The 115,343-nt window shown below is 69.6% G+C and carries 100 protein-coding genes and 1 pseudogene (2 of these 101 cut by a window edge); 57 read left to right on the plus strand and 44 right to left on the minus strand.

Features of this window, described 5'->3' with window-relative positions; translation table 11 throughout:
• From JOD64_RS23310 to JOD64_RS23335, 6 genes are all read left to right on the plus strand, one after another.
• Positions 1 to 1,085 carry the 3' portion of a sugar ABC transporter ATP-binding protein gene (locus tag JOD64_RS23310; protein WP_204944151.1) on the plus strand. The gene continues 427 nt to the left of window position 1, outside the view, so 1,085 of the gene's 1,512 nt are visible here — the last part of the coding sequence; its start codon lies beyond the left edge, outside the window; the stop codon is at positions 1,083 to 1,085.
• A gap of 55 nt (positions 1,086 to 1,140) precedes the next feature.
• On the plus strand, positions 1,141 to 2,115 hold the full coding sequence (locus JOD64_RS23315) for an ABC transporter permease (protein ID WP_204944152.1): 975 nt from the start codon (positions 1,141 to 1,143) through the stop codon (positions 2,113 to 2,115).
• 2 nt (positions 2,116 to 2,117) lie between these two features.
• On the plus strand, positions 2,118 to 3,101 hold the full coding sequence (locus JOD64_RS23320; RefSeq protein ID WP_204944153.1) for an ABC transporter permease: 984 nt from the start codon (positions 2,118 to 2,120) through the stop codon (positions 3,099 to 3,101).
• A gap of 12 nt (positions 3,102 to 3,113) precedes the next feature.
• The gene (locus JOD64_RS23325) at positions 3,114 to 4,292 is read left to right on the plus strand and encodes a substrate-binding domain-containing protein (protein ID WP_307813581.1); all 1,179 of its coding nucleotides are present in this window, start codon (positions 3,114 to 3,116) and stop codon (positions 4,290 to 4,292) included.
• Between the two features lie 6 nt (positions 4,293 to 4,298).
• Complete coding sequence (locus JOD64_RS23330) at positions 4,299 to 5,150, plus strand: sugar phosphate isomerase/epimerase family protein (RefSeq protein WP_204944154.1); 852 nt, start codon at positions 4,299 to 4,301, stop codon at positions 5,148 to 5,150.
• Positions 5,151 to 5,225: 75 nt separating this feature from the next.
• Positions 5,226 to 7,622 (plus strand): RICIN domain-containing protein, encoded by a 2,397-nt coding sequence (locus tag JOD64_RS23335; protein WP_204944155.1) that lies wholly within the window; start codon positions 5,226 to 5,228, stop codon positions 7,620 to 7,622.
• Between the two features lie 63 nt (positions 7,623 to 7,685).
• On the opposite strand, the gene JOD64_RS23340 is transcribed toward JOD64_RS23335, so the two are convergent.
• Together JOD64_RS23340 and JOD64_RS23345 are read right to left on the minus strand one after the other, a co-directional pair.
• A complete protein-coding gene (locus tag JOD64_RS23340; RefSeq protein WP_204944156.1) occupies positions 7,686 to 8,639 on the minus strand; it encodes a family 43 glycosylhydrolase in 954 nt (317 codons plus the stop codon).
• A 72-nt stretch (positions 8,640 to 8,711) separates the two neighbouring features.
• Entirely contained in the window at positions 8,712 to 9,737 is a 1,026-nt protein-coding gene (locus JOD64_RS23345; RefSeq protein ID WP_204944157.1) for a LacI family DNA-binding transcriptional regulator, read from the minus strand.
• A gap of 372 nt (positions 9,738 to 10,109) precedes the next feature.
• On the opposite strand from JOD64_RS23345, the gene JOD64_RS23350 reads away from it, so the two are divergent.
• The 8 genes from JOD64_RS23350 (at position 10,110) to JOD64_RS23385 (ending at position 21,598) form a co-directional block, all read left to right on the plus strand.
• The gene (locus JOD64_RS23350; protein ID WP_204944158.1) at positions 10,110 to 11,465 is read left to right on the plus strand and encodes an ABC transporter substrate-binding protein; all 1,356 of its coding nucleotides are present in this window, start codon (positions 10,110 to 10,112) and stop codon (positions 11,463 to 11,465) included.
• Positions 11,462 to 12,415, plus strand: coding sequence for a carbohydrate ABC transporter permease (locus JOD64_RS23355; protein WP_204944159.1), 954 nt, complete (start codon positions 11,462 to 11,464; stop codon positions 12,413 to 12,415). The genes JOD64_RS23350 and JOD64_RS23355 overlap by 4 nt, the downstream gene beginning before the upstream one ends.
• Entirely contained in the window at positions 12,412 to 13,236 is an 825-nt protein-coding gene (locus JOD64_RS23360) for a carbohydrate ABC transporter permease (RefSeq protein WP_204944160.1), read from the plus strand. The genes JOD64_RS23355 and JOD64_RS23360 overlap by 4 nt, the downstream gene beginning before the upstream one ends.
• Positions 13,237 to 13,239: 3 nt before the next feature.
• Entirely contained in the window at positions 13,240 to 14,394 is a 1,155-nt protein-coding gene (locus JOD64_RS23365) for a serine hydrolase domain-containing protein (RefSeq protein WP_204944161.1), read from the plus strand.
• 444 nt (positions 14,395 to 14,838) lie between these two features.
• Positions 14,839 to 17,172 carry a glycoside hydrolase family 43 protein gene (locus JOD64_RS23370; RefSeq protein ID WP_307813582.1) on the plus strand — a complete coding sequence of 778 codons (2,334 nt, stop codon included), beginning with the start codon at positions 14,839 to 14,841 and terminating at the stop codon, positions 17,170 to 17,172.
• A gap of 202 nt (positions 17,173 to 17,374) precedes the next feature.
• The gene (locus JOD64_RS23375; protein ID WP_204944163.1) at positions 17,375 to 19,801 is read left to right on the plus strand and encodes a family 43 glycosylhydrolase; all 2,427 of its coding nucleotides are present in this window, start codon (positions 17,375 to 17,377) and stop codon (positions 19,799 to 19,801) included.
• A 27-nt stretch (positions 19,802 to 19,828) separates the two neighbouring features.
• Positions 19,829 to 20,461: a hypothetical protein gene (locus JOD64_RS23380; protein WP_110565133.1), complete on the plus strand. Its 633-nt coding sequence runs from the start codon at positions 19,829 to 19,831 to the stop codon at positions 20,459 to 20,461.
• A gap of 57 nt (positions 20,462 to 20,518) precedes the next feature.
• Complete coding sequence (locus JOD64_RS23385) at positions 20,519 to 21,598, plus strand: hypothetical protein (protein WP_204944164.1); 1,080 nt, start codon at positions 20,519 to 20,521, stop codon at positions 21,596 to 21,598.
• 61 nt (positions 21,599 to 21,659) lie between these two features.
• On the opposite strand, the gene JOD64_RS23390 is transcribed toward JOD64_RS23385, so the two are convergent.
• Positions 21,660 to 22,988: a hypothetical protein gene (locus JOD64_RS23390; protein WP_204944165.1), complete on the minus strand. Its 1,329-nt coding sequence runs from the start codon at positions 22,986 to 22,988 to the stop codon at positions 21,660 to 21,662.
• 472 nt (positions 22,989 to 23,460) lie between these two features.
• On the opposite strand from JOD64_RS23390, the gene JOD64_RS23395 reads away from it, so the two are divergent.
• Positions 23,461 to 25,029, plus strand: coding sequence for a pectate lyase family protein (locus tag JOD64_RS23395; protein WP_204944166.1), 1,569 nt, complete (start codon positions 23,461 to 23,463; stop codon positions 25,027 to 25,029).
• A 204-nt stretch (positions 25,030 to 25,233) separates the two neighbouring features.
• Here the strand turns inward: JOD64_RS23395 and sodN are convergent, their stop codons facing one another.
• From sodN to JOD64_RS23430, 7 genes are all read right to left on the minus strand, one after another.
• Positions 25,234 to 25,638, minus strand: coding sequence for a superoxide dismutase, Ni (sodN, locus tag JOD64_RS23400; protein ID WP_204944167.1), 405 nt, complete (start codon positions 25,636 to 25,638; stop codon positions 25,234 to 25,236).
• An 88-nt stretch (positions 25,639 to 25,726) separates the two neighbouring features.
• Positions 25,727 to 26,482 carry an HAD family hydrolase gene (locus JOD64_RS23405; protein WP_204944168.1) on the minus strand — a complete coding sequence of 252 codons (756 nt, stop codon included), beginning with the start codon at positions 26,480 to 26,482 and terminating at the stop codon, positions 25,727 to 25,729.
• A 59-nt stretch (positions 26,483 to 26,541) separates the two neighbouring features.
• The gene (locus JOD64_RS23410) at positions 26,542 to 27,348 is read right to left on the minus strand and encodes an inositol monophosphatase family protein (protein WP_204944169.1); all 807 of its coding nucleotides are present in this window, start codon (positions 27,346 to 27,348) and stop codon (positions 26,542 to 26,544) included.
• Between the two features lie 56 nt (positions 27,349 to 27,404).
• Complete coding sequence (locus JOD64_RS23415; protein WP_204944170.1) at positions 27,405 to 27,854, minus strand: iron chaperone; 450 nt, start codon at positions 27,852 to 27,854, stop codon at positions 27,405 to 27,407.
• Between the two features lie 128 nt (positions 27,855 to 27,982).
• Positions 27,983 to 28,699 carry an NADPH-dependent F420 reductase gene (locus JOD64_RS23420; RefSeq protein WP_204944171.1) on the minus strand — a complete coding sequence of 239 codons (717 nt, stop codon included), beginning with the start codon at positions 28,697 to 28,699 and terminating at the stop codon, positions 27,983 to 27,985.
• Between the two features lie 55 nt (positions 28,700 to 28,754).
• Positions 28,755 to 29,786, minus strand: a complete 1,032-nt coding sequence (locus tag JOD64_RS23425) for an LLM class flavin-dependent oxidoreductase (RefSeq protein WP_204944172.1) — start codon at positions 29,784 to 29,786, stop codon at positions 28,755 to 28,757.
• On the minus strand, positions 29,779 to 30,828 hold the full coding sequence (locus JOD64_RS23430; RefSeq protein ID WP_204944173.1) for an LLM class flavin-dependent oxidoreductase: 1,050 nt from the start codon (positions 30,826 to 30,828) through the stop codon (positions 29,779 to 29,781). Before JOD64_RS23430 ends, JOD64_RS23425 begins: the two co-directional genes overlap by 8 nt.
• Positions 30,829 to 30,936: 108 nt before the next feature.
• Here JOD64_RS23430 and JOD64_RS23435 point away from each other — a divergent pair, with 108 nt between their 5' ends.
• On the plus strand, positions 30,937 to 31,428 hold the full coding sequence (locus JOD64_RS23435; protein ID WP_204944174.1) for a MarR family winged helix-turn-helix transcriptional regulator: 492 nt from the start codon (positions 30,937 to 30,939) through the stop codon (positions 31,426 to 31,428).
• An 18-nt stretch (positions 31,429 to 31,446) separates the two neighbouring features.
• Here the strand turns inward: JOD64_RS23435 and JOD64_RS23440 are convergent, their stop codons facing one another.
• Positions 31,447 to 33,879, minus strand: a complete 2,433-nt coding sequence (locus JOD64_RS23440) for a DUF4132 domain-containing protein (protein WP_204944175.1) — start codon at positions 33,877 to 33,879, stop codon at positions 31,447 to 31,449.
• 1 nt (position 33,880) lies between these two features.
• On the minus strand, positions 33,881 to 34,273 hold the full coding sequence (locus JOD64_RS23445; RefSeq protein ID WP_204944176.1) for a hypothetical protein: 393 nt from the start codon (positions 34,271 to 34,273) through the stop codon (positions 33,881 to 33,883).
• A gap of 216 nt (positions 34,274 to 34,489) precedes the next feature.
• Here JOD64_RS23445 and JOD64_RS23450 point away from each other — a divergent pair, with 216 nt between their 5' ends.
• Positions 34,490 to 34,873 carry a hypothetical protein gene (locus JOD64_RS23450; RefSeq protein WP_204944177.1) on the plus strand — a complete coding sequence of 128 codons (384 nt, stop codon included), beginning with the start codon at positions 34,490 to 34,492 and terminating at the stop codon, positions 34,871 to 34,873.
• 1 nt (position 34,874) lies between these two features.
• On the opposite strand, the gene JOD64_RS23455 is transcribed toward JOD64_RS23450, so the two are convergent.
• The 6 genes from JOD64_RS23455 to JOD64_RS23480 all read right to left on the minus strand — a co-directional run bounded on the left by JOD64_RS23455 (position 34,875) and on the right by JOD64_RS23480 (position 40,122).
• Positions 34,875 to 35,540, minus strand: a complete 666-nt coding sequence (locus JOD64_RS23455) for a class I SAM-dependent methyltransferase (RefSeq protein WP_307813584.1) — start codon at positions 35,538 to 35,540, stop codon at positions 34,875 to 34,877.
• Between the two features lie 8 nt (positions 35,541 to 35,548).
• Positions 35,549 to 36,037, minus strand: a complete 489-nt coding sequence (locus JOD64_RS23460; protein WP_204944179.1) for a nitroreductase/quinone reductase family protein — start codon at positions 36,035 to 36,037, stop codon at positions 35,549 to 35,551.
• Positions 36,038 to 36,156: 119 nt separating this feature from the next.
• Positions 36,157 to 36,921 carry a hypothetical protein gene (locus JOD64_RS23465; protein WP_204944180.1) on the minus strand — a complete coding sequence of 255 codons (765 nt, stop codon included), beginning with the start codon at positions 36,919 to 36,921 and terminating at the stop codon, positions 36,157 to 36,159.
• Positions 36,922 to 37,102: 181 nt separating this feature from the next.
• On the minus strand, positions 37,103 to 37,444 hold the full coding sequence (locus JOD64_RS23470) for an ArsR/SmtB family transcription factor (protein WP_204946206.1): 342 nt from the start codon (positions 37,442 to 37,444) through the stop codon (positions 37,103 to 37,105).
• 225 nt (positions 37,445 to 37,669) lie between these two features.
• The gene (locus JOD64_RS23475; protein WP_204944181.1) at positions 37,670 to 38,863 is read right to left on the minus strand and encodes an endo-1,4-beta-xylanase; all 1,194 of its coding nucleotides are present in this window, start codon (positions 38,861 to 38,863) and stop codon (positions 37,670 to 37,672) included.
• 428 nt (positions 38,864 to 39,291) lie between these two features.
• Entirely contained in the window at positions 39,292 to 40,122 is an 831-nt protein-coding gene (locus tag JOD64_RS23480) for a PIG-L family deacetylase (protein WP_204944182.1), read from the minus strand.
• Between the two features lie 230 nt (positions 40,123 to 40,352).
• Between JOD64_RS23480 and JOD64_RS23485 the strand changes: the two genes are divergently transcribed.
• On the plus strand, positions 40,353 to 41,228 hold the full coding sequence (locus JOD64_RS23485; RefSeq protein WP_307813586.1) for an alpha/beta fold hydrolase: 876 nt from the start codon (positions 40,353 to 40,355) through the stop codon (positions 41,226 to 41,228).
• A gap of 9 nt (positions 41,229 to 41,237) precedes the next feature.
• On the opposite strand, the gene prfH is transcribed toward JOD64_RS23485, so the two are convergent.
• From prfH to JOD64_RS23500, 3 genes are read right to left on the minus strand one after another with little or no spacing between them, the layout of a single operon-like run.
• Entirely contained in the window at positions 41,238 to 41,873 is a 636-nt protein-coding gene (gene prfH / locus JOD64_RS23490; protein ID WP_204944184.1) for a peptide chain release factor H, read from the minus strand.
• Positions 41,870 to 43,057, minus strand: coding sequence for an RNA ligase RtcB family protein (locus tag JOD64_RS23495; RefSeq protein ID WP_204944185.1), 1,188 nt, complete (start codon positions 43,055 to 43,057; stop codon positions 41,870 to 41,872). The genes prfH and JOD64_RS23495 overlap by 4 nt, the downstream gene beginning before the upstream one ends.
• Before the next feature lie 6 nt (positions 43,058 to 43,063).
• A complete protein-coding gene (locus JOD64_RS23500; protein ID WP_204944186.1) occupies positions 43,064 to 43,213 on the minus strand; it encodes a hypothetical protein in 150 nt (49 codons plus the stop codon).
• A 115-nt stretch (positions 43,214 to 43,328) separates the two neighbouring features.
• Between JOD64_RS23500 and JOD64_RS23505 the strand changes: the two genes are divergently transcribed.
• Positions 43,329 to 43,532, plus strand: coding sequence for a hypothetical protein (locus JOD64_RS23505; RefSeq protein WP_204944187.1), 204 nt, complete (start codon positions 43,329 to 43,331; stop codon positions 43,530 to 43,532).
• A gap of 224 nt (positions 43,533 to 43,756) precedes the next feature.
• Here the strand turns inward: JOD64_RS23505 and JOD64_RS33825 are convergent, their stop codons facing one another.
• Positions 43,757 to 43,864, minus strand: coding sequence for an LPXTG cell wall anchor domain-containing protein (locus JOD64_RS33825; protein WP_307814013.1), 108 nt, complete (start codon positions 43,862 to 43,864; stop codon positions 43,757 to 43,759).
• 35 nt (positions 43,865 to 43,899) lie between these two features.
• On the opposite strand from JOD64_RS33825, the gene JOD64_RS33830 reads away from it, so the two are divergent.
• Entirely contained in the window at positions 43,900 to 44,295 is a 396-nt protein-coding gene (locus JOD64_RS33830; RefSeq protein WP_307814015.1) for a hypothetical protein, read from the plus strand.
• Positions 44,296 to 44,350: 55 nt separating this feature from the next.
• Here the strand turns inward: JOD64_RS33830 and JOD64_RS33835 are convergent.
• Positions 44,351 to 44,935, minus strand: a pseudogene (locus JOD64_RS33835) (ice-binding family protein); the annotation flags it as partial.
• A 348-nt stretch (positions 44,936 to 45,283) separates the two neighbouring features.
• The gene (locus JOD64_RS23515; protein WP_307813588.1) at positions 45,284 to 45,937 is read right to left on the minus strand and encodes a class I SAM-dependent methyltransferase; all 654 of its coding nucleotides are present in this window, start codon (positions 45,935 to 45,937) and stop codon (positions 45,284 to 45,286) included.
• A 128-nt stretch (positions 45,938 to 46,065) separates the two neighbouring features.
• Between JOD64_RS23515 and JOD64_RS23520 the strand changes: the two genes are divergently transcribed.
• Positions 46,066 to 46,821, plus strand: coding sequence for an SDR family oxidoreductase (locus JOD64_RS23520; protein WP_204944189.1), 756 nt, complete (start codon positions 46,066 to 46,068; stop codon positions 46,819 to 46,821).
• Between the two features lie 9 nt (positions 46,822 to 46,830).
• On the opposite strand, the gene JOD64_RS23525 is transcribed toward JOD64_RS23520, so the two are convergent.
• Positions 46,831 to 49,065 (minus strand): hypothetical protein, encoded by a 2,235-nt coding sequence (locus JOD64_RS23525; RefSeq protein ID WP_204944190.1) that lies wholly within the window; start codon positions 49,063 to 49,065, stop codon positions 46,831 to 46,833.
• A gap of 309 nt (positions 49,066 to 49,374) precedes the next feature.
• On the opposite strand from JOD64_RS23525, the gene JOD64_RS23530 reads away from it, so the two are divergent.
• The 18 genes from JOD64_RS23530 to mmsB (JOD64_RS23615) all read left to right on the plus strand — a co-directional run bounded on the left by JOD64_RS23530 (position 49,375) and on the right by mmsB (JOD64_RS23615) (position 74,518).
• On the plus strand, positions 49,375 to 50,550 hold the full coding sequence (locus tag JOD64_RS23530; RefSeq protein ID WP_204944191.1) for an FUSC family protein: 1,176 nt from the start codon (positions 49,375 to 49,377) through the stop codon (positions 50,548 to 50,550).
• Positions 50,551 to 50,614: 64 nt separating this feature from the next.
• Complete coding sequence (locus JOD64_RS23535; RefSeq protein WP_204944192.1) at positions 50,615 to 51,145, plus strand: hypothetical protein; 531 nt, start codon at positions 50,615 to 50,617, stop codon at positions 51,143 to 51,145.
• Between the two features lie 74 nt (positions 51,146 to 51,219).
• On the plus strand, positions 51,220 to 52,065 hold the full coding sequence (locus tag JOD64_RS23540; protein WP_204944193.1) for a DUF4097 family beta strand repeat-containing protein: 846 nt from the start codon (positions 51,220 to 51,222) through the stop codon (positions 52,063 to 52,065).
• Positions 52,066 to 52,098: 33 nt separating this feature from the next.
• Positions 52,099 to 53,076: an ATP-binding cassette domain-containing protein gene (locus tag JOD64_RS23545; protein WP_204944194.1), complete on the plus strand. Its 978-nt coding sequence runs from the start codon at positions 52,099 to 52,101 to the stop codon at positions 53,074 to 53,076.
• A complete protein-coding gene (locus tag JOD64_RS23550; protein ID WP_204944195.1) occupies positions 53,073 to 53,861 on the plus strand; it encodes an ABC transporter permease in 789 nt (262 codons plus the stop codon). The genes JOD64_RS23545 and JOD64_RS23550 overlap by 4 nt, the downstream gene beginning before the upstream one ends.
• A 1,367-nt stretch (positions 53,862 to 55,228) precedes the next feature.
• Positions 55,229 to 56,911 carry a ribulokinase gene (araB, locus tag JOD64_RS23555; RefSeq protein ID WP_204944196.1) on the plus strand — a complete coding sequence of 561 codons (1,683 nt, stop codon included), beginning with the start codon at positions 55,229 to 55,231 and terminating at the stop codon, positions 56,909 to 56,911.
• Positions 56,908 to 57,600, plus strand: a complete 693-nt coding sequence (locus JOD64_RS23560) for an L-ribulose-5-phosphate 4-epimerase (protein WP_204944197.1) — start codon at positions 56,908 to 56,910, stop codon at positions 57,598 to 57,600. Before araB ends, JOD64_RS23560 begins: the two co-directional genes overlap by 4 nt.
• 129 nt (positions 57,601 to 57,729) lie before the next feature.
• On the plus strand, positions 57,730 to 58,734 hold the full coding sequence (locus tag JOD64_RS23565; RefSeq protein WP_239559624.1) for an ABC transporter substrate-binding protein: 1,005 nt from the start codon (positions 57,730 to 57,732) through the stop codon (positions 58,732 to 58,734).
• A 189-nt stretch (positions 58,735 to 58,923) separates the two neighbouring features.
• Positions 58,924 to 60,465 (plus strand): sugar ABC transporter ATP-binding protein, encoded by a 1,542-nt coding sequence (locus JOD64_RS23570; RefSeq protein WP_204944198.1) that lies wholly within the window; start codon positions 58,924 to 58,926, stop codon positions 60,463 to 60,465.
• Positions 60,462 to 61,532, plus strand: coding sequence for an ABC transporter permease (locus tag JOD64_RS23575; RefSeq protein ID WP_204944199.1), 1,071 nt, complete (start codon positions 60,462 to 60,464; stop codon positions 61,530 to 61,532). The genes JOD64_RS23570 and JOD64_RS23575 overlap by 4 nt, the downstream gene beginning before the upstream one ends.
• On the plus strand, positions 61,529 to 62,518 hold the full coding sequence (gene yjfF / locus JOD64_RS23580; protein ID WP_204944200.1) for a galactofuranose ABC transporter, permease protein YjfF: 990 nt from the start codon (positions 61,529 to 61,531) through the stop codon (positions 62,516 to 62,518). The genes JOD64_RS23575 and yjfF overlap by 4 nt, the downstream gene beginning before the upstream one ends.
• 26 nt (positions 62,519 to 62,544) lie before the next feature.
• A complete protein-coding gene (gene araA, locus JOD64_RS23585) occupies positions 62,545 to 64,047 on the plus strand; it encodes an L-arabinose isomerase (protein WP_204944201.1) in 1,503 nt (500 codons plus the stop codon).
• A 340-nt stretch (positions 64,048 to 64,387) separates the two neighbouring features.
• Positions 64,388 to 66,505, plus strand: coding sequence for a family 43 glycosylhydrolase (locus JOD64_RS23590; RefSeq protein WP_204944202.1), 2,118 nt, complete (start codon positions 64,388 to 64,390; stop codon positions 66,503 to 66,505).
• A gap of 537 nt (positions 66,506 to 67,042) precedes the next feature.
• Positions 67,043 to 68,029 carry a LacI family DNA-binding transcriptional regulator gene (locus tag JOD64_RS23595; RefSeq protein ID WP_204944203.1) on the plus strand — a complete coding sequence of 329 codons (987 nt, stop codon included), beginning with the start codon at positions 67,043 to 67,045 and terminating at the stop codon, positions 68,027 to 68,029.
• Between the two features lie 346 nt (positions 68,030 to 68,375).
• Positions 68,376 to 70,031, plus strand: a complete 1,656-nt coding sequence (locus JOD64_RS23600; RefSeq protein ID WP_204944204.1) for a ricin-type beta-trefoil lectin domain protein — start codon at positions 68,376 to 68,378, stop codon at positions 70,029 to 70,031.
• A gap of 478 nt (positions 70,032 to 70,509) precedes the next feature.
• Entirely contained in the window at positions 70,510 to 71,652 is a 1,143-nt protein-coding gene (gene chvE, locus JOD64_RS23605; RefSeq protein ID WP_307813590.1) for a multiple monosaccharide ABC transporter substrate-binding protein, read from the plus strand.
• Positions 71,653 to 71,732: 80 nt separating this feature from the next.
• A complete protein-coding gene (mmsA, locus tag JOD64_RS23610; RefSeq protein WP_204944205.1) occupies positions 71,733 to 73,271 on the plus strand; it encodes a multiple monosaccharide ABC transporter ATP-binding protein in 1,539 nt (512 codons plus the stop codon).
• Positions 73,268 to 74,518, plus strand: a complete 1,251-nt coding sequence (mmsB, locus tag JOD64_RS23615) for a multiple monosaccharide ABC transporter permease (RefSeq protein ID WP_204944206.1) — start codon at positions 73,268 to 73,270, stop codon at positions 74,516 to 74,518. The genes mmsA (JOD64_RS23610) and mmsB (JOD64_RS23615) overlap by 4 nt, the downstream gene beginning before the upstream one ends.
• A 407-nt stretch (positions 74,519 to 74,925) precedes the next feature.
• Here the strand turns inward: mmsB (JOD64_RS23615) and JOD64_RS33150 are convergent, their stop codons facing one another.
• The 7 genes from JOD64_RS33150 to JOD64_RS23650 form a co-directional block, all read right to left on the minus strand.
• Complete coding sequence (locus JOD64_RS33150; protein WP_239559625.1) at positions 74,926 to 75,063, minus strand: hypothetical protein; 138 nt, start codon at positions 75,061 to 75,063, stop codon at positions 74,926 to 74,928.
• A gap of 246 nt (positions 75,064 to 75,309) precedes the next feature.
• Positions 75,310 to 76,209 (minus strand): ABC transporter ATP-binding protein, encoded by a 900-nt coding sequence (locus JOD64_RS23625; protein WP_204944207.1) that lies wholly within the window; start codon positions 76,207 to 76,209, stop codon positions 75,310 to 75,312.
• Positions 76,206 to 79,247, minus strand: a complete 3,042-nt coding sequence (locus JOD64_RS23630; protein WP_204944208.1) for an FtsX-like permease family protein — start codon at positions 79,245 to 79,247, stop codon at positions 76,206 to 76,208. The genes JOD64_RS23625 and JOD64_RS23630 overlap by 4 nt, the downstream gene beginning before the upstream one ends.
• Positions 79,248 to 79,326: 79 nt before the next feature.
• The gene (locus tag JOD64_RS23635; RefSeq protein ID WP_204944209.1) at positions 79,327 to 79,974 is read right to left on the minus strand and encodes an ABC transporter ATP-binding protein; all 648 of its coding nucleotides are present in this window, start codon (positions 79,972 to 79,974) and stop codon (positions 79,327 to 79,329) included.
• Positions 79,975 to 80,113: 139 nt separating this feature from the next.
• Positions 80,114 to 80,680, minus strand: coding sequence for a TetR/AcrR family transcriptional regulator (locus tag JOD64_RS23640; protein ID WP_204944210.1), 567 nt, complete (start codon positions 80,678 to 80,680; stop codon positions 80,114 to 80,116).
• Between the two features lie 52 nt (positions 80,681 to 80,732).
• Positions 80,733 to 81,398 carry a hypothetical protein gene (locus JOD64_RS23645; protein WP_204944211.1) on the minus strand — a complete coding sequence of 222 codons (666 nt, stop codon included), beginning with the start codon at positions 81,396 to 81,398 and terminating at the stop codon, positions 80,733 to 80,735.
• 30 nt (positions 81,399 to 81,428) lie between these two features.
• On the minus strand, positions 81,429 to 83,831 hold the full coding sequence (locus tag JOD64_RS23650) for a PEP/pyruvate-binding domain-containing protein (RefSeq protein WP_204944212.1): 2,403 nt from the start codon (positions 83,829 to 83,831) through the stop codon (positions 81,429 to 81,431).
• 121 nt (positions 83,832 to 83,952) lie between these two features.
• On the opposite strand from JOD64_RS23650, the gene JOD64_RS23655 reads away from it, so the two are divergent.
• Positions 83,953 to 84,612, plus strand: coding sequence for a M23 family metallopeptidase (locus JOD64_RS23655; protein WP_204946210.1), 660 nt, complete (start codon positions 83,953 to 83,955; stop codon positions 84,610 to 84,612).
• 72 nt (positions 84,613 to 84,684) lie between these two features.
• Positions 84,685 to 84,915: a DUF2188 domain-containing protein gene (locus JOD64_RS23660; protein ID WP_204944213.1), complete on the plus strand. Its 231-nt coding sequence runs from the start codon at positions 84,685 to 84,687 to the stop codon at positions 84,913 to 84,915.
• Positions 84,916 to 85,178: 263 nt separating this feature from the next.
• On the opposite strand, the gene JOD64_RS23665 is transcribed toward JOD64_RS23660, so the two are convergent.
• Both JOD64_RS23665 and JOD64_RS23670 read right to left on the minus strand, forming a co-directional pair.
• On the minus strand, positions 85,179 to 86,201 hold the full coding sequence (locus JOD64_RS23665) for a DUF4331 family protein (protein ID WP_204944214.1): 1,023 nt from the start codon (positions 86,199 to 86,201) through the stop codon (positions 85,179 to 85,181).
• Positions 86,202 to 86,362: 161 nt separating this feature from the next.
• Entirely contained in the window at positions 86,363 to 87,622 is a 1,260-nt protein-coding gene (locus JOD64_RS23670; RefSeq protein ID WP_307813592.1) for a family 16 glycosylhydrolase, read from the minus strand.
• A gap of 409 nt (positions 87,623 to 88,031) precedes the next feature.
• Here JOD64_RS23670 and JOD64_RS23675 point away from each other — a divergent pair, with 409 nt between their 5' ends.
• Positions 88,032 to 88,430 (plus strand): hypothetical protein, encoded by a 399-nt coding sequence (locus tag JOD64_RS23675; RefSeq protein ID WP_204944215.1) that lies wholly within the window; start codon positions 88,032 to 88,034, stop codon positions 88,428 to 88,430.
• Here the strand turns inward: JOD64_RS23675 and JOD64_RS23680 are convergent.
• Positions 88,427 to 89,257 carry an alpha/beta fold hydrolase gene (locus JOD64_RS23680; RefSeq protein ID WP_204944216.1) on the minus strand — a complete coding sequence of 277 codons (831 nt, stop codon included), beginning with the start codon at positions 89,255 to 89,257 and terminating at the stop codon, positions 88,427 to 88,429. The genes JOD64_RS23675 and JOD64_RS23680 overlap by 4 nt on opposite strands.
• On the minus strand, positions 89,254 to 89,838 hold the full coding sequence (locus JOD64_RS23685) for a TetR/AcrR family transcriptional regulator (RefSeq protein WP_204944217.1): 585 nt from the start codon (positions 89,836 to 89,838) through the stop codon (positions 89,254 to 89,256). The genes JOD64_RS23680 and JOD64_RS23685 overlap by 4 nt, the downstream gene beginning before the upstream one ends.
• Before the next feature lie 132 nt (positions 89,839 to 89,970).
• On the opposite strand from JOD64_RS23685, the gene JOD64_RS23690 reads away from it, so the two are divergent.
• The 6 genes from JOD64_RS23690 (at position 89,971) to JOD64_RS23715 (ending at position 98,308) form a co-directional block, all read left to right on the plus strand.
• Positions 89,971 to 91,149 (plus strand): glutathione-independent formaldehyde dehydrogenase, encoded by a 1,179-nt coding sequence (locus tag JOD64_RS23690; RefSeq protein WP_204944218.1) that lies wholly within the window; start codon positions 89,971 to 89,973, stop codon positions 91,147 to 91,149.
• A 542-nt stretch (positions 91,150 to 91,691) separates the two neighbouring features.
• A complete protein-coding gene (mmsA, locus tag JOD64_RS23695) occupies positions 91,692 to 93,239 on the plus strand; it encodes a multiple monosaccharide ABC transporter ATP-binding protein (RefSeq protein WP_204944219.1) in 1,548 nt (515 codons plus the stop codon).
• Positions 93,236 to 94,543: a multiple monosaccharide ABC transporter permease gene (gene mmsB / locus JOD64_RS23700; RefSeq protein WP_204944220.1), complete on the plus strand. Its 1,308-nt coding sequence runs from the start codon at positions 93,236 to 93,238 to the stop codon at positions 94,541 to 94,543. The genes mmsA (JOD64_RS23695) and mmsB (JOD64_RS23700) overlap by 4 nt, the downstream gene beginning before the upstream one ends.
• Before the next feature lie 53 nt (positions 94,544 to 94,596).
• Positions 94,597 to 95,700, plus strand: coding sequence for a substrate-binding domain-containing protein (locus JOD64_RS23705; RefSeq protein ID WP_204944221.1), 1,104 nt, complete (start codon positions 94,597 to 94,599; stop codon positions 95,698 to 95,700).
• A gap of 106 nt (positions 95,701 to 95,806) precedes the next feature.
• The gene (locus JOD64_RS23710; protein ID WP_307813594.1) at positions 95,807 to 97,069 is read left to right on the plus strand and encodes an ROK family transcriptional regulator; all 1,263 of its coding nucleotides are present in this window, start codon (positions 95,807 to 95,809) and stop codon (positions 97,067 to 97,069) included.
• A 150-nt stretch (positions 97,070 to 97,219) separates the two neighbouring features.
• On the plus strand, positions 97,220 to 98,308 hold the full coding sequence (locus JOD64_RS23715; RefSeq protein ID WP_204944222.1) for a DNA glycosylase AlkZ-like family protein: 1,089 nt from the start codon (positions 97,220 to 97,222) through the stop codon (positions 98,306 to 98,308).
• A 48-nt stretch (positions 98,309 to 98,356) separates the two neighbouring features.
• On the opposite strand, the gene JOD64_RS23720 is transcribed toward JOD64_RS23715, so the two are convergent.
• From JOD64_RS23720 to JOD64_RS23730, 3 genes are all read right to left on the minus strand, one after another.
• Complete coding sequence (locus JOD64_RS23720) at positions 98,357 to 99,346, minus strand: ABC transporter permease (RefSeq protein ID WP_204944223.1); 990 nt, start codon at positions 99,344 to 99,346, stop codon at positions 98,357 to 98,359.
• The gene (locus JOD64_RS23725; RefSeq protein ID WP_204944224.1) at positions 99,343 to 100,233 is read right to left on the minus strand and encodes an ABC transporter ATP-binding protein; all 891 of its coding nucleotides are present in this window, start codon (positions 100,231 to 100,233) and stop codon (positions 99,343 to 99,345) included. The genes JOD64_RS23720 and JOD64_RS23725 overlap by 4 nt, the downstream gene beginning before the upstream one ends.
• 71 nt (positions 100,234 to 100,304) lie before the next feature.
• Positions 100,305 to 100,712: a GntR family transcriptional regulator gene (locus JOD64_RS23730; protein WP_204944225.1), complete on the minus strand. Its 408-nt coding sequence runs from the start codon at positions 100,710 to 100,712 to the stop codon at positions 100,305 to 100,307.
• A 203-nt stretch (positions 100,713 to 100,915) separates the two neighbouring features.
• Here JOD64_RS23730 and JOD64_RS23735 point away from each other — a divergent pair, with 203 nt between their 5' ends.
• Positions 100,916 to 102,184 (plus strand): Nramp family divalent metal transporter, encoded by a 1,269-nt coding sequence (locus JOD64_RS23735; RefSeq protein ID WP_204944226.1) that lies wholly within the window; start codon positions 100,916 to 100,918, stop codon positions 102,182 to 102,184.
• Positions 102,185 to 102,485: 301 nt separating this feature from the next.
• On the opposite strand, the gene JOD64_RS23740 is transcribed toward JOD64_RS23735, so the two are convergent.
• Entirely contained in the window at positions 102,486 to 102,758 is a 273-nt protein-coding gene (locus tag JOD64_RS23740) for an Rv3202a family protein (protein ID WP_204944227.1), read from the minus strand.
• Between the two features lie 355 nt (positions 102,759 to 103,113).
• Here JOD64_RS23740 and JOD64_RS23745 point away from each other — a divergent pair, with 355 nt between their 5' ends.
• Positions 103,114 to 104,223, plus strand: a complete 1,110-nt coding sequence (locus JOD64_RS23745) for a ricin-type beta-trefoil lectin domain protein (RefSeq protein ID WP_204944228.1) — start codon at positions 103,114 to 103,116, stop codon at positions 104,221 to 104,223.
• 83 nt (positions 104,224 to 104,306) lie between these two features.
• On the opposite strand, the gene JOD64_RS23750 is transcribed toward JOD64_RS23745, so the two are convergent.
• On the minus strand, positions 104,307 to 105,263 hold the full coding sequence (locus tag JOD64_RS23750) for a hypothetical protein (protein WP_204944229.1): 957 nt from the start codon (positions 105,261 to 105,263) through the stop codon (positions 104,307 to 104,309).
• Positions 105,264 to 105,415: 152 nt separating this feature from the next.
• Here JOD64_RS23750 and JOD64_RS23755 point away from each other — a divergent pair, with 152 nt between their 5' ends.
• The 4 genes from JOD64_RS23755 to JOD64_RS23770 are packed head-to-tail and all read left to right on the plus strand — an operon-like array spanning position 105,416 to position 109,390.
• The gene (locus tag JOD64_RS23755; protein ID WP_239559627.1) at positions 105,416 to 106,528 is read left to right on the plus strand and encodes an SMP-30/gluconolactonase/LRE family protein; all 1,113 of its coding nucleotides are present in this window, start codon (positions 105,416 to 105,418) and stop codon (positions 106,526 to 106,528) included.
• A gap of 31 nt (positions 106,529 to 106,559) precedes the next feature.
• Complete coding sequence (locus JOD64_RS23760; protein WP_204944230.1) at positions 106,560 to 107,609, plus strand: nitronate monooxygenase; 1,050 nt, start codon at positions 106,560 to 106,562, stop codon at positions 107,607 to 107,609.
• A 43-nt stretch (positions 107,610 to 107,652) separates the two neighbouring features.
• Positions 107,653 to 108,741: a cellulose binding domain-containing protein gene (locus JOD64_RS23765; RefSeq protein ID WP_204944231.1), complete on the plus strand. Its 1,089-nt coding sequence runs from the start codon at positions 107,653 to 107,655 to the stop codon at positions 108,739 to 108,741.
• Positions 108,742 to 108,754: 13 nt separating this feature from the next.
• Positions 108,755 to 109,390: a CG0192-related protein gene (locus JOD64_RS23770; protein WP_204944232.1), complete on the plus strand. Its 636-nt coding sequence runs from the start codon at positions 108,755 to 108,757 to the stop codon at positions 109,388 to 109,390.
• 53 nt (positions 109,391 to 109,443) lie between these two features.
• Here the strand turns inward: JOD64_RS23770 and JOD64_RS23775 are convergent, their stop codons facing one another.
• Positions 109,444 to 111,480, minus strand: a complete 2,037-nt coding sequence (locus JOD64_RS23775) for a glycosyl hydrolase family 28-related protein (protein ID WP_204944233.1) — start codon at positions 111,478 to 111,480, stop codon at positions 109,444 to 109,446.
• Positions 111,481 to 111,700: 220 nt separating this feature from the next.
• Between JOD64_RS23775 and JOD64_RS23780 the strand changes: the two genes are divergently transcribed.
• The 3 genes from JOD64_RS23780 to JOD64_RS23790 all read left to right on the plus strand — a co-directional run bounded on the left by JOD64_RS23780 (position 111,701) and on the right by JOD64_RS23790 (position 113,864).
• A complete protein-coding gene (locus tag JOD64_RS23780) occupies positions 111,701 to 112,798 on the plus strand; it encodes a PIN domain-containing protein (protein WP_204944234.1) in 1,098 nt (365 codons plus the stop codon).
• Positions 112,799 to 113,182: 384 nt separating this feature from the next.
• Entirely contained in the window at positions 113,183 to 113,404 is a 222-nt protein-coding gene (locus JOD64_RS23785; protein WP_030335934.1) for a hypothetical protein, read from the plus strand.
• Between the two features lie 301 nt (positions 113,405 to 113,705).
• Positions 113,706 to 113,864: a hypothetical protein gene (locus JOD64_RS23790; RefSeq protein WP_204944235.1), complete on the plus strand. Its 159-nt coding sequence runs from the start codon at positions 113,706 to 113,708 to the stop codon at positions 113,862 to 113,864.
• 111 nt (positions 113,865 to 113,975) lie between these two features.
• On the opposite strand, the gene JOD64_RS23795 is transcribed toward JOD64_RS23790, so the two are convergent.
• The gene (locus tag JOD64_RS23795) at positions 113,976 to 115,037 is read right to left on the minus strand and encodes a Gfo/Idh/MocA family oxidoreductase (RefSeq protein ID WP_204944236.1); all 1,062 of its coding nucleotides are present in this window, start codon (positions 115,035 to 115,037) and stop codon (positions 113,976 to 113,978) included.
• An 86-nt stretch (positions 115,038 to 115,123) separates the two neighbouring features.
• Positions 115,124 to 115,343: the 3' portion of a response regulator transcription factor gene (locus tag JOD64_RS23800; protein ID WP_204944237.1), read on the minus strand. It continues 446 nt past the right edge of the window; the window shows 220 of its 666 coding nt (coding positions 447–666); the start codon falls outside the window, past its right edge — the gene reads right to left on this strand; its stop codon occupies positions 115,124 to 115,126.

Below are 115,343 nucleotides of genomic sequence, written 5' to 3' on the forward strand. Positions count from 1 at the left end.
GGGTGGGGCAGCTCGGTGTCGCACAGCAGCAGGTCGTCGAGATCGCCAAGGCTCTCGCCCTGGACGCGCGGCTGCTCATCATGGACGAGCCGACCGCCGCGCTGGCCGACCACGAGGTCGAGCTGCTCTACGGGTTGGTGCGCCGACTCCAGGCGCGGGGCATCGGTCTGCTGTACGTCTCGCACCGGCTCACGGAGGTCTTCGACCTGTCGAGCCGGATCACGGTCCTCAAGGACGGCCGTCGGGTCACCACCGTCGACACCGCGGACACCACCGGCGACGAGCTGGTGCGGCACATGGTCGGCCGCGCGCTGTCCAGCTACTACCCGGACCGGGCCCGCCCCGACGACCTCGGCCCGGTGCGGCTCACCGTCAGCGATGCGGGTAACCGGAAGCTGCGTGGCGTGGGCCTCCAGTTGCGCGCCGGCGAGGTCCTCGGCGTCGGCGGCCTCCAGGGCTCCGGGCGTTCGGCGCTGGCCCGCGCGCTCTTCGGGGTGTCGCCGTTCACCACCGGCGACGTCACGCTCGACGGCCGGCCGATCCGCCTGCGCTCACCCCGCACCGCGATGCGCGCCGGCATCGCCTACGTCACGGAGGACCGCAAGGGTGAGGGCATCGTCGGTCGGCAGTCGGTCCTCGACAACGCGCTGCTCGCCAGCCGGGCCGTCTTCGCGGCGCGATCCGGCCGCGCTGCCCGCACCGCCCGGGTACGCGAGGTGCTCGCCGCCGTGGAGGTTCGCGCCGCAGGGGACGACCAGGAGATCCGCTTTCTGTCCGGCGGCAACCAGCAGAAGGTCGTACTGGCCCGCTGGCTCGCGCTCAACCCGCGGATCCTGCTCTTCGACGAGCCGACCCGAGGCATCGACGTGGGTGCGAAGTCAGCCATCCACGACCTCGTCCGCCGCCTCGCCAGTGACGGCGCGGCCGTGCTGATGATCTCGTCTGATCTGCCGGAGCTGTTGGGGATGAGCGACCGGATCGTCGTGATGCGCGACGGCCGCATCGCGGGTGAACTGCCCGCCGGCGCGACCGAGGAGGACGTCGTCGCCCTGGCGGTCGGGACCGTGCGAGAGGTTGCCCAGTGAGCGCGAGGAGTGAGCCGGTTTTGCGAGCCCCGCAGTCGCGAACGGAGGTTGCCCAGTGAGCGCGCTGTCGTTGCTGCCGGCCCGCCGACCCGTGCCGGGTGTGTTCGTGGCCCTGACCCTCACTCTGGCGATCGGCTGGCTGGTTGTCCTGATGGACGGCGGTCAGCTCTTCAACCAGTCCACGACGGTGAGTCTCCTGCACGTCGCGGCAGGCCTCGGGCTCGTCGCTGTCGGCCAGACCCTGGTCATCCTGGGCGGCTCGCTCGACCTCTCCGTGGCGTACGTGATCAGCCTCAGCACTCTGGTCGCGGCCGAGACGATGAACGGCAGCGACGGCGCTCTGCTGCCGGCGATCGGCCTGGCGCTCGTCGTCAGCGCCGGCGTCGGGCTGCTCAACGGGCTCCTCGTCACCAAGCTCCGGGTCAACGCGTTCATCGCGACCCTCGGCGTCGGGCTGCTGCTCAAGGGGTACCTCGACAACGGCTACGACGGGCCGGCCGGCACCACTTCGCCCGCGCTCGTGCAGTCGCTCGGCTACCAGCGGATCGGCCCGGTGCCGGTGTCGTTCCTGCTGCTGGTCGCCGTGACCGCAGCGGCCTGGTTCGCGCTCTCGAAGACCCGCTTCGGCCACCATCTGGTCGCCGTCGGTGGGGATCCGGAGGTGGCCCGGCTCTCCGGCGTCCGCAACGACCGGATCCTCGTCACCGCCCACGTGCTGTGTTCGATGTGTGCCGGGCTCGCGGGTGTCTACCTCGCCAGTCGGCTCGGCTCGGGCGCGCCCCGGGTGGGCACCGAGGGCCTCTACGACCTGGAGTCGATCGCCGCGGTGGTCATCGGTGGGACCGCCCTCGCCGGTGGACGCGGCGGCGTCGTCGGCACGGTCGGGGGAGTGTTGCTGCTTGCCAGCATCGACGCGATCTTCAACCAGCTCGAGGTCGACGCCTTCTTCAAGCAGGTGATCCGGGGCGCGATCATCATCGCCGCGGTCGCCGTCTACGCCCGCAGGGCCATGCGAAAGGCGGCTGCCTAGCCATGCAGACCGTTCAGCGTCGTACGTTGCCGCTGCGTCTCCCGCGGGTCCGCCCCGGTGGTGTCCTGCCGATCCTCGCGATTCTCGCGGTGCTGTTGGTGCTCGTCGGCATCCGGCAGCCCGACTTCCTCTCCCCACCGTCGCTGATGTCGTTCCTCGGTCGTTCGGCGCCGATCATCCTGCTCGCCGCCGGCCAGTACTTCGTGATCGTCTCCGGAGAGTTCGACCTCTCGGTCGGTTCCCTGGTCACCGCGCAGGTGGTCGTCGCTGCCCGGCTGATCGACGGCGATCCGACGCGCACGTGGCCGGTGGTGCTGCTCCTGCTTGCCTTCGGAGCACTCGTCGGGCTGGTCAACGGCCTGATCACGACGCGGCTGCGGGTGCCGTCGTTCATCACCACCCTCGGCATGTTCCTGATCCTCGTCGGCGCGGTCTATCTGTGGTCCGACGGCGCCCCGAAGGGTGGGCTGTCCGAGGAGTTCCGGCGGTTCGGTCGGCGGGCCTTCGAGGACGTGCCGCTGCTCGGTCGCGTGCCGTACGCGCTGTTGGTCCTTCTGGCTCTGGCGGCGGTGGCCGTGCTGCTGATGCGGTCCGACTTCGGCCGGACGCTGGTCGCCGTCGGTGACAACCCGCGTACCGCCGAGTTGAGCGGGGTGCGCGTCTGGCGTACCCGAACGATCGCCTTCATCCTCAGCGGGCTCGCGGCGGCGGCTGCGGCGATCCTCCTGGGCGGCTACAGCGGCGTGTCGTTCCAGGCCGGCGCCGGCCTGGAATTCGGCGCGATCACCGCGGTCGTCCTCGGTGGCGTCGCGTTGGGCGGGGGCCGAGGCTCGGTCGTCGGCGCGATGCTCGGGGCGCTGACCCTCGAACTGCTTTTCGCCCTCATGAATTTCTACGGCGTCTCCGGCGCCCTCAGGTCGACCGTCCAGGGCGCGATCATCCTGCTCGCCGTGGCGGTCTCGGCAACACGTTCTTCGTCGAGATAAAGGGGAACCATAGTGCGACGTTCCATGGCGGCTCTGGCCGCTGTCACCCTGCTGTCCCTCACGGCCTGTGCCACCGACGAGCCGGCCGCGAGCCCTTCGGGCAGTGCGCCCGCCGGCTCGGGCACCGGGGACCAGTCGAAGTTCTTTGTGCAGGCCGACTATGACGCCGAGCTTTCGCTGCTCACCGCGGCCCCGACGGGTCCCGCCGACAAGCCGTGGGAGCAGGTGCTCAATCCGAAGATGGTGGACACCGCCAAGTTCAAGAAGACGGGTCCGCACAAGATCTGCTTCTCGAACGCCGCGCTGAACAACCCCTGGCGGCAGGTCGGGTTCAAGACCATGCAGGCCGAGGTGGAGGCGCAGAAGAGTCGCATCAAGGAGTTCGTGCACGTCGACGCCGAGGGCAAGGACCAGAAGCAGATCGCGGACATCAACGACCTGCTCGGCAAGGACTGTGACGCGCTGATCGTCTCGCCGAACACCACCGCCACGCTCACCCCGGCCGTCGAGGCGGCCTGCCAGGCGGGGCTGCCGGTCGTCGTCTTCGACCGCGGCGTCAACACCAAGTGCCCGGTGACGTTCATCAACCCCATTGGCGGGTACGGGTTCGGTCACGTCGGAGCCGAGTTCGTCAGCCAGAAGATGAAGCCCGGTGGGAAGGTTCTCGCCCTGCGGATCCTCCCCGGCGTCGACGTGCTGGAAACCCGCTGGTCGGCGGCGAAGGTGGCGTTCGACAAGGCGAAGGTCGACGTCGTGGGCGTCGAGTTCACCGACGGTGATCCGGCCAAGACCAAGAAGATCGTCGACGACTACATCCAGCGGTACGGCACGATCGACGGCGTCTGGATGGATGCCGGAGCGGTGGCCGTCGCGGCGGTCGAGGCGTTTCAGGACGCGGGCAAGCCGGTTCCGCCGATGAACGGCGAGGACCAGCTCGACTTTCTGAAGATCTGGAAGGACAAGAACCTGACCGCGATCGCGCCGACCTACCCGACCTACCAGTGGCGGACGCCGATCATCGCGGCGCTGCGGATCCTCGACGGCGAGCAGGTGTCCAGCCCGTGGAAGCTGCCACAGCCGACCGTCACCCAGGACAACCTGGACCGGTACCTCGATCCGAGCATGCCGCCGCTGCACTACGCGATGTGCGGCTGCACCGACCTGCCCGGTTACCCGCAGCGCTGGAAGTAGGTCGCGGTGTACGCCATCGGTGTCAACCCCTGGGTGTGGGCCTCGCCAGTCGACGACAAGGCCTTGGCCGAGTTGATCCCGCGGATCGCCTCGTTCGGCTTCGACGCGGTCGAACTGCCGATCGAGCAGCCGGGTGACTGGGACCCGGTCCGCACCCGGGACCTGCTGGCCGAGCATGGCCTCGTCGCGGCCGGCGTCTGTGCGGTCACCCCGCCTGGGCGGGACCTGGTAAACGCCGCACCGGCCGTCGTGGAGTCGACCGTCGCGTACCTCAAGGGGTGCGTGGCGGTCGCGGCGGCCGTAGGCGCGCCGTGCGTCGGCGGTCCCGTGTACGCCTCGGTCGGGCGCACCTGGCGGATGGCACCGATGGCTCGCGCGGCCTGCTACGCCGAGTTTCGGCGAGCCCTGGCGCCGGTGGCCGAGCAGGCGGGCGAGTGCGGCGTGAGCATCGGTGTCGAGGCGTTGAACCGCTACGAGACGAGCGTCGTCAACACGATCGAGCAGACGGTCGAGCTCATCGACGGTCTTCCTCCGAACGTCGGCATCATGATCGATACCTATCACATGAACATCGAGGAGGCCGATCCCTACGCGGCCCTCTCGGTCGCCGGCCCGCACATCAAGCACGTCCAGGTCAGCGGGACCAACCGGGGCGCACCCGGTGCGGACCACTTCGACTGGCCCCGTTTCTTCACCTTTCTGCGGGACACCGGCTATCAGGGTGCGATCTGCATCGAGTCGTTCACGGCGGAGAACGAGACCATCGCGACCGCCGCGGCGATCTGGCGTCCGTTGGCGCCCTCACAGGACCGTCTCGCCACGGACGGCCTGCGCTATCTCCGGGAGATCCTCGGGTGACCGCCGCCGCTCACCGCCCGCCCCGTCCCGGAGATCCGCCCGCCCACCCCCCTCTTACGTGAGGAGCACCGTCCCGTGTCCGTCTCGTCCATTCCACCGCTGCGGCGAATGCTGGCCGGCGCCGCCGCGTCAGCGTTGACCGCTCTGGTCGCGGTGACCGCCTCGGCGTCCCCCGCACTCGCGGCCACCACCACCCTCTACGCGTCGCCCTCCGGCACCGGCACCAGTTGTTCCGCCAGCCAACCGTGTTCGCTGAGCGCCGCCCAGACCGCGGTGCGGGCGATCAACAGTGCGATGTCCGGTGACATCGTCGTCGAGTTGGCCAACGGTGCGTACCGGCTCTCGTCGCCGATGCGACTGACCGCGGCCGACTCGGGCAACAACGGCTATCAGGTGATCTGGCGGGCGGCCGCCGGCGCACGTCCGACGATCACCGGCGCCCGGGCGGTCAGCGGTTGGTCGCTCGTCGACTCCGGGAAGAACATCTGGCGCGCCAACGTCGGAGCCGGGCTCGACTCCCGTCAGCTCTACGTCAACGGGGCGGTCGCCACGCGGGCGCGTACCGCCGTGAACCGGTCCGACTTCACCTTCACCACGACCGGCATGCGGTTCAGCAACAGCGCGCTGAGCTATCTGAACAACCTCGGCAACCAGAACCGGGTCGAGGTGGAGAGCGTCGGCTCGTTCACCGACCGGTACTCGCCGGTGCAGAGCATCAGCGGCAACTTCCTGACGATGCAGCAGCCCGCCTGGAACAACAACACCTTCGGGTTCGACACGTTGTCCCGCCCGCACCGGGCCGGCCCCTTCTACCTGGCCAACGCGTACGAGTTCCTGGACTCGGCGGGGGAGTGGTATCTCAACCCCAGCAACGGCCAGCTCAACTACATCCCGCTCGCCGGGCAGAACATGAGCACCGTCAGCGTGGAGCTGCCGCAGTTGCAGTCCCTGGTGAACGTCGGCGGCACCCTCGACGCGCCCGCACACCACATCTCGTTCAGCGGGGTCACCTTCACCGGCACCAGCTGGCTCGGCCCGAGCAGCAGCAACGGCTTCGCCGACCAGCAGACCGGCGCGCACATCGTCGGCTCCTGGGCCCGCCCGTCCGACGCGCTGACCTCCTGCCAGGAGGGCTGCCCGCTGTTCGAGGCCACCCGCCCGAGCTGGGCCCAGATGCCGGCGGCCGTGCAGGTCTCCGCCGCCAACACCATCACCTTCAGCGACTCGCAGTTCGTCAACCTCGGGCAGACGGCCATCGGCATCGGCAACGACGCCAACGCCCACGCCAGCGGCGTCGGTCTGGGCGCCAGCAACATCACCGTCACCCGCTCCGAGATCGCCCGCAACTCCGCCGGTGGCATCGTGGTGGGCGGCGTGCGCGCGGACGCCCACCACCCGAGCGACCAGCGGATGGTCAACCGCAACATCACCATCAGCAACAACCGGGTGCACGATCTCGGCCTGGAGTACCGCGGCGTCGTCTCGATCCTGACGACCTACGTGAACACGGCGCTGGTCTCGCACAACGAGGTCTACAACATGCCGTACACCGGCCTGTCGGTCGGTTACGGCTGGGGCGCCAACGACGCCGGCGGCAGCCAGCACTACGCCAACCGTGGCCTGTACAACTACCAGCCGCGGTACACCACGGCGACCACCGCGGCCAACAACCAGGTGATCGGCAACTACGTGCACGACGTGATGCAGCAGATGACCGACGGCGGGTGTATCTACACGCTCTCGGCGAACCCGGGCGGCACCATCAACGAGAACTACTGCCTGCGGACCAACGGCTGGTTCGGGCTCTACTTCGACGAGGGCTCCCGCTACTACACCGCCCGCAACAACGTGTTCTCCTCCACCGGCACCTGGGCAACCGCCAACTACTACTACGCGGAGAACATGGGCAACTTCACCGTCACCAACAACTGGTCGACCAACAACAGCACGAACGTGACCAACGGTGACCGCGGCAACGTCGTCAACGGCAACGTCACGGTCGCAGGCGGCAGTTGGCCGTCCGGCGCGCAGACGGTGATCAACGCGGCCGGCGTGCAGAGCGGCGGCAGCACCAACCCGCAGAACGTGCAGATCGTGGGCGCCCAGTCGGGCCGCTGTGCCGAGATCGGCAACTCCAGCACGACCAACGGCACGCAGGCCCAGATCTGGGACTGCATCAGTGGTGCCGTCAACCAGCGGTGGACCCACACCGCGAGCCGGCAGCTCATGGTCTACGGCACCAAGTGCCTGGACGCCTCCGGGCAGGGCACCAGCAACGGCACCCAGGTGGTGATCTGGGACTGCAACGGCCAGGCCAACCAGCAGTGGAACGTCAACGCCAACGGCACGATCACGGGCGCGCAGTCGGGTCTCTGCCTCGACGCGAACGGCGCCGCGACGGCGAACGGCACGAAGTTGATCCTCTGGGCCTGCAGCGGCGGCGCGAACCAGCGGTGGCAGCTGCGGAGCTGATCTGAGAGCAGGGCACCGACAGGTCCGGGCTGGGGCGACACGCCTCAGCCCGGACCTGTGCCGTCACGTCGCGGCGAGCGTCCCCGCCGTATCCACGATCAGCCCGCCCGAGGCCCGGTAGCGCACGGGAATGGGGTCGGTGAGCTCCCCGACGAACGTCTCGTCGACGTGGTCGAGGAAACCGATGAGTGACCAGCCGTCAGCGGGACCGGGGACCAGCCGGGGCGCGTACAGGTGTGGGTGCGGGAACGGCTGGGCGGACGCGATGTCCCACGGGCCGAGGAGGGTCTCGCCGGTCGCCACCCAGATCCGGTGGTCGTCGCGCCGCGCGCTGCCGGTGGCATCGGTGGAGAACAGCAGCAGGGGCTGCCCGTCGACGACGGCGACCTGGGGCACCTCGAGGTGGCCGAACCCGGCCGGTGTCGACAGCGGTGGCGCAACGGTCCAGGTGACGAGGTCGTTGGAGGTGGCGTGGCCGACCACGCCGCGGGTGTTCGCCGGCCCCGTGTTGGCCCGCGCGGTGATGAGCATGTGCCAGCCCTCGCCGCCCGGATCGGGAAACACCCACGGATCACGCCAGGCCTGCTCGTACCACAGGTCCTTGTCGAGCAGTTCGTACCAGGTCGGGTCGGCCTGGACGATCGGCTCGGTGCCGTGCCGACGCCAGGTGGTCAGGTCGTCGGAGACGGCCAGTCCGATGCGTTGGACGAGCCCATCCTCAGCGCGACCGACCCCCGTGTAGAACAGGTACCACCGTCCGTCCGGCCCTCGGACCGTGCAGCCTGTCCAGGTCGCCAGGTCGTCCCAGCCGGGAGCGTCGGCGGGAACGAGGGCGTCGGCGACCAGGCGCCACGAGTGCAGGTCAGCCGAGACGGCGTGGCCGATCGTGGCGCGGCGGTGGCGGCGGTGCGGGTCGTGCAGGGCGCGGGACGCGCGCAGGAAGAACACGTGCCAGAGGCCGTTGTCGTCTCGCGCGTACCAGCTGTCCCACACCCAGTGGTCGGGTAGGTGAAGCATGGCCGAAACCTAGCACTAAACCGTTTTAGCGGCGGGCAAGGTTGGGCCGCGATGCCGGCCCTGCACCTGCGGTCACCCGGCCGGTGGCGCCAGGGACCTGCGTCGGCGCAGGGGCATCGGGACGAGCGGCGACTCGGTGGCGCCGCCGTCCAGGAGCAACTCGACCGCACGCCGTCCCATCTGTTCGTGTGGCAGCGCCGTCGTGGCCAGGCTGGGACGGAGCCAGGCGGCGATCGGGTCGTCGTCGAACGAGATCACCGAGATGTCCTCCGGGACGCTCAGCCCCGCCTCGCCGAGCGCCTGGTACGCGCCGAACGCCAGCCGGTCGTTCATGCAGATGATCGCGCTGGGTCGCTGCGGCCGGTTCAGGAGAGTGCGCATGGCGGCGTAGCCGTGCTCGGGCAGCCACTCGGTGCAGAAACACTCGGCCAGCAGGGTGACGTCGGCCTCGTCCAGCGCCTGCTGGATGCCGCGCAGTCGTGCCCGGGCTGCCAGCGACACCTCCGGGTCGTCTTCCTTGAGCCGGTTACGTCCGATGAGCGCGATCGCGTCGCGGTGCCCGAGTTCGAGGAGAGCGCTGGCGACGGAGCGGCCGGCCCGTTCGTCGTCGGGCAGCACGCTGGGCAGGCCGTCGGGACTCGTGGCGTTGAGCAGCACCACCGGGCCGCCGAGGATGGCCGGGGGCACCGTCAGTCGTCGGGTGGCCATCGCCGCGTAGATCACCCCGTCGACCTGCCGGTCGAGGACCGCCTCGATGGCGTACTGCTCGAAGGTGGCGTCGCCCTGCGTCTCGGTGATGAGTAGTACGTGGTCCCGTTCGCGGGCCGCGTCGAGGGCGCCGCGGATGAGGTCACCGGCGAACCGGGTGGTGGCGACGATGTCGGAGACGAAGGCGATGGTGGCCGTCTTGCGGGTGCGTAGGCTGCGCGCGGCGAGGTTGGGCCGGTAGCCCAGCTCCTCGGCGGCGGCGAACACGCGCTGGTGCGCCTCGGCCGAGAGTCGGGTGCCCTCTCTGCCGTTGAGCACCATCGACGCGGCGGTCTTGGACAGCCCGGCTCTGCGCGCGACATCGGCCAGGGTTGCTCTGTTGCGGCCCATCAGTCCTCCGAATCAGGCGCGGTGCCACAGGCGCCGCTCCTGCCCATCATGATGCGTCGCCGCCGGAGGGCCAGCGCCGGTCATGCCGGGCGTGGTGTGAACGCGTCGTTTCCGCACCGTTGCCAAGTTGTCCTTGACAGCTTCCCGTGCCACGCGCATGCTCTGCTAAATCAGTTTAGCGACCACTTCTGGCGCATCCAGAGGCGCCTTCGGTGGCCGTGCCGGGTTCGTTGTGATGACGGTACGGGTGCTGCGCTGGGGCGACTGGTCACGACGTGTGCGGCGTGGCCGTCACCCGGTCGCGGTGGTCCCGGTGGAGCCGTCGCGCAGCCATGGGCTGCGGGACGCGCGGAGATGTCAAGGAGTCATGAAATGGCAGAATTGCTGACAAGTTTCCCGCGACGGAGAACTGTGCTCCTCGCGTCGCTGCTGGCGATCGGATTGACCGCGACGGCCTGCAGCGCGCCCGGCGAGGACCGGTCGTCCGCGCCGAAGTCCGACGCCGCCGTCAAGACCGAGCTCGGGACCGCTCCGGTCACCCTGGAGATGTACGCGGAGACCGGCTTCCCCTTGGCGAAGGCGCTGGCGGACGAGTTCTCCAAGCAGCACTCGAACGTCAGCTTCAACATCCGTGAGGACCAGTTCACGGTGATCGTGGAGAACGCTCCGCGGGTGATGGCGTCGGACAACTCGCCCGACATCATCCGGCTCCCCACCATGGTCGACCTGGTCAAGGACGACCTGCTCAAGAACCTCGACCCGTACTTCACCGCGTACGGCTGGGACAAGTTCCCCGCCTCGCAGTTGATGCAGTTGCGCGTCGGTGCCAACACCCGGGGCACCGGCTCGCTGTACGGGATGGGGCTCGGTTACAGCGTCACCGGTGTCTTCTACAACAAGAAGCTGGCCAGTCAGATCGGCATGACGCAGCCGCCGGCCACCGTCGCCGAGTTCGAGCAGTTGCTGGCAAAGGCGAAGACCGCCGGCGTCCAGCCGATCATGCAGTTCAACAAGAACACCGCGGGGATCAACTTCCCGCACCAGGCCCTGCAGAACCAGTTCGGGGATCCGACCCAGGTCGCCGACTGGATCTTCCAGAAGCCGGGGGCCACGTTCGACACACCGGCCGCCCTCAAGGCCACCCAGGCCATCCAGAAGTGGGCACAGGCCGGCTACTTCCCGAAGGACGCCAACGCGCTGGACTACGCGGGCATGGTGGGGGAGTTCCAGAAGGGCAACGGCCTGTTCATGTTCAACGGCGACTGGGAGTCGGCCAACCTCGACAAGGCGATGCCCGGCAACGTGGGCTTCTTCCTCTTCCCCGCCGAGACCGCCGGTGGCAAGCACGTGGCGATGTCCGCCCCCAACACCTTCGGCGTCTCCGCCAAGGCCAAGAACCCGGACGCCGCCGCCTACTTCCTGAACTGGGTCCACACCAACGCCACGGCGCGCGAGATCGCGGTCAAGGTCGGGGGCTCCAGCCCGGGCGGCCCGAGTGACCTGCCGGTGCCCGCCGCAGCCGCCAACACGGTCCTGGCGGAGACCCTGAAGGCGTCCCAGCAACTCGGGGCCGAGAACGGCGCGGTGGACTTCACCGCGAACGCGACAGGTGGCATCTTCGCCGCCGCGATCACACCGGAGCTGCAGAAGCTGGTCGCCGGCCAGCAGACACCCGAGGGGTACGTGAAGGCGGTCCAGGCCGAGTACGCGAAGGAACTGTCCCGATGACGTCTGCCCTCGGCAGCGCACCAACAGGGCGCGACGAACGTCCCGCCCGTCCCACCCCCACGCGGGCTCACCGGTTTCGGTGGGCCCGCGCGGCCGGGACGGGCTGGTTGTACGTCCTGCCCGCCCTGGTGATGTACGCCGTGTTCGTCCTACGCCCGCTCGCCCTGACCATCCAGTACTCGCTCTACGACTGGAACGGGATCGGGGTGGCCCGCTGGGCGGGCCTGGACAACTACCTCACCGTGTTCACCGACAGCGACCTGCTGAAGATCATCGGTAACGCGGTCATCCTGATCGTCTTCTTCAGCTTCATTCCCGTCGCGCTCGGTCTGTTGGTGGCGAGCCTGGTCCGCCGGATCACCACCGGCGCGTTCGGGACCGTCGTCCGGACCATCCTGTTCCTGCCGCAGGTCATCCCTCTGGTGGCGGCCGGTATCGCGTGGAGCTGGCTGCTCTCGTCGAATGGCCTGATCAACCAGGTGCTTCGCGCGGTCGGCCTGGGCGGCGTGGCCCGCGCGTGGCTCGGCGACTTCGACACGGCGCTGCCGGCCGTGGGTGTGATCGGCGCCTGGGTCCTGCTCGGCCTCTGCACGATCCTGCTGGTCACCGGCATGAGCAAGATCGATCCCGCGCTCTACGAGGCCGCCCGCCTGGACGGTGCCGGACCGGTGCGCGAGTTCCTTGCGGTGACGCTGCCCAGCCTGCGTCAGGAGATCGGCGTCTGCCTCACCGTGACGATCATCGCCGCCCTGGCCAGCTTCGACATCGTCTACATCTCCACCAGCGGCGGCCCGGGTCTGCAGACCACCGTGCCCGGCCTGGAGATCTATCGGCTGGCCTTCTCACAGCGTCAGGTCGGGCTCGCCTCGGCGCTCGCAGTGGTGCTCATGCTGCTGGTGCTGGCCTGCGTGCTGCCGATCCAGCGGCTGACCCGAGGGGAGAAGCCGTGAACCTCAGCCGACGTGAGCAGGTGACCGGCCGGGTCTTCCTGATCGTCCTGATCCTCGTCACCCTGCTGCCGTTCGTGAGCATGCTCTCGGCTGCGTTGCAGCCCCGCGGCACGGTGCCCACCGGTCTGTCCTGGCCGTCCGACCCGCAGTGGGGAAACTTCGCCGACGCCTTCACCGCCGCCAACATGGGCGCTCTGCTGCGCTCCAGCCTGCTCATCGTGCTCGGGGTCGTCCCGGTGTCCGTGCTCATCGCCACCATGGCCGGGTTCGGGCTCGGTCAGCTGCGGGTGCCCGGTGCCCGACTCGTCTTCGGTCTCTTCCTGCTCGGGCTGACCCTGCCGTTCGAGGCCGTGGTCACCCCGCTCTACTACCAGATGCAGGATCTCGGCCTGCTCAACACCCGCTGGGCGATCATCCTGCCGCTGATCGGCCTGTACATGCCGTTCGCGGTGTTCTGGATGCGGGCGCACTTCACCAACGTGCCGGTCGAGCTGTCCGAGGCGGCCCGGGTGGACGGCAGCAGCACGTGGCAGCTGTTCTGGCGGGTCCAGGTGCCGCTGGCCCGACCGGCCATCGCCTCGCTGACGATCCTGATGTTCCTCTGGACGTGGAACCAGTTCCTGCTCGCCATCGTCCTCGTCGATGACGCCACCAAACGCACCATGGCCGGGGCGCTCGGCGCGTTCCAGGGCCAGTGGGGCACCGATCTGGTGCTGCTGTGCGCCGGGTCGCTGCTGATCCTCACCCCCACCCTCATCGTGTTCCTGATCTTCCAGCGACAGTTCATCAAGGCCCTGATCCAGGGATCAGTGAAGGGGTAGGCAGTGGTCACACAGCCGCAGATCCACGGCGACGTCGACGAACGCTACGGGCGCGTGGCCGACGTCTTCCGCGACAACTTCGCCTCCCGCGGTGAGGTCGGCGCCGCGGTCACCGTCTACGCAAGGGGTCGCAAGGTCGTCGACCTGTACGGCGGGGTGGCCGACTCCCGCACCGGGCGGCCCTGGGACGCGCACACTCCGGTCGTCGTCTTCTCCTGCACCAAGGGAATCCTGGCGATCTGCGCCTACCTGCTGGTCCAGCAGGGCCGGCTCGACCTCGACGCCCCGGTGACGCGCTACTGGCCGGAGTTCGGACAGCACGGTAAGGCCGACATCCCCGTGCGCTGGCTGCTCACCCACCAGGCCGGCCTGCCCGCGCTGGACCGACCGCTGACCCTCGACGAGGTCCTGGCCTGGGACCCGGTCATCAAGGCGATCGAGGCGCAGGCCCCGTTGTGGCGGCCGGGCACGGCGCACGGCTACCACTCGATGACCTACGGCTGGCTGGTCGGAGAGGTGATTCGCCGCATCACCGGTCAGCTTCCCGGCGCGTTCTTCGCCGAGACCGTCGCGGAGCCGCTCGGCCTGCACACCTGGCTCGGGCTTCCCGCCGGCGAGAGCGACACCGTCGCCTGGGGGCTGGCGCCACCTCCGGACGCGGACCCATTCGTGGACCCGGTGGCCGAACGAGGAATCACCATGGGCGGCGCCTTCGCCTTTCCCTCCGACGCCGGCGGCCTGGTCAGCTTCAACGACCCCGCCATCCGGGCCGCCGGCATCCCCGGTGCGGGCGCGGTGAGCACCGCGGAGGGCCTGGCGCGTCTCTACGCGGCCTGTGTGTCCGACGTCCAGAGTGGACCGCTGCTCGCGGCCGCGTCGGTGGACGACGCGGTCGTCGTCCGTGCGCGGGGCCAGCAGCGACACGGCCCGCCGGACACCGGGCAGCGCTGGGGCACCGGCTTTCTGCTGCACTCGCCGCCGGCCCGGCCCCTGCTGGGCCACCGCAGCTTCGGCCACGATGGCGCCGGCGGGAACCTGGCCTTCGCCGACGCTCAGCATCAGGTGGGATTCGGCTACGTGGTCAACCAGATGCGCGGGATGGGCGACGAGCGGGCCAACCGCCTCACCGCCGCGGTGCGCTCCTGCCTCGACATCTGAGGTGGCCGGATCGCGTGTGGGCTTCCCGGTGTCGTCATGACGGCACCGGGAAGCCTGCCGAGGCCGAGACGGAGCTGCCGCCGAGCCGGTGTCGTCTGCCTGCTGATCCATGGCCGCGCTCCCACGGGTAGCACCTCGGTCCATACTGGTGAGTCCACGGTGTTACGGGGACACTTCGGGCGCGTTTCATCGAAGGTCTTGACAGGCGTTGTTAGCGATAACACGATGGCCTTCACGCCGCCCTCGCGCTTGGAGCCCACCTTGGCCGTGTCGACCCGCTCGCGTGTCCCTAGCTTCTCCCCAGCACCCCTTTCCACCAGCCGGAACAACGCCATTCACCGCGCCGCCCGGGCGTTGAAAAGGCTTCCCTCCACAGTGCAACGGCGCCGATCCGACGCAATGTGCGCGTTCGCATTGGTCGCCGTCCTGCTCGGTGCCGGACTCGTGAGCACACCCGCAGTCGCGCACGCCGCCGAGGCATGGTCGCCTCGCTCGTCGTACACCTCGACCGACACCGGTGCGGGCACCTACTCGGTGCCACTGCTCAACGCCGACGTGCCGGACATCAGCGTCGAGCGCGTGCCGGCCGCCGAGAACGACGAGGGCCGGGACATCTACTACATGATCAGCACGACGATGCACCTGAGCCCGGGCGCGCCGATCATGAAGTCGTACGACCTCGTCAACTGGGAGATAGTCAACTACGTCTTCGACCGGGCGAGCGTCGGTGACGCCTTCTCCCTGCGCAACGGCCAGAACTCGTACGGCCAGGGCCAGTGGGCATCGTCGCTGCGCTACCACGACGGCATGTTCTACGCCGTCTTCAACACCAACAACCTCAACGGGGCGTACCTCTACCGCACCGACGACATCGAGAACGGCGCGTGGCAGCGCACGGCCCTCGGCCGTGGCCTGCACGACCCGTCGCTCTTCTTCGACGTCGACGGCACGCCGTACATCTTCTACGGCTCCGGTGGCACCAGCGCCGTACGCCTCAACGCCGATCTGACGGCCATCGCGCAGGACTACCCGAACATCTTCACGGCGAACAACTACGCCGGGCAGCCGTTCATCGGCGGCCTGTTCGAGGGCGCGCAGGTCTACCACATCGACGGCTGGTACTACGCCGTCATCATCACCTGGCCGACCGGGCAGGGCCGCCAGGTCGTCATGTTCCGGTCGAAGGACCTGCTCGGGCGCTACACGTCCGCCGGTGGCGTGAACACCTACGAGGCGCGCGGGGTGCTCAACTCGAACGGCTTCGCCCAGGGCAGCCTGGTGCCGATCAGCCGCGAGGGCGGCCGGACCGACTGGCACGGCATGTTCTTCCGCGACACGTTCCCGATCGGTCGGATCCCGGCGCTCATTCCCGCCACCTGGCAGGACGGGTGGCCCACCTTCGGCACCAACGGGGTCGTGCCGGTCAACGGCCTGTTCGACAAGCCGATCCAGCTCAGCCCGGCCGAGGAGGTCTTCGAGCGGCAGAAGAGCATCGTCGCCTCGGACGACTTCGCCAACGACGCGCCGCACAAGGCGTACCAGGACGAGCAGTGGACGGTCCCGGCGCCGCTCGACCCGGCGGAGATCGCCCCCAACGGATCTCGGCTGGACCTGGCGTGGGAATGGAACCACGCCCCCGACAACCGGTACTGGTCCCTGACCGACCGCGACGGTTGGTTGCGGTTGACGGCCGGCAAGGTGGTCACCGGCCAGTACGTCTACACGAAGCTGTCCAACCGGGCCGAGTTGGCCTGGTTCGAGGAGGCCCGCAACACGCTCTCGCAGCGGACGTTCGGGCCACGGCAGTCGGTCCAGACCCGGATGGACATCTCCGCGATGAAGAACGGGGACGTCGCCGGCTTGGCGGCCTACAACCGCGGGTTCTCGTACGTGGCGGTCAAGCGCGTCGGGGGCGTCAACACCCTGGGGGTCGTCAACCGCTCGCAGCCGTTCGCGGTCGACCTCGACCAGTCGACGCTGGAGGCCTTCGTGCCGGGTTCGACCGTGGCGTTGGGTGACGCGACCGAGGTCCACGTGAAGGCGGACCTCGACTTCGCCTCGCCGGTCGGCCAGTTGTGGACGACGTTCTACTACAGCCTGGACGGGTTGGAGTGGACCCGACTGGGCAACCGCGTCGGCCCGCAGTCGCTCGACGGCAGCCTCGCGCACTTCATGGGCCATCGGGTCGGTCTGTTCAACTACGCGACCCAGGAGACCGGCGGGAGCGTCGACTTCGACAACTACCTGCTCAGCGACACGCTGACCGCGCAGGCCCGGCCGTTGGACACCAGTGCCCTCGACGCGGCCATCGCGCACGCCGAGACGCTCGACCCGCGCCACTACCCGGCCGACGCCTGGGCCGCGACGCAGTCCGCGCTCGCGGCGGCGACGTCAGCACGGGCCGGACGGTTCGGCACCCAGAACCAGATCGACGCCCCCGAGCGGGCGCTCAGCTACCAGCTGGCCCAGCTCGGTGTCCTGGCCGAACTGCCCGTCACCGTCACCGCCCAGGTGCGGTGCCTGGCGGGGAAGGCGTACGTGGCGGTGCAGGCCCGCAACGACCATGACGGGTCGGTCGGGATCACCGTGGAAACCCCGTACGGAAACCGGTCGTTCGCGGCCGTGGCGCCGGGCGCGAATGTCTACCAGTCGTTCAACACGCGTGCGGCGTCGGTGGAGGCCGGGTCGGCGACGGTCCGGGTCACCGGGGCGGTCGGTGGCAGGGACGTGGCCACCGTACGCACCGCGCAGCACCCCGCCATCACCTGCGGCGGATAACCCACCACGAGCCCTCGGCTCACCGACCAGCACCACCGGCGCCCGGCCGGGCGGCGCGGAACAGCGGACCTGTTCCGCGCCGCCGGCCGCGGTCGCGCCGGTGGCGGCAGTCGACCCCTGATGTCCGGACCACCCAAGGAAGCACACCCAACGATCCCCCGTACATCGATGACCGCACGTCAGAGTTGAAGGAGGATGTCTCGTGAAACAACGAATGCGACGGGCGACCCGGGGAAGGGTCGCAGCGCTCGCGACGGTCGGCCTGATGCTGGCCGCAGGGTTCGGCGCCGGGGCGGCGCCCGTCCAGGCCGCCGACACGAATCTCGTCGTCAACGGCGGGTTCGAGGAGGGCCTCGTCAACTGGTTCGTCAACAACGGAAACGCCGCCGACGGCGCCCAGTTGTCGGCCACGTCGGACGCCTACTCCGGCTCCAGTGCCGCGATCGTCACCAGCCGGACGACGACCGGGTCCGGGCCGATGCAGGACCTCAGCGGCAAGGTGCAGGCCGGCCAGGCCTACGCCCTCACGGCCCGCATCAAGTACGAGAACCCGAACGGTCCGGCCACGAAGCAGTTCTTCGCCACCATGCACTACGGCGGTGGCACCTACACCAACCTCGTCAGCGTGACGGCGACGAAGGGTCAGTGGGCGCAGTTCAACGGGACGTTCACCATCCCGACGGGGCAGAGCGTGTCGACGGCGCGCCTGTTCTTCGAGACCCCGTGGACGGCCACGCCGTCTACGGACCCGGACCTGCACCTCATGGACTTCAAGCTCGACGACGTGTCAGTGGTAGGCGCGGCGCCGCCCGCGCCGGCCTCGAAGACGATCGAGGTCGTCGGCAAGCTGCCCGGTGAGCACAACCCGTTGATCGGGCACAAGTTCGGCGCCGACGGCTTCGGCCTCGTGCACGACGGCCGGGTGTACATGTACATGACCAACGACACCCAGGGCTATGCGCCCGATCCCGTCACCGGCGTCTCGCCGGGGATCAACTACGGCAACATCAACCAGATCACGGTGATCTCCTCGGAGGATCTCGTGAACTGGACCGACCACGGTGAGATCCAGGTCGCCGGCCCGAACGGGGTGGCGCCGTTCACCGGCAACTCGTGGGCTCCGGGCATCACCAAGAAGGTGGTGAACGGCGTGGAGAAGTTCTTCCTCTACTACGCCAACGGCGGTGGCTCCAGCAACGTGATCACGGGTGCGTCGCCGCTCGGTCCGTGGACCAGCGAGCGCACCAGCACCCTGATCGACGGCCGGACCCCGGGCGCCGAGGCTGTGGCGTGGAAGTTCGACCCGGCTCCGTTCGTGGACGACGACGGCCAGCCGTACCTCATCTTCGGTGGCGGTCCCGCGGCGACGAGCATGCCGCCGGCCGAGCGTTTCAACAACCCGAAGAACATCCGGTCGATCGAACTCGGCGACGACATGGTCTCGACCGAGGGCTCCGCCGCGGTGGTCGACGCTCCGGTCGCCTTCGAGGCGGGCCACGTCTTCAAGCGCGAGGGGAAGTACTACTTCTCGTACTCCTCGCACTTCGGCGGGAACGACTTCGGTGGCAACCAGCAGCCGCTCCCCGGTTACCCCGGGGGCGGCCAGATCGGCTACATGATCTCCGACAGCCCGATGTCGTGGCCGAAGGAGGCCTACGCCGGTGTGCTCTTCCCGAACCAGTCGCAGTTCTTCGGCTCGGGTACCGGTGGCAACAACCACCAGTCGGTGTTCGAGTTCGAGGGTAAGTACTACTTCACCTACCACGCCCCGACGTTGAACAAGCGCATCAACGGCAACACGACCCAGGGGTACCGCAGCCCGCACATCCAGGAGCTGTCCTTCAACGCGGACGGCACGATCCAGCAGGTGGTCGGCACGTACGCTGGCGTCGACCAGGTCCGGAACTTCGATCCGTACCGCGTCTTCGAGGCCGAGACCTTCGGCTGGAGCAAGGGCGTCGCGACCACGAAGGTCGACGGCAGTTCCCCCCAGTTCGGCGGTGCGGCACCGAACCTGGTGGTGCGTGACATCGACAACGGCGACTGGACCGCCCTGTCGTCGGTGAACTTCGGCGACAACGGCGCGCAGAGCGTGACGGCGAAGGTGCGAGCGCTCGCCACCGGCGCGCAGATCCAGGTGCGCCTGGACGACGTCAATGGTCCCGTCGTCAGCACGATCCCGGTCGACACGCCGTCGGGTCAGTGGGCCGAGGTGACCGCCGAACTCGAGGGCGTCACCGGCGTGCACGACGTGTACTTCACCTACACCGGCCCGGCCGGCGCCGACCTCTTCGAGATCGACTCCTGGGCCTTCGCGGCGGCGACGGGCCAGCCGGAGCTGCCCGTCACGGTCACCGCCGAGACGCGGTGTGTGGGTGGCAAGGCATACCTGGCGGTGCAGGCGCGCAACGACCACGACGCGCCGGTGGGGATCGCCCTGGAGACCTCGTACGGCCAGCGGTCGTTCACGGCCGTCGCGGCGGGTGCGAACGCCTACCAGTCGTTCAACACCCGTGCCGCCTCGGTTCCGGCGGGTTCGGCGACGGTCCGGGTGACCGGGGCGATCGGCGGGCAGGACGTGACGACCGTTCGCACCGTTCAATACCCCGCCAGCACCTGCGGCGGATAACCCCTCATGGATGAAAACGGAGATCACATGAACACATACAAACGGCGGCAGATGCTCGCGGCCAGCGCCGTCGGCGCCGTTCTGGCCGGGGCCGCGGTGCTGCCGTCGCCCGCCATGGCCGAGCCGGGCGACGACGCCAGCGTGCGGGTCACTGTCGACATCGACGAGATCAGGGAACCGGGCGTTCTCGCCCTGTCGATCGCCGGCGACGCCGTCGCGCTGTCCGAGGACGGCTCGACGCTGCTGGTTCGCCAGTTCGTCGGTACGCTGCCGACCGTGACGGTCACCGACACCCGGGTCGCCGACGAGGTGCCCGATGGTGCGGCCTGGGCGGTGCTCGGCAGCGCGAGCGACTTCGCGGGCAGCTCTGGTCAGGCGCCCATCACCGCCGACCACCTCGGCTGGAAGCCCCGCCTGCTCGACGGCGGGGAGACCGGCCTGGTCACCGAAGGCGAGGAGGTCGTGACCGCACTCGACGAGGAGACCCTGCCGGGCAACAACGTCGGCCTCGTCGACCAGGAGCTGCTGGTCTCGGCCTTCGACTCCGAGGCCGTCGCCAGCGACTCGTACTCCGTCAACGCCGACCTGTACCTGCGGACCCCGGCGGAGGTCGCCGCCGGCGAGTACAGCTCCACGCTCACGCTCTCACTGTTCGAATAGTGGTTTGGCGGGGGCCTTTCGGGCCCCCGCCACACCCCGTGCCGAAGGGCCGTCGTCATGACCGTCTCCCCGCTGCGCCGGGCGCTCACCGTCCTCGCCGTCGTCACCTTCACGGTTGCGGCCGCTCCGGCCGCGGCGGCGGCGGAACCGGACCCGAAAGCCCTGACCTGGACGGTCCAGCCGGCCACCGCGAGCGGGCCGGACCAACGTCGGTGGGTCAACGCCAGCCTCGACCCGGGGGAGGTCGTGACCGAGCATCTGGCGGTCCGCAACTTCAGCCGCACCGCGGTCGCCTTCTCACTGAAGGCCGCCGACGGCTACCTCACCGACAAGGGCCGTTTCAACATGCTCTCGTCCGACCGTCCCTCGGTCGACGGTGGCACCTGGATCGACGTGCAGGAGAGGGTCACCGTCGGCCCCGACGAGACGAAGGTGGTGCCGTTCACGATCACGGTGCCCAGGAGCGCCACGCCGGGCGACCACCCGGCCGGCATCGCCGCGACCGTCACCAGCACCGGCGGCACGGTCAGCGTCGAGAGCCGAGTGGGCTTCCGCGTCATGGTGCGGGTCAACGGCTCCGTCCGGGCAGCTCTGCCCATCCAGGGCCTCACCACGAGGTACACCCCGTCGTGGAATCCCTTCGCCGCGGGCACCGTGCGGGTCCGTTACACCGTCGTCAACGACGGCAACGTCTGGGTCAGCGGGACGAGCCGCGTGGCGGTGTCCGACCTCGTCGGCGTGACCAGCCACGACGCCACCAGCGCGGTCGAGGAGTTACTCCCCGGTGGCAGCCGTCAGGTGGAGACCCGTGCCCACGGCGTCTGGGCGCTGGGACGCCTACGCACGACCGTCACCACGTCTCCGGCCCTGCTCGGGGACGGCCAGGCAGGTGCCGACCTCCGACCGGTCACCGCCACCGTCACCATCTGGGTCGTGCCGTGGGCGCAGCTCGGGCTGTTGTGTCTCCTCGTCGTGCTGCTCATCGGCCTGCGGGCGGCGGCCCGTCACCGTCGGCGTCGGCTGGCCGGGCTGCTCGACCGGGCCCGGCAGGAGGGCCGGCAGGAGGGTCAGGAGTCGGTGCTCGTCGGAGGCGCGCCTTCCCGCGGCGAGCCCGACCCGGACGACGCTCGCCGGTAACGACCTACGCGATGAGATCGCGCCGGTCGACCGTGGCGAACCGTCGCCCGGGTCCGCACGGTCAGCCGCCCGCGCCGGCGGGCTTCGTCTGGTCGAGCAGCCAACGGAGGATGTTGGCGTCCTCGTAGGTCGGGCCGAACGACGCGTGGTAGTCCGGCAGTGCGAATGCCGCGTCGGCGTACTCGGTGTAGCGAACGACGTCGGCGGCCTGCTCCGGGCTCTTGCCCCGGGCCTCGTACGCCTGCCGCAGCACCGCCGTGGAGTTCCGCGCGCCCGAGACGTTGAGCAGGTGGTCGTGCTCGCCGTGCGTGATCCAGACCGGCACCTCGGCCGTCGCGATCGCGGTCGCCTGCGCGGCGTTGACCGGGAAGCCGCCGGTCACCAGCCCACCGGCGAACAGGTCCGGTCGCTTGGCGAACGCCTCCCACAGCAGTTGGGAGCCGTAGGAGACGGTGGTCGCGTAGACCCGGCGGGTGTCCACGGCGAACTGGCCGACGAACTGGTCGAGCAGCTTGACCAACAGATCGGCCTCGGCGGCCCCACCCACCCGCTGGTGCTGCGGGGCCAGGACGATCACGTCCTCGGAGGTGCCCGTCCACTGTGGCTGGAGCCACGCAGTCGCCGGGATGTCAGCGGCGAGCTGGACACCGAGGTTGTCGCCGTCCCAACCCATCCCGTGGCCGGGCAGGACGACCATCAGCGGATACCTGCGTCCGGACTGGTAGTTCTTCGGCAGGTGGTAGTGGTACGGCAGCACCATCCCGCCACTGAGGAACGAGCCGTAGGTGAATTCGTCGACCAACTGGTTGACCGGCTTCTCGGTGACCGGACGAGACTCGCGCGGGGTGGCCCGGGCGAGCACCGGCCCCTTGCCGGACCCGTGGCCGGGCTGGGCATGCACGTCCTTGCGTTGCACCACGCGGGTGGGCAGCTCGGGATTGACCTTCACGGTGCAGAGGAAGGTCGGGCACTTGGAGACGATGACCGTCGAGCCGCCCGTGTCGGCGGGGTCGAGCTCGACGATGACGTACCTGCCCGGCGTCGACCGGTGGTCGGTACGTGTGCCCGGTACGCCGTTGGTGTAGGTGTGGGTGATGGTCCGGTCGGCCAGCTTCGGCAGGTCCTCGATGGGGTTGAACCGGAAGTTGTAGATGGTGTCGGCCACCGAGAACGTGCCGGTGTCGAGGGTGCGGGGATTGACCGCCGCGCCGTACTCGATCGCCACCGCGGAGACCTTCTGGCCGTACGTGTAGACGGTGGTGATCGGGGTGATGCTGCGGATGCCGTCGTCGGGGCCTCGGCTGCCGCTCGTGCTGCCGTATGCCGTGCCCGAGGCGCCAGCCAGAACGAGGGTGGCGATGAGCGGAGTCAGTCCTTTTCGCAGTCGCATGCGAGTCCTTTCTCTTCGGCGGTGCGCTCAGCCAGCGACCTCGTCGGGTTGGAGCGAGACGATCGCTAAACTGATTTAGCAGAGCATTGATCGCAGGCTCCGCAGTGTCAATACCGGGCCCCCGTGCAACGAGCGTCCTTCGAGGCGGGCACCGACCTGATCCGCTCGGCGCGACACCTCCCCGGGGCGCTGCAACAAACCTGCAAGCGCCAACCCTTGCCTCAGGGAAACCGCTTTCCTACGATTGCGTCACATCGATGTTTCATTCCTGAGTCGCGTGATCGCATTTCACTAAGTGCCACCAGCGGGCGGCGATGGCGCGACGGCACTCCCCGTTCACCTGGGCGGCAGGGATGCCGAGATCCATTCGACAATTGGCAACCGTCAATGTGCAAGAGGTCGCGAGGTGCCGGCTGAGCGCGACGGCCGCGCTCGCCTCGACGAAGACCAAACGAATGCGAAGTGAGGCGAGATGAGACGACCAGTCGCATTGCGACTTCAGGCAGCACTGGCCACGGCAGCCGTCGGGATCGCGATCGGGGTGGCCCTGCCGACCCCCCAGGCGTCGGCGGCGGTCGGGAGCGCGACCGGCTATGCCACGCAGAACGGCGGGACCACCGGCGGCGCGGGCGGACAGACGGTACGGGCCACCACGGGGACGGCGATCCATGCGGCGCTGTGCGGTCGGGCCAGCAGCAGCACCCCGATCACCATCGAGGTCACGGGGACCATCAACCACGGCAACACCAGCAAGGTGTCGGGTTCCAGTTGCAACACCGCTGCGGGCGTGATCGAGCTCAAGCAGATCAGCAACGTGACCATCATCGGAGCCGGCAGTGGAGCCGTCTTCGATCAGCTCGGCATCCACATCCGTGACTCCAGCAACATCATCATCCAGAACGTGACCGTCCGGAACGTCAAGAAGTCGGGCTCGCCCACCTCCAACGGCGGGGACGCCATCGGCATGGAGAGCACGGTCCGCAACGTCTGGGTCGATCACGTCACCCTGGAGGCCTCCGGCGGGGAGTCGGAGGGGTACGACGGCCTCTTCGACATGAAGGACAACACCCAGTACGTCACCCTGTCCTACAGCGTCCTGCGCAACTCCGGTCGCGGCGGCCTCGTCGGGTCCAGTGAGAGCGACCTCTCGAACGGCTTCATCACGTACCACCACAACCTCTACGAGAACATCGACTCCCGGACGCCGCTGCTGCGTGGCGGCACCGCCCACATCTACAACAACCACTACGTGAGCCTCCACGAGTCCGGCATCAACTCCCGGGCCGGGGCCAGGGCCAAGGTGGAGAACAACTACTTCCGCGACTCCAAGGACGTCCTGGGCACCTTCTACACCGACGAACGCGGCTACTGGCAGGTGAGCGGCAACATCTTCAACAATGTGACCTGGTCCAGCGCCGGCAGCGAGAACTACCCCGCCGGCCCCAACCCGACGTCGAACACCACCGTCAGCATCCCGTACTCGTACAGCCTCGACGGGGCGAGCTGCGTGCCGGACATCGTTCGTCAGACGGTGGGTGCCAACACGGGTCTGCGGGTGTCGGACGGCAGTTGCTCGCCGCAGACGCCGCCGCCCACCACGCCTGCGCCGACGACCCCGCTGCCGACCACGCCTGCGCCGACGACCCCGCCGCCGACCACGCCTCCGCCGGCCAGCGGGACCAACCTCAGCCTTGGTGCCGGTGCCGACGGTTCCAGCAAGGCCAGCGGGACGAGCTACGGCAACGTGCGGGATGGCAGCATCAGCACCTACTGGTCACCGGCCGGGTCGACCGGCTCCATCTCGATCAAGTGGGGCTCGGCCACCCGGGTGTCCCGCGTGATCATCCGCGAGCCGTCGGGAACCCAGGGCAGCATCGGGTCATGGCAGCTCGTCAATCACGACACCGGGGCCGTCCTGGCCTCCGGCAGCGGCGCGGGGTCCATCAGTTTCTCCGCGACGTCGCCGAGCAAGATCACCTTCAAGATCAACAGCTCGAACAGTACGCCGCGGATCGGCGAGTTCGAGACGTACGCCAGTTAGCAGCAGACGCGGGCGGAAGCGGCGGACACCGTCGCTCCCGCCCGCGTGAGCACTCGTCACGACGAGCGGTTGAACCTCCCGGCGAGGTCAAGATCCGCACAGATGCACTGAAACTGCTGTCTCCGGGCGCGCTGAAGCAGCAGTTTCAGTGATGTTGTGCGGATCTTGGCCCGCTGGACCGCGCGGTGATCGCTCCGGGGTGGATCAGCTCTGCTTGGTTTCCCAGAAGATCTTCGAGATCTCCTCGATCTTCATGAGGAGTTGCTCCGCGACCGCCGGGTCGGCGACTCCCTTCGCCCCGCCGGCGCCGGCGAGCTTGGTGGCCTCGTTGAAGAGGCCGTGCAGGTGCGGGTACCTCTCGAAGTGTGGTGCCTTGAAGTAGTCGGTCCACAGGACCCAGAGGTGGTGCTTGACCAGTTCGGCGCGTTGCTCCTTGATGATCAGCGATCGAGTCCGGAACTCTGGGTCGTCGCTGGCCTGGTACTTCTCGGAGATCGCCTTGATCGACTCAGCTTCGATGCGGGCCTGCGCGGGGTCGTACACGCCGCAGGGGAGGTCGCAGTGCGCGCTCACGACGACGCGCGGGCGGAGTAGGCGTGGCAGGTACATCCGGATCCCTTCCGACAACGGCGGGGGATGGCAGGCGTCCGGGTCGGACAACTTCCCGGTCCGTCCGCCTCCCGGGCCGTAACGTGATCTACACCAGGACGCTAGAACCTGAACCGCGCTTCATGTCAAGAGTGAGCCGTTGGCCGGTGGGTACGGACTCACGGTCACCGGGGGACTGCTGCACGCGCAGCGTCAGCCGGGCCAGGAGCGCGTCCAGGGAGAGGTCCGCGGCGCTGGGCAACACCAGGTCCGCGGCCGTGAAGCGGGCGTGGTCCGCGTGCGGGTTCGGCACGGCGACGCAGCGGAGCCCGGCGGCGAGTGCCGCCGCCACGCCGTGCGCGGTGTCCTCGAACGCGACCGCCTGATCCGCGGGCAGCCCGAGCCGGTCGAGTGCCAGCAGGTAGACCGCTGGATCCGGCTTGTGCGCACGCAGCTCGTCGCCGGTCGCCAGCACCTCGAACCGCTCCCGCAACCCTGCCTGATCCAGCAGAGCACCCACGTGTGTGAGCGGGGAACTGCTCGCCACGGCGAGCCGCAGCCCCAGCTCTGCGGCCTCGTCCAGCCACTCGATGATGCCGGGCGCGGGCTTCAGCGCCGCATTCAGCTCTGCTCGGTACGCCATCCGCAGCGCGTGGCTGGACGTCCGGTCGTAGGCCGGCCCGACTGCCGCTTCGAGCGCCGTGTACCGATCCGCGTTCGCATCCCCGCCATGGTCGGCGAAGAAGCCCTGCGGGTCGAGCTGCAGGCCATGCCGTTGCCACTCCCAACGCCAACTCTCCAGCAGGGTGGTTTCCGTGTCCATCAGCAGACCGTCGAAGTCGAGGATCAGCGCTTTGGTCGTCACAACGGCCATTATCCCGGTCCTGCTCACCGGGCCCACCGGCCATCCGGCGCGCTCGGGCCTCAGTCCCTCCGCGAACGCTGATTCTGAATGAGAGTCAACAACGCGGCATGCGTCCGCTCGTCCGCGGCGACGACGAGGCCCTTCCCACCGGCGTGGATCGGCTGACCGTCGATCCCGGTGACCACGCAACCGGCCGCCTGACAGAGAGCAATCCCTGCCGCGAAGTGAACGCTGTCCTGCAGGCGGTGGCCATCCGTGACGTAGGCCGCGCGGCGACCGGCCGCGACCCAACCCACGGCCAGGGTGGTGGAAACGACGCGCGGGCGGAACTGTTCGATGAAGCCTTCGTCGGCGAGCATCCGGGCGGCCAGGAAGACGTGCCTGTTGGGAAATGGCGGGTCGAGATTGACGTCGACCAGAGTCGACTCGGCCGACGGGGTGAGCGGCTCGTCGACACCTCCACGGCGCACAAACGCGGCGATGCCGTCGGTCCAGAACACCTCACTGGTGAACGGGTCGGCCGAGGCGGCCACCGTGACCCCTGCCTCTGCTTGCAGAGCGACGTTGACCGAGGCGAGCATGTTGCCCACGGCATAGTTCAGCGTCCCGCACAACGGGTCGACCAGCCACGTACGTCCGTTTCCGCCGGTGCCGGTGCGTCCGCTCTCCTCCGCCACCACGACGTCGTGCGGACGCTCCGCGCGCAGGACACCGAGGATTGCCTTCTCCGCCTCGACGTCGGCGGTGGTGGCGAAGTCGCCCGCGGTCTTCAGGAAGCGTGTCAGCGATGATCCGTAGTGGGAACGGACGACGGCAGCTCCGGCTTCCGCCGCCTTGATGGCCAGTGCATGGTCGGTGATCGACATGCTCGAACCATAGGCACCCGGCGGCGGCCCCTGGCGGTCGGTGCGGGCCGTGGGCTTCAGGACACCGCCGCCTTCACCAGCTCGATGACCTTCTTCTCCACCGCCGGGCTCCACTTCTGCAGCGCGTACGACACCGGCCACAGGTCTCCGTCGTCGAGGTTGGCCGTGTCCTGGAAGCCCAGGGTCGAGTACCGGTAGTTGAACTTGCCGGAGTCCTGGAAGAACACGACGATCTTGCCGTCCGCGTTCGCGTAGGCGGGCATGCCGTACCAGGTCTTCGGCAACAGGTCGGGGGCGGCGGCGGTCACCGTCACGTGGACGCGCTCCGCCAGCGCACGATCCTCCGGCTCCATCTGCGCGATCCGGTCGAGGATCGCTTGCAGCCCGTCGGCCTTCTTGGCGCCCTTCTTGCCTTCGGCGCGCAGTTCGGAAGCGCGCTCCTTCATCGCGGCCCGCTCCTCCGGGCTGAAGCCATCGGACGTGGTCGTGGTGGTCTTCGCGGACATTCTCGGGGCTCCCTCTCGTCGTCCAGGCCCGGCGTGCTGCCGGCGCCCTGGGGAAAGGCTAGGTCGGGAAGCCGCCCTCGGGCTTCTCGATTCCTGACCGGTCCGCGGGACCGGCGGCGTCTCCTGACCTAAGCCGCCTCGTTCGACGTCGAGGCTCGGGCAGCGGCGATCGTCCGTCCACGCTCCGACTCAGGAAAACGGTCGAGCATGGCACGCACCTCGTCGGCGCTCACGTTGGCGCCGAACAACTCGCTGCCCGGTTCGAGCCGTACTCCCTCGGCCAGGGGGCCAGCGACGACCGGATCGAACCCCAGCGCGTCCACAAGACCGGCGACCGTGGTGAGCTCGGTGGCACCGTCGCCGGCGATCGCGATGGCCTTGCGACCAGGTGTTCCAGCCGGCCGCGCCTCGTCCTCAAGATCGTGGTAGCCCATGTGGTTGAACGCCTTGACGACACGGGAGCCGGGCAGGAACGCCTGGACGACCTCGCTCGACGAGGTACGCGGATTGGTGAGGTCGTCCCGAATGCCGTCGATCTCCCACCAGTAGTTCATGGCATCGACGACAAGCTTGCCGCGCAGCGCCTCGGCGGGAACACTGCGGTACTTGCCCAGCGGAAGGGCGAGGATGACGATGTCCGCGTCGGCCACCGCGTCGGCCGACGTGGTGGCTGCCGCCCCGGGAGCGAGCACCTCGACGGTGAGTGCGATCTTCGCCGGGTCGCCGGAACCGGCGACCAGCACCCGGTAGCCGGCGGCGACGGCGAGCCGGGCGAGCACCGTACCCACCTTGCCGGCCCCGAGGACACCGAGGGTCTGGGGCCGGCTCCGGTCGTTGTCGTTCATGTCGTCCTTTCGGTCCTTCGTGCGTCCGGGAGTCTTCGGGTGCCGGGAGCGCTGGTCAGCTGGCCAGGATGTCGCGGACCATGGGGATCACCTTGGAGCCGTACAGTTCCACGGCACGCATCCGGGCGCTGACCGGTTGCGCGCCGGCCGAGTAGATGAGGTCGAACCGGCCGACGCCCAGGCTGCGGATCGCGCGCGCCATCCGCCGGGCCACCGTCTCCGGCGAGCCGATGTAGAGGGAACCGCCCTCCACCTCGGAGTCGAACTCCTGGCGGCGGATCGGTGGCCAGCCCCGCAGCGCGCCGATCCGGTTGCGCATGACGCGGTAGTGCGGCCAGTACACCTCCTTCGCCTCCTCGTCGGTGTCGGCGATGAAGCCTGGCGAGTGCATGCCGACCGGGTGTGCGGTCGTACCGAGTTGCTCGGCGGCCCTCCGGTAGAGGTCCAGGTAGGGAGCGAAACGCTCGGGGGCGCCGCCGATGATGGCGAGCATCAGCGGAAGCCCGTACTGGGCGGTGCGCACGACCGACTGCGGTGAGCCGCCCACGCCGACCCAGGTGCTCAGGTGCCCCGACTCCGTCTTCGGGAAGACGTCGGCGTTCTCCAGAGGGGCGCGCAGGGTGCCGCTCCAGGTGACCGGCTTCTCGTCGAGGAGCTTGACGAACAGGTCGATCTTCTCCTCGAACAGCGTGTCGTAGTCGCGCAGGTCGTAGCCGAAGAGGGGAAACGACTCGGTGAACGAGCCGCGGCCGAGGATGACCTCGGCCCGGCCGTGCGACAGCGCGTCGACCGTGGCGAAACGCTGGAACACCCGGACCGGGTCGTCCGAACTCAGCACGGTCACCCCGGACGCCAACCGGATCCGCGACGTACGTGTGGCGATCCCCGCGAGCACCGTCTCCGGAGTCGACACCGAGTACTCCGGCCGGTGGTGCTCGCCCAGGGCGATGACGTCGACGCCGAGCTGGTCGGCGAGCACCGCCTCGTCGACGACCTGCCGGATCGCCGCAGCGTGGGAGACGAGCTTGCCGGCGTCATCCTCCGGTACGTCGCCGAACGTGTCGAGGCCGAACATGAGGTCAGACATGGGTGGGCTCCTTCGCCAGCAGCTCCCGGACCCGCGGCGCGACCTCACTGCCGAGCAGTTGGATGGTGCGTGCGCGTGCCTCGCGGGGCAGGTGCATGATGTCGTACTTCAGATCGAAGCGGCTCAGCCGCAGGTCACGGGCGACCGTGGCGATCTTCTGCGCCACCGTCTCGGGTGATCCGACGAAGAGCGCGCCGTGGTCGATTTCCGCCTCGTAGCGCGCGCGGTCCGGTTTGTAGAAGCCGCGTTCCTCGGCGAGCGCCGCCACGACCGGTTGCCAGTATCGCCACCACGTCTCCACCGCCTCCTCGTCGGTGTCTGCGACAAGGCCGAGTGAGTGCTGCCCGATTGGCCGCAGGGTATGCCCGAATTGTTCGAGCGCCCTGGTGTAGAGGTCGACGTGACCGGCGAAGCGCTGGGGGCGCCCACCGATGATCGCGAGCATGAGCGGAAGTCCGTGCCGGGCGGCGCGGATGACCGAGTTCGGGCTTCCCCCGACGCCGATCCACGTCGGGATGCCGCCGGGCTGCATCCGCGGATGGAGGCGCTGCTCGGTGAGGGGACTTCGCACGGTGCCAGACCAGGTGACGGGTTCGTCCCGCTGAAGCCGCAGGAAGAGCTCCAGCTTCTCCTCGAACAACCGCTCGTAGTCGGCCAGGTCGTAGCCGAACAGCGGAAACGACTCGGTTGCCGACGCGCGTCCGAGCACCATCTGGGCGCGGCCGTTGGACACGGCGTCGAGGGTGGCGAACTCGTGGTAGAGGCGTACCGGATCGTTGGTGCTGAGCACCGTGACCGAGGTGCCGAGGCGAATCCGCTCGGTCGCGGTCGCGGCTGCCGCCAGCAACACGGGTGTCGCCGAGTCGTTGTGGCCCGAGCGGTAGTGCTCGCCGAGGCTGAACACGTCGAGTCCGACCGACTCGGCGAGTCGTGCCTCGTCCACGAGGAGACGTACGGTCTCGGCGTCGCTCAGGACCCGGTCGCCGTCGGTGGCCACCTCCCCGAACGAGTTGAGCCCCAGTTCGAAACCTGCAGCTGTCATCGTCTGCTCCTCGGTGCTTCCGGCCGGTGGCCCGCGGAAGCGGACCTACCGGTTGACGTGTCAATGATGCTAACTTGGCGATTGACACGTCAATTCCAGGAGAGTGAGATGACGGAGGCCACACCCGGCCGGCGGGGAGGACGCCAACTCCCGACCGCGGACGAGCTACGGATCTGGCGGGACTTCATCGAGACGACGGCGGCGCTGGGTTCCCGGCTCGAATCCCGCCTACAGAACGACTCCTCGCTCTCGACGGGGGACTACGCCGTCCTGCTCGCTCTCAGCGAGGCCGAGGGGCAGGCGATGCGTTCTTCCGCACTCGCGTCGCACATCGGCTGGGAACGAAGTCGACTCTCCCACCACCTGGGGCGGATGGAGCGTCGTGGCCTCATCCGCCGGCAGGAGTGCGCGACTGTGCCCCGGGGCGCGGAGGTGCTGCTCACAGCGGCCGGAGCCGAGGCGTTCCGGGGAGCCACGTTTCCGCACCTGCGTGCCATTCGCGAACTCTTCGTCGACGCCCTGACGCCGGATCAGGTCCTCGTGGCGGGCGAGATCGCAGCGGCGCTCAAAGTGCACCTCGACGCCCTGCGCGAGAAATGATCTCCAGGGGTCCGTCCGTCATCTGCTGAGCTGTCGGAGCACGGTGGCGTCGGTGATCGTGTCGTCGGCGGCGAGCATGATCGCCTTGGACAGAATCGTCGACAGCATGGGGTCGTCGTCGAAGGGCAGGTGAAGCCGACCGGATCGGTCGCGGGCCGGGACGATGCACAGGTAGGAATCGTCGGGCTCCATCAGGATGTTGCCGGAGCCGAGGTGTATCCGATAGGTGCGGACATTCCCGCGGACATGCAGGTACCGGTCGGAGAGGTCCACCCGGTCGGCAATGTTCGTACGAGGTAGCAGCCGAGCCAACGCGTCTCGACGTACCTCCGCCGAAGGGGTCAGCGCAGCGCTGACGGTGCTGCGCCAATAGTTGTGGAGCCGGTCCTCGCCACGGTCGGCCCACTGCGGGTCGGTGGCGATCGACGTGACGCCGACGAACAGGTCCACGTCACGCATGGCTTCGCTGAAGACCAGTGGTGGCACGTCGACGACCGGCGCCTGTTGCCACGTCGCTCCGTCCTGCCGGGCGAAACGCACCTGGTCGGTGGAGCAGTAGTCGACGTCGTAGCTGTGCGGGTCCGGGTTGTCGACCAGTTGGTGGTGGAACGACGCCCGCCACGCACCACCGCCGAAGAGCTTGGTGGCTTCGCTGTCATAACCGCCGTCCCAGGTGCCGAGGTATCCGGCCTGCCAGCCCCGGGCGCGCATGAGGGCGTTCGCCTGCCGGTACCGCAGGATGTGCGCGGCGAACCGATTGGAGTAGACGTGCGTCGCCTCCTCGGCGGGCGTAACCAGGTAGACCTCTCGGAAGGCCTGCTTGAACGGCTGTGCCAGACCAGCGGCAACCACGCGCTCACGCCAGGCGAGAACCTCGTCGGTCGTCGCCCGGGCGGGATGCCACAGCCTGACCCGGCCGGGAGAGATGTCCTGGCCGTCCAGGCCGGCGATCGTCCATCCGTCGCCGTCCCGTCGGGGCAGGCCCGACGTCCACCGGTGTCCGTCGGCGCTGGTCTCCCACAACAGCCGCCGCCCGTAGGCTCCGGTGATCGGGTGTACGAGGAACCGGGTCAACCACTCCGGGTACGACCAGGTGCGCTCCTCGGACAGCAGGCCTTCCACCCGTAGGCGCTCGGCGGCCAGGGTCGCGCCAACGCGTTTGACGAGGTCACGTAACTGCCTTAGCTCGTCGCCGTGCGCCTGCTTGACCTGAGCCGGGATGCCCTTGAGCGGGACACCGTCACGAGCGAAGGTCAGGCGTGCCTTCTCACCCAGAACGTCGACCGTCGCTTCGTACGGCCCGACCGGTGTGCACAGTCGCCCGTCGAAGCCGAGCCCGTGGTCGTCGATGGCGAGCTCCATCACCTCGCTGAGCGACCGCCCCCGCAGCGCGCCGATGCGGGTCAGTGCGGTCTGGATCCGGTTCTGCAACGCCTTGTTCCTGACCGTCACGGCCAGCCTCGCCAGCGTGCGTACCGGTGCCTCGCCTTCCCGGCCCCCGAGCAGTTGCACGGCCGCGACAGCCGTCCGCTGGGCCTGGGGGTAGCCCGACGCCTGCCGTGGCGCCGCCGCGGCGGCGGCGGTGACCCGCGCCAACAAGTCGGTCGCGGGCTCGTCGGGCTGCCGCGACAGCGCCCAGACCAGGCCTCGGACGAGGCGGTCCGAGTCGTCGTGCAGCGGCCGCCCGTAGGCGGTGAAGGCTTCGAGGACCGACCGAACGACCTGAGCTCCGCGCGATGTGGTGGCGAGCAGCTCATCGAGGCGCCGCTGCCATTTCGCCGGCGCTGCCGGCTTTTCCAGGGAGGCGCAGTGCACCAACACCTCCGGTACGCCCGGCGCGGCGAGGACAGCACCAAGCTCGGCGCGGACGAGCGGCCCGAACCCGTCTCCGTCGTGGAGCAGCCACGACGGCACGCGACGGCCGGTGGCGCGATCGAGGGCGTCGCCGATCAGCGTGACAGCGCGTCGTCGAGGCTCCGCCGCGACGAAACAGTCGCTGACCAGCTCGCTGAGGAAGGCGTCGAGGGCCGGCACCAGGTCGGCCAGCTCGGCAGGCGTCAGGCGCGCGGCGATCACCGCCGGCAGTTCCAGGTGAGAGCCGTTGTCGTAGGACTCTCCGCGTGCGACGACCTCCAGGCACCACACGAGGTCCGCACGCGTCCAGGGCAGGTCTCCGTCGGCGAGACTCCGCACCACATCGTTGAGCTCGGTCGGCGTCGAACTGGTCGCCGACTCCCGATGCATGGCCAGCGCGGCGCTGCGGCGTACCTCGACCGGCCACGACTCGACCGCGGCCCACTCCGGCACGTTGGTTATCGAGAACCTCCAGTGGTAGGTGCTCGCGACATGGAGAACAGCCCTGACCCGAGCATCGGCCTCGGCGAGACCGATCTCCACGTGCCGCCGGTCCGGATCGCTCAGACCGGGAAGGAACTCCGTCCAGTCGCCCATGTCAGCCACCCACCAGCGCAACGAGCCGCACGAAAGCCACATCCGGGTCGGCGAGCAGGTCAATCTCCTCGTCGAGGTCCTCGATCTGGCGATTGCCGACCAGCAACAGGAAACCGTTACGGGCAAAGGCCGCGCAGGCGGCGTCTGCCTGCTGCTCCCAGTCGAGACGCCTGCCCCGGGCGATCCGGTAGCCGTTCAGCGTGGCCTCCGTGTCGGTCGGCTGCACCAGCCCTCGGAAGTGCTCGGGTTGACGGGCGTTGAACCGGGCGACCTCCTCGCGCACCCGCAGGCGGACCAACTCCCGGGCTGAGATGCGCTCCGGCAACCCGGTCAACGGCCAGTGATCGATGGCCTTACCGGTCGCTGTCTCATCCCGCACAATCGCCGTGGCCATGCCGCCGAGCTCCTTGCCTTGAGGTGTGACGCATCCTGGCACGAGCCTCCGACGAACCACTCTGACCTGCGGTTTTGTCGGATCCGAGCAGTGGTTTTCCCGGCCTGCGAGTGGTACGACTGGAGCATCGAAATATCGACGGTGCGGTGGTCAGTAGGAGGTGCGGGCCATGTGTCACACCAGCACCAGACCCCCGGATTGGCAGGCGAGACCGTCGTGACGAATCCGGAGAGCACCGAGGAGAAGGCGGCCGCCTACAACCGCGGTCTCGACGCGGGCCGGATCGAGCAACGTCTGCAGGGGCACGATGAGCACCTGCGGCACATCAACGGTTCGATCGACTCGATGACTCGGGCGTTGCAGAGCCTCACCGAGGAGCTTCGCTTTTACGCCGCCCGCTTCAGCGCCGGTGTGACCTCGGATCGCCGGGATGCAAAGGAACGGGACAGGATCGCGGAGGTTCGGGTGGAGGAGGCGGACAACGCCGAGTCCGAGCGGACGGTGCGGTGGACGGCGTGGCAGCGCTGGTTCGCCGTCGTCGGCGCGATCATCCTGGTGGTCAACTTCGGCCTCGGCCTGTACGTCGCCTTCAACCGCTGACTCAACCGGCTCTGGCCAGCAGGAACGCCTGGTCGTCCCGCTCCGTGCCCCGAGCCCGCCGCACCAGGCGACACTCCTCCCGCAGGCCGGCGGCCGCGATCTCGGCGGCGACATGGTCCGCGGTGTAATGGTGTCGCTCAAGGTGAATCTCGTGGCCGAAGCGGCGGTACGCCGCAGACAGATCACGCGTACCCTCACCGGCCTGGAATCCGACGAGCAGGTGGCCGGTTGGGCGCAGGACCCGGGCCGCCTCCGCGAAGATGCGCGCCTGCCCGGCGGGAGGTGTGTGGATGGTGGAATACCACAGGAGCACGCCGGCGAACTGGTCGTCCGGGTAGGGGAGAGCGGTCAACGAGCCCACCGTGAACATCAGGTCGGGTTGGTCGCGTCGGGCCATGGCGATCATGCCCGGAGACAGATCGAGGCCCTGCACCTGACACCCGCGCTCGGCGAGGTACCTGCTCATCCGGCCGGGGCCGCACCCCGCATCGAGGACCCGTGCGTCGCCTCCGGACGTCACCGCCTCAGCAAACGCGTCGATCACGGCGAGGTCGATTGGAGCCTCGGCCCGCGTATCCGGAAGATAGCTGGCGTAGGCCTCGGCCACCATGTCGTAGGCATGTCGAACATCGCGGAAGTCGAGCGGCTCTGTGGGCGACGAGGTCACGAGCCGCATCATTGCACCAACGAGGCACCACCCGGTCTGGGCTCCAGCACCACCACCGTGGTTTCCGACGACCTCCGCGCCGCGTGGGCGTCGAAGTTCGCGTCAGACCTGCTCCATCGTGGCCACAACCGCAACCGCTCGTCGGCGGTGGCGGCGCGACCGCGGACCAGCCGCGGCTCGCCGACCACGTCGACGGACGCGTCCGGATGCGTTTGCAGGTTGAGCCACCAGGCAGGCTGACCCTCACCCCACCCGTTCATCGCCACCGTGACCAGGTTCGGACCATCCTCGAAGTACGCGACGATGACACTTCGCTGCTGCCCGGTGCGGCGACCGGTCGTGGTCAGCCGCAGCACACCCCAGCGATTCTCGCGTGGTTGCCACAGCCCGACCCGGCTGCCGGAGACCCGGTACAGGCCCCGGTGCACCGACCAAGCCAGGCGGATGAACCAACGCGGCGGGAGCCACGGTGTCTTCGCCGTTTGACCGTCCGACATGATCGCCTCCCACCTGGACTGATAACTCAGTCTGCGGGTGTGAGCGCGCCCGGTGTCCTGCTGTCCTTGATCTGACCCGAGCCTGGGCCGTTCGATCGACCCCCGTGCTCCGTCGCCTCCTACCGCTGCCAGGCGTCGACGGTCTTCGCGCCGTCGCGGACAACCCGGTCCATGATGGTGGGATTGCCGCTGGTGCCCTCCCACCCCTGGTCGTCGAAGACCGTCACCGCGGTGTCGACGCGCGCCACCGCGATCTGGCTGGACCCGGTGCCGCCGGTGCGTGTCCCGTTCAAGTTCGCATTGGGCCACGTCCGGGTCACCAACAGCGCTTCGTCGCCGACGCCGGGCAGGATCTGACTCTTGACGGTGGTGGAGTTCTCGAGTTGCGTGTAGGAGGGACACGCCTGCACGGCGGCGCGGACGCGTGCCATGTACGCCGTGGCGCCGTCGCCGGCGAAGGTGAAGATGGTTTGGTGGATCAATCCGCCCGGCACATGGCCGTCGGTATCGCCAGCCGTCTTGTAGGTGAGGGTCATCGCGGCGCTCGCGGTCACCTGTCGGCCTCCGGTACCGAACTCGTTGCGGCACAGCTTCGGCAGGGCCTCCTCGACGGGCGTCGCGCGTCGCGGAGACTTGCGCAGCTCGGACGGCAACTCGACGAAGGCTGACGTCGGGATGGTCGCCTGGGTGCTCGTGCTCGGCGATGGTTGCCCGGTCGGATCCACCGCTGCCGTCGCGGTCGTCGGCGCCGGGGTGGACGAGGCCGAGTCGGACGGAGCCGGAGTAGTGGTGCAGGCGGTGGCAACGGCGATGGTGCCCAGCAGCGGGACCAACGCAAGCAGGTTTGGCATACGGGCGGGCGGCAGCGGTGCGTATCGGCTCATGATCACCTCTCGTCGATGTCCGAAAGGTTCCCGGTGGCGAGCCGTCCCAAACGACCATGCGTATTCGCCGCACGCCGACCGGACCTGCGGGGTTGGAGGTCTCGCCTGCGAACCGGCGCACCGAGCCGCCGCCATTCGCCAGGACGAGTTGTGGCGAGGTGGCTGCCGCTGCCGCGCAGGATCAGCGGGTCTTCTTCGTCGCCCGCTTTCGGGGCGGTGTCAACAGGTCGGCGATCTGTGCGATCGCGGCCGGCACCAGGCGGTAGTACGCCCAGACCCCCCGCTTGTCGCGTTCGAGGAGGCCCGCCTCGGTGAGGATCCGGAGGTGATGACTCACGGTCGGCTGGGAGAGGTTGAGCGCCCCGGTGAGGTCACTTACGGATGCCTCACCTTCCGGCGCGGACTGGATCAGACTGAGTAGACGCAGTCGAGCCGGGTCGGCGAATGCCTTCAGCACTCCCGCAAGTTTCTCGGCATCGGCCCGCTTGATTGGATCGCCGGTGAGCGGCGAGATCGCAGGCATGGCAGTTTTCGCAGTTCCCACGCCTACTATCGTTACACCAACACCATCGATAAGCCGGTAGAACCGGCACCAATACTCCAATGGCGTCCGTACGGCTGGCTGGGACGACCGAACGTGAACAATTCTTCGACGTCTGTGGTGGTGGACAGGCCGTGTGGGGCTTCGCTGAAGCCCCACACGGCCTCACGGCTGTGTCCGCGCCGCCGGATCAGCCGAGCCCACAGATCAGCGGCGGGGTTTGGGTGTGATCCGCGGCAGGACGTACGGCGGTCCAGCGAAGATCAGGTCGGACTTCAGCTCGTGGTACGCCCGCTTGGGCTGGTAGTTCTCGTCGTAGATCGTGGCCAGCCCCTCCGGCGGGTCGTCGAACCAGCCCGGCACCCAGGAGTGGTTGTCGCTGAACCCCCAGACCGTGTACGACAGGCAGCTGCGTACGGCGAGGCACGCCTTCATCAGCACACTGAAGTTGGCGGCCGACGCCTGCAACCGGGGGTTGATCTCCTCCGAGTTGCCGGCCTGGACGGCCGCCGTCATCTGGCTCCGGACGTCGACCTCGGTGAACGCGGTGGCGACGCCGAGCCCGCTGAACTTCTTCAGCGCGGCGGTCACCTGGAGGGTGTCGTAGTTGCCGTACTGGGTGCCCAGGTGACCCTGGGAGCCGACGCCGTCGATCGGGACACCCTGGGCGCGCAGGCTCTTGGTCATGTCGTAGACGAACTGGGTCTTGTCGTCCGCCGGGTTGCCCGAGCCGAACGCCTCGATGTTGTAGTCGTTGTAGAACAACAGTGCCTTCGGGTCGGCGGCCCGCGCCCACCGGAACGCGTCGGCGATGTAGCCGGGCCCGAGGTTCTCCGCCCAGAAGCCCTTGTAGTGCAGGGTCGTCGGGGTGTCCCACGGGTCACTGACCGCCTCGTTGACCACGTCCCACTGCCAGATCTTGCCCTTGTAGCGGTTGACGACTGTGGTGATGTGCTTGCGCAGCAGCTCGCGCAGCTCCTGCTTGCTGATCGAACCGTCGGCGACGCCACTGGTCAGCCAGCCGGGCAACTGGTTGTGCCAGACCAGCACGTGGCCGCGCACGCTCTGCCGGTTGCGCTTGGCGAACTCGACCAGTTGGTCGGCCGGGGCCCAGTTGTAGGTGCCGCGGGTGGGCTCCAGACTCTCCCACTTCATCGCGTTCTCGGCGGTGACCGAGGAGAACTCGGAGGAGGCCAGTGCGCGGTACTGCGGGTCGCTGGCGTCGTTGAGGGCATCGATGCTCACCGCGGTGCCGATCTGGAGGCCGTGGCGCAGGCCGAGGGCGGCGAGGCTCTGCGCCGCGGGGTCGTACGGCCGGCTCGCGGTGGCAGGCACAGTGTTCAGTGCCGCGACGGTCGAGACGGCGACCACCCCGACGGTCGTCCACTGTCTCAGCTTCATCTGCCTTCCTTTCACATCATCGATAGACGTTAGTCGATCAAGAAGGTGCGGGTCCGGCTGCTGACTGGTGGGGGAGCGGGATCGGGCGCCCGGGTTGGGTCTGCTGGTCGGTGGCGCCGGTAGTTCCGGCCGGAAACCGGAAACTTGCTCGAAACGTTAAGGCCGTCGATGTCGGGGCGTCAATGCTGAAAACTTCCGGAAATTCGTCACATGACCTGCGGAAGCCCTTGCCCACCGCCCACGAAACTTCCGAAGGCCCGGCTTACTCGGCGCAGGGCAGCCGAACGCGAGCAACGTCGACACGGTGACCGCCGGGGGTGTGGGGGAGTCGGAGCGGTTCACCGCAGCCGACCTCAGCGTCGCCAGCGGCATCGTCGACACCGTGGCCGACGACGCCTGGTGCCGCTATGAAGACTGATCCGACGCGATCAGCGAAGGCCGGCGAAGAGATCGTCCTCGGGTGTCGGCGCGCCGGTCCGGTCACGGACCCGAACGAAGGTCTCCACACCCATCAGCTCGGTGAACCGGTCCCGGCCCAGTTGCAGGAAGAAGATGTTCTCGGTCTGACTGGCATGGGTGGCCAGCGCGTCGAACTTCTGCCCGCCGTAGTCGTTCGTGTCGACCCAGGTGGTGATCTCATCATCGGGTAGGCCGAGCAGCGGCTGCGGCTCCGCCGTCGCGTCGGGCTCGGCCCAGTCGACGCCGAGATCCTTCATGATCTGGCCGAACTGCTCGAACGCCGTCCGCGGCACGGTGGTCCAGTACACCTTCGCCGGGACGTCCGTCTGCTCGACGGCGGCCATGGTGATCCGATGAGCCTGGATGTGGTCCGGGTGACCGTAGAAACCGTTCTCGTCGTACGTCACGATCACGTCCGGTTCGTACTGCCGGATCAGCTCCGCGAGGCGGCCCGCCGCCTCCGCCACCGGCGTCGTCCAGAACGCGCCGGGCTGGTCGTTGGTCGGCCAGCCCATCATCCCGGAGTCGGCGTAACCCAGGGTCTCCAGGTGGCTGACCTTCAACACCGCGCAGCTGGCCTCCAACTCAGCCTGGCGCATGGCCACGACAGCGGCCGGGTCGTGCCCCGGGTCGCCCGGCTTGACCCCACCGGGGCCGTCGCCACACCGCCCGTCGGTGCAGGTCACGAGCACCGTCGTGATCCCCTCCGCGGCATAGCGGGCAAGGACGCCACCGGTGCTCGTCGCCTCGTCGTCCGGGTGGGCGTGCACCGCCATCAAGGTCAGAGGTCGCTCAGCCATGCCATCACCCTACGGTCGTTCCTCGCCGTGGGTAGCGGAGGGCGGGGTAGCGACCATGACCGGCGGAACGCATCCTAGCCAGCTCAGGATCGCGTCGTGCCGATCACGTGCAAACCGCGATCGACTGCGGAGCGCCTCCCTACATTGGGGCGTAGCCAGCACATCCGAGAGGTTGGGGCGCGAGGGGAAGTTCAATGGCGGGGGCGGGCGCGAAGGCATCGTTCGGTGATGTGCGACAAGTCGACGCCGGGGTCCTGAACATCGGGTACGTCGACGCCGGGCCGGCCGACGGTGCCGCCGTGATCCTGCTGCACGGCTGGCCGTACGACATTCACAGCTTCGTCGACGTCGTGCCGGTGCTCACCGCCGCCGGCCACCGGGTCGTGGTGCCGTACCTACGTGGCTACGGCACGACCCGATTTCTCTCCGACGACGCCATGCGCAACGGCGAACCGGCGGCCATGGGGCTCGACCTGATCGCCTTCATGGACGCCCTGAAGATCGACGCTGCGAAGCTGGCCGGGTTCGACTGGGGTGCGCGTACGGCCGACGTCGTGGCCGCCCTGTGGCCCGAGCGCTGCCGTGGGTTGGTCTCGGTGAGCGGCTACCTCATCGACGGCCAGGCCTCGGGCAAGGTGCCGCTGCCGCCGAAGGCGGAACTGGCGTGGTGGTACCAGTACTACTTCGCCACCGACCGTGGCCGGGACGGGTACGACAGGAACCGGCGTGACTTCGCCCGACTGATCTGGCAGACCGCGTCCCCGAAATGGTCGTTCGACGATGCCACCTTCGACCGCAGTGCGGCCGCGTTCGACAACCCCGACCACGTCGACATCGTGATCCACAACTACCGGTGGCGGCTGGCCCTCGCCCCCGGCGAGTCGCAGTACGACGAGGTGGAGAAACGCCTGGCCGCGAAGCCGAAGATCACGGTGCCCAGCATCTCCATGGAGGGCGACGCCAACGGCGCGCCGCACCTGGAGCCCAGCGTCTATGGCAAACAGTTCGCCGGGCAGTACGAACACCGGACCGTCGGCGGCGGTGTCGGGCACAACCTGCCCCAGGAGGCGCCCCAGGCATTCGCGGACGCCGTGCTGGAGGTCTGACCCGCCCCGCTACCCCCGGCGGCCCGGTCGCTGCGGCTCCGGACGTTCCACCCGCACGGGGTCGCCGCGTACGAGGTCGTCGTGGATGCGCCACCGGGCGGTGGTGACGGCTCGCCGCGCCGCCTCGTCGCCGTGCTCGATGCGCTGCCGCAGCAGTTGCAGGGCGATGCGGCGGTTGAGGCTGAACTGCCGCTCCTCATCCACCACGACGACGATGCCCGACGGACGGTGCGTCGCTCGTACCGCCGTGCTGGCCTTGTTGCGGTGCTGACCACCCGGACCACCGGTACGGCAGGCGACGATGTCGACGTCCGCCTCCACGAACGTCGTCGGCCGGGCGTCGCGCTGCGGCGGCTGGGCGGTGACGTACCAGTTCTTTCGACCGGTGCTCGCCCGGTACGGGCTGGGCGCCTGCCAGCACAGCGTGCCGGTCCAGGAGGCGGCGAAGGCTTCGGCACCGGCACCGGAGATCTGGATGAGCACCGACCGGTAGGTGCCGTTCCGGTCACCGGGCACGGCCTGAACCTGCTGGATCGTCAGGCCCCGACCAGTGCCGTCGGCGGTCAGGCGGTGCAGCAACTGGGCGAGTGCCCAGGCGCACTCCTGCGGGCCACGCCCGGCGGACAGCAGCAGAAGCTCGCTCACGACCGGCCTCGCGCGCCGCGGTGGCCCCGCCGGTCCGGCCGTGACGTGGACCCGAGATCAGGCGTCTTGTAGGTAACCAGGGGAATCGTGCTGACCACCGGCGTGGCCAGCCGGTGCTCGACAAGGTCGGCGATCACCTGCTCGATGCGCTTGTACGCCGTGGGCGCCTCCTCGAAGAGCAGTTGGCGCTCGCCGCACACCACCAGCGAGCCCACGGGCGTCCGGCGTAGCTCCTCGACCGTGTGCTTGGCGCGGCCCCGCCGCAGGGCGTCGGCGCGTGACATCTTGCGGCCGGCGCCGTGCGCCACCGAGTGGTTGGCCTCCGGCCCGGCGTGGGCGGCCACCAGGTAGGACGCGGTGCCCCGCGTACCGGCGACGAGAACGTCACGGCCGTCACCCGGCGCCGCGCCCTTGCGGTGCAGATAGACCCCGTCCCGGACCTCGACCAGGTTGTGGCACTCATCGACGATCGGTTCGCAGGGCTCGGCCCCCAACGCGTACGCGACCCGGGCCGCCAGCACCCGGCGGTTGAGCGAACCCCAGCGCACGGCCTCATCGTGCCTCGCCAGGTAGGCGGCAGGATCGGGGGCGGCACCGGCGCCGTGGACCTCGGTGTGCGCCCGAAGGATCCGTTCGCCCAGACCACGCGAACCGCTGTGGACGATGAGCACGAGATCGCCGGCGCTCAGCCCGAGGCGACTCGCGTGGCTCGCGTCGAAGACGGTGTCGACGCGAGCCAACTCGACGAAGTGGTTGCCTCGTCCGACTGTCCCGAGACCATCCAGGTGACCGGCCGGGACGTCACCCGGAACGACGACCCAGGCCGGGTCGTCGGCATCCTGCTCCGGGTCCAATGCACGGTCGAGGTCGGGAAACCGGGCGGCCAGCCGCTCCGGCACGGCACGCTTGAGCTTGATGGGGAACACGGCGATGCCACAGCCGATGTCGGAGCCCACCAGGAACGGGTACAGCACGGTCGACGCCATGGCCGCACCGATCGGCGCACCCTTGCCGGGATGCAGGTCCGGCATCGCGGCGACGTGGACCATGCCGTCGAGGGCGGCTACCTGCTGGCACTGCGCGAGCGCAGCGGACTCGATCCAGCTTCCGGGTGAGGCGAACACCGTGACGCTGGCAGGGGCGGACGGGGGCAGGGACTCCCGAGGGAGGTGGTGCTGGGACAAGGAAGCTCACTTCTCGCTGAGAACGTGGGAGCGGACGGCGTCACGGCCCTCGGGAGGCGTCACCGGTGGCGCGGAGCAGGGGAAGGTGTCCGTCAGTACGTCATGGCCGTAACTCTCGCGGAGCACGCCGAGCGCGACAAGCGATTTTCCAGGCATCATGGTCTCCATGAACGCCGATTGGGTCACCATCGCGGCCTACGAGAACACGCCAGGCTGTCGGCAGCCGCTGGCAGCCGTCCGCGCTTGACTACGTGACCGAGGCATCGATTGGATGCCGTTCGAGTCGGGCGAGATCTACTGGGGTCTGGCCTGCGGCGTCGGCCCTGACGGCCACTGGCACGGCTGGCTCGAAATCCGGATTGACGCCGCCGCACTGCACCGCCTCGGCCTGCATCCCGACCAGCCCACCGCGGCGGTCACCGGACCCGCACCGCCCGGCTGGTGGCATGCCGCAGCAGAACGCAACGCTCAGTGATCAGTTGTGAAACCGGCCCTCGTTGCCAACGCCACACCGGCGAGAACGGGAGGTAGCAGCCATGCGCGAGCTGGAGCTCAGCGACTGACTCTCCTGCGGGGTTCGGGTAGTTCGAGCTGGCGTACCCGTCGTCGGCCCACTCCCGGCTGGGGAGTGGGCCGACGACGGGCACGTTGGTGGGTGCTCAGGTGGCCCGGCCGGCAGATCACCGGCCGGGCCGCCGATCAGGACTCCTGGCGTCGACGCCGCGCGAGGAAGAACGCGAACGCGCCCAGCACGACCATCACGCTTCCGATGCCCGTCATGGCCGGGACCACTCCGCCACCGGTCACCGGCAGGATGGGGGCCTTGCCACCCGGGCTACCGGGTGCGCCGGGGCTACCAGGTGCTCCAGGCGCGCCAGGTGCTCCGGGGCTACCGGGCGCTCCAGGGCTACCGGGAGCGCCGGGGCTACCGGGTGCTCCAGGCGCGCCAGGGGCTCCGGGGCTACCAGGTGCTCCAGGGCTACCGGGCGCTCCAGGGCTACCGGGGGCGCCAGGTGCGCCGGGACTGCCGGGCGCTCCAGGGCTACCGGGGGCGCCAGGTGCGCCGGGACTGCCGGGGGCTCCGGGGCTACCGGGTGCGCCAGGACTTCCAGGGGCTCCGGGGCTACCCGGTGCGCCAGGGCTGCCGGGCGGTCCGGAAGGGCCGGGCGGGCCGGTGGGTCCGGGAGGGCCGGTCGGTCCGGGTGGGCCCGTCGGCCCGGCGCAGACCGGTGCGGTGATGACGTTGTTGTCGAGGGTGACAGCCTCGGTTCGCGCCAGCGCGCGTCCCTGGAGGGTCGCGCCCGTGGCCATCGTGATCGCAGCCTGGGCCATGATGGTGCCCACGAAGGTGGTGCCCGTGCCAATCGTCGCCGAGCTGCCGATCTGCCAGAAGATGTTGCAGGCCGAGGCGCCGTTGATCGGGACGACGCTGCTGTCCGCCGCGGTCGTCAGCGAGGAACTGACCTGGAAGATGAACACGGCCGCGGGGTTGCCCTGGCCGTTGAGCGTCAACGCCCCGGTCAGTTGCCCTTCCCCGACGCGGTAGACGCCGGGGTTGAGCGTGTTGCCGCCGAGTTCCTCGGGGAGGATGGTGAAGGGCGTCCGGCCGGCGGCGTCGTTGTAGGCGATGGTGAGGTCACTCTGCGCCTGGAGAGCCTCGGCGTCGCCGAGGTGGGTCTCGCCGCCGATGGTCGCCGTGTCGAAGCCCGTTGCGGTGCCACCCGGGAATCGTCCAAGGTTTTGAGCCAGGAAGCTCGCGCCGGTGTTGGTGGGCTCGGCTCCGGCGAGGACGGAGTAGTCGCCGGCTGTCCCCAAACCTACGGGTGCATCCGCGGCACTGGCCGGGGTTGAGCCAAGCACCAGAAAGCTGGCGGCCATGGCGACGGCCGCGGACGCCGCGAGCGCTGGCAGTAGCCTTCGGCGAAGGCGAAGATGATTGGGTTTTGCTGTCACAGAAACACCCTCCGTGGGTACTGCTTTGCATGGACGCTGGCGAGCCACGCCCTGCGTGAAGCGGCCTAGATGGGGCAGCGAACTGCGGTGACCACCACATCACGTCACGGGTACGTATGCCCACAAAACGGAATAATGGGGCGACTATTCAACAGCCATTCACGTTCGCGTTTCTCCATGACGCACAGTGATTGACGATCGCCTGGCTCGGAATGCCGACATCGCCACAACAGGAGCCGAACACCATGGCTGTGGGCAGCCCAGCGGCCGTCCTCAGTGCTGGTTCACGGCTCCGGGCTTGATCGCCCGACCGAGGACGCAGGGTGAGGACGGGCTGTTGCTCGGGGCCGGGAAACGGAACCGGCGCAGCTCCTCGACCACGAATCCCGCGGCCTCGATGGCGGCGATGGTGTCGCGGTTGGTGTGGCAGCCGGCGAACAGCGTCGGCCACAGTGTCGCGTCGACCAGTCGTTGGGCTCGGTGCAGCCGGCTGTGCTTCTCGGCGGCGACGTGCTCGAAGAAGCGCAGCTGGCCGCCGGGGCGCAGCACGCGGCTGACCTCGGCGAGCGCGCTCGCCTGATCCGGCACTGTGCACAACACCAACGCGACCACGGCCGCGTCGAACTCGCCGTTTCCGTGGGGCAGCGCCTCGGCCAGGCCGTCGACGACCGTGACCGGCACCCGAGCGGTCGATGCCGCCCGCTGGGCGGCGGCACGCAGACGTCGTTCCGGCTCCACCGCGACGACCTCGGTCACCCCGAGCGGATAGTGGGAGAACATGCGGCCGTTGCCCGCGCCGATCTCGATCACCCGACCGGAAAGGCCGGCAACCAGGTCCCGCCGGAACTCAGCCGTGCCGGCGCGGTCCATGGCGACGCTGAGCCGTTCGTAGACCCGGGCGAACACCGGGTGGGATACCGCGGCCACGTCGACCTCCAGTGGATGGGGTGATCTCCTAGAACTGTTCTCCAGCGATTGTCCTGCATCGGCGCACGGTTTCCGTCTTACTGGTTTGCAGGCGGTTCAACCCAGTGCAGACAGGACGTGGTTCGACCATGAAGATCGTCGTCATCGGTGGCAGCGGCCTCATCGGCTCCAAGCTCGTGAAGAGCCTCGGTGCCCAGGGTCACGAGGTGGTGCCGGCATCGCCGAAGACCGGGGTGAACACACTGACCGGCGAGGGAGTCGCGGAAGCGCTCGCCGTTGCCGACGTCGTCGTCGACGTGTCGAACTCGCCGTCGTTCGAGGACGCCGCCGTACTGGAATTCTTCGAGACGTCCACCCGGAATCTCCTCGCCGCCGCGGCGGACGCCGGGGTGGGCCACTACGTGGTGCTCTCCGTCGTGGGCTCTGACCGACTCCCGGACAGTGGCTACATGCGGGCGAAGGTCGCCCAGGAGAAGCTCGTCGTCGCGTCCGGGATCCCGTACTCGTTGGTGCACGCCACGCAGTTCTTCGAGTTCGTCCAGGGGATCATCGACGCCGCGACGGACGGCGACACCGTGCACCTCGCGCCGGTGCTCATTCAGCCGATGGCGGCGGACGACGTCGCGGCCGAGGTGGCCGAGGTCGCGGTCGGCGCGCCCACCAACGCCCTGGTCGAGGTCGCTGGCCCGGAGCGGTTCCGGCTCGACGAGCTGGGGCGGACGATCCTCGCGGCCCAGCAGGACCCTCGGTCGGTGGTGGCAGACCCCGACGCTCGGTATTTCGGCGCCACGCTGAGCGACCGCTCGCTGGTCCCCGCCGACGGCGCCCGCATGGCCGGTACGAGCCTCGACGACTGGCGTACGCGGGCGACCCGCGGCAAGTGACCCGGCCCGTTACCTGGGTCGCCCGTGTACGGGTGGATCCGTCCGCCCTCCGAGGCGCTGCACCAACTCCCGCACCGCCTCGACGAACGACTCGTCCGACTCGTCCGGCCAGTGCCCGCGGATGGGTGGGGGGATGCTGTCGCTGGCCGGCGTCACCACGCCGCGGGGATCGCGCTGTCGGCGATCCACGGCGAATGCCGGATCGCTGGTCGTCGCCGCAGGGGGTGGCCGGTGGGCGGAGAAGACCCAGCCACCGATGGGGTCGGTGTCGCGCCACAGGTTCACCCAGCGCCAGCCGACCCGGCGGCCGATGTCCCGCAGTGCCGCCTCGTCGATGTAGGCGGGGAAGAGCCTTGCGTAGAGGCGGCGCAGCGGTGACCCGTGGGTGAGCAGGGCGACCCGGCTGCCGACCTCCGGTGGCAACTGGAGCACGGTCGCGGCGAGCAGGACCGAGCCGTGGCTGTGCCCGGTGAGCAGCACCGCGTGGCCGCTCTCCACGAGGTAGGTGATTCGGCGGGTCAGCTCCGGTATGGCGCGTTCGGCGTAGCAGGGCGGTGCGAAGGGATGGGCGGCCCGGGGCCAGAAGGTGCCGAGGTCCCAGAGGACGCCGACGTGCCGCCGGAACGGGACGGTCCGGTAGGCGAAGACGCTGCCGAGAATCAGGCCGAGGATGATCGCCGCGATCAGCCAACTGCCGAACGCGATGCCGAAGGTGACCGCGTCCGCCGGCAACCCGACGTTCCGCTCGACGACGTCGCTCGGGAACCGCCCCAACAGGCCGGCGGTGGTGGTGGCCGTGGTGAGTCCGGCGAGGCAGCCGTAGAGCACGGCCAGCGGTACCAGTTTCTCGGTGAACCGAGCCTGCGCTATCGCATCTCGGACCTGCCGCAGTCGGGATCCCACCTCCGCCGGCCGGTTCGGGTAGTCGTGGGCGACGATTGCCGCCGCGGCGCGACGTCGGCCGCGGCGGGAGATCACGACGACCAGACCGGCGACGATCAGCGTGATCAGGACCGCGCGAAGGAAACCGAAGATCACCCAGGTGTACGCGCGGGGTGGGCCGGTGGCGATGCCCGCACCGGTCGGCACGTCACGATCGAGGAAATCCGCCGCCCGATAGACCAGTTCGGCGGCGTACGCCCCCGCGACGCTGATGCCGGTGGCCGCGATCGCGAGCGCTCCGAGCCCGAACAGTGGGGTGGCACCTCGCCGCCGGTCCCGGCGTCGGAGCAGCACCGCGCCCAGCGCGACCAGCAGGGTGGTCTGTGCGACGAACAGCCCGGCCAGGGTCGTCTCGTAGCCGGGAAGAGTGCGCTGCTCGTCCCACGGCTGGGGACTCACCAGCACGTAAGCCACGACGCCGACGGTCAGGACGATGGCGGCGGTCCGGAGCGCGCTGGTGATCCGGTCGAGCCGCCGATCGGTGGCGGCCCGGTCGATCAGCGGGGGTGTGCAGAGGCAGACCACGCAGGCCGTCAGGACCACCGTGGTGGTCACCGTCAGTGCGACGGTGGCGGCCGTGGCGCCGGTCGCGGCTCGGGCCAGGAGCAGGGTGAGGTCCAGCGTCGCGAACGCGACGGCGACGTGGATGGAGCGCAGCCGCCCGACCAGCGGCTCAGCGTCCCACTGACCGACCGCGCCGAGCCGATGCCCGGAGACCTGTTCGGGCGCGCGAAACGCCTCGAAAGTGCGCCCCGGTCGGTTGCTGACTCGCCAGATCAGGCTGATCGCGATGGCCGGGACCAGCGCGAGCACCCCCAGTCGCAGCCCGACCGGTCGCCCGCTCAACCAGGACAACCAGCTGCGCCCAGCGAGGCACTGCGGCGAGTTCAGACACTTCCAGCCGACGAGATCCAGGGTGACGCCGGCGATGGCGAGCACATAGAGCACGGTGAGAGTGAGCGCCAGCAAGCGGCACACGGACCTGACCAGCGCCTCGGATCCAGGGTTCGCCGGGCGCATCCAGATCGCCACGTTGACCAGCATGAACGGCAACAGGAACACCAGCCCCAGGGCGCGGGTCACGGTCCCGGAGGGCAGGTCACCCCAGCGGTACGCCTCCAGCGTCACCCCAGGCGGGTCGGTGGTGTCCGGATGCCGAGGGCGCTGCCGGTAGAAGCCTCCGCTGCGGTCACCCGCCACCTGCGCGGTCTGCCGCAGGTCCAGCACCTCTTCGGGGTTCGCGCCGGAGACTCCGTGCACCCGCAGCTCCACGACGTCGTCGGAGATGTCCGGCCCGCTCAACCGCGCTGATCCATCCGACGTCCCCCCGGAGGCGTCTCGGCAGCCCCTCGTCACACGATCCATCTGAGGCCGGCCCCGCCGGCACCGTGCCGGGGCACCACCCCGACGGCGGCAGAGCGCGGTCTACCCGAACCGGACGGCCTCAATCGTGGCGGGATCCGACGCGCCACCGCTCACTCGCCGCCCCGGCCGGCGGTCGTCGCCGGTCCGCGTACCTCGGTCTGTGCGGCCGCCGGTCGCCTCGCCCTCGGGTGAAATGCCGATCCGACGGCGGTGGATTGATCCGGTCAGGGCGGGGTAGGTGCCGCCATGGTCGCTGCCGGTCGGCGCGGAGCGGACGGGGGCGCTCCGGCGGTCGTCCGACTCTGGGAACGCGCGGTGGTCACGCTGGGCGACCGGTTTCGTCGAGTACGCGCCATCGGCGGTCTCGCGGTGCAGGCCGGCCTGGCCGCGGCACTGTCCTGGTTCCTTGCGCGCCAACTGCTGAACATCTCGCAGCCGGTCTTCGCACCGATCTCCGCCGTCTCCACTCTCGCCGCGTCCGTTGGCCAACGGCTGCGCCGTACCGTCGAGCTGATCATCGGTGTCACCGTCGGGGTGCTGATCGGCGATCTGCTGCTCGTGGTGATCGGCACCGGGTGGTGGCAACTCGCGCTGATCGTCGTGCTGGCGATCGTGGTCGCCTTGTTCCTCTCGGGCAGTGCGGCGGTGGTGATCCAGGCCGGGGCGACGGCGGTGCTCATCTGCACGCTCAGCCCGTCCATCCGTGATCTGGAGATCCCCCGGTTCGTTGATGCGCTCATCGGGGGAGGGATGGCACTGCTGGTCACCGCCGTGTTGCTGCCGCTGAACCCGCTGCGGGTGCTCAACCGGGCCGCACGGCCGGTGTTGGATCTCCTCGTCACCCAGCTCGACGCCACCGCCGAGGCGCTGGCCGAAGGTGACGCCGCTCGTGCCCGGACCGCCCGCAGTGAGCTGCGGCAGAACAAGAGCCAACTGAAGGCGTTCGTCGAGGCGACCCAGGGGGCCCGAGAAGCCAGCACCCTGTCGCCGGTGCACTGGCGCGAACGGCACGGGCCGGTGGGCCGGTACGCGCGGGCGGCCGAGCCGATCGACCGGGCGATGCGCAACAGCGGAACCCTGATCCGGCGGTCCGTGTCGTTGATCGAGGACGGCGAACCGGTTCCGGAATCGCTGCCGGGAGCGGTGGCCGATCTCGCCGGGGCCGTCCGGTTGCTGAAGCGGCAGTTCGCCGCCGGTGATGAGCCAAACCGGGCGCGGGAGCAGGCGCTGCGGGCGGTCCAGGCGGCCGGTCGTGCCTACCGGGAGGGTGTCGGTTTCTCGGGTGCGGTGGTGGTGGCGCAGGTCCGGACGACAGTCAGTGACCTGCTGGTGGCCAGCGGGCTGACTCAGGAGGAGGCGAATCACCTGGTCCGGGGCATGTTCGGCGACCTGCGAGTGCCGCCCGACCCGCACCGGGACTGATCGTTGGCACCGCGATGAGCCATGACTGTTGCACTCTGAGCCAAAGTGGTGCCATGATGGTGCCATGGAGCTGAGGTCATACGTCGAGAACCTGCGTAACGAGTTCGCCGTGGCCGCGGAGGGCGTCGATCCGGAGGCCCGAATGCTGGCCGAACGGCTCTTCACCCAACTGGAGGCGGCCACCCGTCTCACCCTGCTCGAGGCACTGTCCGACGCGGCCGACGAGATCACCCGTGACCTTGCGCCCGGTTCGGTGCACGTCCGGCTGCGCGGGCGTGAGCCCGACTTCGTGGTGACGCCGGCCAGCCCGCCGACCGATGCGGCGGACGACGAGGTCAACGACCCACCGACGCCGTCGGCCCCATTGCTCGCGCCGCCCGAGGGTGACGACGGTGGCACCTCGCGGATCAACCTCCGGCTTCCCGACCACCTCAAGGCCAGCGTCGAGGAGGCCGCCGGTCGGGCCGGGCTCTCGGTCAACGCCTGGCTGGTGCGAGCTGTCGCCGGCGCCATCGGAGCGGGCGAGACGGAGCGTCGTCCGCCCCGCCGGGTGGAGCCGCGCTCCGGCCAGCACTTCACCGGCTGGGCCCGCTAACTCCCCATACCCCTTCTTTCCCTCACGCCGCTGACAAGCGGCGACATTCGCCGACCACCTTCCGGGAGACCACCATGCCTCTTTTCGACACACCAGAACCGATCACCGTCCAGATCGAGTTGCCCGTCGGGGACGCCTGGATCGCCGCAAGTGACCGCACCGACACGGTGGTGACGGTGCGGCCCCGCGACCCGTCGAGCAAAGCCGACGTGAGCGCCGCGGAACAGACCACCGTCGAGTACACCGCCGGCAGACTGCTGATCAGGGCACCGAAGACCTGGCGGCGTTACGGATTCTTCGGCACCGGCCCGTCGGTCGACGTCCTGGTCGAGGTGCCGACCGGTTCGCGGGTGCACGCCGAGGCCGCGTGGGCGGCGTTCCGCTGCGAGGGCCGGCTCGGCGAGTGCCGCCTCAAGACCGGAGGTGGGATCCGGCTCGAGGAGACCGGGCCGCTGGACATCGACACCAGCCACGGCGATGTCGCCGTCGAACGCGTCGCCGGTTCCGCCCGGGTCAAGTCCTCATCCGGCAAGGTGCGCATCGGTGCGGTCGACGGCACCGCAGAGGTCAAGAACTCCTCCGGCGACTGCTGGATCGGCCAGAGCGGCGGAAACGTCCGGATCAACACCGCCTACGGCGACATCACCGTCGACGCGCCCGCGGCCTCGGTGAACGCGCGCACCGCTTACGGCAACGTGCGGCTGGGCGAGGTCGTACGCGGGTCGATCGAACTGCAGACCTCCTACGGCGCGATCGAGGTCGGCATCCGGCGCGGCACCGCCGCCTGGCTCGACGTCAGTTCCAAGCACGGCCGGGTGCACAACGCGCTCGAGACGACCGACAGCCCGGCGCAGACCGACGAGACGGCCGAGGTGCGGGCACACACCTCCTACGGCGACGTCACCATCCGCCGCGCCTGAACCGGCAGCACACCGACCACGAAGGAGGAGATCATGAACAGCCCCATGAAAGCCGCGATCGTCGCCACTGAGCTGCGGAAGTCCTACGGCGACAAGGTCGTGCTCGACGGCATCGACCTGATGATCACCGAAGGAACGATCTTCGCGCTGCTCGGCCCCAACGGCGCCGGCAAGACCACCACCGTGCAGATCCTCTCCACCCTGATCAACGCCGACGGAGGCACCGCCCGCATCTTCGGCCACGACCTGACCCGAGAACCCAACGCGGTACGCGAACTGATCGGCGTCACCGGCCAGTTCTCCGCCGTCGACAACCTGCTCACCGGCCGGGAAAACCTCAACCTGATGGCCGACCTGTGCCACCTGGACAAGGCCACCGGACGGCGACGGATCACCGACCTGCTCGACCAGTTCGACCTGACGGAGGCGGCGGCCAAGCCGGTGTCGACGTACTCCGGTGGTATGCGCCGCCGACTCGACCTCGCGATGACCCTGGTCGGCGAGCCCCGCGTCATCTTCCTCGACGAGCCGACCACCGGCCTCGACCCGCGCAGCCGCCGCGCCATGTGGCAGATCATCCGCGCTCTCGCCGCCGAGGGCGTCACCATCCTGCTCACCACCCAGTACCTGGAGGAGGCCGACCAGCTCGCCGACCGCGTCGCGTTCCTCGACCACGGCCGACTGATCGCCGAAGGCACTCCACACGAACTCAAGCGCCTGATTCCGGGAGGCCACATCGTGCTGCAGTTCGCCCACCAGGACGGGCTCGACTCGGCGGCCCGTACCTTCGCGTCCTCCACCCGGGACGACGCGGCGCTCACCCTCCAGGTGCCCAGCGACGGCGGAGTCGGGTCGCTGCGCTCCCTGCTCGACCAGCTCGACCGCGCCTCGATCGAGGTGGCCGGTCTCTCCGTGCACACCCCCGATCTCGATGACGTCTTCCTCACCCTCACCGGTCAACCCGACACCCGGGCCGGCCGACCCGACCACGAAAGGGTCCCGGCCCGATGAGCACGCTCTCCCTCGCCGTCCACGACTCGAACACGATGCTGCGGCGCAACCTCCTGCACATGCGGCGCTATCCGTCGATGACGCTCATGCTCGTCGGCATCCCAGTCATCCTCCTGTTGCTCTTCGTCTACGTCTTCGGTGGCACACTCGGCGCCGGCCTCGGGCCCTCCGGTGACCGCGGCGACTACGCCAACTACGTCACCCCCGGCATCCTGCTCATCACGGTGGTCAGCGGGGCGCAGGGCACCGCCATCTCGGTCGCGATGGACATGACCGAAGGCATCATCGCCCGGTTCCGAACCATGGCGATCTTCCGACCGTCGGTCCTCACCGGGCACGTACTGGGCAGCCTGGCCCAGGCCCTGCTCAGCCTCGCGGCCGTCACCGGCGTGGCGCTGCTCGTCGGGTTCCGGCCCACTGCCAACCCGGTTGAGTGGCTCGCCGCGGCCGGCGTCCTCGCCATGATCACCTTTGCGCTCACCTGGCTGTCGGTGGCCCTCGGCCTGGTCAGCGACAGTGTCGAGACGGCCAGCAACCTCCCCATGCCGCTGATCCTCCTGCCGTTCCTCGGCAGCGGCTTCGTCCCCACCGACTCCATGCCGACGCCGGTGCGCCTCTTCGCCGACTACCAGCCCTTCACACCGGTCATGGAAACCCTCCGCGGCCTGCTGCTCGGCAGCGGGATCGGTGCCAACGGGATCATCGCGGTCGCCTGGTGCGTCGTCATCACCGTGGTCTGCTTCCTCTGGTCCAAAGCCCTGTACAACCGCAACCGGGCCGCCTGACCCGACCGCCGCTCCACGTCCCACCAGCGCACCGCACCGACGGCCCGGCCCCAGCGGAGCTGGGCCGATCGGTCATGTGCGCTGGTGGCGTGCCGGCCAACGGTGAAGTCGAGCAGCCCTCCGGAGGTTCCGGTTCCGGTTCCGCCCCGCCCCGGGCTGGCCCCGCCCCGGGCTGGCCCCGCCCCGGGCTGGCCCCGCCCCGGGCTGGCCCCGCCCCGGGCTGGCCCCGCCCCGGGCTGGCCCCGCCCCGGGCTGGCCCCGCCCCGGGCTGGTCTTGCCCGGGGCTGGTCTTGCCTTGGCCCCGGTCTGGCCTCGCCCCGGGCTGGTTTGGCCTCGCCCGGTCTGGCCTCGCCCCGCCCCGGTCTGGCCCCGCTCCGGGTTGGTTCGGCCCCGCCTCGGGTTGGTCTGGCCTCGCCCCGGCCCGGTTTGGCCCCGGCCCGGTTTGGCCCCGGCCCGGTTCGGCCTGGCGTGGTTTGGTCTGGTGCGGCTCGGCCTGGCCCGGTCTGGCGGTGGCCTGGCCCGGGTCTCACGGTGGGCTGGCTTGGCGGCTCCAACGGGCACGGTCCGGCGCATGATCGACTCCATGTCGCCGATGTTGCGGTGTTTGGCGGCTCGGATACCGCAACGTCGCCGACATGGAGTCGATCACGACCGCCGAATTGGCTTCGGGCGCCAGGCCGCGAGGCCGCAGGGCGCATGGCACGGGCGCGCCGCCGCACAGCCGGGGGGCGCAGGGCCCGGGCGTGGGCTGTACGACGGGCCGCCCGCCGCGTGGGCCTGGCCCGCCGCGTGGGCCTGGCCGCTGCGTGGGCCTGGCCGCTGCGTGGGCCGTACGACGCGCGGGCGTAGGGCCGAGCGGGGCCGACGACGCCTGCGGGGCGGCTGGGCTTGCGTGCCGGCTGAGGGGCACTCGAAACGTCGAATGTTATCGATAACAAGGCTCTTTGCGTGGCTGCGTTGCGCGCGCGCCGGTGTCCGAAGCGCTCAGCTATGAGCCCGATCGTGGCTGCGGGCCGTTTTGCCGACTTGACCATGAGGGCTTGGCCAACTTGTTGATGTTATCGCTGACATCATCGCCGGTTGCCGATTGGTCGGGACCGGACGGTCGTCTCGAAGTCGTCCGAGATGCCGCGCCTGTCGCCTGGCCTGGCGACGGGTCTGCGGTCGGCCGGGCGGGCCTTGCGTTGCGCCCTTCCGCCACCACGTTCACCCGTTGGCACCGGAATTATGCCTTTTGTGCGGGTCCGGTATCGACGCGCCCGAGTCGGTCCGGCTTCCGCGTTCCGTTACGGAGCTGTTGCGCCTGGATGTCTTGACGAGGCTGGATGTGAGCGTTAACACTATCCCCGTTAACGGTGGAGGTGAACATGAACGGTGTGGACGGAGCTGACGACCGCTATGTCGTCGGTGTCGATTTCGGCACCCTGTCCGGGCGAGCTCTCGTGGTCCGAGTCGGTGATGGTGCCGAGTTGGGGACCGCGGTGCACGAGTACGGCGACGGCGTCATCAGTTCGGCGCTTCCGGGGGGCCAGGCGCTGCCTCCGGACTGGGCTTTGCAGAATCCGGACGACTACCGCGACGTGCTGCGGTACGCCGTCCCGGCGGCGATGTCCGCTGCGGGGGTGGATCCCGCTGCGGTGGTCGGCATTGGCATCGACTTCACCGCCTGCACGGTGCTGCCGACGGACGCCGACGGCACTCCGCTCTGCGAGGATCCCGAGCTGCGCGACCGGCCGCACGCCTGGGTCAAGCTGTGGAAGCACCACGCCGCGCAGCCGCACGCCGACCGGATCAACGCGCTCGCCCACGAGCGGGCAGAGCCGTGGATCGGCCGGTACGGCGGCAAGATCTCCGCCGAGTGGCAGTTCGCCAAGGGACTTCAGGTGCTGGAGGAGGACCCCGAGGTCTACCACCGGGCCGAGCGCTTCATCGAGGCGGCCGACTGGATCGTCTGGCAGCTCAGCGGCACCGAGACCCGCAACGTGTGCACGGCCGGGTACAAGGGCATCCTGCAGGACGGCCAGTACCCCAGCGAGGCTTTCCTGACCGCGCTCAACCCCGGCTTCGGCGACTTCGTGGCGAAGCTGGATGGTCCGTTGCTGCCGCTCGGCGCCCGGGCCGGCACGCTCACCGCGCAGGCCGCCGCCTGGACCGGCCTCCCGGAGGGGATCGCGGTGGCCGCCGGCAACGTCGACGCACACGTCACCGCGGCGGCCGCGCAGGCCGTGGAGCCCGGCCGGCTCGTCGCGATCATGGGCACCTCGACCTGCCACGTCGTCAACGGCGCGGAGGTCGCCGAGGTGGCCGGCATGTGCGGTGTCGTGGACGGCGGCATCAGCCCCGGTGCGTGGGGTTACGAGGCTGGGCAGAGTGGTGTCGGCGACATCTTCGGCTGGTTCGTCAAGCACGCCGCCCCGGCTGGCATCGACTCGCACGAACAGCTCACCGAGTTGGCCGCGAGCCAACCGGTCGGCGCGCACGGACTGGTCGCGTTGGACTGGTGGAGCGGCAACCGCTCGCTGCTGGTCAACCACGATCTCAGCGGGATGATCGTCGGAATGACCCTGGCTACCCGGCCGCAGGACATCTACCGGGCGCTGCTGGAGTCCACCGCCTTCGGCACGCGGATGATCATCGAGGCGTTCGTCGAGGCCGGAGTCGCCGTGAACGACCTGGTGATCGCCGGTGGCCTCACCAACAACAAGCTGCTGATGCAGATCTACGCCGACGTGACCAGGCGGCCGCTGAACATCATCGCCTCCTCGCAGGGGCCGGCGCTGGGGTCGGCGATCCACGCCGCCGTCGCCGCCGGTGAGTTCCCCTCGATCCACGAGGCCTCGCAGGCGATGGGTCGGGTGCACGAGGCCGTCTACCGGCCGGATCCCGAGCGGGCGCGCGCCTACGACGCCCTGTACGCCGAGTACCAGGCGCTGCACGACCACTTCGGTCGCGGTGGCAACGACGTCATGCTCCGCCTGCGGGCGATCCGGAACGCGGCCGTCGAGACCGCCGCTGCCCCGCCCGAGCTCGCGCTCGAGGTGGTCGCATGAACGCTGAGGTCACCCGACAGGTCGGCGAGCTGCGGGAGACGGTCGCCCGCCTGCACGCCGAACTCACCCGGTACGGCCTGGTCGCCTGGACGGCGGGCAACGTCTCGGCGCGGGTTCCCGGCCAGAACCTCATGGTGATCAAGCCGAGCGGCGTGGGCTACGACGATCTCTCGGCCGACACGATGGTGGTGTGCGACCTCGACGGGGCCCTGGTCGAGGGGGATTTCGCACCGTCCAGCGACACCGCCGCCCACGCCTACGTCTACCGGGCCATGCCCGAGGTCGGTGGGGTCGTGCACACACACAGCTCGTACGCCACCGCCTGGGCCGCGCGTGCGGAGGCGATCCCCTGCCACCTCACGGCGCAGGCCGACGAGTTCGGCGGTGAGATTCCGGTGGGTCCGTTCGCCCTGATCGGCGGCGACGACATCGGCAAGGGCATCGTCGGCACGCTCGCCGGGCACCGCTCACCCGCGGTGCTGATGCGTAATCACGGCGTCTTCACCATCGGCCGTGACGCCCGCGCGGCGGTCAAGGCCGCGGTGATGTGTGAGGACGTTGCGCGTACGGCGCACCTGGCCCGCGCACTCGGGCAGCCGGTGCCGATCGCGCAGGACGACATCGACGCGCTCTACGACCGCTACCAGAACGTCTACGGCCAACAACCAGTCCCGCCGACGGGTTCCTGACCCTCCACCGGCCATGTCCGACCCGTCGGTCTGCACCACCGAAGTAGCAGCACGCACCACCCGCGTACGCCGCTCCTTGCACATCGGCGGTTGGCGCGGTTACCCACCACACCGAGCCAAGGAGATTCGATGAGAAAGATGCGAATGCACTCCGCTCCGTGGCGCGCTGCCACGGTCCTCGCCAGTGTGCTGCTCGTCGGCAGCATGGCGGCCTGCGGCAACAGCGACACCGGCGGCGGCGGCACCAAGGACGACGGCAAGATCACGATGGGCTTCTCGCAGGTCGGCGCGGAGAGCGGCTGGCGTACCGCGAACACCATCTCGATCAAGGAGGCCGCCACGGCAGCCGGAATCGAGCTGAAGTTCGACGACGCTCAGCAGAAGCAGGAAAACCAGATCAAGGCGATCCGCAACTACATCCAGCAGAAGGTCGACGTGATCGCCTTCTCGCCGGTGGTGGAGTCCGGGTGGGACACCGTGCTCAAGGAGGCCAAGGACGCCGGCATCCCGGTCATCCTGACCGACCGCTCGGTCGACTCGGCCGACAAGACGCTGTACAAGACCTTCCTCGGCTCGGACTTCGTCAAGGAGGGCAAGCTCGCCGGTGAGTGGCTGGTCGAGCAGAAGAAGACCGCCACGGGCCCGGTGAACATCGTCGAGCTGCAGGGCAGCACCGGCGCGGCGCCGGCGAACGACCGTAAGAAGGGCTTCGGTGAGGCGATCGCCGCCAACCCGAACCTGAAGGTCATCGCCTCCCAGACGGGCGACTTCACCCGGGCCGGCGGTAAGCAGGTCATGGAGCAGTTCCTCAAGGCCAACAAGCAGATCGACGTGCTGTTCGCGCACAACGACGACATGGGCCTGGGTGCTCTCGAGGCGATCACCGCCGCTGGCAAGGTGCCGGGCAAGGACATCACCATCATCACGATCGACGCTGTCAAGGACGGCATGCAGGCTCTCGCCGACGGGAAGTTCAACTTCATCGCGGAGTGCAGCCCGCTGCTCGGCCCACAGCTGATGGACCTGGCCAAGAAGGTCAAGGACGGCCAGGAGGTGCCTGCTCGGATCGAGACCGAGGAGACCACCTTCACCCAGGCGCAGGCCAAGGAAGCTCTGCCCAACCGCAAGTACTGATCGACGCCGGGGGTCGCCGCGTTCGCGTGGCGGCCCCACTGCGTCGCGCCAACGCCCACAATGGACCGGGCATGGCCCGCGACGACCCCGTACGACGCCCGCCGGAGCGGCCCCGCAGGGACGACCGGGCGGGCGCTGCGGGAGCGTAGCGGCCCTTCCGTGTCGACAACCCAGAAGAGGTCTGATGGGATGACGGATAGCCGTCCGGTCCTGACGATGACCGGGATCAGCAAGTCCTTCCCCGGGGTGCGCGCACTCCACAACGTCAACTTTCAGCTCTTTCCCGGCGAGGTGCACGCCCTGATGGGCGAGAACGGCGCCGGCAAGTCGACCCTCATCAAGGTGCTGACCGGTGTCTACGACACCGACGAGGGCGTGATCACCCTCGACGGCGAGCCGGTGTCGTTCACCGGGCCGATGCAGGCGACCGCCGCCGGGGTGAGCACCGTCTACCAAGAGGTCAACCTCTGCACCAACCTCTCGGTGGCGGAGAACATCTTCATCGGCCGTGAGCCCAGGTTGCTCGGTGCCGTCCGCTGGGGTGAGGTTCGCCGCCGCGCCCGTACGCTGCTGTCCCGCCTCGAGCTCGACCTCGACGTCAGCGCGCCGCTCGGCTCGTACTCGCTGGCGATCCAGCAGATGGTCGCCATCGCCCGCGCCATCGACATCAAGGCCCGGGTGCTGATCCTGGACGAGCCGACGTCGAGTCTCGACGCCAGCGAGGTGGCGCAGCTGTTCCGCATCATGCGGCAACTGCGCGACGAGGGCATCGCCATCCTGTTCGTGACCCACTTCCTCGATCAGGTCTACGAGATCGCCGACCGGATCACCGTGCTGCGCAACGGCGGGCTCGTCGGCGAGTACCAGACCGCCGAGCTGCCCCAGCTCTCCCTGGTCGAGAAGATGATCGGCAAGGAGCTCGACGTCCTGGAGGGCATCGAGGAGCACTCCCGTCGGGACCTGGCCGTGCTGGAGGAGGGCACCCCCCTGGTGGCGGTGTCGAACTTCGGTCGGTCGGGCGCGGTCGAGCCGTTCAGCCTCACCATCCACGCCGGCGAGGTGGTGGGCCTGGCCGGCCTGCTGGGCTCTGGGCGTACGGAGGTTGCGCGGTTGTTGTTCGGGGCCGACCGGACCGACGGCGGCCAGGTCGCGGTCGACGGCACGGCCAGCAGCCTGCGCACCCCCGCGCAGGCCATCGACCACGGCGTCGGCTTCTGTTCGGAGAATCGCCGCGCGGAGGGCATCGTCGCCGACCTGTCGGTCCGCGAGAACATGATCCTCGCCATGCAGGCCGCCCGTGGCTGGCTGCGGCCCATTCCGCGTCGTCGCCAGGACGAGTTGGTCGACAAGTACATCAAGGCACTCAACATTCGGCCCGCGGACCCAGAGGTGCCGGTACGCAACCTCTCCGGCGGCAACCAGCAGAAGGTGCTCCTGGCCCGGTGGCTGATCACCGAGCCACGACTGTTGATCCTCGACGAGCCGACCCGGGGCATCGACATCGGTGCGAAGACCGAGATCCAGAAGCTCGTGACGCAGTTGTCCGACGGCGGCATGGCGGTGCTGTTCATCTCCGCCGAGTTGGAGGAGGTGCTGCGCCTCAGCCACAAGGTGGCCGTGATGCGGGACCGGCAGATGGTCGCGCAGCTCGCCAACGACGACACCCTCGACGCCGATCGCATCATGCAGACCATCGCCAGCGGATCTCACCGGGAGGAGGCAGACCGATGAACGACACCATGGGCCGCTACCGGACGGTGATCGGTCACCGGCTGTTCTGGCCCGCCGCCGTGCTGATCGTCATGCTCGCCGCGAACACGATCTACCGGCCCGGGTTCCTGTCGATCGAGGTCAAGGACGGGCACCTGTACGGCACGCCGATCGACATCCTGCGGCTGAGCGCACCGTTGATCCTCGTCGCACTGGGCATGACGCTGGTCATCTCGACCGGCGGCATCGACCTGTCGGTCGGCTCGCTGTGCGCGATCAGCGGCGCGATCGCCTGCATGTACATCAGCAAGCAGCCCGACCAGAACAGCCTCGGCGTGGTGCTGACCGCCCTCGCGATGGCGTTGGGCGTCTCGCTCGTGCTCGGCGCCTGGAACGGCGTGCTGGTGGCCGTGATCGGCATTCAACCGATCATCGCGACCCTGATCCTGATGGTGGCTGGCCGGGGCCTGGCCCAGCTGATCACCGAGGGTCAGATCATCACCATCAACTCCGAGCCGTACCGGGCGATCGGCCTGGGACACATGCTGACCCTTCCGCTGGCCATCTTCATCGCCCTCGCCGCTGCCCTGCTCGTCGCCGCATTCACCCGCCGCAGCGCGCTCGGCATGATCATCGAGTCGGTCGGCGGTAACGCCGAGGCGAGCCGCCTGGCGGGCATTCGCTCCGGCCGGATCGTGTTCCTCGTGTACGTGCTCAGTGCCGGCTGCGCCGCGATCGCCGGTTTCATGATGACGGCCAACGTCTCCAGCGCCGACGGTAACGCCGCCGGCCTCTGGGTGGAGTTGGACGCGATTCTCGCGGTCGTCATCGGCGGCACGTCCCTCGCGGGCGGCCGGTTCTTCCTCAGTGGCACGATCATCGGTGCGCTGATCATTCAAACCCTGACGACCTCGGTGTACGCCATGGACATCTCGCCGCAGACCTCGCTGCTGTTCAAAGCGGTCGTCGTCATCGCCGTCTGCCTCATCCAGGCACCGGCCTTCCGGGCCCGGTTCAGCCGACGTAGGCGCAACGTCCCGCCGCCCGCCACCACCGCCGACAAGCCGAAGGAGCAGGTGCCGGCATGACCACTGGTTCGCTTACCGCCGGTCGTACCCGGTTCCGGCTGCCGAGGAAGCAGATACCGGTCCTGGCGACGCTCGCCCTGCTGCTGGTGATGTACGGCATCGGTGTCTCGCAGTACACGGCGTTCTCCAACGTCCAGGTCATCTTCAACGTCTTCATCGACAACGGCTTCCTGCTCGTCGTCGCGGTGGGCATGACCTTCGTGATCCTCACCGGCGGCATCGACCTGTCGGTCGGGTCGGTGGTCGCCATGACGGCGATGGTGTCGGCCGCGCTGCTGCGCGATGGCATGCCGCCGGCGCTGGTGCTCGTCATCGCCCTGCTCATCGGCCCGACGCTCGGCCTGTTGATGGGCTGCGTCATCCACTTCTTCGAGATCCAGCCGTTCATCGTCACGCTCGCCGGGATGTTCTTCGCCCGGGGCATGTGCACGTTCATCTCTGGAGCGTCCATCCCGATCACCGACGGGTTCTGGACCAGGATGTCGCAGGAGCGGATCGGTGACCCGCAGGGCAACTTCGTGTCGATCAGCGTGCTCATCGCTTTCGTCGTGGTCGCCATCGCGGCGTACGCTCTGGCCTACACCCGCCTGGGCCGCAACGTGTACGCCATCGGCGGCAACCCCCAGTCGGCCCTGCTGATGGGTCTGCCGGTGGGGCGGACCCGGATCGCCGTCTACACGATCAGCGGCCTGTGCTCGGCCATCGGCGGCATCCTGCTGTCGTTCTACACCCTGTCCGGCGCGCCGCTGATCGCCGTGGGCATGGAATTGGACGTCATCGCCGCCGTCGTCATCGGTGGCACCGTGCTCACCGGCGGCGCGGGTTACATCTTCGGCACTGTGCTCGGCGTGCTCGTCCTGGGCGTGATCCAGACCCTCATCACCTTCGATGGGAGCCTCAACTCCTGGTGGACCAAGATCGTGATCGGCAGCCTGCTGTTCGCGTTCATCCTCCTCCAACGTCTCATCGGAATCCGTTACAAGTGACCGCCCCTCTCGCGGAAGGCAATCCCATGGCACCACACACCGAACCCGAGATCTGGTTTCTCACCGGCAGCCAAGGCATGTACGGCGAGGAGACGCTCCGGCAGGTCGCCGAGCAGTCTCGTCAGATCGCGGCCGCGCTCGACGACTCACCGCAGATTCCCGCCCGAGTGGTCTGGAAGCCCGTCCTGACCAACAGTGGTGAGATCCTGCAGGTCTGCCGGGACGCCGCCGCCCAGGGCGCCATCGGGGTGATCGCGTGGATGCACACCTTCTCTCCGGCGAAGATGTGGATCTCTGGCCTGGACGCGCTGCAGACGCCGCTGCTGCACCTGCACACCCAGGCCAACGTTCTGCTTCCGTGGAACGACATCGACATGGACTTCATGAACCTGAACCAGGCGGCGCACGGCGACCGCGAGTTCGGGTACATCCAGACTCGTCTCGGTGTGGCCCGCAAGACGGTGGCCGGGCACGTCAGTGACCCGCGGGTGACCTCGCGGGTCGGGGCGTGGGCGCGCGCGGCGCTCGGCTGGTCGGCGATGCGGTCGCTGCGCCTGGCCCGCTTCGGCGACAACATGCGCGACGTCGCGGTGACCGAGGGCGACAAGGTCGAGGCGGAGCTGCGGTTCGGGGTGTCGGTCAACACCTACGGCGTCAACGACCTGGTCAAGGTGGTCGGCGAGGTCACCGACGCGCAGGTGGACGACCTGGTCAAGGAGTACGAGGACACCTACCGCATCGGCGGCGAACTGCTCCCCGGAGGCGATCGGCACGACTCGTTGCGGTACGCCGCGCGGCTGGAACTCGGCATGCGTACGTTCCTGGACGCTGGCGGTTTCCGGGCCTTCACGACGAACTTCGAGGACCTCGGGGGCCTTCGCCAGCTGCCGGGCATCGCCGTGCAGCGGCTGATGGCGGACGGCTACGGCTTCGGTGGCGAGGGCGACTGGAAGACCTCCGTCCTGGTCCACACCCTCAAGGCGATGTCGGTGGGCGTGGACGGCGGCACGTCGTTCATGGAGGACTACACCTACGACCTCACTCCGGGTGAGGAGTTGGTGCTCGGCGCCCACATGCTCGAGGTCTGTCCGACCATCGCGTCCGACGTACCCAACGTGGAGATCCACCCGCTGAGCATCGGAGGGCGGGAGGACCCGGTCCGTCTCGTGTTCGACGCGGCCCCCGGCCCGGCGGTGGTGCTCGGACTGGCCGACATGGGGGAGCGCTTCCGTCTCGTGGCCAACGAGATCGACGTGGTGTCTCCGCCGCAGCCGCTGCGCCGGCTGCCGGTCGCGCGAGCCGTCTGGCGTCCGCGACCCGACCTGCCGGTGTCGGCCGAGGCGTGGATCACCGCCGGCGCGCCGCACCACACCGTGCTGTCGCAGGCGGTCGGGGTGGAGGAGCTGCACGACCTGGCGGAGATGAGCCGCACCGAACTCGTCGTCATCGGCGCCGACACGGAGCCTCGCCGCTTCGCCGACGAGATCCGCTGGAACCAGGCCTACTACCGGTTGGCCCGCGGCTTCTGATCTGCGCTGCCGCAGCGTACTGGAAACGGGTGGTCCATCCCTGCCTGCGGGCCGGGGGTGGGCCACCCGTTCGCGTGTGCGCCAGCAGGGCCACGAGGCGGTTGTGTTACGCCTTGACTAACAGCATGTTATCGCTCACAGTCTATAACCAAGATGGTCGATGTCGTTGGCTGGTCCGGCCGCGCGCGCGTCCTACCCCCGCGGTTTCGGCACCTCGTCACCGCGCTGGTCGGGCAATCGGTGTTAGCGATCACATGGCCGGGCGTGGTCAGCTCGGTGCCCCGCCCGGTGCCGCGGACGCCGACCCAGACCGCACGGTTCGCGTCAGCAGAGGAGGATCATGCTTTCCATCGGTCGGGTTCCCCGGGGTGCGCCACGGCGCGGGTGGCTGTCGAGACTCGCCGTCGCCGCGATGGCGCTGGTGGTCGGTGGCGCGGCCGCGGCGGTGGTCGCGGCGCCCGCGTCAGCGGCAACGGTCGACACCAGCGCCTGGTACGTGTTGGTGAACCGCAACAGTGGCAAGGCATTGGACGTGTACAACCTGGCCACGAATGACGGCGCGCGGATCACCCAGTGGACGCGCAACAACGGCAACCAGCAGCAGTGGCAGTTCGTGGACTCCGGAAGCGGCTACTACCGGCTCAAGTCGAGGTTGTCGGGCAAGGTGCTGGACGTCTCGGGCTTCTCGACCGCCAACGGCGCCAGCATCGTGCAGTGGGCCGACAACAACGGCACCAACCAGCAGTTCCGGTTGGCCGACTCGGACAGCGGCTACGTCCGGCTGATCAACCGCAACAGCAGCAAGGTGATGGAGGTGCAGGGCGCCTCGACCGCCGACGGCGGCAACATCGTGCAGTACGACGACTGGAACGGCACCAACCAGCAGTGGCAGCTCGTCCGCGTCGACGGCGGAGGCAACCCCACCACGCCACCCCCCACCACGCCACCCCCGTCGAGCGGCACGTACTCGAACCCGACGGTCTGGCAGGACTTCGCCGACGTCGACATCATCCGGGTGGACAACGCCTACTACATGTCGGCGTCCACCATGCACTACTCGCCGGGCGCGCCGGTGCTGCGCTCGTACGACCTGGTCAACTGGGAGTTCGCCGGTCACTCCGTGCCCCGGCTCGACTTCGGTTCGAAATACGACATGAGCGGCGGCAACGCGTACGTCGACGGGATCTGGGCCTCGACGCTGAACTACCGGCCGAGCAACAAGACGTACTACTGGGCCGGGTGCATCGACTTCGCGCAGACCCACATCTACACCGCGTCCGCCGTCGACGGCACGTGGAGCAAGCACACCACCATCCCCAACTGCTACTACGACGCCGGGATGCTGATCGACGACAACGACACCATGTACATGGCGTACGGCAACGGCGCCATCAGCGTGGCGCAGCTGTCCGCCGACGGAAAGTCCCAGGTCCGCAACCAGCAGGTCTACACCACGCCGTCGAGCATCGGGACGCTGGAGGGCGCGCGCTTCTACAAGCGCAACGGCGCCTACTACATCTGGCTCACCCGCCCGGCCAACGGCCAGTACGTGCTGAAGTCGACCAACGGCCCGTTCGGCCCGTACGAGCAGCGTCAGGTGCTGCTCAACCTGCCCGGCCCGATCTCCGGCGGCGGCGTGCCGCACCAGGGTGGGCTGGTGCAGACCCAGAACGGCGACTGGTACTACATGGCCTTCGTCGACGCGTACCCCGGTGGTCGGATGCCGGCCATGGCCCCGATCACCTGGACCGGCGACGGGTGGCCCGTGCTGCAGACGGTCAACGGCGCGTGGGGCAGCTCGTACCCGAAGCCGAACCTGCCGGCGCCGCCGCGAGCGGTCAAGCCGCTCACCGGCACCGACACGTTCGCCGGCACCACCCTCGGCCCCCAGTGGGAGTGGAACCACAACCCCGACAACAGCAAGTGGTCGGTCAACAACGGGCTGAACCTGCAGACCGCCACCGTCACCGGCGACCTGTACAAGGCACGCAACACGCTGACCCACCGGATTCAGGGCCCCACCTCGACCGCCACCATCGAGTTGGACTACTCCACGATGCGCGACGGTGATCGCAGCGGCCTGGCGGTGCTGCGCAACTCGTCGGCCTGGATCGGGATCCGACGGGACAACGGGTCCACGCGTCTGGTCATGCAGAACGGCCTGACGATGGACGGCAACTGGAACACCACCAGCACCGGCAGCGAGGTGGCCAGCACGGCCGTCTCCGGTGGCCGGATCTGGTTGCGTGCCAACGCCGACATCAGACCCGGGTCCGGTCGGCAGGCTCGCTTCTCGTACAGCACGGACGGGGTCAACTTCACCTCGTTCGGCAACGCCCTGACCCTGGCGAACAACTGGCAGTTCTTCATGGGCTACCGGTTCGCCATCTTCAACCACGCCACCCAGGCGCTCGGCGGTGCGGTCACGGTGCGCCGGTTCGACCTGACGACACCGTGACACCAGTCATACAGTGACCGGTCCGACCGGTGGCGCTGACGAACGCTGCTTGCCCGGCACGGAGAGTGGGCGCCACCGCGTCACGTCCGCGCCGGCCTGTTCCACGCTCTGTCCAGGGCGTGGAGCAGGCCGGCACAACACTGCGGCCCGCGCGTCGGTTGGCAGGCACCGACTTCCGCCGGGACGTTGGTGGAGCCAACAGGCCGGTTCGAGCAGGCGGCTGTATCGGCCGCCGATACGTGGGTCCCGCTGCCGCGAGTGACCTTCCGGTCGCCGCCAGGTCCTCGGTTGGCCGCGTATCCGGTGCGAGGATTGCCTTGTACGGCCGCGGCACGTCCACAGTCCGCCCGCAGCCGTGCCGAGACCGGGGCGGTAACTGGCGTAGACTAACGGAGATCCAGCGCTGGTCACCTGGGATTCAGCACCGGCGTGGTGGCTGAGCGAGAGGTGATCGGGCCGGGCCGCTCCAGTCGACGTCGACGGGCCGCGGGCCGGAGACGTAGCGGGGGGAGTGCAATGGCCGTCCACGGTCCCGCGATGACGGACGTCGCTCGTCTGGCCGGTGTCTCCCATCAGACGGTGTCGAGGGTGCTCAACGGGCACCCCAACGTCCGTGAGCAGACCCGGCTGCGGGTGCGCGCGGCGATCGCCGAGCTCGGTTACCGCCCGAACGGCGCGGCTCGCGCTTTGGTGACCGGCCGATCCCAGGTCATCGGCGTCGTCGCGCAGAACACGACACTCTACGGTCCGGCGTCGCTGTTGGCCGCCCTGGAGCAGACCGCCGCGGCGGAGGGTTTCGCGGTCAGTGTCGGCAGCGTGCGAAACCTGGACCACGGTTCCATCTCGGCCGCCGTGGAGCGGCACCTGTCGCACCGGGTCGCCGGCATCGTGGTCATCGCGCCGGTGGAGTCGGCGGGCGAGGCGCTGGAGCACCTGCCCAAGGATGTCCCGCTGGTCACCGTCGACGGTGACCCGAGTCGGCCGGTGCCGTTGGTGACTGTCGACCAGGTGGCGGGTGCCCGGGCGGCGACCCAGCATCTACTCGACGCGGGGCACCGCACCGTCTGGCACGTCTCGGGGCCGTCCGACTGGTTCGACAGCGTCGGCCGGATCGACGGTTGGCGGCAGGCACTGTTGGCGGCCGGGGTGGATCCGCCGCCGCTGATGCCGGGGGACTGGTCCGCCGCCTCGGGTTACCGAAGTGGGCAGATGTTGGCGCGGATGCCGGAGGTCACCGCGGTCTTCACCGCCAACGACCATCTCGCGCTGGGCGTGCTGCGGGCGTTGCACGAGTTCGGCCGACGAGTGCCGGACGAGATCAGCGTGGTCGGCTTCGACGATGTGCCGGAGGCGGCGTACTTCATTCCGCCGCTGACCACGGTTCGTCCCGACTTCGACGCGGTGGCCCGGGCGAGCCTGCAGATGCTGCTGACCCAGATCGAGTCGGGCACCGGTGGGGCGTTGCGGCAGACCATCGCCCCGGCTCTGGTCGCCCGCAAGAGCGTCGCCCCACCGCGTCGCTGACGGCGGCCGGCCACCAGAGGCGGCCCGGCGCAGGGCCTGGGGCTGGTGTCAGTTTCGTCAGCCTCACCGCCGCTTCCTTGTCAGCGGCGGCCGATTTTTCTCCGGCACCGGCAGCACCCTGCCGAAAATGCCCTCGCCCCTGCGGGTTTGATAAGACACTTTTCAATTGACCCCGGCCGATCTCGATCGATGATCAGCGATGCTGCGGCTATCAGGTATTGATCCTCATGAAATGTCGCCGTAACATGATGGGCGTCTCTGTTAACGCTAACAAGAATTGGCGTCCAGCTATCAGCCCACCAAGCGGATCGTAGTCACGGGCGGGCGCCACCGACAAGGAGGCTCGATGAACCGCATCACCCGAGGTCGTCGCTGGGGGAGCGTACTGGCGGCCGGACTGCTGCTCGCCGGCGCTCTGGTCGGCCTCCGTGCCCCAGCGGCGCAGGCCCTGGAGAACGGGGTGGCACGCACTCCTCCCATGGGTTGGAACTCGTGGAACTCCTTCGGCTGCAACATCAACGAAGCGCTGATCCGGCAGTCCGCGGATGCGATCGTCAGCAGCGGGATGAGGGACCTGGGCTACCAGTACGTCGTGGTCGACGACTGCTGGTTCAACCCGAACCGGGACAGCTCCGGCAACCTCCAGGGAGACCCGGGTCGGTTCCCCAGCGGGATGAAGGCACTCGGCGACTACCTGCACGCCCGGGGCCTGAAGTTCGGCCTCTACCAGGTGCCGGTCGACAAGACCTGCGCGCAGTACTTCGGCGCCTACCCGGGCGCGACCGGCAGCCGAGGACACGAGGCGCAGGACGCCCGTCAGTTCGCCGCCTGGGGTGTCGACTTCCTCAAGTACGACTGGTGCTCGCCGGAGGGCAGCATCGACGAACAGGTCACCACCTTCGCCCGGATGCGTGACGCGCTGGCCGCCACCGGCCGACCGATCGTCTACAGCATCAACTCGAACAGCATCCACGCCAAGACCGGCCCCCAGCGCAACTGGGGCGACGTGGCCAACATGTGGCGCACCACGGAGGACATCACCAACGCGTGGAACACCGGCCAGACCAACGGCTACCCGATGGGCATCCAGAACATCATCAACGTGACGGTGCCACTGGCCTCGTACGCGAGGCCGGGCGGCTTCAACGACCCGGACATGATGGAGGTCGGCCGGGGTGGCATGAACGACACGGAGATGCGCAGTCACTTCGCGATGTGGGCGATCATGGCCTCGCCGCTGATCGCCGGCAACGACGTACGGAACATGGACTCCGCCACCCAGACCATCCTCAAGAACGGCAACCTCATCGCGATCAACCAGGATTCGCTCGGGTTGCAGGGGACGCAGGTGTCGTTCGATGGCACCCGTCGGGTGCTCGCCAAGCGGCTCGCCAACGGTGACGTGGCGGTCGCCCTGTTCAACCAGGGCGCCTCGACAACGACGATCTCGACCACGGCCGCCGCCGTCGGCAAGTCCGGAAGCTCGTTCACGCTGGTGGACGCGTGGTCCGGTGCCACCAGCTCCAGCAGCGGGACCATCAGTGTCAGCGTGCCAGCCCACGGCACGGTGGTGTTCCGGGTCAGCGGTGGCGGCACGACGCCGCCCACGACGCCGCCGCCCACGACGTCGAGCGCGTTCGCCAGTGCCGCCTCCGGCCGCTGCCTCGACGTCCCGGCGAGCAGCACCACCAACGGCACCCAGCCGGTGATCTGGGACTGCAACGGCGCCGCCAACCAACGCTGGACCATCAGCGGTCAGACCCTGCAGTCGCTCGGCAAGTGCCTGGACGCGCCCCTCAACGCCACGGCCGGCTCCCGGGTGCAGATCTGGGACTGCAACGGTGGGGCCAACCAGCGGTGGACGATCAACTCCAACGGCACGATCAGTGGTGCGCAGTCCGGGCTCTGCCTGGACGTCAACAACAACGGCACGGCCAACGGCACCACGGTGCTCCTCTGGACCTGCACCGCAGCGGCGAACCAGCGGTGGTCGCAGCGGTAGCCGACCGGGTCCGTCGACCGCACAGGTCGCGGCGGCCCACCTGACCCAGTCGCAATGCCGGTGCCCGCGGACGACGCCCGTCGTCCGCGGGCACCGTCGCGTCGGTCGGCGATCCCGCCCGTCGGTCGCCCTCGGTCGGCTACCCGCCCACCGGGCGCCTTTCCCGGTCGTCGCCTGCCTGTCCGTCGGGCGTTTTTCCGGTCGTCGCCTGCCTGTCCGTCGGTCGCCCTCAGATCGACGATTAAGTGTCGGTCGGCTGCCTGCCCGCCGGGCGCCTGCACCGTCGATGCCCGCCGCCGCGATCCCAGGTAGGGTCCGGTCTGGCCGCCGGTCCAATGTCTCGGAACGCCTCCGTTACGAGACCGTGACACCGGTATTTCGGATCAAGTGTTGACGTGCCCTATGTGAGCGCTAACACTACCCGAAAGATGACAGTTGGCCCCGGCAGTCGGCGGGGGAGTCCGGAGAGGAGAAGCCCGTGGGCAGGAAATTCCTGATTGCTCTCGGCGGCGCGATGCTGACGCTGAGTATGGCGGCGTGCAGTGGCGGGGGTGCTGGTAGCAGTGGCGACAAGAGTGGCGAAAAGCCCTCTGACCTGACCATCGGCGTCTCGATGCCGACCCAGACCTCGGAGCGGTGGATCGCCGACGGCAACGCGGTGAAGTCCAAGCTGGAGGCGAAGGGCTACAAGGTCGACCTCCAGTACGCCGGCGACGACATCCCCACCCAGTCGCAGCAGGTCGACCAGATGATCACCCAGGGTGCGGATGTCCTGGTCATCGCGGCGATCGACGGCACGGCGCTCAACAGCCAGCTGCAGGCCGCCGCGGCCGCGAAGATCCCGGTCATCTCCTACGACCGGCTGATCCGCGGCAGCAAGGACGTCGACTTCTACGTCAGCTTCGACAACTACAAGGTTGGCGTCGCCCAGGGCACCTCGCTGCTCGTCGGTCTCGGCCTGCTGAACAAGGACGGCTCGAAGGGCACGGCCAAGGGGCCGCTGAACGTCGAGCTCTTCGCTGGTTCGCTTGACGACAACAACACCCAGTACTTCTACGGCGGCGCGATGGACACGCTGAAGCCGTTCATCGACGACGGCACGCTGGTCGTCAAGTCCAAGCAGACCACCCCCGAGCAGATCGCCATTCTGCGGTGGCAGCAGGAGACCGCGCAGAAGCGGATGGAGAACCTGCTCACCTCCAGCTACAACGACGGCTCGAAGGTCGACGGCGTGCTGTCGCCGTACGACGGCATCTCCCGCGGCATCATCACCGCCCTGCAGAACGCCGGCTACGGCAGTGGCGCGAAGAAGCTCCCGGTCGTGACCGGCCAGGACGCGGAGATCGCCTCGATCAAGCTGATCAACGAAGGCGTGCAGGGCTCCACGATCTTCAAGGACACCCGCCTGCTGGCCGACCAGGCCGTGAACGCCGCCGAGGCGTTCCTGCAGAAGAAGCAGCCGCAGGCCAACGACACGAAGACGTACGACAACGGTGTCAAGGTCGTCCCGGCGTACCTGCTGCCGTTCGCGACCGTCTACAAGGACGACATCAAGGCGACGCTGATCGACTCCGGCTACTGGACGGCGGAAGAGGTCGCCGCCGGCCAGGCCAAGAAGTAAGTCATTCGTCGGGCCCGGCGGTCACCGCCGGGCCCGACGCGTTGGCGTACCGCGTCCAGACCTGACGGAGGACAGTGACCATGGACGACACCATCCTCGAGATGCGTCGCATCACCAAGACGTTCCCCGGCGTGACCGCGCTGGAGGACGTCACCCTCGCGGTTCGCCGAGGTGAGATCCACGCCATCTGCGGGGAGAATGGCGCCGGCAAGTCCACCCTGATGAAGGTGCTGTCCGGCGTCCACCCGTCCGGCTCCTACGACGGCGAGATCCTCTTCGACGGCAAGCCGATGCACTTCCGCGGCATCCGGGACAGCGAAGCAAACGGCATCGTCATCATCCACCAGGAGCTCGCCCTGGTGCCGTACCTGTCGATCGCGGAGAACATCTTCCTCGGAACCGAGCGGCGTAACCGTCTCGGGCTCATCGACTGGAACCTGGCCAACGCCGAAGCGGCCAAGCTGCTGGCGTCCGTCGGGCTGCACGAGAACCCCGTCACCCCGGTCATCCAGCTCGGCGTCGGCAAGCAGCAGTTGGTGGAGATCGCCAAGGCGCTGTCGAAGAAGGTGCGTCTGCTCATCCTGGACGAGCCGACCGCCGCTCTCAACGACATCGACTCGGCACACCTGCTCGACCTGTTGCGGGCACTGAGGGACCAGGGCATCACCTGCATCATGATCTCGCACAAGCTCAACGAGATCACCGCCATCGCCGACTCGACGACCGTCATCCGCGACGGGCGCGCGGTGGAGACCCTCGACATGAAATCCGACGAGGTGTCCCAGCAGCGGATCATCCGCGGCATGGTCGGACGCGACCTGGACAGCTTCTACCCCGATCGTGAGTCGTCCCCCGGCGAGGAGGTCCTCCGGATCGAGGACTGGACGGTGCGGCACCCGGTCCAGGACCGGATGGTCGTCGAGGACGTCGCCGTGTCCGTCCGCGCCGGTGAGGTCGTCGGCATCGCGGGCCTGATGGGTGCGGGTCGCACCGAGCTGGCGATGAGCGTGTTCGGTCGGTCCTACGGGCGCGACATCCGGGGCCGGCTCTTCGTTCGCGGGCGGGAGGTGCAGGCGCGCACCGTCGCGGAGGCGATCGACAACGGCATCGCCTACGTCACCGAGGACCGCAAGCGCTACGGCCTCAACCTCATCGACGACGTCCGCCGCAACGTCTCCGCCGCCGCGTTGGACCGGCTCTCCCGCCTCGGCTGGGTGAACGGCAACGAGGAGATCAAGGTCGCCGAGACGAGCCGGCGGGAGATGAACATCAGAACGCCCAGCGTCATGGCGGTGGTCGGCAAGCTCTCCGGTGGCAACCAGCAGAAGGTCGTGCTGTCGAAGTGGCTGTTCACCGATCCGGATGTGCTGATCCTGGACGAACCCACCCGGGGCATCGACGTCGGCGCCAAGTACGAGATTTACACGATCATCAATCGGCTGGTGGCCGCTGGCAAGGCGGTGATCGTCATCTCCTCCGAGTTGCCGGAGCTGCTGGGGATGTGCGACCGCATCTACACCCTCGCCGCCGGGCGGATCACCGGTGAGATGCCGGTGGCTGAGGCGACTCAGGAGAGCCTCATGGAGCTGATGACCAAGGACAAGGAGCTCGTCGCGTGACCAGCATCAAGACCCCCTCGACGGAGCGTCCGACGCCTCCGGACAGCACACCCAGCGCCGCCCTGCACAGCGGAACCAACGACCTGCGGGCGCTGGTGTTGAACAACCTGCGGCAGAGCGGGATCTACGTCGCCCTGGTCGTCATCGTCGCGCTCTTCGCGATCATGACCGACGGGGTGTTGCTGAGCCCCGGCAACATCACCAACATCGTCCTTCAGTACTCGTACATCCTGGTGCTCGCGATCGGGATGGTCATTCTGATCATCGGCGGCCACATCGACCTGTCGGTCGGGTCGGTCGTCGCGCTGACCGGAGCGGTGTCCGCCGTTCTGGTGATCCAGCAGGGCTATCCCTGGTGGGTGGGCGTCCTGGCCGCGCTGGCCGTCGGTGTCGTGGTCGGCGCGTGGCACGGATTCTGGGTGGCGTACGCCGGTATTCCGGCCTTCATCGTGACCCTGGCGGGCATGCTGCTGTTCCGGGGCCTCACCCTGCGGGTGCTCGACAACATCTCGCTGTCGCCCTTCCCGGCCGAATACCAGAAGGTCGCGGCGGGCTTCCTCAACGGGCTGCTCGGCGGGCAGGGCTATGACGCCTTCACGCTGCTGATCGGCGCCATCGCTGTGGCCGGGTACGCGGTGAGTGGCTTCCGTACCCGCGTGGCGCGCATCCGCTACCAGCAGCCGGTCGAGTCGTTCCCTCTGTTCGTCGCCCGGGTCGTCCTGGTCGGCGCGGTCATCATGTACTTCGCGTGGCAGTTGGCGCACGCCCGTGGACTGCCGATCGTGCTGATCATCCTGGCGGTCCTGGTGCTGGTCTACGGCCTGCTCACCCGGCGGACGGTGTTCGGTCGGCAGGTCTACGCGATCGGCGGCAACCTGTCGGCGGCGGCGCTGTCCGGGGTGAAGGTCCGCACCGTCAACTTCTGGATGTTCGTCAACATGGGCTTCCTGGCGGCGGTCGCGGGTGTCATCTACTCCTCGCGGTCGAACGGCGCCCAGCCCGCGGCTGGCAACATGTTCGAGCTGGACGCGATCGCCGCGGCCTTCATCGGCGGCGCGGCGGTCACCGGTGGCGTGGGGACCGTGGTGGGCGCCATGGTCGGTGGTCTGATCATGGCGGTGATGAGCAACGGCATGCAGCTGATGGGCGTCGACCAGTCGACCCAGTCGGTGGTCAAGGGCCTCGTCCTGCTCGTCGCGGTCGCCTTCGACGTCTACAACAAGCGCCGCGCCGGCACGGCTCGTTGACGTCGTAACAGCACGACCGTGGCCCCTGCCCGCCTCCGCGGGCGGGGGCCATGTGTCGGTAGGCCGCAGTGCGCCCACCTCCACCCTGCGTCGGCGTTCGGCACTTCGCCGACCGGCGACTCCCTGCGCGATTGCCTGAGCCCGCCCCGCGGGGTCGACCCCACCTGTCGGCGCCCCTGTAGAGCTGCCCCAGATATGGGACGGCGACCCGCGGAGGTGGCTGCGGTGGCTCCTGGTGGCACTGCCTGCGCCGCGGCTCGTGGTGCTTGCGGTGCTTGCCGTGATCCGGTCGGTGCCGCCCCATATCTGGGGCAGCTCTACAGGGAGCCGGACACACCCTGGTCCCGCCAGGGAGCGAGGCGGACGACCCCGCTGCGCCGCGAACGGGCGCAGCGGGATCACGCGGGTCAGTGGCAGTTGCTGGTGCCGCTGTCGTTGTAGGTCTGCCCGGCCACCGGCACGAACCGCAAGTCGTAGCTGCCGGAGTGCAGGGTGAACTTCAGGCCCCCCCACCTGGATGGTGCCGAAGCCGTAGTGACCCGCACCGCCCATCCCGGCGACGAAGCTGCGCATGCCCCGGCTGGCGTCGACGCCACCGGCCGGGTTCATCGGGGCGAACCGCTCGTACACGTGGTTGTGCCCCCACACCACGACGTCGGCGTTCTAGTCGTAGAGCGCCTGGTACAGCGGGCGCGTCGACGTCGACGGCGCGTGGTTGGAGCTGGACGTGAACAGCGGTCCGGGTGCCGGGCCGCGTTCCGAGCATGGGACGTGGCCCGCGACCCGGTCGCTCAACCGGTGCGGCCGATCTCCCTCGCCGCCGCCTCGTCCCCGGACGACGACGGGCTCGTCACGGCGCGCAGGGTGACCGACTCGTCGGTGTGGTCGACCTCGAACATCGTCCCGGCCGGGAAGGCCGCCAACGTTTCCGGCGGCAACTGGATCGTGCCGTCCCCGGCCACCACGGCGAAGTCACGCCCGTCACGCCCCTCGGCCCCGACCCGGCCGTCCCGGATGGTGACGGCTCGGCCCAGCCGGGCACCCACCTCGCCGTCGTGGGTCACCACGACCACGGTGGTGCCCCGCTCCGCGTTGACGGTGGCCAACGCCGCGAGCACCTCGTCCCGACCGGACGCGTCGAGCTGGCTGGTCGGCTCGTCGACCAGGAGCAGCCCCGGCCCAGCGGCGAGCCCCTGCGCCAGGGCGGCCCGCTGACGCTGCCCCGGGGTCAGGTCGCCCACCCGCCGCGCGCCGGCACCGCCGAGACCGACGAGGTCCAGGATCGCCTCCGGCGGATCGAGCCGGCGCCCGGCGATGCGGGCCGCGGGTCGCTGTGCCAACCAGACGTTGCGCGACAGCGACACGTACGGCAGCAGGTTGCGTTCGGCGCCCTGCAACACCGTGCCGACCGTGGCCCCGCGGAGGGCGGCCAGGCCCTTGGCAGAAAGTCGGGACAGCTCGTGGTCGCCCACATACACGCGCCCGGCGGAGGGCTGCATGAGCCCGCCGAGGATCGCCACCAGCGTGGACTTGCCAGAGCCGGACGGACCGACCAGCGCCAGCATCTCGCCGGGAGAGATCTGCAGGTCCACGCCGGAGAGAGCGACCACGTCACCGGTGCCGGTGGGGTAGATGTGGATCAGCCGGTGGCAGGTCACGGCCACACCCGCAGCCGCCGGCGAGGTGGTCATCGGCCGCTCCGGCGGCGTATCGAGGCGGCGACGGTCCGGCCGAGCACCACGGCGGTGAGGGCGAACAGCGCGACTGTGGGCACCGTGAACAACAGCAGACGGCCGACGTCCGGCCACTCGGGCAACGGAACCGGTGAGCGGCCGTCACTGAACACGCGCTGCCCACTTCGGGTGAGAAGCCAGATCACCAGGGTGACGAGAGCGCCCGACACGGCGGCGACCGCTACCGGCCACCCGTAGCCGCCACGGACGGCGCGTGGTGGCAGCCCCTGCCGACGAAGCGCCACCAACATGGCCACCCGGTTGCGCTGCTCGGCCGCCGCCATCGCGATCAGGCCGGCCGCCCCGATCAGCACCCCGGCCAGCCCGGCGAACACGTTGAAGCGCAGCGCCAACGCCGGAGCCTGTCGATCGAAGGCCTGGCGCACGTGGGTGACCGTCCGGTCACTCTTCACGACCAGACCCTGAGCGCGAAGCCGGTCGAGGACGTCGGCGGGAGCCCGCGGCGCCAACCAGACCTCCTCGTTGCCGTTCTGGCTGGCGACGGCGAGCCGGTCCGCGTACTCCAGGTCGACGACCAGACCGGAGCCACCGAGCCGCGGCAGACGGTCAGCCACGCCACCGACCACCGCCGTGGTGGGTGTCCCGTCGACGCCGTCGTACGGATGGGCCCCGCCGAGCGGCGTCCCCGTCGACCGGGTCAGGTAAGCGGGTAGCGGGAACGGCGCGTCGACGACACTGACGCCGGCCGGCGTCGCACGCCGGTTTTCCATCACCTCGATGACCAGGGCCGCGTCCTTTCCACTCGTGGCCGTGACAAAGGTGTCGTCGTCCGGGCTGGACAACCGCCACCGCTTCAGATCGGCGAACTGCGCGCCGGTCAGCACCACCGTTTCCCGGCCGCCGTCGTCGTCGCCGGTGCGCAACTCCTCGAAGTGGACCTCCAACTGCCGGGAGACCACGGGAGCGACGATCTCGACTTTGACCAGCCGGCATTCCTGCGCGCACTCGGGCACCTGGAGGACGTAATCCTTGCGGCCTGGCATGATGTCGTCGCGTGCGGCGACCACCCGGGTGCCGTTGGCGCTGGAGACCGTGACCGCGAGGCGGACCCGATTGCCGCCGAAAACCTCAGCGTCGAAGTCGGCGGAGATGACCACGGTGAGCAGTCGCCCGCGTAGGTGCACCGGTTCCCCGGGTGCCGTCGGGTGGATCTTTCGCGCGATGTCTGCCAGGGACGCGCCGTAGGACGGATGCGGTGCGGCTACCGTCGCGAGCCGGTCGGAGTCCACGGCCAGCAACGGCGTGCCCGCCGCGAAAGCCGAGCCCGTCACCACCGCGGCCATCGCGAACCGACCCTCCGGATCAGCCGCCCGCACGGCCGTCAACAGGTGCGAACGGGACGTCGCGTCGACCTCGACCACGCGTGGCGCACCCACCTCGACTGTTGCCCGATCGCTGTAGGCGGCCGAGGCGACCTCGCTCGTCGCGACGGTGAAGGCGAGCATGGCGACAACCACGGTGAGCAGCGCGATGAGGGGTCGGAAGCGTGGTTGTCGGGCCACCTGCACCAGGGCGAGGCCGGCCGCCGTTCGGCCGCGCGCCAGCAGTGCCGCGCCGACCGCCGCGCCGGTGATCATCGCGACCCGTGCCAGCAGCACTGCTGCGGCGAGCGCCCCGGCGACCGGTGCCACCAGGGCCAGGCCGCTGGGTGATCCGCCGGAGCGTAACTGCACCACGGCAGCCGCGGCGATGGACACCGCGACGACGTCACCGATGGTTGCCCGCCACCCCCGCACCCGTGCCGGCACTCGACGCAGTAGGTCGACGACCGGTGCGGACAGCATCCGTGCCTGGGCCAGGAGCACTGCGGCGAGCGCGCCGGCGGCGCCGATGGCGGCGAAGCCGACCACGCTGGCGTCCAGTGTGACGTCGGCGTGGGCCGGGAGGGTGTGTGCGGCGAGCAGTGTGGCGGCGGCGAGGCCGCCCAGGCAGCCGAGGGGGATCGCGACCAACGCGGGTACGGCGTGTTCGCCGATCGCCAGCGCCCACAGTCGTCGGCGTTGCACTCCGCGGAGCAGGAGCAGACCCTGCTCCGGTCGCCGCTGGTCTGCCGCGGAACTGACCGCGACGAAGAGCACCAGCCAGCAGAGCAGGACGAGCAGCCCGGCACCCAGCGTCACGCCATCGGCCAGTTGCCCGCGTTGCGCGGTGACGCGATCAAGCAGGCTGGGCAGGGTGGTGCCGGCACCGAAACCCTCGCGGTTCCCGTCGCGCTCCACCAGGGTGACCGCGGCCCGCAGCTCCTGCACGGATCGGCTGTCCAACAACTTCTCGGTGACGTAGAGGTCGGCCGTCGACCGGTACACGATGACCTGCTCGTCGACGAGGGGCGCGGCCTCGGCGGTGAAGATCGCGTCCTCGGCGCTGCCCGCGGTCGACGTAATGGCCGAGCCCGCGGCGGGTGGCCGAATGTACTCCTGACCCAGCCAGAACGGATCGGTCACGTCCAGCGGTCGATAGACGCCGGCCACCCGCACCGGCACCGCGGCGAACGTGAACTGATCCCCGACGACGACACCCAGCCGCGCGGCGGTGTGCGTGCTGACCATGACCTCGGGGACCTGACCTCGCGAGGTGGCCCGGGGACAGGCACCGGCCACCGCGACCCGCTCGCACACCCCCGCTCGGAAAGTCAGATTCGAGGTCACCGTCCCGGCCCGGCCGGCGGCGACGCCACCGCTCTGGGCGCCCAGGACGACGTCGAACCCGGCCGGCGCCAGTCGCTTGACCTTGCCGGCGAACAGGGTCCGGGTGGGGTCTCCGGGCATCCCGGGAAATTCGACGGAGTCGGCGAGCCGCACCCGAAGCTCGTTCGGCGATGCTTTCGACAGCTCATAGCTGGCCAGGGCCTGCCCGGCCGCGGCGACGTAGCTCGGTGCGGCCGCCGCGGCGGCACTGGCGAGCACCGCGAGCAGGAGCACCGCCAGGGCTTGGGCCCGACGTGCCGCAAGTGCTCCCCAGATGACGGTCAGCATTGACCGGATGTTATCGATACGGCACGTGGTGCACTGTCCCGTGCGGTTGGACTGAAACCTGTCCGTTACGGCGTTCCGGTCAGTCGCGCACGATCTCCGCCCGCCCCTCGACGAGGTGCAGCTCCGCTTCACAGGCGGCGGCCACCTCCGGGTCGTGGGTGGCGAACACGACGGCCGTGCCCCGCCGCGCCTCGTCGCGCAGCAGGTCCAGCACCCGCTGCCGATTGCCCGCGTCCAACTCGCTGGTCACCTCGTCGGCCAGCAGCACACCGCCGCGCAGGGCCAGGCCACGGGCGACGGCCGTACGCTGCTGCTGGCCACCGGACAGCTCCTCGACAAGCTGATCGGCCTGGTCGGAGAGACCCAGCTGATCCAGTGTCGCGGCGGTCTGCCGGAGGGCTTCGGGTGGTGTCACACCGTCGGCCACGAGTGCCACCTGCAGGTTCTCGGCCGCGGTGAGGATCGGGGCCAGGCCATTGTCCTGTGGGATGAGCACGATCCGCTGCTCCACCGCGTGATCACGATCGCGGAGCGGCTGCCCGTCGACGGTCACTGTGCCCTGCTGTGGCCGCAACAGCCCCGCCATCGCGTTGAGCAGGGTGGTCTTGCCGGCCCCCGACGACCCGGTCAACGCCAGCAACCGACCCGGGCGGACCATGACCGAGATCTCCCTGAGGACGGCCGGCGCGTCGCCGTAGCCGACCGACACCCCCTGGACACTCAACATGTGCCACCGCCCCTTCTGAGGATCGACGATCCGCAGACTGCCACGGCGAGCCGGAGCCGCACAATCCCCGTCGATCCGCTGGCGGTACGACGTGGTCAGTCGGCCCGCGTCCGGGTGCCGACGCGCAGCTGCGACCGGATCAGCCGAAGAGGAGGTCGAGGTGGGCGTCCAGCGCGTCCAGCGCCTGCTCGGCGGTGTACTGCCCGCCCAGCAGGTAGACGCCGAGCCCTTCCATCAGCGCCAGCAGGCCGGCTGCGGCGGCGGCACCGTGGCCGTCGGGCAGGATCCCGGCGATGAACCCGGCGAACTGCCGGGTGCCCTCGCGGAGACTGGGCGCGGCGGCCGGACGTACCGCCGTGTAGGCGAGGAACGCGAGCGCCACGCGCCCGTCGTCACGGGTCCCCTCGTCCAGGGGCAACAGTGCGGCGATCATCGTGCGCAGCAGGAGCCGGGGCGGCGGATCCACGCCCAGCCCTGCGATCGCCTCGGTGACCCTGATCTGGCTGCGTTCCCGCACCACGCTCAACGCGAACGCCATCATCTCGTCCTTGGTGCGGAAGTAGTGCTGGACCATTCCGGCGGACACACCGGCCTCGGCAGCCACATGGCGGAGGCTGACGGCCTCCAGGCCCTGATCCGCGGCGACCCGCATCAACGCGTCCGCGATGAGGGTGCGTCGCTCCTGGTGATCGACCTTCTTGGGCATGACCTCGATCGTTTCACAGTGGGTGACCCGGACAGGCCGCCAGCGGCGGTGGTTACCGGCTGACGGTGGTGCTCACGGGGGTGCCGCGAGCGCTGCGCAGGAGGCCGTCCGGGTCGTCGGCGTACAGCCGCAGCTCGTCCATCGGCGTGGACCCGGTCTTCGACAGGTCGAAGGTCAACGGTCGGCGCAACAGGACGTCGATGCTGGTCTGGCTGCCGACCGCGATGGACACCACCCGACGGTCACCCTCCTGCTCGACCTGCACCGACTTGCTCGACGGCAGCGAGCGGTATCGCTTGCGCAGCGCTTCGACGTCGGTCCACGGGATCCAGATGTCGATGCCCGAGCTGAGGCGTACGCGCAGCCCACGGTCACCCACGACGTGTGGATGGATCGTCATGCTGGCGAAGAGCCCGATCATCCAGAGCAGACCCCAGATGCCGAGACCGAGCACGATCCAGCGGGCGGGTCGCCACGGCACCACGTGGGTGACGACGACGTCGAAGATCGGGATCTCCACGACCGACAGACCGATGAAGATGCCGAGGATCGGCTTGACCACACCGAGGTAGCCGAACGGTTCGTCGCCCGGAGCCAGCGCCGGTGGCCTGCGCAGCGCCCAGATGTAGAGGCTGCGCCACGTCGCGGCCTCGGCCTCGGCCGCGCGGCGCAACAGCGGTCCCACCCGCACCCTGGTCGATGCCTTCGTGTCGGTCATGGTCGTCCTCGTCGGTAGGTGGGCGGAGAGTCAGTGGACGGTGATGGTTCCGGTGCCGCCGTCGACGGTGACGAGCTGCCCCGTGGAGATCGTCCGGGTGGCGTCCGGCACGCAGATGACGGCGGGAATTCCGTACTCGCGAGCGACCGTCGGGCCGTGCGCCATGATCGCGCCGGTCTCGGTCACCAGCGCCGCGGCGGTGAGGAACAGTGGGGTCCAACCGGGGTCGGTGGTCGCGGTGACCAGGACGTCACCGGGCTCGACGTGGGCGGTGGCCGGGTCGTGCACGACCCGCGCGGGGCCGGTCACCCGGCCCGCCGACGCACCCACGCCGGTGAGCGTCCCGTCGCCGGTGGGCGCCGGGGGCAGGACCGTCTCGACGTCCGTGCCGTCGGAGAGCAGCGCCACCGGCACCGTGCGGCGTCGCAACTCCCGCCAGTGCACCTCCCGGCGGGAGGTGACCGTCCCGCGAGGATCAACACCCTGGTGTACGGCGGAGTGCACCTCGTCGAGGGTCAGGAACATGATGTCGTCGGGCTGGTCCAGCAGACCCGCGTCATGCAGGTCGGCGCCGATGAGCAGCAGTTGCCGGCGCGTCTCGCGCAGCGGGTACAACCCGGCGAACTTGCCGGCTTCGCGCAGGCCGGCCAGCGACCGCGCCCGGCGCAGCAGGAACCCGGCCACCGTGCCCCGCACCGGCCGCCGACGGCGGGATCGCGTGACCACCTCCGCCAGCGCCGCCTCCGCGGCGATGGCGGCCCGCTGGAAGCGCTGGTCGGGGCCCTGCTGCGGATCGGTGACCCGCAGGTAGTTGGCGACCGCGGCGAAGACCGGGGTGGGATCTTCCGCCCAGCGCGGCACGCCGAGATCGACTTCGGCGACGCCCCGATGACCGTAGACGTCCAGGAAGGCCGCCATGCCGATGTCGGGCAGCGTTCCGCGCAGATAGCGCGCGGCCAACTCGGCCGGCGGGTTGTCGAGCAGGAGCTGGCGGTGGTCGTCCGCGCCCTGGGCGAGTCGCCAGAGCGCCAGGTCCATGTCGATGGTCACGTTGTGCGGCATCCCGCCCAGCACGGTGTGGATCTCGTCCGGGGTGGCGAGCCCCTTGAGCAACGAGGTGGGCAGCGCGGCGGCGAGCATCCCCGCGACGATCGGCCACATGATCGCGTCGGCGCTGTCGTCGCCGTCCTGCGCCTGCACGAAGCGCAGTCGATCGGCCGCGGTCCGCAGGTCGGCGGGGGCGACCGACCGTACTCTCATCTGCTCGATCGCCTCGAACATCCGGATCCGGGCGGCCTCGGGACGGGCCAGAGCCCGCAGGATCCCCACCACCGCGCGGCCGGCGGTCCGCAGCGACGCGGCCCCCTGCGCCCCACCGCGCCGCGTGCCGCCGCGGGTCGGGGCGAACCGGGGATCCGCCAGCACGTGCTGCATCACCGTCTGGGCGCGCGGACCGAAGTCGACCGCCAGGAGCTTCACCAGTCGCTTGCGGGCCGACGGGTCTCGGGCCAGGTCGGTCAGATCGCCGTAGAGGCGACCGCCGATGTCGACGATCTCGACCCGGACGCCGAGCGCGGCGAGCATCGCGGCGATCTGCGTCCGCAGGGTCGACATGCCCATCGGGGTGACCGGTTGCAGCATGCCCTGAACGTGACCGAACTCCAGGTAGACCCGGGGGAGGGGCTTTCCGGTATCCGGTGGGACGGGGAACAGGCTGGTGATCGGCCGCGACTGCAGAAGCCACCGGACGCCGTCGGCGTCGATCGCCCACTCCACGTCCTGTGGGCAGCCGAAGTGCGCCTGCAACCGTTCACCCGTTTCGCGCAGGTCGGCCAGGTGCGCGGACGTCAGGCATCCCGTGTCGTCCCGCTCGACGCCGTCGAGGACGTAGTGGTCCACGGTCGCCGCGCCGTCCACCACGGTCGTTCCGAGACCCGGTGCGGCGTCGACCGCCATCTCGTCGCGGCGGCCGGTCAGCGGGTTCGCGGTGAACAGCACCCCCGCCACCGTGGGCGTGATCATGCGCTGCACGACGACCGCCATCCGCACCGTCTGGTGATCGATCTGACGAGCGTCTCGGTAGGCGGTCGCGCGGTCGGTGTGCAGCGACTCCCAGCACTTCTCGATCGCGGCGATCAGCGCTTCGGTGCCCGTGACGTTGAGAACGGTGTCCTGCTGCCCGGCGAAGCTCGCGTCCGGCAGGTCCTCCGCGGTGGCGCTGGAGCGCACTGCCACCGGGCCCGCGCCGAGCCGCTCGTACGCGTCGACGACCTCGGCCGTCGGGATGACGCCGAGTCGGTGCGCCTCGGCGGTGACGCAGAAGCCCTCGGGGACCCGTTCGCCCCGTCGGATCAACTCGCCCAGCCCGGCGGCCTTGCCGCCGACCAGGTCGACCATGTCGGCGGTCGCCTCGGACAACGCGATCACGTGCATCGGGGCCTGCCTTCGGTTGCAATACGTCTGTATTGCATCCCACCGTAGCGCGTTCGCGATACGACTGCAATGTCACCCGGCCGACGCGCGACCCCGAGACGAGCCGTTGCCGGCATCTGCCATGCTCGGCCCGGTGACGACCGGCCGCCCGACCAGAGCCCGTTCCCACCGCCGCCCTCGAAGGCGTGGCATCCGGGTCCTCCTCGCGCTCGTCGCGGTGGCAGCCGTCCTGGGCATCGCGGTGGTCGCGGTGCCGATGCTGCGACCGGCCGGGCCGCGCCCGCTCTTCCAGATGCCGGTCTCCTGTGGCGAGACGTGGCAGCTCAGCACCTACCCCGGTCACGACGACTATGACGTCGATTTCTTTCCGACCGAGGGCGAGGCGTGGGGGCGGCCGGTGCTCGCGTCGTACGCCGGCACGGTCACCGTGGCGGGCATCAACGGGTCGCTGGGTAGCCGCACCCCGGAGAACCCGGAGGGTGCCCGGGGGCGTGGCGGCGGTTACTGGGTGAAGATCGATCACGGCGGCAAGTGGGAGACGCAGTACCTGCACATGCTCGAACCGCCCCTGGTCACGGTCGGGCAGAAGGTCGCCCAGGGTGACCAGATCGGGCGGCTCGGCAGCACCGGCAACTCCGGCGCGCCGCATCTGCACTACGAGCAGCGCCGAGGTTGGGACAAGGTCGAGACCCGCTTCGACGGTACGCCGTCGGGCATCACCACCGACGAACGCGAACAGATCCTCCGGCGGGTGAGCAACAACTGCCCGGCTGTCTCCTGAGGATCGCGGTTTGCCCGGCACGGCTCGGGGCACTGATTCGGGGGACAGCTCAGACGCAGGGAGGAGCCAGCCATGGTCAAGGGCGACGTCGACACGTACCACGAGGACGGGCAGTGGAAGAACAAGGCGGAGGGCGGCGAGCGGGCCAGCAGCACGCATGACGTGAAGGCCGACGCGCAGGCCCAGGGCCGGGAGATGGCGGCCGACCGTGGCGTCGAGCATGTGGTCAAGAAGCAGGACGGCGCGATCGGGGAGAAGAACACCTACCCGCGTAGCCGCGACCCCCGCGACATCGAGGGCTGACAGCTTCCAGGCTTAGCGAACCGACCTCCCCAGCGTGACCGGGGAGGTCGGTTCGCTTTTAACCCGATCAGACGTCGAACCGCTTTATACCCGTACGAGAAATATGGGTGTTTTGTGGGGATATAGTCCAGATCGGGACTGGAGTGAAAGCTGGGAGTGTGCATGTCGTATCGGAGCCGGCGGCGTCTGAGCAGCATCGCAGCGCTGGTGACGGCCGTGACCGTAGGAGCCCTCGTTGCGGGGCGGCCGGCGTAGGTGGTTCGTCAGGCTGGCACCACGTACGGGAAGCTCGCGGCACGGGCGGCCTTCGTGACGTCCGCGGTGAGGCCGGATGTGGTGCCCATGTTGAGGACCAGGGAGAACATCACCTCGGGCACGTTGTCGGCCATGGTGCGGCCGTTGCGGATCGCGAAGCCGTAGTTCGCGGCCGTGCCGACCCGGTAGGACAGCAGATCGGGGTAGAGCTGCCGGGCGACGCTCCAGCCGTACGCCTGGGGGTCGGGGGCGGTGCCGTTGGCGGCGACGACGCCTGCGACGGCGGTGGCGATCTCCTCGCCGCCCTCGGTGAGGTCCTTGCTGGGGTGCCGGAAATTGGCGGGGTCGGAGAAGTCGGTGTCGTGGGGCCAGAAGATCGGCCACATCATGGGGTGGCCTGCCCGGTTGATCTGGCGCCACCCGCCGGCGTCGGTGGCCAGCATCGTGCGGCACCAGACGCCGATCTCGGTGCCGTCGCGCAGCAGCGGCTCGTCGTGGGAGACCTCGAGGACGATCGACTCGACGGTCGTACCGGCGAAGCTGTTCTTGGCCTGGTCGACTCGCCAGGCTGAGCGGTCCACCGTCGAACCGTTCTTGACCGCGCCGTTGATGGTAGCGAGTTCGTCGAGATCGACGAAGAACGGGTCGGCGATCCGTCCGGCCCAGATCCGGACGTTGCCGCCGGTCGACACCTCGCCGGTGTGCCCCTCGGCGATGGGAGTGCCCATCGCGGCGTCGTCGCTGGCATCGGCTCCGGTGAGCTCGTACACCTGGAGGGTCTGCCGGCCGTCGCCGCTCGGCTCGCCGAAGGCGAATCGGTAGGTCAGCCCTTCCGTCTCCGCCCCGTTGAAGTGAATCTTGATCTCGTAGCGCGCCTCGGCGCGGAAACCACGCTTGATGTCGGCCTTCGTCACCGAGCTGTTGACGTCCATGACGAACACCGTGGCCCGATCGCCGTTGAAGACGAACAGATCGTCGATGTAGAGCTGACCGCCCTGGGCGGCGAGGGGGGTGTCGAGATGGTGCGACATGAGCTCACTCCCGGAGATGCCTGACTTGGATAAATCAGAACATAGCGGTCATGAAGCTGCCTCCCGCACCATCGGCGGAATCCCGGCTCGCGACGGAACCCGCAGAGGAGGGGACCGCCCGAAGTTGCTGTCGGGCGGCCCCCTCGCTCGTGCCGGCACCGTCAGACGCGGGACCACTTCTGGTTGGCGGCACCCACGCAGTCCCACAGGTGTAGCTTGCCGCCGTTGTTGGGGTTGGCCTCCCGTACGTCCACGCACTTGTTGGCGTTGAGATTGACCAGATCACCGGAACTGTTGAGGGTGAAGCGCTGCGCCGTATTGCCGTTGCAGCTGACCAGGTTGACCTCGGTGCCGTTCGCGGTGCCGGCCCAGGCGGGATCCATGCACTTGCCCATCGCGCGAACCGTTCCGTCGGAGGCGAAGGTCCAGGCCTGGGCGGCGGTGGTGTTGCAGTCCCAGATCTGCAGCTTGGCGCCCTCCACCGGGTTGGCGCTGGGGATGTCGATGCAGCGACCGCTCTGCGCACCCCTGATCCGGCTGGTGCCGGGGGCCGGGTCGCCGCCACCACCGGAGGTGTAGCTGGACACCCGGACGTAGTTGACGAGCATCTGCTGCGGGAACTGCGTGGAGCCGTCCGGGTAGCCGGGCCAGTTGCCGCCGACCGCCACGTTGAGAATCATGAAGAAGGGGTGGTCGAACACCCAGCGGTTGCCGCCGAGTCGCGCGGGATCGACCCGGTGGTACTGCACCCCGTCGAGGTACCAGGTGATCGCGTTCGGCTCCCAGTCCACCCGGTAGGTATGGAAGCCGTCCGCGAGCGGCCCGCCGAGAGTGCGGCTGCCGGTGATGCCGCCGCCCCCGGAGTAGCCGGGCCCGTGCACGGTCCCGTACACGGTGTTGGGCTCCCGGCCGATGTTCTCCATGACGTCGATCTCGCCCGCGTCGGGCCATCCGCCGCCGGTGCCGAGCATCCAGAACGCCGGCCAGATGCCCTGACCGCGCGGAATTTTGATGTTGGCCTCGAATCGGCCGTACGTCTGGGTGAAGGTGGCCGCCGTCAGCAGCCGCGCCGACGTGTACTCGCAGCGCCCGTAGTGGCACTGGTAGTTGGCGGGGTTGTCCCGGCGGGCGGTGATGACGAGGTTGCCCTGGCCGTCGTGGACGGCGTTGCTGGTGCTGTTCGTGTAGTACTGCCGCTCGTTGTTGCCCCATCCGCTGCCGCCAATGTCGAACCGCCATTTGTTCTGGTCGACGGGCGTGCCGGCCGGCGAGTTGAACTCGTCCTGCCAGGTGATCGGGCCGATGGCGGCCTTGGCGGGGTCGGGCTGCACCGGGACGACGAGAGCCGCGGTGGTGGCGACGAGGGCGACCGCCATGAGTACGAGAGGGCGAAAGCGGAGGCTGGGGCGGGCTGTGAACACGGGAGGCTCCTCGGCGAAGGGGGTGGCGGAGGCTGCGTACCGGAGTTAGAGAGCGCTCTCTACAGTTAAGCATGTCGATATCATGTCTTTCTGTCAAGAGTGTTTCCAATGCGACGACCGTCCGTTACCGCCTGATGTCCGCCGGCGATCCATCCCCCAAGATGGACGGCACCCTGCCGTCGGAGGCGGACGGACGGCACCCTGCCGTCGGAGGCGGATGGACGGCACCCTGCCGTCGGGGGCGTTCGGTGCCCCCGCCGTCGCGGGCCGCGCGTTACTCGATAGCGGTCGAATCGACCCTTCCTATTGCCGTGGGGCGTCCACGCGGGACAGGATGACGAGGCGTGCAGGAAACCTTCCCGTAACTTGCGCGCTGCTGGTCTCTGTCACAAGGAAGTGGGAGTCAGTCATGAGCGACGCGTCGACGGCGCTGGGTGTGCGCCTCTACCCGGATCTGGTCGAGCGGGGTGGTCTGGCCCCCGCGCTCATCGAAACCGCTGCCAGCCAGGGGCTCGATCTCGGCCAGGTCACCGCTCCCGAGCAGGGGCGCGCCCGGTTCACCTGCGCTGAGCTGCACTCCGACCAGGGTGTGGTCTGCGTGGGCCTGGGTTCGCAGGCCCGATACTTCATGATCGACATTCGGGTCGCGGGAGAGGTCCTCGCCCGGGGCGACGTCATGGACCTGGTGCAGGTCGCCCAGGTGGCCTCGGCCTGGCGGGCCGGTCTGACGCTCGCCGAGCTCACCGCCCGCTTCCGGTTCATGGAGGAGATCAAGCACCGCCCGGCGCCGGTGGCCCAGGTCGGCTAGCCCGAGACCTCGGCGAAGAACTGCCGCAGAGCATCGGCGACCAGGGCAGGCGCCGTCATGGTCACGAAGTGCGACTGGCCCGGCCAGACGACGTAACGCGCCGCCCGAATCGTCCTCGCGAGGGTGTTCATCGTCGTCGGCATCGGCTCCCACGTGTCGGCACCGGCCAGCAGAAGGGTCGGCACGGTGATCGAGGACCACCGGGTGATGTCCGTGCTGTCCCCGGCGAGCGCCTCGAGATCGTGCAACCAGCCGATCGCCGAACGCCGCGCCTCGACCGGGTCGGGCGTCCGGTCGCCCGCCGCGGCGGCGAATGCGGCGACAATCTCCGCCGGAACCCGTGTCACGTCGTTCAGCGCCGCTGCCATCGCCTCGGCGTCGTCGCGCTCGAAGGCGTCCCGGTAGCGGCCGAGCAGAGGTGCGATCTCCGCTCCGGCCGCGAAGAGCGGGGGCTCGAAGACGGCCAGCGAACGGATGTCGCGGGAATCGGCCAGGGTGGTGTGCAACGCGAGGGTCGCTCCGTAGGACGCGCCGACGAGATGGACCGTCCTGCCCGAGGGTTGGCGTGCCGCCTCGATGACGGCGATGAGGTCGGCGGTCTCGTCCTTGAAGGACTTCTGGCCGGCCGGGACGTCGCTGGGACCGTATCCGCGCCGGGCCGGCATCCACACCTCATGGTCGTTGGCGAGGTGCTCCGCGACGGTGGCCCAGGAATGCAGCCCACCGCCCGACCCGTGCACGAGGACGACGGGGTCGCCGGCACCCAGGCGCCGAACCACCAGGTGGGTCCCGTCGGCGGACTCGACGTGCTGATCGTGGTTGCTCACTTCTGCTCCCGTTTTCCGGTCGGCCAGTTGGTCAGAGTGGTGTGCATCGCGTCGAGGATCGCGTGCCACGACGCGTCGACAGCGCGGGGATGCCCGAAACCGTCGATGTTTTCGAGACTCGCGAAGCCGTGAAAGGTGCTGCGGACGAATCGCATCGCGTCGGTCAGGGCCGGCTCGTCGAGCCCGTACCCGCGCAGCATCGCGTAGCTCAGCTCGATCATGCGTAGGTGCCCCGCCGAATTCCTGCCGACCTCGGGCGGTAGCTGGAGTTGCGTCGCGGCGTACTGCCCGGGGTGCGCGACGGCGAACGCGCGCCAGGCGTCGGCGAAACCGACGAGAGCCCGGTGGCCGGCGCGACCAGCCACGGCGATCGCCAGATCATCGGCGAACGTGGCCGCAGCCCGGACCGCGACGTGCTCGATGAGCGCGTCGCGACTGCGGACGTGCACGTACAGGGCGGCGTCCGAGACGCCGAAGTGCCGCGCCACGGCCGCGACGGTCAACCGCGACAGACCGACCGAGTCAGCCAACTCGGCTGCGGCGGCCGAGACGCGTGCGCTGGTCAGACCCTGCCGTGGCATACCCAACCTTTGTTCCACTAGGAATCAACTTAGGGTCCCTAAGATAGCACCGTCCCGAGTTGGGCCCGCCGGGGCATGAACGGCCCAGTCGGGGGAAGACCGCCTCTTTCGTCGCCGAACAGGAGAGCCGGGATGCGAGCGGTCGTATACGCGGACGTCCGGACCGTCGCGGTGCGGGAGGTGCCCGACGCGAGCCTGGAGGCGGACAGCGACGCACTCGTCCGGATCACCTCCACCGCGCTGTGCGGCACCGACCTGCACATGTACGACGGACGGACCAGCGCCGAACCCGGGCTCGTGCTCGGCCACGAACCGCTGGGTGTGGTGCAGGAGGTCGGCTGCGCTGTGCAGACCGTCCGTCCGGGCACCCGGGTGGTGATCCCCACGCACCTGTTCTGCGGGACCTGTGTGATGTGCGCGCGAGGGCTCTCGGCGGCCTGTCTCCGGGCCCGGGTCGAAGGGCCGGGCGCGGCGTACGGCTATGCCGGAATGGGCCCCTATCGGGGTGCTCAGGCGGACCTGCTGCGCGTGCCGTGGGCCGACGCCAACTGCGTACCCGTGCCCGGTGAGCCGGGGGACGCGTACGAGGACGACTTCGTGCTGCTCGCCGACGCGTTCGTCACGGGGTGGCATGCCGCCGCAACACTCGCCGGCGTCGGGCCCGGTGACACGGTGGCCGTGTTCGGCGCGGGCACCATCGGCCTGCTCGGCGCCTACTCGGCGCTGCTGCGAGGTGCCCGGGTCGTCTACTGCGTCGACGGCGTCGACGCCCGGCTCGACAAGGCGGGCGAGGTGGGGGCTGTGCCGATCGACTTCCGTCGTGGCGACCCGGTCGAGCAGATCCGCGCCGACCGGGCTCGGGCCGGGCTGCCGCTCGGCGAGGAGAAGTTGGGCGGGGTCGACAAGGTCATCGACGCGGTCGGGTTCCAGGCCCGGGACCGGGAGCGCCCCGACCAGGAGTGCCCGGGCCAGGTCATCTCCGACGCGGCCCGGCTGGTCAACCCCACCGGCGCGATCGGGGTCGCGGGCGTGTATCCGGACCGGGACCCGCACCCCGGCCCCGGCGCGGACAGCCGCGAGGACCTGGTCGCACCGTGGGGGACGCTGTTCAGCAAGGGTGTCGCGGTCCGGTTCGGCCGTACCCACGACCGCCGCTACACCGTGCTGCTGCGCGACCTGGTCGTCGCGGGTCGTGCCCGGCCCAGCGTGGTCGTGACGCACCACGGCACCCTCGCCGACGCACCGGAGCTGTACCGCGGCTTCGACCGTCGGGAGAACGGGTTGATCAAGGCGGTGTTGCACCCGAACTGACCGGTGGCGGCGTCCGCGTCGCGGTGCGCGGGCCCGCGATCTGCACTTATGGGACGACGAGGCAGTGATCCGTCGTCGGGCGTCTGATGCCGGCAGATGATCCTGGTCGATCCGTCCCTCTGGCAGAGGCGTGGGTCACACCGCCGGTCGAGGTCCGAGGTGGCGTCCTGGGTTCGGAACAGGAGCGGGTTTCCGATCAAGAATTCTCGATGACGACGAGGACGGGGCGAGCGCGTGTTCGTCCGGCCCGAGGCGGATCCTGCCTGGTGGGAGGCCGGTCGGCCGCGACCCGGAGTTGATCGCCGTCGTGGCGCCGTTCGACAACGTTGTCAGGGGCGGGTTAAGGTCCCGGGAGGGGCTGCGGGGGCAGCTGTGACAGGCGAACACTGTGCAACGTCGATATTGCCGGATTGTTACATTTTCAACAGTCCCTCGCCTTGCGGATGGCCCCACGGCCGCAATACGTTGCCGTCAACAACAAAACCAAGTGAAGGTTCAACCTTCCGGAGGCAACCGATGACGTTGGCGAGGTGGTACGAGCGATGAGCGACGTGCCCATCCTCCTTGAGATGCGCTCCATCACCAAGGAGTTCCCCGGAGTCAAGGCCCTCTCCGACGTCAACCTGGTGGTTCGCGCCGGCGAGATCCATGCCATCTGTGGCGAGAATGGTGCGGGCAAGTCCACGCTGATGAAGGTGCTCAGCGGGGTCTACCCACACGGCACCTACGACGGCCAGATCGTCTACCAGGGGTCGGAGAGCAAGTTCTCCGACATCCGGGCGAGCGAGAACGCCGGAATCGTGATCATCCACCAGGAGCTCGCGCTCATTCCAGGTATGTCGATCGCCGAGAACATCTTCCTCGGCAACGAACCGCGCAAGCGGGGCGCGATCGACTGGAAGGCCGCGAACCGGATGGCGCTGGACCTGATGGCCCGGGTCGGTCTGGAGGAGGACCCGGACACCCTGATCAAGGACATCGGGGTCGGCAAGCAGCAGCTCGTGGAGATCGCCAAGGCGTTCGCCAAGGACGTGAAGCTGCTCATCCTGGACGAGCCGACCGCAGCTCTCAACGAGGCCGACTCCCGGCACCTGTTGGACCTGCTGCGCGGTTTCCGCTCCCGCGGCATCACCTCGATCATGATCTCGCACAAGCTCAACGAGATCGAGGCGATCGCCGACCAGATCACGATCCTGCGCGACGGCCGGACCGTGGAGACCCTCGACGTCAAGGCGGACGGGGTCGACGAGGACCGGATCGTGCGCGGGATGGTCGGCCGTGAGCTGCACAGTCGGTTCCCGGACCACACCCCGAAGATCGGTGACGTCTTCTTCGAGGTCCGCAACTGGAACGTCCGACACCCGATCTCCGCAGACCGGCAGGTCTGCAAGAACGAGAGCTTCGTGGTACGCCGCGGCGAGATCGTCGGCTTCGCCGGCCTGATGGGCGCGGGTCGTACGGAGCTGGCCATGAGTATCTTCGGCCGTTCCTACGGGGTGTACGAGTCGGGCACGATCATCAAGGACGGCAAGGAGATCGTCCTGAAGTCGGTCGCCGACGCGATCGACAACGGGCTCGCGTACGTCAGCGAGGACCGCAAGGCGATCGGCCTCAACCTGCTCGACGACATCAAGTCGTCGACGGTGGCCGCCAAGCTGTCCAAGATCTCGCACCACGGCGTCCTGAACCAGGTCGAGGAGTACCAGGCGGCTGAGGCGTACCGCAAGGAGTTGCGGACCAAGGCCCCGACGGTCGACGAGAGCGTCTCGAAGCTCTCCGGCGGCAACCAGCAGAAGGTCGTCCTGGCGAAGTGGATGTTCACCGACCCGGACCTGCTGATCCTCGACGAGCCGACGCGCGGCATCGACGTGGGTGCCAAGTACGAGATCTACGGCATCATCCAGCGGCTCGCCGATCAGGGGAAGGGCGTCGTCGTCATCTCCTCGGAGTTGCCTGAGCTGATCGGGCTCTGCGACCGCATCTACACCGTGTTCGAAGGCGCCATCACGGGCGAGATCGCCCGGGCGGACGCCACCCCGGAAAACCTCATGAAGCAGATGACCTCGACGAAGAAGATGCTGACACGATGAGCCGATTGAAGGACCTTCAGAAGAACCTGTTCGGAGGCACCACCTCCAACGCTCGCCAGTTCGGGATGATCTTCACCCTGGTGGCGATCGTCCTGATCTTCCAGATCTGGACCGATGGACTGACCCTGCGGTCGGACAACCTGATCGCGCTGTTCCAGCAGAACTCGTACATCCTGATCCTGGCCATCGGCATGCTCATGGTGATCGTCGCCGGGCACATCGACCTGTCGGTCGGCTCGATCGCCGCCTTCGCGGGCATCCTGGTCGCCAAGTCGATGAACGAGTGGAATCTGCCCTGGCCCGCTGCCATCGTGTTCGGCCTCGCCATCGGCGCGGTGATCGGCGCCTGGCAGGGGTTCTGGGTGGCCTACATCGGGGTGCCGGCGTTCATCGTCACCCTGGCCGGCATGCTGCTGTTCCGCGGTGGCAACCAATTCATCGGTAACGCGCAGAGCATTCCGGTGCCGGAGGGCTTCCGGGAGATCGGTTCGGGGTTCCTGCCCGAGTTCGGTCCGAACACCGGCTACAACAACGCCACGCTGCTGCTCGGTCTGATCGCGGCGGTGGCGGTGGTGTGGCGCGAGATCCGGGCCCGCAACACCCGTCGGGCGATGGACGCCGACCCGGCGCCAATGTGGGTCTCGATCCTGCGGATGGCCATCATGGTCGGGGTCATCGCCTTCGCCTCGCTGCGCTTCGCCAGCGGTCGCGTCGGCACCAGCTTCCCGATCTCCGGCATCATCCTGCTCGTTCTGGTCATCGCGTACTCCTTCTACACCCGCAACACGGCCGGCGGCCGGCACATCTACGCGGTGGGCGGCAACTCCCGGGCGGCTGAGCTGTCCGGCGTGAAGCTCAAGCGGGTCAACTTCTTCGTCATGATGAACATGTCCGTCCTGGCCGCGCTGGCCGGCATGATCTTCGTGGCCCGTTCGGCGGCCTCCGGACCGCAAGACGGCAACGGCTGGGAACTGGACGCCATCGCCGCGGTCTTCATCGGTGGCGCGGCCGTCGCCGGTGGTATCGGCACCATCAGCGGCTCGATCGTCGGTGGTCTCGTCATGGCCGTGCTCAACAACGGCCTCCAGCTCCAGGGCGTGGGCACCGACAAGGTCCAGATCATCAAGGGCCTCGTCCTGCTGCTGGCCGTCGCGATCGACGTCTACAACAAGAGCCAGGGGCGGTTCTCCATCATCGGAAGTCTGATGCGGCCGTTCCGCCGCGACGACTCCGCCGTACCCGCCTCACCCGTCCCACCGCCGGACGCGGAGCGCGAGCCCGCCAAGGCAGCGGTGTCCGGCTGACGGTCACCGACCTCTCCACCCCGTTTTAATTTCCAGAAAGGCAAGTCCTCACCATGCGTAAATTCTTCGGCACGTCGGTGGTCGCCATCAGCGCCGCCGCCATGCTGGCCCTCGCAGGTTGCGGCTCCGGCCGTGACGGCGACTCCGACACCAAGGGCGAGGCCGCCAAGGGCTTCGCGGCGAACTCGCTGATCGGCGTGGCCCTCCCGGCCAAGACCTCGGAGAACTGGGTCCTCGCCGGCGAGCTGTTCACCAACGGCCTCAAGGAGGCCGGCTTCGAGGGCAACGTGCAGTACGCCGGCGCGTCGACCACCGTCGCCGACCAGCAGGCCCAGATCACCTCCATGGTGACCAAGGGCGCCAAGGTCATCGTGATCGGCGCGACCGACGCCGCGCAGCTGTCGACCCAGGTCGCGGCCGCCCACGCGGCCGGCGTGAAGGTCATCGCCTACGACCGGCTGATCACCAACACCCCGGACCTCGACTACTACGTCGCCTTCGACAACTTCAAGGTCGGCCAGCTCCAGGGCCAGGCCCTGCTGGACGGCATGAAGGCCAAGAAGCCGAACGGCCCGTACAACATCGAGCTGTTCTCCGGTTCGCCGGACGACAACAACGCCGGTGTCTTCTTCGACGGCGCGATGAGCGTGCTCAAGCCGGAGATCGACAAGGGCAACGTGGTCGTGGCCTCGGGTCAGAAGGAGGTCAAGCAGACCGCCATCCAGGGCTGGAAGGCCGAGGGTGCGCAGGCCCGCATGGACCAGCTGCTGACCTCGACCTACGGCAGCAAGGAGCTGGACGGCGTCCTCTCCCCGAACGACACGCTGGCCCGCGCGATCCTGACCTCGGTCAAGGGCGCTGGCAAGCCGACCCCGGTCGTCACCGGTCAGGACTCCGAGGTCGAGTCGGTCAAGTCGATCGTTGCTGGCGAGCAGTACATGACGATCAACAAGGACACCCGCAACCTGGTGAAGGAGACCATCAACATGGTCAAGGCTCTCCAGGCCGGTAACGCCCCGCAGGTGAACGACACCAAGTCCTACAACAACGGCAGCAAGGTCGTCGACACGTTCCTCCTCCCGCCGGTCGCCGTCACCAAGGCGAACGTGGTTGAGGCGTACGCGAACGACCCGAAGCTCGCGCCGCTCACCAAGTAATCACCGCACGGTAGGCAACAACGCCGATGGGTCCCGGGTCTCCTCTACCGGGACCCATCGTCGTCCTGGCACCCCCGCACCACCCGACCCGGAAGGAGGTCTGACCGTGGCGACACCCCTCCGGTCCAGGCCAGCCGGCGTCGGCCGCAACACCGAATCCCCGCTGCCGGCGGTCCCCGGTGCCAGCCAGGAGGAGATCCGGCGGCAGAACCTCGGCGCCGTACTGCGCTACGTCCACCTGAACGGGCCGACGTCCAGGGCCGAGCTGACCAGCCGACTCGGCCTCAACCGCAGCACCATTGGCGCTCTCGCGGCCGAGCTGGTCGCCAGCGGCCTGGTCACCGAGGAGGCACCGACCACCGCGCGCCGCGCCGGTCGCCCGTCCCTGGTGGTCAGTCCCCGCTCCGACCGGGTCTACGCACACGCTCTGAGCATCGACGCGGACCGGCTGCGTGCCGCCCGGGTCGGTCTCGGTGGGCGCATCCTCGACCTGCGTGAGGTCGCCCGACCCAGTGGCATGGCGGCGGGTGACGCCGTCGGGCCGCTCGCCGACCTGGTTCGGGACATGGAACGGTCCGTGGCCGCGGACGCGCTGCTGGTCGGCGGCGCAGTCGCGGTCACCGACACCACCCGTGACCCGGACGGCAGGATTCGCATCGCCAGCGTCGACGAGACGCTCGGCACCGCGCTCGAGGCGGAGTTCAGCGCCGGCCCCGGCTTCGTGGCCGGTGACCTCGCCGACATCGCCGGTCTGGCCGAGCACGTCCGAGGCGTGGCGGTGGGCATCGACGACGTCATCTACCTGCACGGCGACGTCGGCATCAGCGCGGGCATCATCGTGGGTGGCCGACTGATGATCGGCCACCGGGGCCACAGCGGCAAGGTCGGCCACATGGTCGTCAACCCGAATGGCCTGCCCTGCGGCTGCGGCTCGCGTGGCTGCTGGGAGACCGAGATCGGCGAAGCCGCGTTGCTGCGGCACGCGGGCCGGGATCCCGGCGACCGCCCGGCGGTCGCCGAGGTGCTGCGCGCGGCGGCCGACGGTGACCCGACCGCCCGGGAGGCGGTCGAGCGGGTCGCCGACTGGCTGGGCTTCGGCGTGGCCAACCTGGTCAACGTGGTCAACCCGGACGCCGTGGTGTTCGGTGGATCGCTTCGCGACATCTTCACCGCCGGAGCGGACGTCGTCCGGAAGCGGTTGGACACCATGCCACTGCCAGCCTCCCGCGAGCATCTGCGGCTGCGCGCGGCGGCACTCGGCCGCGACGCCGTCCTGATCGGCGCCGCCGAGTTGGCCTTTGACAAACTCCTGGCCGACCCGCTCAACGTCGGCGTCGCGGGCCAGGTCAGGACCGCCGAGCCCGCGTAGCCGCCGCTGCCGTCGGTGTCCGCCCCCGGCGGCGGCGCGGCGTCCAGGTCACCAGCGGCGAGCCGGGCGGCGAGCCGGCCACCGCGGATGCCGTCCCCGCCGACAGGTGGCTGACGCGTGATGTCGGTCGTCGCCGTTAGGCTCGGCGGCGTGGTTCCCCACCAACTCGATCGCGTGCAGGCACGACGAATCGCCGTCCGCGCCCAGTTGCTCGCCGACCCCCGACCCGCCGGCCTGCTCACGGTGGTGCGTCAGCTGACGCTGGTGCAGATCGACCCGACCGCCGCCGTCGCGCCCAGCGCCGACCTCGTCTGCTGGAGCCGGCTCGGCTCGTCGTACCAGCCCACGCAGATGCGGGAGGCCCTCGAACGGGACCGGACGCTCTTCGAGCACCAGGCGATGGTGCGACCGATGGCCGATCTGGGGCTCTTCCTCGCGGCGATGGCGGCGTCGCCGGGTCATGAGCGCCACCGCGAGTGGCTGCGCGCCAACGACTCGTTCCGGCGAGACGTGCTCGACCTGCTCGGCCGTTCCGGTCCGCTGCTCTCCCGCGACATCCCGGACACGAGCGCCGTGCCCTGGCCGTCGTCCGGCTGGACCAACAACCGCAACGTCACCCAGATGCTGGAGTTCCTGGTCCTGCGGGGCGAGGTCGCGATCGCCGGCCGACAGGGCCGACAGCGGCTCTGGGACGTGGCCGAGCGGGTCTACCCGGCCGGCGTCCCCGTCGTCGAGCTGGAGCAGGCGCGCAGGCTCCGCAACGAGCGACGGCTGCGGGCGCTGGGCATCGCTCGAGAGAAGGCGGTGGTCGTTCCCGGCGAGCCGGCCGAGGTCGGCGACGCCGGCGAGCCAGCGGTGATCGAGGGCATCGCGGGGGAGTGGCGGGTGGACCCGGTCGCGCTCGGGCAGCCCTTCACCGGGCGTACGGCGCTGTTGTCGCCGTTCGACCGGCTGGTGCACGACCGGGTCCGCCTCGCTGACCTCTTCGAGTACGAGTACGTGCTGGAGATGTACAAGCCCAAGGCGAGTCGACGGTGGGGCTACTTCGCGTTGCCGATCCTGCACGGCGACCGGCTGGTCGGAAAGGTGGACGCCACGGCCGAGCGCCGGCGCGGCACGCTCACCGTGCACGCCATCCACGAGGACGTGCCCTTCACCCCGGAGGTGACCCGGGCCGTGCACGACGAGCTGCACGACCTCGCGTCCTGGCTGTCGCTGACCGTCGAGGGTCTGCGCTGACGGGTGATCGCCGAGGCCCCCGCTCCCCGACGAGCACCCGTCGCCCAGCTAGGCGATCCGACGGACCCGACGCACCGCTAGGTAGAGCAACAGCAGGGCCAGGGCGACGAAGATGCCCGTCTCGATCCCCTGGAACAGCCAGAACCGGTCCGCCGGCTGGTAAAGCTGCCAGTTGTACGCGCCCGGCTCGATGCCGAGTTCCGCCCCGCAGGCCCGACCGTCCGGCCCCTTGCCGCCTGGCGGGCACTGGATCCGGGTGTCCTCCGCGATCATCGTCCCGTCGGGGTTCCGGACGCCCTGGGTGAGGATCCAGTCCCCCCGGTTGATCTCCGGTGGCCCTTCCCCCTCGATCGGGAAGGTCTGGGTGCGGGCCGGCTGGTAGTGCGGCCGAGCCAGGATCTCCACCGCCGCTCGGACACCGATGAACCCGGCGAGGGTGATGCCCATGGCGGGCAGCATCCGCTTCCACACCGTGCCGGCAAAGATGCCGAGCGCCACGGCGAAGAGGGTGTAACCGATCGGGACGATGCCCTGCAGGTCGAAGACGATCATGCCCAGCCGGCCCTCGAATGCGGCCTGGGTGAGCGGGTCGACCCACCACGACATGCCCAGCCCATAGCCGATCGCGAGGACCAGCACGGACGCGCCAACCAGTCCGAACTTCACCAGGGCCCACCGGTTCCGGCCGACACCCTGGGTCCAGACGAAGCGGTGTGTGCCCTGCTCCACCTCGCGGGCGACCAGCGGGGCGCCCCAGAACAGGCCGACCAGCACCGGCAGGGTGATCAGCAGGACGGCCACCAGGTTCAGGCTGCCGTACTGGTTGGTGAAGCGGTGGAAGCCCGCGTCGCAGGCCTGCCGGTCCGCGTCGGTCACGTTCGTGCCGCTCAGTTGACGGGCGCAGTCCGCCAGCCCGAGGTCGGCGAAGGTGCTCCGCATCGACAGGCCGATCGGCACCAGCACGGCGGCGAGCACCACGAACCCCAGCAGGGTGTAGAACGCTTGCTTGCGGTGTTGCCGCCAGGTCAGCCAGATCATGCCGGCACCCCCCACTCGCTGTGCTTGGTCTGCGTGTTGCCATCGGCCAGGTAGGCCAGGACGACGTCCTCCAGGCTGACCTCGCGCACCGTCCAGGCGGGATCGGTGACTGGCCCGTCGGTGCGGACCAGCAGGGTGGACTGCCGGTCGGTGTGGCTGGCCCGGACCACGGCGGCGACGCCCCCGACAACGCCGCCGTCGTGCCGGGGGCCGACCAGTTGGCGGTGCTCGGCGACCAGGTCGTCGACCGCGCCGGTGAGCTGCACCTGGGAGGCGTTGAGCACGATCAGGTAGTCGCAGACGCGTTCCAGGTCGGCCAGCAGGTGTGAGGAGAGCAGGACTGTGGTGCCTGATTCCGCGACGCTGCCCATCAGCGACTGGAGGAACTCCCGTCGGGCGAGGGGGTCGAGGCTGGCGACCGGCTCGTCGAGCAGCAGCAGCCGGGGCTGCTTGGCCAGCGCGAGGGCGAGCGCCACCTGGGCCCGTTGCCCGCCGGAAAGCTTGCCGACCGGCCGATCCGGCGGTATGCCGAGCTGAGCCAACCGGGTGCGGGCCAGCGCGGCGTCCCACCGCTTGTTCAGCTTGCCACCGGTGATCACCAGCTCGGCTGCGGTGAAGTCCCGGTACAGCGGGGTGTCCTGCGCGACGAAGCCGATGTCGGCCAGGCCCTCCGTGTCGCCGTACGGCGATCTGCCGAACACCCGGACCGCGCCCGCGTCGGGCTTGAGCAGCCCGACGGCCAGGTGCAGCAGCGTGCTCTTGCCCGCGCCGTTCGGCCCGACCAGTGCGGCGATCCGGCCGGCCGGCAGGTGCAGCGAGCAGTCCCGCAGCGCCCAGGTGCTGCCGTACCGCTTGCCCAGCCGGTCTGCCTCTAAGACCATGTCCATCCTCTGTCCTCTCGTCCCGGCGGCGGCGCCGCCCTCGCTCCTGTGCTTGGTGATTTGCTCGCTGCGCTCACTCAGGCGGGCTCCTTCTGCGGGGCGTCGTCGGCCAGGGTGGCCCGCAGCGTGGTCTCCACCAGGGCGATGACGTCCTCGGCCGTGAGGCCCGCGGTCTGAGCCCGGTGCAACCAGGCGACCAGGTCGTCGCGCAGCTCGGCCTGGTTGGGCAGGGACGCGCCAGCCAGGGTGCGCTGGACGAACGTGCCCACCCCGGGTCGGCCGCCGACCAGACCCTCGATCTCCAACTCCCGGTACGCCTTCAGCACCGTGTTCGGGTTGATCGCCAGTGACTGCGCGACATCCCGGACCTTCGGCAGTTGGTCGCCCGGCGTCAGCAGGCCGACCCGCAGCGCCTGTTTCACCTGCTGCACGAGCTGCATGTAGGTGTTCACCTTCGACCGGCTGTCCAGCACGAACTCGATCACTCGTGATGATCCTTCCTGTTGTCCTACGACAGTAGGACTAATAGACAGCTTCATCGGTCGCCCGGCTGCTGTCAAGCGCGACGCGGCGTGGTCGACCCGGCGCGGCGGCCGTGGTGGCACCGGAGGGCCAGAGGTTGGCACCGACGGGTCAGCCCGGCGGGAAAGGACGGGCACGCGATCCGTGCGGGCCGGGGAGGTCTTCGATGGTCACCAACGAACTGACGACGTCGAGAGCGACTCCACTACAGGTGGCCCGCGCCCGAGGCCGGGTCCGCGGGCGGCTGATCCTGCTCGGCCCGGCGTTCGTCGCCGCCGTCGCCTACGTCGACCCCGGCAACTTCGCCACCAACTCCGCAGCCGGCGCCCGCTACGGCTACCTGCTGGTCTGGGTCGTGGTGGTCGCCAACCTGATGGCGATGCTGGTGCAGACGCTCACCGCGAAGCTGGGGCTGGCCACCGGGCGCAGCCTGCCCGAGCTGTGCCGGGAGCGCCTGCCCCGGCCGGTGAACCGGCTGATGTGGGTGCAGGCCGAGCTGGTCGCCATGGCCACCGACCTGGCCGAGGTGATCGGTGGCGCGGTCGCCCTGTACCTGCTCTTCGGCATCCCCCTGCTGCCCGGCGGGATCATCATCGGTACGGCCGCGTTCGCCGTGCTCGCGCTGCGCTCGCGTGGGTACCGGGCCTTCGAGATCACCATCGCCGTACTGCTCGGCGTGATCGTCCTGGCCTTCGCCGCCAACCTGCTCGCCTCCGGCTCCGATCCCGGCTCCGCGATGGCCGGTCTGGTTCCTCGGCTCCAGGGCACGGACAGCGTGCTGCTGGCCGCCGGCATTCTGGGCGCCACCGTCATGCCGCACGTCATCTACGTGCACTCCGCCCTCACCCGCGACCGCATCCCCGCCGCCGACGACTCCGAGCGTCGGATCTTGTTCCGCGGCCAGCGCACCGACGTCCTGCTCGCCCTGAGCGCGGCCGGCGCGGTCAACCTCGCCATGCTGCTGATCGCCGCCGCGAGCTTCCGGGGCGGCGGACCGGGCGGCGCGGACAGCCTGGAGGGGGTGCACGCCGGGCTCGGCCAGACCATCGGCACCGCCGCGGCGTTCGGGTTCGCCGTCGCCCTGCTGGTCTCCGGGCTCGCCTCCACGAGCGTCGGCACCTACGCCGGCGAGGTGATCATGCAGGGCTTCCTGCGGCGGCGAGTTCCGCTGCTGCTGCGCCGGCTGGTCACCCTGCTGCCCGCGTTGGCCGTGCTCGCCATCGGCCTCGACCCGACGCGCGCCCTGGTGCTGTCCCAGGTCATCCTCAGCTTCGGCATCCCGTTCGCGCTGATCCCGGTGGTCGCCTTCACCCGCCGTCGCGACCTGATGGGCAACCTGGTCAACCATCCGCTCACCACCGCTGCCGCGTCCCTGGTGGCCGTGCTGGTGGTCGCGCTCAACGCGTTCCTGCTGTGGCAGGTCGTCGCCGGCTGAGCCGGTTGAACGGTATCGCCGGCTGAGCCGGCTGAGCGGTATCGCCGGCTGAGCCGGTTGAACGGTATCGCCGGCTGAGCTGGCAGGTCGGGTGCGCGTCCGGCGTGTGGCGTGCGGCGTGCGGTCCGGCAAGTCAGCGGTCGTGATCGACTCCATATCGGCGACGTTGCGCTATCCGAGCTGCCGGACACCGCAACATCGGCGATATGGAGTCGATCATGCGCCGGACCGGACCGGACCGGACCGGACCGGAACCGCATTGCCGGCTGAGCCGGCTGGGCGGGCATTGCCGGCTGAGCTGTCAGGTGCGGCGACCCTCGTCGCGGGTGGGGATCTCCTGGCGCTGTTCGAGGGCGTCCGCCGGGTTGGCGTCAGCCGGGAGTGGCGTCGCGTCGTCGAGCGTGCCCCCCGGCAGTGCGCCCTGTTCGGCCAGGTCCGCCTCGGACGCTTCGGGGTCGACGTCACCCGACACCCGGTCCGGTGGCCCGTAGTCGACGGCGTTCTGCCGTTGCTCCAGGGCATCGGCCTCCGGAGGAGGAAACGTATCGCCCTGCTCGTCCCGGTACGTGTTCATCGGAGCCTCCTGCCCGGCGGGTGTCGACATGCCGCCGGGCCGCTGCCTACCCGGCGCCGCCGTCGACACGCCTGGAGAGAGCCGGCATCCGGGGTTGTCGAGTAGGCAGGAGTGGGCAATCGGCGCCGGCGACGGGTGAACCCTGCCGCCGGGGTGGCGGTGGGCGCAGGGCGGGTGGGTCCCGGGACCGTTCGGCGCAGCCAGCGCGGCGTTCGGCTCCCGCCCGTGCCGTCCAGGGTCCGGGCCACCAAGGCAATCGTCAAGCATCAATGGATGCGCCCGGGTGTGGTCGTCGTTTTCGGCGGACGGCGAGCCACCGAGATCCCCGGACGACCTCCGAGGAGAGGAATCAACCATGCGATGGAACGCACGACGGGCCGCCGCCGGAGGCTTCGGCCTGGTCCTCGGCGCCGTGCTGGCGCTGGCTCAGGTCGCGCCCGCCCAGGCCGAGTCGAACGGCGGGGTACGGGTGATGCCTCTCGGTGACTCGATCACCGACGGGTTCAACGTGCCCGGCGGGTACCGGATCAACCTGTGGCAGCGGCTGGCCGGTGGCGGCTACACCGTCGACTTCGTCGGCTCGGGGTTCAACGGGCCGGCCAGCCTCGGCGACCACGATCACGAGGGGCACTCGGGCTGGCGCATCGACCAACTCGACGCCAACGTCGTCGGCTGGTTGCGGGCCACCACCCCGCGTACGGTGCTGCTGCACATCGGCACCAACGACATGAACCAGAACTACGACCTGCCCAACGCGCCGGCCCGGCTCTCCGCCCTGATCGACAGGATCAGATCGACCGCGCCGGAGGCCGAGCTCTTCGTCGCCACCATCACCCCGGAATCCGACCCGAACCTGGAGGCCCGGGTGCGGGCGTACAACGCGGCGATTCCCGGCATCGTGGCGCAGAAGGGCAGCCGGGTGCACCTGGTCGACATCCACGCCGCGCTCGGGACCACAGACCTCGCCGACGGGGTGCACCCCAACGCCGGCGGGTACGACAAGATGGCCGCCCGCTGGTACGACGCGTTGCGGTCGGTGCCCGGCAGCCTGGTCCCACCGAGCGGGCCGCCGGTGGGAACGCCGGTCGGCCTGCGTAACCCGAACTCCGGGCGTTGCCTGGACGTCTCCGGCGCCAGCACCACCGCCGGCGCCCCCGCCATCATCTGGGACTGCCACGGCGGCACCAACCAGCGCTGGACCCGTACCGCCGGCGGGGAACTGCGGGTCTACGGCGACCGTTGTCTGGACGTGAACGGCGCGGCCAGCGCCGACGGCACCAGGGTGCAGATCTGGACGTGCAACGGCACCGCCGCGCAGCGCTTCACCTTCCGCTCGGACGGGACGATCGTGCTCACCTCCGCCGGCAAGTGCGTGAGCGTGACCTCCGCCGGCACGGCCAACGGCACGACCGTGCAGCTCTGGACGTGCAACGGCAGCGCCGCCCAGCGCTGGTCCAACCAGTAACGGACGCCCGGCCGGTCCACGCCGTACCCCGGCGGGACCGGCCCTGGGCGGCCCGTGACCCGCCGACGGCCGCCCAACGGTGGTCAGTCGACCGGCGCCTCGACCGTGGTGTCCCGGCGGGCCCCGGCGGCCAGCCCCAGCGCCAGCAGCGCACACCCCGCGCCGACCAGGAAGAGCAGCGAGACCGCTGGCTGGCCCAGCCACTCCCAGAACGGGTGCCAGGCCGGGTGCGGCTCGCCCAGCTGGTGCCACAGTAGCTGCGGTGCGGCCAGCAGCACCGGCAGCCACCACAGCACCACGGCCACACCGAACAGGACGTTCACCGTGCCGCGCCGCCGGCGTTCCTCGACGCGTCGGCTGGTCCAGCCGAAGACCACCCAACCCGCGACCGCGCCCAGCAGCGTGCCGAGCACCCCGGCGGGGACCACCGCCGGCGGTGGCGCGCGGTGCAGCTCGACCGACAGGTAGGTGGCGTCGGCGGCGGCCTGGTTGGAGATCGAGGCGTTCAGGACGGTGTCGCCCCGTCGGGCGACCAGCTCGCTGTGGGTGATCGCCCGTGGTGTGGCGCACACCTTGTCGTCGCAGGTGATGCCCTCGGTCACCTGCGGGTCGTACACCCGCCAGCCGGCACCGGTCAGGCGTTCCCGGGCCACCGCGACGATCTGCTCGGCGGGCACCGGTGGCGCGCCGAAGGCGGCGGCACCGGTGGCGCTCTCCTGATATTCACCACCGTCACCGAACACCAGGGTCTTGACGGTTTTCAGGCGCAGCGCGTGACCGTAGACGACGAAGAGTGCGGGCGGGACGTCGATGTCGCCGAGGTCGTGCCCGGGAAACACCTCGGCCAGGATCGCGGCGGCCTCGGCCCGGTCGGGTTGCGGTCGGGAGGTCTCCCAGGCGGCCCGGCTGGCCAACGCGCCGGTGAAGAGGCCACAGATGACCGCGGCGAGCGGCACCCAGGCGACGGCGGCACCACCGGCCGGACGGCCGAGGCGGCGCAGCGGCCGCCCGAACCGGCGGGCCACGGACATGTCGGTCACGGGCATTGTCACCCTTCAGACTGAAGATCAAGCTGGGTGACAGTACATCGACAAGGGGCGCGGGCGGGTACCCGCGATGACCATCGCCGGCGACCGGGATCGGCCAGGATGGGCGGGTGGCCGGGTCACGGCCGCGACGAGGAGGGTGGGCGATGCGGGTACGCGGGCGGTTGACCTGGGCGCGGTGTTCCCGTGCGGGGGCAGCGCTGGCTGCCGTGCTCGCCGGGGCGCTGACACCGGCGGTGCTGCCGACAGCGAGCGCGGCGGCGGGGACGGCGGCGGCGGGGACGCCGGTGTGCCAGGTGCGCGACGACCGGCTCCGCGAGATCTCCGGCATGGTCGCCACCGACGACGGGTACGTGGTGATCAACGACGGTGCCGACGACGAGGCTCGCCGCCGGATCTTCTTCCTCGACGAGCGCTGCGCGGTGGTCCGGTCGGTCGCCTACCCGTCCCGGCCCCGTGACACCGAGGACCTGGCCATCGCCCGGGATGGCACCGTCTGGGTCGGCGACACCGGCGACAACGACCACTCCCGACCCACGATCGCCATCTGGCGGCTCGCACCGGGGGCGGCCAAGCCGGTGCTGCACCGGATGACGTACCCGGACGGTCCGCACGACGCGGAAGCATTGCTGCTCGACGCGGACGACCGGCCGTTGGTCATCACCAAGGGCGGCAGCGGCACCGTCACCCTGTACGCGCCGACCACCGCGCTGCGGCCCGGCGCGACGACGCCGATGGCCTCGGTCGGCCAGGTGACCCTTCCGAGGACCAGCACCAGCAACCCGTTCTCGTTCCTCGGACGTGGTGTGGTCACCGGCGCGGCGAGCGCCCCGGACGGGCGTCGGGTGGTGTTGCGCAGCTACGCCGACGCCTTCGAGTACGACGTGCCCGCCGGCGATGTGGTCACCGCGCTGACCTCCGGCACCCCGCGGATCACCCCGTTGCCGGATGAGCCCCAGGGTGAGTCGATCACCTACAGCCGCGACGGCCGCTCGTTGCTCACCGTCTCCGAATCCGCCGACCAGCCGCCGGGCACCCGTCCGACGGTCCTGCGCTACCCGGTTCCCGACGCGATGGCCGCCGCTGCGGGCCCGACGGGGTCCGACGGCCCGGTCGCCTCCACGTCAGCCCGCCCCGCCGCCGAGGAGGCTGGCGGCGCGGGCGACCGGACCTGGCCACTGGTGGCCGGCGTCGGAACCCTGCTGGCACTGGTCGGCCTGGGCGGTGTGCTGTGGTGGAGGCACACGGCGCGCCGGTGAGCGAACACCAGCGGTGCGGCAGGATGAGTGGATGTCCGTGCTGTCCACGCTGCGTCACCCGATCATCGCCGCCCCGATGGCGGGCGGCCCGTCCACGCCAGCGCTCGCGGCAGCCGTCTCCGCGGCCGGTGGTCTGGGCTTCCTGGCCGCCGGGATGATCGACACCGAGCGGTTGACCGCCGACGTCGCCGAGGTCCGCGCGCGTACCGACCGGCCGTTCGGCGTCAACGTCTTCCTGCCCGACCCCGGCTCGGTCGACGAGGCCGCCATCCAGGCGTACGCCGAACGGCTCGCCCCGCAGGCCGCCGCGCGTGGGGTGAGCCTGGGCGAGCCGGTGGGCGGCGACGACGCGTACCCGGAGAAGTTGGCCGCGCTGCTCGCGGACCCGGTCCCGGTCGTGTCCTTCGTGTTCGGGCTGCCCGAACGGGCAGCGGTGGCCGCCCTGCGCGAGCGGGGCACCGAGGTGTGGGCCACGGTCACCCGCCCGGAGGCCGTGAGCGTCGCCGTCGACCTGGGCGTGGACGCGGTGGTGGTGCAGGGCACCGAGGCCGGTGGGCACCGCGGCGGCCTCCCGGACGACGACGACTACGCGCTGTTGCCGTTGCTCCGACTGGCCGCCGCCCACTGCGACCGCCCGCTGGTGGCCGCCGGCGGCCTCGTCGACGGCCCCGCGGTGGCCGCCGTGCTGGCCGCTGGTGCGGCCGCCGCGCAGCTCGGCACGGCCTTCCTGCGCTGCCCGGAGGCGGGCAGCTCGCCGATGCACCGGGCGGTGGTGGCGAGTGCCGCGCCGACTGCGTTGACCCGGTCGTACACCGGCAAGCGGGCCCGGGGCGTGGCCAACGACTTCCTGCGCCAGCACGACGCGGCGGCGCCGGCCGGCTACCCCCAGGTGCTGCACCTGACGCGTCCGCTGCTCGCGGCCGCCCGGCGCGACGGGGACACCTCGGTCGCGAACCTGTGGGCCGGGCAGGCACACCCCCTCGCCCGGGACCTGTCGGCGGCCGAGGTGGTCGCCGAGGTGAGTGCCGGCGCCCGGGCGGCGCTGGCAGCGGCGGTCGAGCGGTCGACCCGCTGGGGCTGACCGGCGGCGTCATGGCCGGCAGCGGAACCCGTAGAGTCGCGCCGTGATCGAGATCGGCGCGCAGGTCGACCTGTCCCACCCACCCACCCGGGTCTGGCTCGCATTAACCGATCGGGCGTTGCTCGGCCGGTGGTTCGCCGAGGCCGAGACGGTCCAGGGCGTACCGGACCGACTGCTGCTGCACACGGCCGGGCTGCCCGGCTTCGAGGCCGACGTCGAGATCGAGGTGACCGAGCGGCAGGTGCCGGAACTCCTCGTGCTGGCCTGTGACGAGGCTGGCCGGCTCAGCGAGCTCACCTGCGCGGTCACGCCCACCAAGCAGGGCTGCCGGCTGGAGGTACGGGAGGTCACGACCCACGGCGCGTGGTCCGCGGAGCAGCACGAACCACGTGAGCAGCAGCTCCGGCAGTCGCTGACGGTGCGACTGCCGGCCATTCTGGACTGGCTCGCCTTCCAGCAGGTCGACCTGCGGCGCGGCGACAGCGGGATGACCGCCGAGCTGCCGCTGGTCGGCGAGCGCGGGCCCGCCCGCGCTCGTCGGCGCCGCCACCAACTGGCCGCGCTACTGGGCGGGGTGGTGGTCGTCGGAGGAGCGGCGGCGTGGGTGGGGTTGCCGGCCGACTCGAACGGGAGCGCCGCGCCGTCCTCGACGCCGTCGCTGTCGCCGTCGCCGTCCGGGGCATCCGCCGCGCCCACCGCCACGTCGCGGGCGACGCCCTCGGTGCGCCCCTCGCGCACGACCGCGTCGGCGACGGCCCGCCCGAGTCGGAGCGTGCCGGTGCAGCCGTCGCGTACCCCCACGTCGGCGCCACCGCCCCCGCCGCCGCTGACCGCCCGCTACGGCACCGACTCCAGCCGACTGTTCGGCTACACGGGCGAAGTGGTGGTCGGCAACCCGGCCGAAGTACCGGTGGGGGACTGGGTCGTGGTGATCAAGCTCGCCGAAGGCAGCACGGTGGACGACGTCGACGGTGCGAAATGGCGTCAGGACGGGCAGGCGATCACCTTCACCGGGGCGGCCGTGCCGGCCGGAGGGTCGCAGACGTTCCGCTTCGACGTACGCGACAACCGGCCGAAGGCCAGGGGACCGGAGGCCTGCACGGTGGGCGGTAACCCCTGCACCGGCCTCTGACTAGGCTGCCGTCATGGCACTGCTGCACCGGGCGACCCTGCGCCCCACGAAGCTTGAACTCCTGGCGGCCTGGCTGCCCGGCCGACCCTGGTTCGCTGGTCCGGCCGGCGTCGACGTGGTGAGCCGGGGCGCGTACCGCTTCGACGACCCGGCCGGCGAGGTCGGCATCGAGACGATGCTGGTGGGCACCGCGGACGGGCCGGTCCATCAGGTCCCGCTGACCTACCGTGCCGCGCCACTAGACGGTGCCGACGGCTGGCTGATCGGCACCGTCGAGCACTCGGTGCTCGGCCGACGCTGGGTGTACGACGGCTGCGCCGACCCGGTGTACGCCGCCGCGCTCGCCCACGCGATCCTCGCCGGCGGTGGCCAGGCGGAGGAGTACTTCGAGGTGGACGGCCGGCGCGAGGTACGCAAGCCGACGATGACGGTTGTCGTCAGCGGCACCGGTGCCGCTGACGTGCCCCCGGCCGGCGCTGTCCGACGGGTGGTCGACGGGGACGTCACCATCATCGGCACCGACTCGGTCGAACTGGTCGTCGTCCGCCGACCCGACGCCGGGGCCGTCGGGGGCGCCGGCGCCACCCTGAGCGGCAGCTGGAACGGGCAGCCGACGACTGTGCCGTTGGCGTACGCGAAAACGCTCTGAACCTGCTGTGCGAATGCGGTGGGCGGCCCGACTCCTCGGGCCGCCCACCGCGTTCACCACCGCGCCGGAGGCGGGGGCGGCGACACGGGTGGCCGGTCGTCGCAGGTGATGGTGTTGGGCAGCAGCCACGGGGCGAGCCACCCGCCGTCGTTACCGCCGAGGTCGGTCAGGGTGAACTCCGAACCGGCCGGGGTGAAGTGGAACGAACCGCAGTTGTTGACCCCGACCGCGCCCACGTTGCGGGCGTCCACGTTGGCGAACGAGGCGGACCCTGCCGAGCGGGCGCTGACCACCGAGGTGCCGGTGCCGTCGACCCGGATGTCCCGGAACCGCACGTTGGAGATCGAGTAGAGGTCCTTCACCGGCCAGTCGCTGACCAGCATGATCGCGTTGTAGGTGTTGTCGAGGTACGCGTCGCCGGTCACCTCGACGGCGGCGTCGATGCTCCGGTCCAGCGCGAAGATCCAGATCGCGCCCAGCCCGATGTTCCAGTTCAACTCGTAGGTGCCCGCGCGGGCTGTGGTGTTGTTGGTGAACCGCAGGTGCCCGGTGAACGGTTCCGCGCCGAAGCGGGCCCCGGCGTGCAGGCCGCTGCCCTCGCGGACGGGGTCGGCGATGAGGTTGTGCGAGACGGTGGTGTCCGTGCCGCCGTAGATGGCGATGCCGTTGGCCAGGGTCGGTGACTGCACGGTGTTGTGGTCGAACGTGTTCCGCGCGTTGGCCGTCTTCTCCGACCACATCGCCAGGCCGTCGTCGCCGGTGTTGCGGACGAAGTTGTGCGACACCAGGGAGTCGGTCACGCCGGTGTGGAAGTTGAGCGCGTCGGCGATCTGGTCGACGATGATGTTGTTGGTGACCCGGACGTTGCTCATCGGCCCGTCGAACCACAGGCCCGCCTTGGTGTGCCGCACGTGGAGCCCGTCGATGGTCGAGTTGCTCATCGCGCCGCCGATGGCGTTGACCTGGTCGGTGTCGATGCGCTCCCGGACGTCTCCCTCGATGGCGAAGCCCGAGAGGTGGACGTTGCGGCTGCCGCCGTCGGCGGCGTCCCGGCCGTAGAACCCGACGCCGGTGTGCACCGAGCCGTCCGGTGCGGGCTTCGGCAGGGCGACTTCGCGGCCCTTGATGATGGTGTACCAGTTGCCGGCGCCCTCGATGGTCACGTCGTCGACGATGACGTGCCGGTTGACCTGGTAGGTGCCCGGCGGGACGTACACCTTCAGGTGGGTGCGTCGAGCGAAGGCGATGGCCCGGTCCAGGGCGTCGGCGGAGTCCCGCCGACCGGTGGGGTCGGCACCGAAGGCGAGCACGTTCGCCGCGAGCAGTCGGACCCGTGGCGGCGCGACCTGCTCGGAGTCGAGCAGGTCGATGACGGTCCAGGCGGCGGCGCTGCCGGGCGGCGCGGTGAGGCGGATCCTGTCACCGGCCCGGTAGGTGCGCCCGAGCAGGAGCCGCTGCTCGTCGTAGAAGTGGGTGGGCCTGAACGGTGTGCTGATGCTCGGGTACGGGGTGGTGGCCGACGGCACGCACTGGCACTCGGTGATCCACCAGTCCGGGTGCAGCAGCCCGGCCCGGGGGTCGTTGGAGAACGGGTACTGGTTGTAGAGCCACGAGTACTGCGACGTCAGCGTCATGGTGCGCAGGTGCTTGCCGTTGACCGCGACCCGCAGCGGCGCGGTGATCCCGCCGCCCTGTGGCGCGTCGGGGATGCTGTACCGCACGGTGATCCCGTTCGCCGCGCTGGGCAGGACGAACTCGACGTGCTCGCCGGGGGTGAGCCGGACGGCCCGGCGGCCGGAGGCCTCGGAGGGCAGCGTGTAGGCGGATCGGTCGGGCCCGATGATCTCGCCGGTGGTGCGCGCGTTCTCCGCTTCCTGCTCGACGAAGTCGACGTCCGCGCCGCGTCCGGCGACCAACGCCGGGTCGAGTGCGGCCCGGGTGACCACCGGTGCCGCGCCGGAGGACGCGGGTGGGCCGGCGACGGCCACGGTGGGGCCGAGGACCAGCACGGTGAGGCCGGCCGCGAGCGCTGCCGCGGTGGCCGTCGGCCGGCCGGGGCGTCCTCGCGCCGGCATGATGGCACGAAACATCGGTGACCCTCCTCAGTGGGTGGTGGTGGGAGGTCCGCCCGGCGCCCCCGACGCCCGACATTGATCGTCATGATGCCAGCACCGAACGCCGCGCTGCAAGACCGCAATCGAACAGCGAAAAGAAGCGACAATCAGCCCGCAAGAAATGGACGATCGTCGAGTTGGGATGTCGTGCGTCGGCTGCCACCAGCCAGCTCACCCCCGGCGTAGGCTGATCCGCGTGGATCAAGAAGACCGGATCGCCCTGTTCCTCGACTACGAGAACCTCGCACTGGGCGCGCGCGACCACCGTGGCGGCGCGGCCTTCGACTTCCGGCCCATCGCCGACGCGCTGGCCGAACGAGGTCGGGTGGTCGTCCGACGGGCGTACGCCGACTGGTCCTACTTCGACGAGGACCGCCGGATGCTCACCCGGTCCCACGTCGAGCTGATCGAGATCCCGCAGCGGATGGGGGCGTCCCGCAAGAACGCCGCGGACATCAAGATGGCCGTCGACGCGATCGAGTTGGCGTTCGAGCGCGACTACATCTCCACGTTCGTGATCTGCAGCGGCGACAGCGACTTCACGCCGCTGGTGCACAAGCTGCGCGAGCTGAACAAGCGGGTCATCGGGGTCGGGGTCGAGGGGTCCACGTCGGCGCTGCTTCCGCCGGCCTGCGACGAGTTCCTCTACTACGACCGGCTGGAAGGTGTGGACATCCCGCCGACCCGCAGCCGGCGCGGCCGTCCGACCCGCCAGGCGGGCCCAGACCAGCGCCCGCCCGAGCCGGAGCAGGAGATCGAGCGGGAGCCCGAGGTGGACCGGCGGCCCGCCGGCGAGGAGCCCGAACGGGACGTGGACGCGCTCGCCGTGCTGGTTGCCCAGACGGTGGCGGGGCTGCAGGGCAGCGCCAACGGCGACGTCACCGCCTCCCGGCTCAAGCGCACCCTGCTGCGCAAGGACCCGACGTTCAGCGAGTCCGACTACGGTTTCCGCACCTTCGGTGAGCTGCTGCGGCACCTCGCCGAACACAACGTGATCGAGCTGGCCGAAGGCCCAGCGAAGGGTGATCCCGAGGTCTCGTTGCCCGAGCACGGCGACCGGGAGGTGGCGTTCGGTCTGCTCCGTGGTGTGGTGGCGGACCTCGGCAGCAGCGGCAACCCGGTGGCGCTGTCCGGTCTGAAGAACCAGCTGCGCCGGGCCCGACCCGACTTCAGCGAGAAGAAGCTCGGCTACCGCAGCTTCCTCCAGTTCTGCAAGGCCGCCGCCACGGGTGGCGTCGTCGACCTCCGCTGGAGCCCCGAAGCTGACGACTACCTGCTGACCACCCAGGGGTAGCCCGGCCGGCCATCGACCACCGTCGAGCGGAAGTGTCGGAACTGCCCATAGGGTGGGCGGTAGGGCTGCCCCGAGGGTGAGCTGAGGGTCGCTGTACTACGACATCACCCCGGCCAACGTCTCCGAGTGACATTCAGATCACCCAGGAGGGCGGCTCGCCGCACCCCAGTCCAGCGGGCCAGGACAAGTTGGCCAATGCTCTGGCCGGTGTGCTGAACGGCATGTAATCGCGCCCTGATTCGTCGCTCAGGACGGGGAGGATCCGCCGTTGCGGGTCCTCCCCGTTAACGGTTCGGCCGCTGTGCGCCGGAATTGCGGCTATCGCCCTACTTCAGGCCCACCTGCGACGTACCCCCGGCGCAGAATTTGCTATACGGTCGGCGAATGAAGGTCGAGGAGCATTGGTGGAACGGAGACACGACCCCGCGCGGGCGCCGGGACGTGTATATCCGTACTGACGGGCAGGGTTGGGAGGTCCGCGCCCAGATCGGTGGGGCGTCGGGTCGTGAGCGGGTGCAGCAGTGCCCTAGCCGGGCCTCGGCGGCCATCCTCGCCGACGCCTGGCGCGGCACGCACCCATCCTGGCGCGAGCTGAAGCAGCGCTGATCCGGCACCGGGCCGGGCCGGCAACGCTCCTGGGCTCCAGCCCGGTGCGCCCCCCCGGCCGGCCCGGCGCTCGGTTCTCACCCACCGAAGGCCGCAGCCCCCAATTGGCACCACAAGACGGGCCCGGCTCGTAGGTCACCGCTTCCGGTCAGAAACCCATTGATCAATTGATGAAAAGTAGGTTCCACGCTTTGTGGCCCACTTCTCATCAATTGATCAATGGGTTGGTTGCGTCTGCCAGTGTTTTCGCCGGCAGGCGGGGTACACCGAGGGCGCCGCTTCGCGTCCGATGGAGGTCACCATGTCGCAGGGTCCCGATGACGAGAGCCCGAAGGTCGACGAGGAGGCCCGGGAGGCCGAGCGTCGGCTCGACCACCTCACCACCTCGCCGGACGACGCGCTGACCGACGACGAGGCCCGGGTGCCGGATGAGTCCCCTTCCGAGCGGGACGCCGATTAGTGCCCGTCTTCCACCTTGATGTGAGCGCCTTGGCGCAGCAGACGTAGCCCGTGGCGGGACTGCCGTCCGGACGGGTACCGGTTACGACGTATCCGGCGTCGATCGCTGCGGTCAGGCGGCCGGGACCGGGAGGACCACACCCTCGACCGCCGACCGGTGCGCCAACTCGATCAGCTCGACCGTGGCGACCGAGTCCCGGGGGTCCACCGGCATCGGCGTGCCCTCGCGCAGTGCCGTCGCCACCTGCGCGTAGAAGCTCTGGTACGCGCCCGGCTCGGTCGGCACCGGCCGCAGCTCACCGTCGACACCGAGCATGCCGTACCGCTCCGGCGGGACCTCGCCCCAACCCGGCTGGTCCGGTCGGCCGCCGTCGTGCAGCGCCGCCTCCTGCACGTCGAGGCCGTAGGTCGTGTAGCCGGCCCGGTCACCCAGCACCCGCAGTCGCGGCCCGAGCTGGGCGGTCACCGCGCTCATCCAGAGGTGCGAGTGGACCCCGCTGGTGTGCGTCAACGCCACGAACGCGTCGTCGTCGACCAGGGCGCCAGCGCGGCGACGGTCCACCTCCGCGTAGACCCGGTCGACTCGGCCGAAGAGCTGCACCGCCTGGTCGATGAGGTGCGCGCCGAGGTCGAACAGGGCGCCGCCGGCCTCCTCGGGGCCGGCCAGTTCCCGCCAGCCTGGCTTGATCGTCGGACGGAACCGTTCGAACCGGGACTCGAAGCGCAGCACCCGCCCCAACTCGCCCTGCTCCACCAGCCGGCGGGCGGTGCGGAAGTCGCCATCCCAGCGTCGGTTCTGGAACACCGTCAGCGGCACCCCACGCTCGGTCGCCTCGTCGATCAGCGCGCGGCCCTCCGCAGCGGTCGGGGAGAGGGGCTTGTCGACGACGACCGGCAGCCCGGCGGCCAGCGCCGCCCTGGCCATCGGCACGTGCTGCCGGTTCGGCGTCGCCACCACGACCAGGTCCAAGGCGTCCGGCGTACGCCACAGCTCGTCGACGTCGTCGACCAGGCGGGCGTCGGGGTGGTGCTGCCGGGCCTGCTCACGCCGCTGCGGATCGCGGGTCACGATGGCGTCGAGCCGCAGCTCCGGGGTCGCGGCGATCAACGGTGCGTGGAACACCCGGCCCGCCAGCCCGTACCCCAGCAGACCGACCCGCAGCGCCTCCGCCATGCCGTGCCCCCGTCTCCCGGTCCGCGCCCTGACGTGGCGGCGGTACCGCTGGTCGAATCTACGCCCCGATCGCGGCCCGCCGCTGATCAGCCCGTCGGGTCGTTGCGCAGGTAGGTGAGCACCGCGAGCACCCGACGGTTGGTGTCGTCGCTGGGCGGCAGGTCGAGCTTCAGCAGGATGTTGCCGACGTGCTTGCCGACCGCCGCCTCGCTGACGTGCAGGCGGGTGGCGATCGACGCGTTGGACCGGCCCTCCGCCAGCAGCGCCAGCACCTCGCGTTCGCGGGTGGAGAGCGCTGCGAGCGGG

The organism is Micromonospora luteifusca (assembly GCF_016907275.1).
Taxonomy (GTDB): Bacteria; Actinomycetota; Actinomycetes; order Mycobacteriales; family Micromonosporaceae; genus Micromonospora; species Micromonospora luteifusca.

Coding starts and splice junctions, on each gene's coding strand:
- JOD64_RS23320 (WP_204944153.1), top strand. CDS start 2,118: ATGCAGACCGTTCAGCGTCGTACGTTGCCGCTGCGTCTCCCGCGGGTC.
- JOD64_RS23340 (WP_204944156.1), bottom strand. CDS start 8,639: ATGCTTCACCTACCCGACCACTGGGTGTGGGACAGCTGGTACGCGCGA.
- JOD64_RS23345 (WP_204944157.1), bottom strand. CDS start 9,737: ATGGGCCGCAACAGAGCAACCCTGGCCGATGTCGCGCGCAGAGCCGGG.
- JOD64_RS23350 (WP_204944158.1), top strand. CDS start 10,110: ATGGCAGAATTGCTGACAAGTTTCCCGCGACGGAGAACTGTGCTCCTC.
- JOD64_RS23355 (WP_204944159.1), top strand. CDS start 11,462: ATGACGTCTGCCCTCGGCAGCGCACCAACAGGGCGCGACGAACGTCCC.
- JOD64_RS23380 (WP_110565133.1), top strand. CDS start 19,829: ATGAACACATACAAACGGCGGCAGATGCTCGCGGCCAGCGCCGTCGGC.
- JOD64_RS23385 (WP_204944164.1), top strand. CDS start 20,519: ATGACCGTCTCCCCGCTGCGCCGGGCGCTCACCGTCCTCGCCGTCGTC.
- JOD64_RS23390 (WP_204944165.1), bottom strand. CDS start 22,988: ATGCGACTGCGAAAAGGACTGACTCCGCTCATCGCCACCCTCGTTCTG.
- JOD64_RS23395 (WP_204944166.1), top strand. CDS start 23,461: ATGAGACGACCAGTCGCATTGCGACTTCAGGCAGCACTGGCCACGGCA.
- sodN (WP_204944167.1), bottom strand. CDS start 25,638: ATGTACCTGCCACGCCTACTCCGCCCGCGCGTCGTCGTGAGCGCGCAC.
- JOD64_RS23410 (WP_204944169.1), bottom strand. CDS start 27,348: ATGTCGATCACCGACCATGCACTGGCCATCAAGGCGGCGGAAGCCGGA.
- JOD64_RS23415 (WP_204944170.1), bottom strand. CDS start 27,854: ATGTCCGCGAAGACCACCACGACCACGTCCGATGGCTTCAGCCCGGAG.
- JOD64_RS23420 (WP_204944171.1), bottom strand. CDS start 28,699: ATGAACGACAACGACCGGAGCCGGCCCCAGACCCTCGGTGTCCTCGGG.
- JOD64_RS23425 (WP_204944172.1), bottom strand. CDS start 29,786: ATGTCTGACCTCATGTTCGGCCTCGACACGTTCGGCGACGTACCGGAG.
- JOD64_RS23430 (WP_204944173.1), bottom strand. CDS start 30,828: ATGACAGCTGCAGGTTTCGAACTGGGGCTCAACTCGTTCGGGGAGGTG.
- JOD64_RS23435 (WP_204944174.1), top strand. CDS start 30,937: ATGACGGAGGCCACACCCGGCCGGCGGGGAGGACGCCAACTCCCGACC.
- JOD64_RS23440 (WP_204944175.1), bottom strand. CDS start 33,879: ATGGGCGACTGGACGGAGTTCCTTCCCGGTCTGAGCGATCCGGACCGG.
- JOD64_RS23445 (WP_204944176.1), bottom strand. CDS start 34,273: ATGGCCACGGCGATTGTGCGGGATGAGACAGCGACCGGTAAGGCCATC.
- JOD64_RS23460 (WP_204944179.1), bottom strand. CDS start 36,037: ATGTCGGACGGTCAAACGGCGAAGACACCGTGGCTCCCGCCGCGTTGG.
- JOD64_RS23465 (WP_204944180.1), bottom strand. CDS start 36,921: ATGAGCCGATACGCACCGCTGCCGCCCGCCCGTATGCCAAACCTGCTT.
- JOD64_RS23470 (WP_204946206.1), bottom strand. CDS start 37,444: ATGCCTGCGATCTCGCCGCTCACCGGCGATCCAATCAAGCGGGCCGAT.
- JOD64_RS23475 (WP_204944181.1), bottom strand. CDS start 38,863: ATGAAGCTGAGACAGTGGACGACCGTCGGGGTGGTCGCCGTCTCGACC.
- JOD64_RS23480 (WP_204944182.1), bottom strand. CDS start 40,122: ATGGCTGAGCGACCTCTGACCTTGATGGCGGTGCACGCCCACCCGGAC.
- JOD64_RS23500 (WP_204944186.1), bottom strand. CDS start 43,213: ATGCCTGGAAAATCGCTTGTCGCGCTCGGCGTGCTCCGCGAGAGTTAC.
- JOD64_RS23505 (WP_204944187.1), top strand. CDS start 43,329: ATGCCGTTCGAGTCGGGCGAGATCTACTGGGGTCTGGCCTGCGGCGTC.
- JOD64_RS23520 (WP_204944189.1), top strand. CDS start 46,066: ATGAAGATCGTCGTCATCGGTGGCAGCGGCCTCATCGGCTCCAAGCTC.
- JOD64_RS23530 (WP_204944191.1), top strand. CDS start 49,375: ATGGTCGCTGCCGGTCGGCGCGGAGCGGACGGGGGCGCTCCGGCGGTC.
- JOD64_RS23535 (WP_204944192.1), top strand. CDS start 50,615: ATGGAGCTGAGGTCATACGTCGAGAACCTGCGTAACGAGTTCGCCGTG.
- JOD64_RS23540 (WP_204944193.1), top strand. CDS start 51,220: ATGCCTCTTTTCGACACACCAGAACCGATCACCGTCCAGATCGAGTTG.
- JOD64_RS23545 (WP_204944194.1), top strand. CDS start 52,099: ATGAACAGCCCCATGAAAGCCGCGATCGTCGCCACTGAGCTGCGGAAG.
- JOD64_RS23550 (WP_204944195.1), top strand. CDS start 53,073: ATGAGCACGCTCTCCCTCGCCGTCCACGACTCGAACACGATGCTGCGG.
- araB (WP_204944196.1), top strand. CDS start 55,229: ATGAACGGTGTGGACGGAGCTGACGACCGCTATGTCGTCGGTGTCGAT.
- JOD64_RS23560 (WP_204944197.1), top strand. CDS start 56,908: ATGAACGCTGAGGTCACCCGACAGGTCGGCGAGCTGCGGGAGACGGTC.
- JOD64_RS23565 (WP_239559624.1), top strand. CDS start 57,730: ATGAGAAAGATGCGAATGCACTCCGCTCCGTGGCGCGCTGCCACGGTC.
- JOD64_RS23570 (WP_204944198.1), top strand. CDS start 58,924: ATGACGGATAGCCGTCCGGTCCTGACGATGACCGGGATCAGCAAGTCC.
- JOD64_RS23575 (WP_204944199.1), top strand. CDS start 60,462: ATGAACGACACCATGGGCCGCTACCGGACGGTGATCGGTCACCGGCTG.
- yjfF (WP_204944200.1), top strand. CDS start 61,529: ATGACCACTGGTTCGCTTACCGCCGGTCGTACCCGGTTCCGGCTGCCG.
- araA (WP_204944201.1), top strand. CDS start 62,545: ATGGCACCACACACCGAACCCGAGATCTGGTTTCTCACCGGCAGCCAA.
- JOD64_RS23590 (WP_204944202.1), top strand. CDS start 64,388: ATGCTTTCCATCGGTCGGGTTCCCCGGGGTGCGCCACGGCGCGGGTGG.
- JOD64_RS23595 (WP_204944203.1), top strand. CDS start 67,043: ATGACGGACGTCGCTCGTCTGGCCGGTGTCTCCCATCAGACGGTGTCG.
- JOD64_RS23600 (WP_204944204.1), top strand. CDS start 68,376: ATGAACCGCATCACCCGAGGTCGTCGCTGGGGGAGCGTACTGGCGGCC.
- mmsA (WP_204944205.1), top strand. CDS start 71,733: ATGGACGACACCATCCTCGAGATGCGTCGCATCACCAAGACGTTCCCC.
- JOD64_RS23625 (WP_204944207.1), bottom strand. CDS start 76,209: ATGACCACCTCGCCGGCGGCTGCGGGTGTGGCCGTGACCTGCCACCGG.
- JOD64_RS23630 (WP_204944208.1), bottom strand. CDS start 79,247: ATGCTGACCGTCATCTGGGGAGCACTTGCGGCACGTCGGGCCCAAGCC.
- JOD64_RS23635 (WP_204944209.1), bottom strand. CDS start 79,974: ATGTTGAGTGTCCAGGGGGTGTCGGTCGGCTACGGCGACGCGCCGGCC.
- JOD64_RS23640 (WP_204944210.1), bottom strand. CDS start 80,680: ATGCCCAAGAAGGTCGATCACCAGGAGCGACGCACCCTCATCGCGGAC.
- JOD64_RS23645 (WP_204944211.1), bottom strand. CDS start 81,398: ATGACCGACACGAAGGCATCGACCAGGGTGCGGGTGGGACCGCTGTTG.
- JOD64_RS23650 (WP_204944212.1), bottom strand. CDS start 83,831: ATGCACGTGATCGCGTTGTCCGAGGCGACCGCCGACATGGTCGACCTG.
- JOD64_RS23655 (WP_204946210.1), top strand. CDS start 83,953: ATGCTCGGCCCGGTGACGACCGGCCGCCCGACCAGAGCCCGTTCCCAC.
- JOD64_RS23660 (WP_204944213.1), top strand. CDS start 84,685: ATGGTCAAGGGCGACGTCGACACGTACCACGAGGACGGGCAGTGGAAG.
- JOD64_RS23665 (WP_204944214.1), bottom strand. CDS start 86,201: ATGTCGCACCATCTCGACACCCCCCTCGCCGCCCAGGGCGGTCAGCTC.
- JOD64_RS23675 (WP_204944215.1), top strand. CDS start 88,032: ATGAGCGACGCGTCGACGGCGCTGGGTGTGCGCCTCTACCCGGATCTG.
- JOD64_RS23685 (WP_204944217.1), bottom strand. CDS start 89,838: ATGCCACGGCAGGGTCTGACCAGCGCACGCGTCTCGGCCGCCGCAGCC.
- JOD64_RS23690 (WP_204944218.1), top strand. CDS start 89,971: ATGCGAGCGGTCGTATACGCGGACGTCCGGACCGTCGCGGTGCGGGAG.
- mmsA (WP_204944219.1), top strand. CDS start 91,692: ATGAGCGACGTGCCCATCCTCCTTGAGATGCGCTCCATCACCAAGGAG.
- mmsB (WP_204944220.1), top strand. CDS start 93,236: ATGAGCCGATTGAAGGACCTTCAGAAGAACCTGTTCGGAGGCACCACC.
- JOD64_RS23705 (WP_204944221.1), top strand. CDS start 94,597: ATGCGTAAATTCTTCGGCACGTCGGTGGTCGCCATCAGCGCCGCCGCC.
- JOD64_RS23720 (WP_204944223.1), bottom strand. CDS start 99,346: ATGATCTGGCTGACCTGGCGGCAACACCGCAAGCAAGCGTTCTACACC.
- JOD64_RS23725 (WP_204944224.1), bottom strand. CDS start 100,233: ATGGACATGGTCTTAGAGGCAGACCGGCTGGGCAAGCGGTACGGCAGC.
- JOD64_RS23735 (WP_204944226.1), top strand. CDS start 100,916: ATGGTCACCAACGAACTGACGACGTCGAGAGCGACTCCACTACAGGTG.
- JOD64_RS23740 (WP_204944227.1), bottom strand. CDS start 102,758: ATGAACACGTACCGGGACGAGCAGGGCGATACGTTTCCTCCTCCGGAG.
- JOD64_RS23745 (WP_204944228.1), top strand. CDS start 103,114: ATGCGATGGAACGCACGACGGGCCGCCGCCGGAGGCTTCGGCCTGGTC.
- JOD64_RS23755 (WP_239559627.1), top strand. CDS start 105,416: ATGCGGGTACGCGGGCGGTTGACCTGGGCGCGGTGTTCCCGTGCGGGG.
- JOD64_RS23760 (WP_204944230.1), top strand. CDS start 106,560: ATGTCCGTGCTGTCCACGCTGCGTCACCCGATCATCGCCGCCCCGATG.
- JOD64_RS23770 (WP_204944232.1), top strand. CDS start 108,755: ATGGCACTGCTGCACCGGGCGACCCTGCGCCCCACGAAGCTTGAACTC.
- JOD64_RS23775 (WP_204944233.1), bottom strand. CDS start 111,480: ATGTTTCGTGCCATCATGCCGGCGCGAGGACGCCCCGGCCGGCCGACG.
- JOD64_RS23785 (WP_030335934.1), top strand. CDS start 113,183: ATGAAGGTCGAGGAGCATTGGTGGAACGGAGACACGACCCCGCGCGGG.
- JOD64_RS23790 (WP_204944235.1), top strand. CDS start 113,706: ATGTCGCAGGGTCCCGATGACGAGAGCCCGAAGGTCGACGAGGAGGCC.
- JOD64_RS23795 (WP_204944236.1), bottom strand. CDS start 115,037: ATGGCGGAGGCGCTGCGGGTCGGTCTGCTGGGGTACGGGCTGGCGGGC.